Origin of the sequence: Solwaraspora sp. WMMA2101 (assembly GCF_049179175.1) — a bacterium.
In the GTDB taxonomy this organism is placed as follows: Bacteria; Actinomycetota; Actinomycetes; order Mycobacteriales; family Micromonosporaceae; genus Micromonospora_E.
In genome coordinates, this window is sequence record NZ_JBMHMA010000006.1 from 3,893,411 (window position 1) to 4,008,753 (window position 115,343).

100 protein-coding genes, 3 pseudogenes and 1 riboswitch (2 of these 104 running past the window's edge) are annotated in these 115,343 nt (G+C 71.7%); of the genes and pseudogenes, 58 read left to right on the top strand and 45 right to left on the bottom strand.

Annotation, left to right across the window (positions count from 1 at the left end):
* On the top strand, positions 1 to 2,111 hold the 3' portion of the coding sequence (locus ACN28F_RS18605) for a glycosyltransferase (protein WP_421358897.1). It extends 199 nt beyond the left edge of the window; 2,111 of the gene's 2,310 nt are visible here — the last part of the coding sequence; its start codon lies off the left edge, out of view; the stop codon is at positions 2,109 to 2,111.
* Between the two features lie 17 nt (positions 2,112 to 2,128).
* Here ACN28F_RS18605 and ACN28F_RS18610 read toward each other — a convergent pair whose 3' ends face one another.
* Positions 2,129 to 3,760 (bottom strand): glycosyltransferase family 2 protein, encoded by a 1,632-nt coding sequence (locus tag ACN28F_RS18610; protein ID WP_421358899.1) that lies wholly within the window; start codon positions 3,758 to 3,760, stop codon positions 2,129 to 2,131.
* Positions 3,761 to 3,965: 205 nt separating this feature from the next.
* Here ACN28F_RS18610 and ACN28F_RS18615 point away from each other — a divergent pair, with 205 nt between their 5' ends.
* Genes ACN28F_RS18615 through ACN28F_RS18625 form a run of 3 tightly spaced genes read left to right on the top strand, consistent with a single transcriptional unit; the run spans position 3,966 to position 6,276 of the window.
* Complete coding sequence (locus ACN28F_RS18615; RefSeq protein ID WP_421358901.1) at positions 3,966 to 4,391, top strand: hypothetical protein; 426 nt, start codon at positions 3,966 to 3,968, stop codon at positions 4,389 to 4,391.
* A complete protein-coding gene (locus tag ACN28F_RS18620) occupies positions 4,388 to 5,569 on the top strand; it encodes a glycosyltransferase (RefSeq protein ID WP_289209192.1) in 1,182 nt (393 codons plus the stop codon). Before ACN28F_RS18615 ends, ACN28F_RS18620 begins: the two co-directional genes overlap by 4 nt.
* Positions 5,570 to 5,622: 53 nt before the next feature.
* Entirely contained in the window at positions 5,623 to 6,276 is a 654-nt protein-coding gene (locus ACN28F_RS18625) for a hypothetical protein (protein ID WP_289209193.1), read from the top strand.
* Here ACN28F_RS18625 and ACN28F_RS18630 read toward each other — a convergent pair.
* Together ACN28F_RS18630 and ACN28F_RS18635 are read right to left on the bottom strand one after the other, a co-directional pair.
* On the bottom strand, positions 6,256 to 7,164 hold the full coding sequence (locus ACN28F_RS18630) for an AraC family transcriptional regulator (protein WP_289209194.1): 909 nt from the start codon (positions 7,162 to 7,164) through the stop codon (positions 6,256 to 6,258). The two genes, ACN28F_RS18625 and ACN28F_RS18630, sit on opposite strands and share 21 nt — an antisense overlap.
* 93 nt (positions 7,165 to 7,257) lie before the next feature.
* Positions 7,258 to 7,875, bottom strand: coding sequence for a GNAT family N-acetyltransferase (locus tag ACN28F_RS18635; RefSeq protein WP_282224147.1), 618 nt, complete (start codon positions 7,873 to 7,875; stop codon positions 7,258 to 7,260).
* A 229-nt stretch (positions 7,876 to 8,104) separates the two neighbouring features.
* Here ACN28F_RS18635 and ACN28F_RS18640 point away from each other — a divergent pair, with 229 nt between their 5' ends.
* A complete protein-coding gene (locus ACN28F_RS18640; protein WP_289209195.1) occupies positions 8,105 to 8,779 on the top strand; it encodes an alpha/beta hydrolase in 675 nt (224 codons plus the stop codon).
* Positions 8,780 to 8,839: 60 nt separating this feature from the next.
* Here the strand turns inward: ACN28F_RS18640 and ACN28F_RS18645 are convergent, their stop codons facing one another.
* The 3 genes from ACN28F_RS18645 to ACN28F_RS18655 form a co-directional block, all read right to left on the bottom strand.
* On the bottom strand, positions 8,840 to 10,696 hold the full coding sequence (locus tag ACN28F_RS18645) for a S8 family peptidase (protein WP_421358904.1): 1,857 nt from the start codon (positions 10,694 to 10,696) through the stop codon (positions 8,840 to 8,842).
* 221 nt (positions 10,697 to 10,917) lie between these two features.
* Positions 10,918 to 11,904, bottom strand: a complete 987-nt coding sequence (locus ACN28F_RS18650; protein WP_421358906.1) for an anti-sigma factor RsbA family regulatory protein — start codon at positions 11,902 to 11,904, stop codon at positions 10,918 to 10,920.
* A 237-nt stretch (positions 11,905 to 12,141) separates the two neighbouring features.
* Positions 12,142 to 13,593: a hypothetical protein gene (locus ACN28F_RS18655; protein WP_421358908.1), complete on the bottom strand. Its 1,452-nt coding sequence runs from the start codon at positions 13,591 to 13,593 to the stop codon at positions 12,142 to 12,144.
* A 112-nt stretch (positions 13,594 to 13,705) separates the two neighbouring features.
* Here ACN28F_RS18655 and ACN28F_RS18660 point away from each other — a divergent pair, with 112 nt between their 5' ends.
* From ACN28F_RS18660 to ACN28F_RS18675, 4 genes are all read left to right on the top strand, one after another.
* Positions 13,706 to 15,607, top strand: coding sequence for a hypothetical protein (locus tag ACN28F_RS18660; RefSeq protein ID WP_421358910.1), 1,902 nt, complete (start codon positions 13,706 to 13,708; stop codon positions 15,605 to 15,607).
* A gap of 127 nt (positions 15,608 to 15,734) precedes the next feature.
* Complete coding sequence (locus ACN28F_RS18665) at positions 15,735 to 17,051, top strand: ABC transporter ATP-binding protein (protein ID WP_289209200.1); 1,317 nt, start codon at positions 15,735 to 15,737, stop codon at positions 17,049 to 17,051.
* A 90-nt stretch (positions 17,052 to 17,141) separates the two neighbouring features.
* Positions 17,142 to 17,891: an HAD family hydrolase gene (locus ACN28F_RS18670; RefSeq protein WP_289209201.1), complete on the top strand. Its 750-nt coding sequence runs from the start codon at positions 17,142 to 17,144 to the stop codon at positions 17,889 to 17,891.
* A complete protein-coding gene (locus ACN28F_RS18675; RefSeq protein WP_289209202.1) occupies positions 17,888 to 20,257 on the top strand; it encodes a glycoside hydrolase family 65 protein in 2,370 nt (789 codons plus the stop codon). The genes ACN28F_RS18670 and ACN28F_RS18675 overlap by 4 nt, the downstream gene beginning before the upstream one ends.
* A gap of 105 nt (positions 20,258 to 20,362) precedes the next feature.
* On the opposite strand, the gene ACN28F_RS18680 is transcribed toward ACN28F_RS18675, so the two are convergent.
* The gene (locus ACN28F_RS18680; protein ID WP_421358912.1) at positions 20,363 to 21,379 is read right to left on the bottom strand and encodes a coiled-coil domain-containing protein; all 1,017 of its coding nucleotides are present in this window, start codon (positions 21,377 to 21,379) and stop codon (positions 20,363 to 20,365) included.
* 2 nt (positions 21,380 to 21,381) lie between these two features.
* A riboswitch (cyclic di-AMP (ydaO/yuaA leader) is annotated at positions 21,382 to 21,519 on the bottom strand.
* Between the two features lie 261 nt (positions 21,520 to 21,780).
* Between ACN28F_RS18680 and ACN28F_RS18685 the strand changes: the two genes are divergently transcribed.
* From ACN28F_RS18685 to ACN28F_RS18700, 4 genes are all read left to right on the top strand, one after another.
* Positions 21,781 to 22,491: a potassium channel family protein gene (locus ACN28F_RS18685; protein WP_421358914.1), complete on the top strand. Its 711-nt coding sequence runs from the start codon at positions 21,781 to 21,783 to the stop codon at positions 22,489 to 22,491.
* Positions 22,492 to 23,215: 724 nt separating this feature from the next.
* Complete coding sequence (locus ACN28F_RS18690) at positions 23,216 to 24,289, top strand: cellulose binding domain-containing protein (RefSeq protein ID WP_421358916.1); 1,074 nt, start codon at positions 23,216 to 23,218, stop codon at positions 24,287 to 24,289.
* 55 nt (positions 24,290 to 24,344) lie between these two features.
* Positions 24,345 to 25,013, top strand: coding sequence for a winged helix-turn-helix domain-containing protein (locus ACN28F_RS18695; protein WP_289209205.1), 669 nt, complete (start codon positions 24,345 to 24,347; stop codon positions 25,011 to 25,013).
* Between the two features lie 22 nt (positions 25,014 to 25,035).
* Complete coding sequence (locus ACN28F_RS18700; RefSeq protein WP_421358918.1) at positions 25,036 to 26,325, top strand: sensor histidine kinase; 1,290 nt, start codon at positions 25,036 to 25,038, stop codon at positions 26,323 to 26,325.
* On the opposite strand, the gene ACN28F_RS18705 is transcribed toward ACN28F_RS18700, so the two are convergent.
* A complete protein-coding gene (locus ACN28F_RS18705; RefSeq protein WP_421358920.1) occupies positions 26,313 to 26,783 on the bottom strand; it encodes a hypothetical protein in 471 nt (156 codons plus the stop codon). The genes ACN28F_RS18700 and ACN28F_RS18705 overlap by 13 nt on opposite strands.
* Positions 26,784 to 26,842: 59 nt before the next feature.
* Here ACN28F_RS18705 and ACN28F_RS18710 point away from each other — a divergent pair, with 59 nt between their 5' ends.
* Positions 26,843 to 27,985, top strand: coding sequence for a branched-chain amino acid ABC transporter substrate-binding protein (locus ACN28F_RS18710; RefSeq protein WP_289209208.1), 1,143 nt, complete (start codon positions 26,843 to 26,845; stop codon positions 27,983 to 27,985).
* Positions 27,986 to 28,032: 47 nt separating this feature from the next.
* Positions 28,033 to 28,761 (top strand): hypothetical protein, encoded by a 729-nt coding sequence (locus ACN28F_RS18715; protein ID WP_289209209.1) that lies wholly within the window; start codon positions 28,033 to 28,035, stop codon positions 28,759 to 28,761.
* 22 nt (positions 28,762 to 28,783) lie between these two features.
* On the opposite strand, the gene ACN28F_RS18720 is transcribed toward ACN28F_RS18715, so the two are convergent.
* The 5 genes from ACN28F_RS18720 to ACN28F_RS18740 form a co-directional block, all read right to left on the bottom strand.
* Positions 28,784 to 29,683 carry a peptidase gene (locus ACN28F_RS18720; RefSeq protein WP_289209210.1) on the bottom strand — a complete coding sequence of 300 codons (900 nt, stop codon included), beginning with the start codon at positions 29,681 to 29,683 and terminating at the stop codon, positions 28,784 to 28,786.
* The gene (locus ACN28F_RS18725) at positions 29,684 to 31,018 is read right to left on the bottom strand and encodes a VWA domain-containing protein (protein WP_289209211.1); all 1,335 of its coding nucleotides are present in this window, start codon (positions 31,016 to 31,018) and stop codon (positions 29,684 to 29,686) included. It abuts the gene before it with no gap.
* A gap of 9 nt (positions 31,019 to 31,027) precedes the next feature.
* Positions 31,028 to 34,360 (bottom strand): glycosyltransferase family protein, encoded by a 3,333-nt coding sequence (locus ACN28F_RS18730; RefSeq protein ID WP_421358923.1) that lies wholly within the window; start codon positions 34,358 to 34,360, stop codon positions 31,028 to 31,030.
* Positions 34,361 to 34,473: 113 nt separating this feature from the next.
* Positions 34,474 to 35,409, bottom strand: a complete 936-nt coding sequence (locus ACN28F_RS18735; RefSeq protein ID WP_289209213.1) for a glycosyltransferase family 2 protein — start codon at positions 35,407 to 35,409, stop codon at positions 34,474 to 34,476.
* Positions 35,410 to 35,509: 100 nt separating this feature from the next.
* The gene (locus ACN28F_RS18740; protein ID WP_289209214.1) at positions 35,510 to 36,385 is read right to left on the bottom strand and encodes a LysR family transcriptional regulator; all 876 of its coding nucleotides are present in this window, start codon (positions 36,383 to 36,385) and stop codon (positions 35,510 to 35,512) included.
* A 114-nt stretch (positions 36,386 to 36,499) separates the two neighbouring features.
* On the opposite strand from ACN28F_RS18740, the gene ACN28F_RS18745 reads away from it, so the two are divergent.
* A complete protein-coding gene (locus tag ACN28F_RS18745; protein ID WP_421358925.1) occupies positions 36,500 to 37,531 on the top strand; it encodes a bile acid:sodium symporter family protein in 1,032 nt (343 codons plus the stop codon).
* Between the two features lie 897 nt (positions 37,532 to 38,428).
* Here the strand turns inward: ACN28F_RS18745 and ACN28F_RS18750 are convergent.
* Positions 38,429 to 38,983 (bottom strand): hypothetical protein, encoded by a 555-nt coding sequence (locus ACN28F_RS18750; protein WP_421358927.1) that lies wholly within the window; start codon positions 38,981 to 38,983, stop codon positions 38,429 to 38,431.
* Positions 38,984 to 39,110: 127 nt separating this feature from the next.
* A complete protein-coding gene (locus tag ACN28F_RS18755) occupies positions 39,111 to 40,454 on the bottom strand; it encodes an LCP family protein (protein WP_421358929.1) in 1,344 nt (447 codons plus the stop codon).
* A gap of 160 nt (positions 40,455 to 40,614) precedes the next feature.
* Between ACN28F_RS18755 and ACN28F_RS18760 the strand changes: the two genes are divergently transcribed.
* Positions 40,615 to 42,573 carry an asparagine synthetase B family protein gene (locus ACN28F_RS18760; RefSeq protein ID WP_421358931.1) on the top strand — a complete coding sequence of 653 codons (1,959 nt, stop codon included), beginning with the start codon at positions 40,615 to 40,617 and terminating at the stop codon, positions 42,571 to 42,573.
* 258 nt (positions 42,574 to 42,831) lie between these two features.
* Positions 42,832 to 44,163, top strand: a pseudogene (gene nhaA / locus ACN28F_RS18765) (Na+/H+ antiporter NhaA); the annotation flags it as partial.
* A gap of 158 nt (positions 44,164 to 44,321) precedes the next feature.
* Here the strand turns inward: nhaA and ACN28F_RS18770 are convergent.
* Positions 44,322 to 45,983 carry an ABC-F family ATP-binding cassette domain-containing protein gene (locus ACN28F_RS18770; protein WP_289209220.1) on the bottom strand — a complete coding sequence of 554 codons (1,662 nt, stop codon included), beginning with the start codon at positions 45,981 to 45,983 and terminating at the stop codon, positions 44,322 to 44,324.
* A gap of 39 nt (positions 45,984 to 46,022) precedes the next feature.
* On the opposite strand from ACN28F_RS18770, the gene ACN28F_RS18775 reads away from it, so the two are divergent.
* The 3 genes from ACN28F_RS18775 to ACN28F_RS18785 all read left to right on the top strand — a co-directional run bounded on the left by ACN28F_RS18775 (position 46,023) and on the right by ACN28F_RS18785 (position 47,532).
* A complete protein-coding gene (locus ACN28F_RS18775; RefSeq protein ID WP_289209221.1) occupies positions 46,023 to 46,775 on the top strand; it encodes an ROK family protein in 753 nt (250 codons plus the stop codon).
* A gap of 134 nt (positions 46,776 to 46,909) precedes the next feature.
* Entirely contained in the window at positions 46,910 to 47,281 is a 372-nt protein-coding gene (locus ACN28F_RS18780) for a tetratricopeptide repeat protein (RefSeq protein ID WP_282224119.1), read from the top strand.
* Positions 47,278 to 47,532 carry a Smr/MutS family protein gene (locus tag ACN28F_RS18785; RefSeq protein WP_278111949.1) on the top strand — a complete coding sequence of 85 codons (255 nt, stop codon included), beginning with the start codon at positions 47,278 to 47,280 and terminating at the stop codon, positions 47,530 to 47,532. The genes ACN28F_RS18780 and ACN28F_RS18785 overlap by 4 nt, the downstream gene beginning before the upstream one ends.
* 33 nt (positions 47,533 to 47,565) lie before the next feature.
* On the opposite strand, the gene ACN28F_RS18790 is transcribed toward ACN28F_RS18785, so the two are convergent.
* Complete coding sequence (locus tag ACN28F_RS18790) at positions 47,566 to 48,162, bottom strand: TetR/AcrR family transcriptional regulator (RefSeq protein ID WP_289209222.1); 597 nt, start codon at positions 48,160 to 48,162, stop codon at positions 47,566 to 47,568.
* 87 nt (positions 48,163 to 48,249) lie between these two features.
* Here ACN28F_RS18790 and ACN28F_RS18795 point away from each other — a divergent pair, with 87 nt between their 5' ends.
* A complete protein-coding gene (locus tag ACN28F_RS18795; RefSeq protein ID WP_421358935.1) occupies positions 48,250 to 49,074 on the top strand; it encodes an SDR family NAD(P)-dependent oxidoreductase in 825 nt (274 codons plus the stop codon).
* On the opposite strand, the gene ACN28F_RS18800 is transcribed toward ACN28F_RS18795, so the two are convergent.
* From ACN28F_RS18800 to ACN28F_RS18815, 4 genes are read right to left on the bottom strand one after another with little or no spacing between them, the layout of a single operon-like run.
* Entirely contained in the window at positions 49,004 to 49,309 is a 306-nt protein-coding gene (locus tag ACN28F_RS18800; RefSeq protein WP_421358937.1) for a hypothetical protein, read from the bottom strand. The two genes, ACN28F_RS18795 and ACN28F_RS18800, sit on opposite strands and share 71 nt — an antisense overlap.
* The gene (locus ACN28F_RS18805; RefSeq protein WP_421358939.1) at positions 49,258 to 49,710 is read right to left on the bottom strand and encodes a hypothetical protein; all 453 of its coding nucleotides are present in this window, start codon (positions 49,708 to 49,710) and stop codon (positions 49,258 to 49,260) included. The genes ACN28F_RS18800 and ACN28F_RS18805 overlap by 52 nt, the downstream gene beginning before the upstream one ends.
* Positions 49,707 to 50,471 (bottom strand): MerR family transcriptional regulator, encoded by a 765-nt coding sequence (locus ACN28F_RS18810; protein WP_289209225.1) that lies wholly within the window; start codon positions 50,469 to 50,471, stop codon positions 49,707 to 49,709. The genes ACN28F_RS18805 and ACN28F_RS18810 overlap by 4 nt, the downstream gene beginning before the upstream one ends.
* A gap of 47 nt (positions 50,472 to 50,518) precedes the next feature.
* A complete protein-coding gene (locus tag ACN28F_RS18815) occupies positions 50,519 to 51,121 on the bottom strand; it encodes a TetR/AcrR family transcriptional regulator (protein WP_289209226.1) in 603 nt (200 codons plus the stop codon).
* Between the two features lie 63 nt (positions 51,122 to 51,184).
* Between ACN28F_RS18815 and ACN28F_RS18820 the strand changes: the two genes are divergently transcribed.
* A complete protein-coding gene (locus tag ACN28F_RS18820; RefSeq protein ID WP_421358941.1) occupies positions 51,185 to 52,027 on the top strand; it encodes a class I SAM-dependent methyltransferase in 843 nt (280 codons plus the stop codon).
* 26 nt (positions 52,028 to 52,053) lie between these two features.
* On the opposite strand, the gene ACN28F_RS18825 is transcribed toward ACN28F_RS18820, so the two are convergent.
* Positions 52,054 to 52,494: a hypothetical protein gene (locus tag ACN28F_RS18825; RefSeq protein WP_289209228.1), complete on the bottom strand. Its 441-nt coding sequence runs from the start codon at positions 52,492 to 52,494 to the stop codon at positions 52,054 to 52,056.
* 136 nt (positions 52,495 to 52,630) lie between these two features.
* On the opposite strand from ACN28F_RS18825, the gene ACN28F_RS18830 reads away from it, so the two are divergent.
* The 6 genes from ACN28F_RS18830 (at position 52,631) to ACN28F_RS18855 (ending at position 59,629) form a co-directional block, all read left to right on the top strand.
* Positions 52,631 to 52,999, top strand: a complete 369-nt coding sequence (locus tag ACN28F_RS18830) for a nuclear transport factor 2 family protein (RefSeq protein WP_421358943.1) — start codon at positions 52,631 to 52,633, stop codon at positions 52,997 to 52,999.
* A gap of 244 nt (positions 53,000 to 53,243) precedes the next feature.
* Positions 53,244 to 54,398 carry a helix-turn-helix domain-containing protein gene (locus ACN28F_RS18835; RefSeq protein WP_289209230.1) on the top strand — a complete coding sequence of 385 codons (1,155 nt, stop codon included), beginning with the start codon at positions 53,244 to 53,246 and terminating at the stop codon, positions 54,396 to 54,398.
* A gap of 516 nt (positions 54,399 to 54,914) precedes the next feature.
* Positions 54,915 to 55,076, top strand: a complete 162-nt coding sequence (locus ACN28F_RS18840; RefSeq protein ID WP_289209231.1) for a hypothetical protein — start codon at positions 54,915 to 54,917, stop codon at positions 55,074 to 55,076.
* Positions 55,073 to 56,269 (top strand): helix-turn-helix domain-containing protein, encoded by a 1,197-nt coding sequence (locus ACN28F_RS18845; RefSeq protein WP_421358946.1) that lies wholly within the window; start codon positions 55,073 to 55,075, stop codon positions 56,267 to 56,269. Before ACN28F_RS18840 ends, ACN28F_RS18845 begins: the two co-directional genes overlap by 4 nt.
* Positions 56,270 to 56,298: 29 nt before the next feature.
* A complete protein-coding gene (gene rsmI / locus ACN28F_RS18850) occupies positions 56,299 to 57,210 on the top strand; it encodes a 16S rRNA (cytidine(1402)-2'-O)-methyltransferase (RefSeq protein WP_289209233.1) in 912 nt (303 codons plus the stop codon).
* Between the two features lie 154 nt (positions 57,211 to 57,364).
* Positions 57,365 to 59,629 (top strand): glycoside hydrolase family 9 protein, encoded by a 2,265-nt coding sequence (locus ACN28F_RS18855; RefSeq protein WP_421358948.1) that lies wholly within the window; start codon positions 57,365 to 57,367, stop codon positions 59,627 to 59,629.
* A 189-nt stretch (positions 59,630 to 59,818) separates the two neighbouring features.
* Here ACN28F_RS18855 and ACN28F_RS18860 read toward each other — a convergent pair whose 3' ends face one another.
* Entirely contained in the window at positions 59,819 to 62,224 is a 2,406-nt protein-coding gene (locus ACN28F_RS18860; RefSeq protein WP_421358950.1) for a M28 family peptidase, read from the bottom strand.
* A 258-nt stretch (positions 62,225 to 62,482) separates the two neighbouring features.
* Here ACN28F_RS18860 and ACN28F_RS18865 point away from each other — a divergent pair, with 258 nt between their 5' ends.
* The 4 genes from ACN28F_RS18865 to ACN28F_RS18880 are packed head-to-tail and all read left to right on the top strand — an operon-like array spanning position 62,483 to position 66,596.
* On the top strand, positions 62,483 to 63,721 hold the full coding sequence (locus ACN28F_RS18865; RefSeq protein WP_421361445.1) for a PP2C family protein-serine/threonine phosphatase: 1,239 nt from the start codon (positions 62,483 to 62,485) through the stop codon (positions 63,719 to 63,721).
* Positions 63,718 to 65,328 (top strand): sensor histidine kinase, encoded by a 1,611-nt coding sequence (locus ACN28F_RS18870; RefSeq protein ID WP_289209236.1) that lies wholly within the window; start codon positions 63,718 to 63,720, stop codon positions 65,326 to 65,328. The genes ACN28F_RS18865 and ACN28F_RS18870 overlap by 4 nt, the downstream gene beginning before the upstream one ends.
* A 14-nt stretch (positions 65,329 to 65,342) precedes the next feature.
* Entirely contained in the window at positions 65,343 to 65,792 is a 450-nt protein-coding gene (locus ACN28F_RS18875; RefSeq protein WP_289209237.1) for a response regulator, read from the top strand.
* A 3-nt stretch (positions 65,793 to 65,795) separates the two neighbouring features.
* On the top strand, positions 65,796 to 66,596 hold the full coding sequence (locus ACN28F_RS18880; RefSeq protein WP_289209238.1) for an inositol monophosphatase family protein: 801 nt from the start codon (positions 65,796 to 65,798) through the stop codon (positions 66,594 to 66,596).
* 16 nt (positions 66,597 to 66,612) lie between these two features.
* Here the strand turns inward: ACN28F_RS18880 and ACN28F_RS18885 are convergent, their stop codons facing one another.
* Positions 66,613 to 67,323, bottom strand: coding sequence for an NAD(P)-dependent oxidoreductase (locus ACN28F_RS18885; protein ID WP_289209239.1), 711 nt, complete (start codon positions 67,321 to 67,323; stop codon positions 66,613 to 66,615).
* Positions 67,324 to 67,420: 97 nt separating this feature from the next.
* Between ACN28F_RS18885 and ACN28F_RS18890 the strand changes: the two genes are divergently transcribed.
* A complete protein-coding gene (locus tag ACN28F_RS18890; RefSeq protein ID WP_421358953.1) occupies positions 67,421 to 68,125 on the top strand; it encodes a TetR/AcrR family transcriptional regulator in 705 nt (234 codons plus the stop codon).
* On the opposite strand, the gene ACN28F_RS18895 is transcribed toward ACN28F_RS18890, so the two are convergent.
* Positions 68,122 to 68,523 carry a DUF2218 domain-containing protein gene (locus ACN28F_RS18895; protein ID WP_421358955.1) on the bottom strand — a complete coding sequence of 134 codons (402 nt, stop codon included), beginning with the start codon at positions 68,521 to 68,523 and terminating at the stop codon, positions 68,122 to 68,124. The two genes, ACN28F_RS18890 and ACN28F_RS18895, sit on opposite strands and share 4 nt — an antisense overlap.
* A 308-nt stretch (positions 68,524 to 68,831) precedes the next feature.
* Between ACN28F_RS18895 and ACN28F_RS18900 the strand changes: the two genes are divergently transcribed.
* From ACN28F_RS18900 to ACN28F_RS18910, 3 genes are all read left to right on the top strand, one after another.
* Entirely contained in the window at positions 68,832 to 69,857 is a 1,026-nt protein-coding gene (locus ACN28F_RS18900) for a coiled-coil domain-containing protein (RefSeq protein ID WP_421358957.1), read from the top strand.
* A gap of 96 nt (positions 69,858 to 69,953) precedes the next feature.
* The gene (locus tag ACN28F_RS18905; protein WP_289209243.1) at positions 69,954 to 71,534 is read left to right on the top strand and encodes a fused MFS/spermidine synthase; all 1,581 of its coding nucleotides are present in this window, start codon (positions 69,954 to 69,956) and stop codon (positions 71,532 to 71,534) included.
* Positions 71,535 to 71,573: 39 nt separating this feature from the next.
* Positions 71,574 to 73,370 (top strand): protein kinase domain-containing protein, encoded by a 1,797-nt coding sequence (locus tag ACN28F_RS18910; protein ID WP_421358959.1) that lies wholly within the window; start codon positions 71,574 to 71,576, stop codon positions 73,368 to 73,370.
* Between the two features lie 60 nt (positions 73,371 to 73,430).
* On the opposite strand, the gene ACN28F_RS18915 is transcribed toward ACN28F_RS18910, so the two are convergent.
* Both ACN28F_RS18915 and ACN28F_RS18920 read right to left on the bottom strand, forming a co-directional pair.
* Positions 73,431 to 74,105, bottom strand: a complete 675-nt coding sequence (locus ACN28F_RS18915) for a potassium channel family protein (RefSeq protein WP_289209245.1) — start codon at positions 74,103 to 74,105, stop codon at positions 73,431 to 73,433.
* Entirely contained in the window at positions 74,098 to 75,432 is a 1,335-nt protein-coding gene (locus tag ACN28F_RS18920; protein WP_289210816.1) for a TrkH family potassium uptake protein, read from the bottom strand. Before ACN28F_RS18920 ends, ACN28F_RS18915 begins: the two co-directional genes overlap by 8 nt.
* Positions 75,433 to 75,694: 262 nt before the next feature.
* Between ACN28F_RS18920 and ACN28F_RS18925 the strand changes: the two genes are divergently transcribed.
* Both ACN28F_RS18925 and ACN28F_RS18930 read left to right on the top strand, forming a co-directional pair.
* Positions 75,695 to 76,843, top strand: coding sequence for a glycerophosphodiester phosphodiesterase (locus tag ACN28F_RS18925; RefSeq protein WP_289209246.1), 1,149 nt, complete (start codon positions 75,695 to 75,697; stop codon positions 76,841 to 76,843).
* Positions 76,844 to 76,974: 131 nt separating this feature from the next.
* The gene (locus ACN28F_RS18930) at positions 76,975 to 79,278 is read left to right on the top strand and encodes a DEAD/DEAH box helicase (protein WP_421358962.1); all 2,304 of its coding nucleotides are present in this window, start codon (positions 76,975 to 76,977) and stop codon (positions 79,276 to 79,278) included.
* Between the two features lie 110 nt (positions 79,279 to 79,388).
* Here the strand turns inward: ACN28F_RS18930 and ACN28F_RS18935 are convergent, their stop codons facing one another.
* Complete coding sequence (locus ACN28F_RS18935) at positions 79,389 to 80,357, bottom strand: NlpC/P60 family protein (protein WP_289209248.1); 969 nt, start codon at positions 80,355 to 80,357, stop codon at positions 79,389 to 79,391.
* A gap of 145 nt (positions 80,358 to 80,502) precedes the next feature.
* Between ACN28F_RS18935 and ACN28F_RS18940 the strand changes: the two genes are divergently transcribed.
* A complete protein-coding gene (locus tag ACN28F_RS18940; RefSeq protein ID WP_421358963.1) occupies positions 80,503 to 81,423 on the top strand; it encodes a hypothetical protein in 921 nt (306 codons plus the stop codon).
* Here ACN28F_RS18940 and ACN28F_RS18945 read toward each other — a convergent pair.
* The 4 genes from ACN28F_RS18945 to ACN28F_RS18960 all read right to left on the bottom strand — a co-directional run bounded on the left by ACN28F_RS18945 (position 81,416) and on the right by ACN28F_RS18960 (position 85,987).
* Positions 81,416 to 82,606, bottom strand: coding sequence for a class I SAM-dependent methyltransferase (locus ACN28F_RS18945; RefSeq protein ID WP_421358965.1), 1,191 nt, complete (start codon positions 82,604 to 82,606; stop codon positions 81,416 to 81,418). The genes ACN28F_RS18940 and ACN28F_RS18945 overlap by 8 nt on opposite strands.
* A 64-nt stretch (positions 82,607 to 82,670) precedes the next feature.
* A complete protein-coding gene (locus tag ACN28F_RS18950; RefSeq protein ID WP_421358967.1) occupies positions 82,671 to 84,476 on the bottom strand; it encodes a DEAD/DEAH box helicase in 1,806 nt (601 codons plus the stop codon).
* 581 nt (positions 84,477 to 85,057) lie between these two features.
* On the bottom strand, positions 85,058 to 85,282 hold the full coding sequence (locus tag ACN28F_RS18955) for a DUF3107 domain-containing protein (protein WP_282224089.1): 225 nt from the start codon (positions 85,280 to 85,282) through the stop codon (positions 85,058 to 85,060).
* Between the two features lie 66 nt (positions 85,283 to 85,348).
* Positions 85,349 to 85,987, bottom strand: coding sequence for a TetR/AcrR family transcriptional regulator (locus ACN28F_RS18960; protein WP_282224088.1), 639 nt, complete (start codon positions 85,985 to 85,987; stop codon positions 85,349 to 85,351).
* A gap of 236 nt (positions 85,988 to 86,223) precedes the next feature.
* Here ACN28F_RS18960 and ACN28F_RS18965 point away from each other — a divergent pair, with 236 nt between their 5' ends.
* From ACN28F_RS18965 to ACN28F_RS18985, 5 genes are all read left to right on the top strand, one after another.
* The gene (locus ACN28F_RS18965; protein WP_421358970.1) at positions 86,224 to 88,962 is read left to right on the top strand and encodes a hypothetical protein; all 2,739 of its coding nucleotides are present in this window, start codon (positions 86,224 to 86,226) and stop codon (positions 88,960 to 88,962) included.
* Positions 88,963 to 89,007: 45 nt separating this feature from the next.
* Positions 89,008 to 89,958 (top strand): DUF3152 domain-containing protein, encoded by a 951-nt coding sequence (locus tag ACN28F_RS18970; protein WP_421358972.1) that lies wholly within the window; start codon positions 89,008 to 89,010, stop codon positions 89,956 to 89,958.
* 150 nt (positions 89,959 to 90,108) lie between these two features.
* The gene (locus ACN28F_RS18975; RefSeq protein ID WP_289209254.1) at positions 90,109 to 91,101 is read left to right on the top strand and encodes a DUF3152 domain-containing protein; all 993 of its coding nucleotides are present in this window, start codon (positions 90,109 to 90,111) and stop codon (positions 91,099 to 91,101) included.
* A 133-nt stretch (positions 91,102 to 91,234) separates the two neighbouring features.
* Positions 91,235 to 92,395 (top strand): adenylyltransferase/sulfurtransferase MoeZ, encoded by a 1,161-nt coding sequence (moeZ, locus tag ACN28F_RS18980; RefSeq protein WP_289209255.1) that lies wholly within the window; start codon positions 91,235 to 91,237, stop codon positions 92,393 to 92,395.
* 153 nt (positions 92,396 to 92,548) lie between these two features.
* Positions 92,549 to 93,322, top strand: coding sequence for a prenyltransferase/squalene oxidase repeat-containing protein (locus ACN28F_RS18985; protein ID WP_289210817.1), 774 nt, complete (start codon positions 92,549 to 92,551; stop codon positions 93,320 to 93,322).
* 88 nt (positions 93,323 to 93,410) lie between these two features.
* Here the strand turns inward: ACN28F_RS18985 and ACN28F_RS18990 are convergent, their stop codons facing one another.
* Both ACN28F_RS18990 and proB read right to left on the bottom strand, forming a co-directional pair.
* Positions 93,411 to 94,655, bottom strand: a complete 1,245-nt coding sequence (locus ACN28F_RS18990; protein ID WP_421358975.1) for a glutamate-5-semialdehyde dehydrogenase — start codon at positions 94,653 to 94,655, stop codon at positions 93,411 to 93,413.
* Between the two features lie 26 nt (positions 94,656 to 94,681).
* Complete coding sequence (proB, locus tag ACN28F_RS18995; RefSeq protein WP_421358977.1) at positions 94,682 to 95,791, bottom strand: glutamate 5-kinase; 1,110 nt, start codon at positions 95,789 to 95,791, stop codon at positions 94,682 to 94,684.
* A gap of 60 nt (positions 95,792 to 95,851) precedes the next feature.
* Here proB and ACN28F_RS19000 point away from each other — a divergent pair, with 60 nt between their 5' ends.
* Positions 95,852 to 96,160, top strand: a complete 309-nt coding sequence (locus tag ACN28F_RS19000) for an MGMT family protein (protein ID WP_421358980.1) — start codon at positions 95,852 to 95,854, stop codon at positions 96,158 to 96,160.
* Between the two features lie 17 nt (positions 96,161 to 96,177).
* On the opposite strand, the gene ACN28F_RS19005 is transcribed toward ACN28F_RS19000, so the two are convergent.
* From ACN28F_RS19005 to ACN28F_RS19040, 8 genes are all read right to left on the bottom strand, one after another.
* Positions 96,178 to 96,681 (bottom strand): hypothetical protein, encoded by a 504-nt coding sequence (locus ACN28F_RS19005; RefSeq protein WP_421358982.1) that lies wholly within the window; start codon positions 96,679 to 96,681, stop codon positions 96,178 to 96,180.
* Positions 96,682 to 96,699: 18 nt separating this feature from the next.
* Entirely contained in the window at positions 96,700 to 97,653 is a 954-nt protein-coding gene (locus tag ACN28F_RS19010; RefSeq protein WP_421358984.1) for a hypothetical protein, read from the bottom strand.
* Positions 97,650 to 98,036 (bottom strand): hypothetical protein, encoded by a 387-nt coding sequence (locus ACN28F_RS19015; RefSeq protein WP_421358986.1) that lies wholly within the window; start codon positions 98,034 to 98,036, stop codon positions 97,650 to 97,652. The genes ACN28F_RS19010 and ACN28F_RS19015 overlap by 4 nt, the downstream gene beginning before the upstream one ends.
* 45 nt (positions 98,037 to 98,081) lie before the next feature.
* Positions 98,082 to 98,666, bottom strand: coding sequence for a hypothetical protein (locus tag ACN28F_RS19020; protein WP_421358988.1), 585 nt, complete (start codon positions 98,664 to 98,666; stop codon positions 98,082 to 98,084).
* A gap of 405 nt (positions 98,667 to 99,071) precedes the next feature.
* A complete protein-coding gene (locus ACN28F_RS19025) occupies positions 99,072 to 100,022 on the bottom strand; it encodes an endonuclease domain-containing protein (protein ID WP_421358990.1) in 951 nt (316 codons plus the stop codon).
* A gap of 143 nt (positions 100,023 to 100,165) precedes the next feature.
* Positions 100,166 to 102,061 (bottom strand): hypothetical protein, encoded by a 1,896-nt coding sequence (locus ACN28F_RS19030; RefSeq protein WP_421358992.1) that lies wholly within the window; start codon positions 102,059 to 102,061, stop codon positions 100,166 to 100,168.
* On the bottom strand, positions 102,054 to 104,015 hold the full coding sequence (locus ACN28F_RS19035) for a hypothetical protein (RefSeq protein ID WP_421358994.1): 1,962 nt from the start codon (positions 104,013 to 104,015) through the stop codon (positions 102,054 to 102,056). The genes ACN28F_RS19030 and ACN28F_RS19035 overlap by 8 nt, the downstream gene beginning before the upstream one ends.
* A complete protein-coding gene (locus ACN28F_RS19040) occupies positions 104,012 to 104,440 on the bottom strand; it encodes a DivIVA domain-containing protein (RefSeq protein ID WP_421358996.1) in 429 nt (142 codons plus the stop codon). Before ACN28F_RS19040 ends, ACN28F_RS19035 begins: the two co-directional genes overlap by 4 nt.
* 461 nt (positions 104,441 to 104,901) lie before the next feature.
* Here ACN28F_RS19040 and ACN28F_RS19045 point away from each other — a divergent pair, with 461 nt between their 5' ends.
* Positions 104,902 to 105,186, top strand: a complete 285-nt coding sequence (locus ACN28F_RS19045) for a winged helix-turn-helix domain-containing protein (RefSeq protein WP_421358998.1) — start codon at positions 104,902 to 104,904, stop codon at positions 105,184 to 105,186.
* A gap of 143 nt (positions 105,187 to 105,329) precedes the next feature.
* Positions 105,330 to 106,175, top strand: coding sequence for an Eco29kI family restriction endonuclease (locus ACN28F_RS19050; protein ID WP_421359000.1), 846 nt, complete (start codon positions 105,330 to 105,332; stop codon positions 106,173 to 106,175).
* A gap of 2 nt (positions 106,176 to 106,177) precedes the next feature.
* Here the strand turns inward: ACN28F_RS19050 and ACN28F_RS19055 are convergent, their stop codons facing one another.
* Together ACN28F_RS19055 and ACN28F_RS19060 are read right to left on the bottom strand one after the other, a co-directional pair.
* Positions 106,178 to 106,972 (bottom strand): very short patch repair endonuclease, encoded by a 795-nt coding sequence (locus ACN28F_RS19055; protein WP_421359002.1) that lies wholly within the window; start codon positions 106,970 to 106,972, stop codon positions 106,178 to 106,180.
* The gene (locus tag ACN28F_RS19060; RefSeq protein ID WP_421359004.1) at positions 106,969 to 108,258 is read right to left on the bottom strand and encodes a DNA cytosine methyltransferase; all 1,290 of its coding nucleotides are present in this window, start codon (positions 108,256 to 108,258) and stop codon (positions 106,969 to 106,971) included. The genes ACN28F_RS19055 and ACN28F_RS19060 overlap by 4 nt, the downstream gene beginning before the upstream one ends.
* Positions 108,259 to 108,404: 146 nt before the next feature.
* On the opposite strand from ACN28F_RS19060, the gene ACN28F_RS19065 reads away from it, so the two are divergent.
* From ACN28F_RS19065 to ACN28F_RS19100, 8 genes and pseudogenes are all read left to right on the top strand, one after another.
* Complete coding sequence (locus tag ACN28F_RS19065; protein ID WP_421359006.1) at positions 108,405 to 108,869, top strand: DUF4259 domain-containing protein; 465 nt, start codon at positions 108,405 to 108,407, stop codon at positions 108,867 to 108,869.
* Positions 108,870 to 108,990: 121 nt separating this feature from the next.
* Positions 108,991 to 109,740 (top strand): Eco29kI family restriction endonuclease, encoded by a 750-nt coding sequence (locus tag ACN28F_RS19070; protein WP_421359008.1) that lies wholly within the window; start codon positions 108,991 to 108,993, stop codon positions 109,738 to 109,740.
* 106 nt (positions 109,741 to 109,846) lie between these two features.
* Positions 109,847 to 110,842, top strand: a complete 996-nt coding sequence (locus ACN28F_RS19075; protein WP_421359010.1) for an HNH endonuclease — start codon at positions 109,847 to 109,849, stop codon at positions 110,840 to 110,842.
* A 120-nt stretch (positions 110,843 to 110,962) separates the two neighbouring features.
* A pseudogene (locus ACN28F_RS19080) lies at positions 110,963 to 111,232 on the top strand (NADH-quinone oxidoreductase subunit B); the annotation flags it as partial.
* 197 nt (positions 111,233 to 111,429) lie between these two features.
* On the top strand, positions 111,430 to 111,807 hold the full coding sequence (locus ACN28F_RS19085; protein ID WP_421359012.1) for an ArsR/SmtB family transcription factor: 378 nt from the start codon (positions 111,430 to 111,432) through the stop codon (positions 111,805 to 111,807).
* Positions 111,804 to 112,427 (top strand): annotated as a pseudogene (locus ACN28F_RS19090) (cation diffusion facilitator family transporter); the annotation flags it as partial. The gene ACN28F_RS19085 and the pseudogene ACN28F_RS19090, both read left to right, overlap by 4 nt.
* 90 nt (positions 112,428 to 112,517) lie before the next feature.
* Complete coding sequence (locus ACN28F_RS19095; protein WP_282229447.1) at positions 112,518 to 113,057, top strand: NADH-quinone oxidoreductase subunit B; 540 nt, start codon at positions 112,518 to 112,520, stop codon at positions 113,055 to 113,057.
* Positions 113,058 to 113,203: 146 nt separating this feature from the next.
* The gene (locus tag ACN28F_RS19100) at positions 113,204 to 114,460 is read left to right on the top strand and encodes a DUF2252 domain-containing protein (RefSeq protein ID WP_421361448.1); all 1,257 of its coding nucleotides are present in this window, start codon (positions 113,204 to 113,206) and stop codon (positions 114,458 to 114,460) included.
* Between the two features lie 3 nt (positions 114,461 to 114,463).
* Here the strand turns inward: ACN28F_RS19100 and ACN28F_RS19105 are convergent, their stop codons facing one another.
* The gene (locus ACN28F_RS19105; RefSeq protein ID WP_421359014.1) at positions 114,464 to 115,030 is read right to left on the bottom strand and encodes a TetR/AcrR family transcriptional regulator; all 567 of its coding nucleotides are present in this window, start codon (positions 115,028 to 115,030) and stop codon (positions 114,464 to 114,466) included.
* Between the two features lie 93 nt (positions 115,031 to 115,123).
* Here ACN28F_RS19105 and ACN28F_RS19110 point away from each other — a divergent pair, with 93 nt between their 5' ends.
* Together ACN28F_RS19110 and ACN28F_RS19115 are read left to right on the top strand one after the other, a co-directional pair.
* Positions 115,124 to 115,306, top strand: a complete 183-nt coding sequence (locus tag ACN28F_RS19110) for a hypothetical protein (protein WP_421359016.1) — start codon at positions 115,124 to 115,126, stop codon at positions 115,304 to 115,306.
* Positions 115,299 to 115,343, top strand: the 5' end (the start) of a protein-coding gene (locus ACN28F_RS19115) for an NAD(P)H-binding protein (RefSeq protein ID WP_421359018.1). It continues 825 nt past the right edge of the window; 45 of the gene's 870 nt are visible here — the first part of the coding sequence; it begins with the start codon at positions 115,299 to 115,301; its stop codon lies off the right edge, out of view. Before ACN28F_RS19110 ends, ACN28F_RS19115 begins: the two co-directional genes overlap by 8 nt.

Below are 115,343 nucleotides of genomic sequence, written 5' to 3' on the forward strand. Positions count from 1 at the left end.
ACCAGGGCCTCGGCGCGGCCCGCAACACCGGTATCCGCGCGGCCACCGGCGACTACCTGGCGTTCGTCGACAGCGACGACGTGCTGCCGCCGTACGCCTTCGAAGTGCTGGTCGGTGCGGTGGAGTCGACCGGTTCGCAGATCGCCTCCGGCAACGTGGCGTTGTTCAACTCCCGTGGGCTGTGGCAGTCGCCGCTGCACCGCGGCACCCATCGGCAGACCTGGCTCGGCACCCGGCTGCGCCGTCGCCGCAACCTCGTCTACGACCGGCTGGCCTGCAACAAGGTGTTCCGGCGGGACTTCTGGACCGGTCACGACCTGTGGTTTCCCGAAGGGGTGCGCTACGAGGACATTCCGGTGACGATCCCGGCGTACGCGCTGGCCGAGTCGATCGACGTGCTGCCCACGGTGGTCTACCACTGGCGGCAGCGCGAGGCGGGTGCCGAAGAGTCGATCAGCCAGCGGCAGGCCGAGGTCGCCAACCTGGTGGACCGCTTCGCGGCGGTACGCAGCGCCAGCCGGTCACTGGCCGGGATCGGTGACCGGTCGTTGAAGAACCACTACGACGCCACCGCCCTGCGCAGCGACCTGCGGATGTTCCTGCACCTGCTGCCCCAGGTGCCGGACGGGACGTACCGGCGGCGGTTCTGCGAGCTGGCGGCGGAGTTCCTCGCCGAGGTGGATCCGGCGGTGCCGGACCGGCTCGATCCCCGGTTGCGGGTGGCGTGGCGGCTGGCCCGCGACGGCCGGCTGCCGGAGCTGCTGCGCGTGGTCGACGCGACCCGGTCCGGTGGCGTACCGCCGAGGGTCGACGGCGTCCCGGCGGCGCTGTACCGCCCGACGCCCCGGCTGCGTACGGCGCTACGGGCGATCTCCTTCTCGGGCGGGCAGCTGCGGATCGCCGGATACGCGCTGCGGACTCCGGCGGAACCGGACACACCGCCGGGGCCGCAGCTGCGCGCCCTGTGGCTGAGTGAGCAGGGCCGCCGCCGCCGGTTCGGGCCGGCGCCGACCCGGTCGCGGCTGTTGCGTCGCCGGTCCGTCGCGGCGGACCCGGCAACGGGCGACCTGCCGGCCTGGTCCGGGTTCGCCACGTCGTTGCCGGTGACGGCACTGCGCTCCGCCGCCGGCTGGCCGCCGGGGACCTGGCTGGTGATGGCGGGCCTGGTCGACGTGGCAGGCGGCCCGGAGAGCGGGCCGGTCAAGGTCGGCGAGGTGGTGCCGGCGTTGCCGGCGGTCTGGGTGGGACCAGGGGTACGGGTGGTGCCGCTGCTGCACGACGGAGCGCTGCGGCTGAGGGTGGAACATCCCTCGGTGTGGGCGACGGCGGCCCGGCTGGTCGGCGACGAGCTGGTGATCAGCGGTACGGCCGTCGCGGGTGCTCCGGTGCCGTCGGCGTTGACCCTGGCCCGGACCCCGATGATCGTGGCCCGCCGTTATCCGAGCCGGCCCGACGGCACCGTCGGGTCCTCGTCGGGCGGCACCGGGTTCAGCTGCCGGATCCCGCTCGGCGACCTGGTGACCGGTCCGGTGTCCGCGCGACCGGCGGCGGTCGGCGACCCGGTGGCCGGCTGGCTGGTCGGCTGGGACGTCGACGGCGGTGCCGACGCCTCCGCCGGGCACGGGTTGCCGGTCGGCGCCGACTTCACCGAGCTGCGTCCGCTGCCCGGCGGGCCGGGGCTGCTGGCCGAGTCGGCCGACCAGGGGCAGCTGTCGATCCGGGTGCTACCGGCCGGGCCACTGGCGACCTGGGCCACCGTCGAGGAGGCCGGAGTCACCCTGGGCGGTGCCTGTCCGGTCGGTGCGGCGCCGTCGTCGGTGGTGCTGCGCCACGCCGACGACCTGCGGGACCCGGCGGCCCCGGCGGACCGGGAGCTGCCGGTCGAAGCCGTCGACGAAGGTTGGCTGGTGCGGATACCGGCGGACGGCCCCGATCGGCCGGAGCCGGGGCGCTGGTGGTTCGGCTACCGGCCGGCGGACGACGACCGGGTCCATGAGCTGTCGATGTCGCTGCGGATCCGGGACGGGGCGGGTCAGGTGGGGCCGGCGGGGCTGCCCCGGTTGCGGTTGGAGCCGGAGCGGCTGTACCGGGTGGCGCTGGTGGCGAACTGAGGCCAGGGCCGGCCTGATCAGCCCGCCGGCGGCGGCGACGCCGGCGGTGCGGTCGACGACGGTGCTGCGGCTGGCGGGGTCGGCCGCAGCCGGTTGCGGGCGGTACGGCGGGCGGTGCCCCACGCCCGGCCCCACAACGACCGGCCCTGCCGGGCACCCATCTGGGACAGCCACTGCGGGCTGCGGGCCACGGCACCGGCCGTGTCGGTGATGATCAACCGTGCGCCGTCCGGCCCCGGGGTCAGCCAGCCGACCCGGTCGCCGATGCGTGTCGGTCGGGTGCCGCGGGTGCCCCGGCCGCCCTGCTGAGGACCCGGCGGTACGGCGTACTCCCGGTCGTTGTCGCGCACCACGACCCGCACGTCGTAGCGCCCAGCGGGCAGCTGGTCGACCGGGATCGTGCAGGACCAGCGCAGGTCGTTGCCGGTCCGCCGGAGCACCGTGACCGGCTGCCGGGCCAGCCCGTCGCCGATCTCCACCAGCAGGTCGTGGCGGACCTGACCGGGTTCGCCGTCGATACCCTTGGCGCGGACACTGCCTTCGAGCGCGATGGCCGGCCCGCTACCGCGCATCCGGTGCACGGTCGCCGTGATCTCCCGGATGAGCAGCAGGTCGCGGTAGGCGTCGAAGTCGGTGTGCCCGAGGTAGGCCTGCCCGGCGTACACCCGCAGCGGCAGCGCGGACCGGGGCTCCCGGATGGTCGCCGGATCCTGTTCGTAGATCGCGGCGGCGCGCAGCCCGGCGCCGGCGTTGCTGACGAATTCGGTCGCCAGCCGCACCGGGATGTCCTTGAACAGGGTGTGCATCCGGACCGCGAATTCGTCGAGCTGCTCGTCGTCACAGCCGTTCGCGGCCCGCCACGCATAGTGCAACTGCATGTAGGCGATCCACCGGTACACCGCGTCGCGGTCGTCGGACGGCAGATCGCGGCACTCGTCGGCGAGCTGCTCGACGATGGCGACGTGTTGCATGATCCGTAGCGGTTGACTGCGGGTGTCCATCAGTGAGGAGTTGTCCCCGCGTTGCCGGTACAGATAGCTCAGCCGGGGGGTCAGCGCCGTCAGTGGGGAACGGGCCAGCAGCGGTACGGTGAACAGCACGTCTTCGAAGGCGGTGTTCTCGGTGAACCGGACACCGGTCGAGTCGACCAGGTCACGCCGGAAGACCTTGTTGCACGCCGACGGGTTGCCGACCAGGCCGGGTGCCTGGGCGATCCGCTCCACGACCCGTTCCCCGACGAGCAGCTCCCGGCGCCACGCCGGGTTGGGCCGGGGCGGCAGCCCCTGCATGTCACCGACGGCCACCGCCGCCTGCTGGCGGTCGGCGAGCTCGACGAGGTAGCTCAGCGCCCCGTCCGGGTAGAGGTCGTCGGAGTCAAGAAAGGCCAGGTAGCGGCCGGTGGCAAGGCGTACCCCGTGATTGCGGGCCGCGCCGAGGCCGGCGTTGTCCTGGCGGACGTAGCGCACCCCGGTGGCCCGGTCGGCGTACCGGCGGGCGATGTCGGCCGAACCGTCGGTGGAGCCATCGTCGATGACGACTACCTCGATGTCGTCCCGGGCGGGCTGTCGTTCGATCGAGTCGAGTGCCTCTTCGAGCCACTTCTCGGTGTTGTAGACCGGCACGACGACGCTGACCGTCGGGGATGGCACGCGCTCACCTCGTGTCACGACTGGGTAATCTGGATCAGTGACCTATTTGCCTAGGGTACGTCGCCTGCTGCGTCCGGTCAGGAATGTGCTTCGTCGCTCCCGGGCGCGGATCATGCAACCAGCGGCGCTACTGTACAGCCCGAACATTACCCCGAACGAGATTCGGATACTCGCCAAGATTGCCAACGACAAGGGTGATCGGGCGATGGTGAACGCGGTGTTGCTGCGCATGGTGCAGCGAGGCGTTGCCAATGAGGGTGAACAGCGTGCGGCGCGACTGATCGGCGCCGGGGCACCGGCACCGGCGGTAGGTCACTGCCCAGCGGATCCGACGGACCAGGGAGAACCGCCCATCGCCGACCAGGCGGCCACCCGGCTGACCGTACGGCGGCCGGATGCGGCAGCACCGCTGCAGGTCACCGTCGGTGACGGGGGTGAGCCGCTGGCGTACTGGCGGGCCGCCTGGGCGGAGCTGCCGCCCGCCCTCGTCGACCAGCTCACCACCGGCGTACTGACCCGGCTCGCGGCCGACCGCCGGGTCAGCGCCGTGCACGCGGCGGACGCCGCCAGCGCCCCGGTCGCCCGGGCGGTCGCCGCCGGCATCGGCGCCCGGTACGGTGGTCAACCGTGATCGTTCCCTGGCGTCGGGGCACCTCCGCCGGCCACCTCGTCGACGATGCGTTGTCCGCCCTCGCCGCCGCCGACTGGGCGGACCGCGCCCGCCCGCCGATCGCCTGGCTGCACTGGCCGGTCGACTCGGCCAACCCGTACCAGTCGTTGATCTACAGCCGGTTCCCCCGGCACAACCTGGTGCCGATCCGGATCCGGCGTCTCGACCAGCTCGACCGCCTGTTGCCCGCGCTGCCGGACGGCGTCACCCGGGTGCTGCACGTCCACTGGCTGTACGACGTCACCGCCGGTTGCACCACCACCGCGCGGGCCGAGGCCGCCGTCGACGCCTTCGCGGCCACACTGGACGCGCTACGGGCCGACGGCGTACGGCTGGTCTGGACGGTGCACAATCTGCTGCCGCACGAAACCGTGCACCGGCAGACCGAGACCCGGCTGCGGCAGGTGATGCTGGCCGCCGCCGACGTCGTCCACCTGATGCACGACAGCCACCTGGAGATCCTGCAGGAGGCGTTCGGCACCTCGCCCCGGCAGGTGGTCGTCGCCCGGCACCCGACCTTCGTCGGGGCGTACCCGGACTGGGTGGACCGGGCGACGGCCCGCAGCCACCTGGGGATCCCGCTCGGTGCCCGGCTACTGGTCACCTTCGGCCAGGTCCGACCGTACAAGGGACACACCGACTTCCTCGACGTGCTCGACGTCGCGACCCGCCACGACCCGCGACTGCGCTGGCTGGTCGCCGGCAAGGTCCGGGAGGAGACCGGCGGGCCCGAGTTCATGCGCCGCGCCGCCGAACACCCGGCGGTCGTCTTCCACCCCGGCTTCGCCCCCGACTCCGACGTGCAGTACTTCCTGCGCGCGGCGGACGCCGCCGTCTACCCGTACCGGTCGTCGCTGAACTCCGGGGCGTTGGCTCTGACGGCCGGGTTCGGGTTGCCGGCGTTCGTCTCGACCGGCACCACCGTCGGCGGGTTGATGCCCGACGCCGCGCTGCGCCGGTTCGACCTCGCCGACCCCGACAAGGCTGCCGAGGTGATCACCGAGGCGACCGGGAGCGGCTGGGCGGCCGCCGACACGGTCCGTACGGCGCTGCGCGACCACCTCGGACCGCTCGCCCCGGCACAGGTCAGCGACCTGCTCGCCACCGAACTGCGCCGCCACCTGGACCCGACGACCTGACCTGCGCCGTTCTTGGTCCATCGTCGATGGTGCCGGCGCGCTACCCTGGCCGCATGTCGAGCCCTGCGTCGGACCGCCGCCCGGACCGTCAGCTGGTGTGGGCACCCGCCGAGGTGCTGACCGGCATCGCCGGGCAGATCGAGCCGCTGCAGGCCCGCGAACGGTTGCGGACCACGATCATCCGGTCGGTGCTGCTCGCGTACGTCTTCACCTGGCCGCCGGCCTTCGGCGTCCTCGCTGCCGCGACCGTGGCCGCGCCGACGCTGACCGATGCGGCCAGCGTCGGCGCGACCGCCGGTTGGGCGCTGCAGATCGCCACCTTGATCGCGCTGTGGGCCGCCGTGTCTGCGCTGATGTCGCACCGGCGGGCCGCTACCGAGTCGGCGGACCCCGAAGTCCTGAGCCGATCGCGACTGCTGCTGCGCCTGGCCGGCAACGCGGCGCGGACCGGGGCGCTCGCGGCGGTGGTGCTGGCACTGGCGGGGCTCGCCCCCGGCCAGGTCGCGGCGCTGGCCGGCGCGGTCGCCGTCGTCCTGCATCTGCTGCCGATGCTGGCGTTCCGGCTGCTGACGCGCGGTCGCCGAGCCGACCCTGTCGGCGAGCCGGCCGAGCGTCTCGCCGGACAGCCGGTCGGGCGGCCGACCGAGCGTCCCGCCAGCGAGCCCGCCCCGCCGCCGGCCGCGACGTCAGCCGGGCTCGACGGGTAGCCACAGCTCGCAGGTCGCGGTGCTGAAATCGGCCGCCCGCTCGACGACGGCGACGATCGACGGGCCGGGCCGCAGCCGCCACGGGTTCGACGGGAACCATTCGGCGGCGGTCGCCGCCCAGGTGGCCTGCAGCGCCTGCGGGTACGGTCCGGCGGTACGGAAGACCGCCCACCTGCCGGCCGGCACCTCGATCACATCGAGGTCGTCGGGGGCGGTCCCGGTCGCCGCGATGGCGACCCCGTGCAGGTAGGTCAACTCGCTGCCCTCGGGGTCGTCCGGCGCCAGGTCGTCGCTGACCTGCAGGATGCCGGCCGGCTCGGTGTCACTGAGGGTCTTCAGCCGCTGATGCTCCGCCGCCGGCAGAGCGGCGATGTGCTGCTGGATGTGCGGATTGACGCCGTGGTGGATCAGCGGGACCCGGGTGGCGTGGCCGACCAGCGTGAACGCGGGGCGGTCGACGATGCGGGTGTCCATGCGGGTGTTCCCTTCGACGGTCAGGCGGAACCTGAGCTGTGGTTGGCTGCGAAGGGGGCCACCGTCACGGCGTACCTCACCTGGACCGGCACCGTGGACTGCCCGGAACGCCCGCCCGAACGCCTCGGTCGAGCCGTACCCGGAGCGGACGGCGATGGTCAGCAGGTCGTCCTCGCCCCGGACCACGGCGGCGGCCGCCACGGTCATCCGCCGCCGGCGTACGTACTCCGACAGCGGCATTCCGGCCAACGACGAGAACATCCGGCGCAGGTGGTACCCGGTCGTGCCGTGCCTGCCCGCCACCGACTCGACGTCGAACTCCCCGATCGGAGGTTCCCCGACGAGGTGTGCCTCGACCGGGTCGGCGAGGTGTGCTTCGACCAGGTCGACGAGGTGATTGAGTGCCGAGATCACGATGGCCTCCCTTCACCGACCAGCCTGGTCGACCACCCCTGGCTCGCGCCCGACATCTGCGGTCCGATCCGATCACGGCTCGGGACCGTCGAGCTACTGGCGCGGCTCCCGCCACATCGGCCAGATCGGTGGGCCGTCGGGCAGGCGCATCGGCCCGTGTGCCCGGTAGCCGTGCCGCAGATACAGGTCCCGGTTGCGCGGCGTGGTCGCCTCCAGGTAGCCCGGCGTGCCGTGACCGTCGAGATGGCGGTGGTGGTGGCGCAGCAGCGCGCTGCCCAGGCCGCCGCCCTGACGCCAGGGTGCCACCGCCAGGTACGCCAGATGCCAGTGCGGCTGCCACGGGTGGTGCGCCGACAGCATCCGGGCGAGGGCGGCGAACCGCGGCTGCCAGCGCCCGGCGGCGCTCAGCAGGCGCAACTCGTGTTCGCTGACCGTCTCCGGATCGGTGGCGATCCGTCGGCCCCGGGGATGCCAGACGGCGACGCCGCTGAACTGGCCGGCGACGTGCACCGCGCCGCCGGACCGGATCGCGTGGTCGAGTTCGAGGGTGAACAGGGTCCGGAAGACGTCGGCCCGTGCGTCGAGGTCACCGATCAGCCACTGCGACACCGGGGCGATCAGGAACGCCTCGGTGAGCAGGGTCGCGGCCTGCGGGATGTCGTCCATCCCAGCGGTACGGATCGTCACGGCGGCGGGATGGATCGCGGTCATCGTGGGCTCCTGCCGGTCGGGCGGTACGCGGTGCACAGCGGGCCACGGCTGGTGGCCGAGGTACCCGCTAGACGCACACAGCGCCGGACCGGAGCACGAACCCGCTGGTCAGATGCCCGACAGTGGCGGCTTTCGGCAGCGTGACGCTGCCGAGACGCCCAGAATGTCACCGCTGCCTGATGTAATCGGCGCGACCGTCGAGGAAGGCGCGCGCGCGGAGGGGGCAGTTGTGGCCACGTTCGTTCTGATTCCCGGCGGCGGCACCGACCCCTGGTACTGGCACCGGCTCGTCGACGAACTGCGGCGGCGGGGCCACGAGGCGGTGCCGGTCGATCTGCCGTGCGAGGACGACGGGGCCGGCTGGGCCGAGTACGCCGACGCGGTGGTGACGGCGATCGGCGGCCGCACCGATGTCGTGCTGGTCGCGCATTCGCTCGCGGGATTCACCGCCCCGCTGGTCGCCGACCGGCTGCCGGTCCGTCTGCTGGTCCTGCTGACGGCGATGGTGCCGGTGCCGGGCGAGACCGGCGGCGACTGGTGGGCGAACACCGGGCACGCCGCCGCGCTGGCCGCCCAGGCCGTACGGGACGGGCGGCCGGCGGGCGAGGACGTGCTCGCGCTGTTTCTCGACGGCGTGCCGGACGAGTTGGCCGCGCAGGTGCTGCGGCACGACCGGGCACAGTCCGGTACGCCGTTCGGGCAACCATGGCCGCTGCCGGCCTGGCCGGATGTGCCGACCCGGTTCGTGCTCTGCCGCGACGACCGGTTCTTCCCGGCCGAGTTCGTCCGTCGGTTCGTCGACGACCGGCTCGGTATCGTCCCGGACGGGATCGATGGCGGACATCTGGCGGCGCTGACCCATCCACGGGAGCTGGCCGACCAGTTGACGGCCTATCTGAGGTGACGTGGCGGTGGGTGTGGCCGGCCGTCGCCGACCGACCACACCCACCGACCGGACGGTGCGTTACAGCGTCAGCGTCCAGGTGTCGATGTAGCCGGTGTCGCCGCTGAAGACGTCACGGACCCGCAACTGCCAGGTGCCGTCGGCCGCCTCGGAGGAGAGGTTCACCGAGTACGTGGTGATCACGTTGTCGGCGCCGTCGAACAGCGCCCAGCTCTTCAGCCGGTACGACGAGCCGTCCGGCGCGATCAGGTCGATGATCAGGTCGCCCCGGTAGGTGTGCTTGATGTCGACGTCCACGCTCGACGACGACGACGCGCTACGCCCGCAGCCGGCGATCACGATACTGCTGGCCGCCGTGCCGGGGTCGGGCAGCGCCACGTCGGTGCCGTTGGTGCCGGAGCAGCCGCCGCCGGAGCCGGTCACCGTCAGGGTGAACGATGCGGTCCGGGTCGCCGAGGCGCCGGTGCCGGTGACGGTCACCGGGTAGCTGCCGGGGGCGGTGCCGCCCGACGTGGCGATGGTGAGGCTGGCGCTGCCGCCGGAGGTGACGGTGGCCGGGCTGAAGCTGGCCGTCGCGCCGCTCGGCAGACCGCTGGCCGAGAAGCTGACCGGCTGCGGCGTACCGGAGGTGGTGCTGGTCGCGACCGTCGCCGACACCGTGCCGCCCGGGGCGGTCGAGCCGGCGGTCGGCGTGACCGAGACGGCGAAGTCGTCCGCCGGCGGGGTGCCGTCGTTGACGACGTACAGCAGCCGGTTCGGCGATCCGTTGCCCGGGTTGCCGACCGCGCCGACGGTGGCGTTGTCGTAGAGGTAGTCGCGGACCTGCTGCGGGCTCCAGCCGGGGTTGGCGGAGGCGACCAGGGCGGCCGCGCCGGCGACGTGCGGGGCGGCCATCGACGTACCGCTGATGGTGTTGGTGGCGGTGTTGCTGGTGTGCCACGGCGCGGTGATCGACGAGCCGGGCGCGAAGATGTCCAGGCAGGTGCCGAAGTTGGAGAAGCTGGACCGGGCGTCGGTGCTGGTGGTGGAGCCGACGGTGATGGCCTCGGTGACCCGCGCCGGCGACGTGTTGCAGGCGTTCGCGGAGCTGTTGCCGGCGGCCAGGCTGTAGGTGATGCCGGCGCTGATCGAGTTGCGCACGGCGGTGTCGAGCGAGGTGTTCGCGCCGCCACCGAGGCTCATGTTCGCCACGGCCGGCTTCACGGCGTTGGCGGTGACCCAGTCGACGCCGCCGATGACGCCGGCGTTGGTGCCGCTGCCGGAGCAGTTGAGTACCCGCACGCCGACCAGGGTGGCGCCCTTGGCGACGCCGTACGCGGTGCCACCGACGGTGCCCGCGACGTGCGTGCCGTGACCGTTGCAGTCGTCGGCGGAGCCGCCGTCGACGGCGTCGAACCCGCTGATCGCGCGGCCGCCGAAGTCGTTGTGGCTGAACCGGATTCCGGTGTCGATGATGTACGCGTGCACGTTCGACGCGGTGTTCGGGTACGTGTAGGAGTCGTCCAACGGCAGGGCGCGCTGGTCGATGCGGTCCAGGCCCCACGACGGCGGGTTCAGCTGGGTGTCGGCGAGCGTCACGGTGTGGTTCTGCTCGACGTAGTCGACCGACGGGTGGGCCGCGATCCGGGCGGCCTGACGGGCGGTCGCGCTGATCTCGAAGCCGCGCAGCGCCGCGCTGTAGGTGCGGGCCACGGTGCGTCCGTGCTGCCGGGCCAGGGCCTGCGCGGTGTCGCTGACCTGCCCGGGGGCCACGGCACTGTCCTTGAACACCACGATGTAGCTGTCCGGTACGGCGGTGGCGCCGCCGGCGTGCCGGATGGTGCCTTCCGGTGGGGCCGCGCTGACCGGTACGGCGGCAGCGGCCACCATGGCCAGCGCGGTGGCACCGACGATGACGACTCTGTGGGGGAGATGCATCTCCCGTCCTCCCATTCCACCGGCGGGTCCGTCCGCTGACGGTCACAGCGGATCAGTGAACGCCGATCTAGCTGAGAGTAATCTGAGTCGATACTGAAAGATGTATTCCGGATCGCTCATACCGTCGGCGGGATGGAACCTCTGGAAGGACCTCCGGCCAGCAGGTTCGCCCGTCGCAAGAGCTGCGGTTCGCCGGCTGCGAAACGAGAAGTTTTCATGATTCACCGGGCTGGCGGTCGGTCCACGTACACCCGGACCGTGGTCCGTCCGGGCCGGGTGTACACCCGGACCAGATCGCACAGGTCGTGCACCAGCAGCAGTCCCCGGCCGCCCGGCTGGTCCGGTGGCCGGGGAATCCGCCCGGCCAGCGGGTCGGCAAGGTGGCCGGAGTCCTCGACCTGGCAGACCACCGACGCCGAGGTGACCCACAGCCACACCCGGCCGCCGGCTGCGGTGTGCCGCACGGTGTTGGTGGCGAGCTCGTTGACGGCCAGGGCGAGATCGTCGACCCGGTCGCGGTCGAGCCCGGCCGCGCGCGCCTGCCCGGTGACGAACCGGCGGACCCCGGCCAGGGCCGGGGTGTCGGCGAACCCGATGGTCGCCGCCCGCCCCGGTGGTGCCGGCAACGGCCGGCGGACCCGGTGCAGCGCGGAGGTCGGCGGCAGGTACCGGGCGCTCGGCCGGCGGCCGGCACCGTCGGTCACGACCGGATGGGTACGCTGCGCGTCGGCCACCACCTCGGCGGGCAGCGACCGGGCGTCGTACGGGCACAGCAGCACCGCCGGACGACCGGCGAACGCCACGTTGACCAGGATCTCGTGCTCGATGCAGGCCGGGTGCTCGTCCGGGTGGCGGCCCGACCAGACCGGCTCGTCGACGATCCAGACCTGCCGGTCCGGGTACCGCTGCGCGAAGGCGAGCAGCACCTTGGGGATGATCCGGCCGGGATTACGGCCGACCACCGTCATGTCGACGAAGTCGACCTCGGCGGTGTCGACCGCCGGGTCCTCACCCAGGGCGCCGCGCAGCGCCGCCAGCTTCTCCGACGGTACGGCGATCAGCAGCGGGGCCGACGCGCGGACCGCGTCGCGGGCGAACCGGGTGACCGTGGTGAGGTACGCCTGTTCGTCGCCGTACAGCAGACCGATGTGGTCGAAACCCGGGCGGAGCCGGTCGACCGGGTCCAGGGCGTCGACCGTCGTGCTCATGGCCGGCCCGCCGGTGTCATCCGGCTCGACCTGCCGCTGCCGGCCATCGATCCACCACCTTCGGACCGTCGCACGTCACCGCCCACGTGGGGCGTCCCACTCCCACGGTAACGGGCTCGCGGAAACCCGGCCATCGAGGCTCGGTCAGGCCAGCGGCGCCGCCTGGCCGGCGGCCCGGTCAGGCCGGCGGCGCTGCCTGGTCGGGCGGTCTCCGGGACGTGCGCGGGTGCGCCACGCTCAGCGGGACACCAGCCGTCGACGCACTCCACGGGCGTACTGCCGGGCGACGAAGACGGTGGCCCGGCCGAGGCTGCGGGCGCCACCGACGGGTACGGTCTTCGCCGCCCGTCGGGGGGCCGCCGTCGTGGTGGCGTCGGCGGCACCGGGCCCGGCGGTGGCCAGGTCGACGACGTCGAACTCGCTGCCGGTCTCCCACCGTTGACCGTGACTTGCCGCGACCGCCTCGACCAGGGCATCCTCCGCCGTCCCGGCGTGGGTGGCCCGGCAGCGGGCGGCGGTGGACCACAGTTCGACGGCGTACGTCGCGGAGCCGGCACCGGCGGGCAGCACCCGCAGCAGACCGCAGCGCCACTTCTCCATGGCGGCGGTCACCGCACCCACGGTCCGGCGCCCGACGCCCAGCCGGGCCGGCACCCGCAGCAGGTACGGCGACGGGTAGGCGCTGGCCGGCGCGGTGTCGACCAGCCGGACCCGTGGCTCGTGGCGGTACTCGGCAGCCAGCAACCGCAGGTCGTCAGGCTGGTCGCCACCCCCGGTCGGCCCGGCGGCGGCCCAGTCGGCGACCAGGGCGACCTGCAGGTCCCGCTCGTCGCTGGCCAGCAGTCGGTCGACGCAGGCGCGAACCACCTCGTACGGCTGGTCCACCGGCACCATGGCGCAGATCAGCGGCACCTGCCAGGTCCGACCGGGCCGGTCACGGTGCTGGCGCGGGTACGGCAGCAGATCGGTCAGCGCGGCGCGGGCCTGCCGGTCGTCCCCGGCCGGATCGGTCGGGACGAGCGTCCACAGGCTGGCCGTCGGCTCCGGCACGAACACGGCACCGGCCTGCGCCAGCCGGTAGGCGACCTCGACGTCGGCGCCCTGGTACGGATCGGTGCCGGGCCGGTAGCGGCTGCGGTGGAAGGCGAAGGCGGTGCCGGCGGCGGTCAGGAAGGCGGTGTGGTCGGCGGTGCGCAGCTGATGGGTCGCCTCGAGGCGACGGGTCAGCCCGGCGTCGACGGCGCTGCCGGCGAAGAGCTGCCCGAGGGTGCCGGCGCTGGCGTGCGCGGCGACCATCTCCGGCTCCGGCACGGTGCCACCGAAGCGCGCCGGTACGGCCAGGCCGACCGCGTCCGGGTCGGCCTGTGGCCAGCGGGCGAGGGCGCCGACGAGATCCGGCCCGGGCACCGCGCCGGCCGGGATCCGGACGATGATCTCGCTCGTGGCCGCCGCGACCAGGTCGACGAATCCGTTGTCGTCGGCGCGGGTGACGACCTGCAGCAGCTCGGCGGGGTGGCGCTGCTGTGCGAGCGCCGCCGTGGTCCGGGCGGCCGCGCTCGGGTCGCCGCCGCCGACCACGCAGACGGTGACCTGGGCGGGGGGCGTCGACTGCCCCGGCTCGGCGGGCCGGATCCGCGACCAGTCGTTGTGTGGTGAGGCAGCGGAGGACACGGCGCCGGGCTGGGACACGCGTGCAGCGTACCGCAACGCCGACCGGTAGCCTCTGGCGTGACGTGGGTCGGACGCTGACGTGCGTCAGCCCCCGTCGCAGGATCTGATCCGAGGGCAGGGTGGCAGCAGGGTGACGGAGCAGGCGGCGGTGCAGTCCTCCTTGACGGAAGCGGACCGGGTGCGGGCCGGCGGTGTCGGCTCCCGCCGCTGGTGGCGGCGGATCCGGTTGTCCGAACAGGGCCCCGAACGGGCGTTGCCCGCGATGGCGGGCCCACTGCGTCACCTGCTGGTCGACGCCGAATCGCTGGCCGCGCTGCGCACGCTGTTCAGCGCGCCGGCCGCCCGCACCCCGGTGCGTCGACTCACCGTCCGGGTGCGTCGCTGGCGCCCGCCGACGCCTGGCTGGTCGGGCCGGCTCGGCCCGGTGCCCGGCATCCGGGGGCACCGGGTCGTGCTGCCTGCCGGCGGCGGTGCCGCGCGGGTCACCGTCGAGCTGGTCGCGCCGGTCGCGCTGCACGACGTACTGGCCGCGGTCTGGGCGGTGCTGGCGCCGGTGCGGCCGTTGCCGCGCCCGGCGAGCGCCGACGTCACCGTGGTCGGCCCGGTCCCGGCCTGGCAGGCGTCGGCCGGCACCGTCACGGTCGTCGACCAGCTGACGGTCAACCCGGAGATCCGGGCGTACGACGTGGTGCTCGCGCCGGACGCGGCGGCGCTGACCGCCGGGCCCGACCTGGTCGGGGTGGCGGTGACAGCCGGTGGGACCGGTGCCCGGGTGACGAACCGGCAGCCGCTGGTGCTGATCGACGCGGCGGCGGCGAACCCGATCGGGCGCGGCCGCCGGTACGGGCCGGAGGAACCGTCCGGGGTGCTGGAACTGCTGACCAACGAGCCGGTGCTGCGATGGCGGATCCGTCCGTCCGGTGCTGCCGACGCGCCAGCGGTCGCGTCCGGCCGTCTCGACGCGCTGCCGCTGACCGGCGACCAGCTGGCCGCGACCCGCCGGTTCGCCCAGCTGACCTGCTCCGAGCTGCCGGCGGCGGATCCGGCGGCGGAGGCGACGCTGCTGGCGCAGGTGGCGGCGGGCGGGGCGGTGCTGCGGGTGCCGCAGCTGCCGCCGTCGGTCGCCGACCGGCTCGCCGAAGGGCTGCTCGAGGTGCTGCGTACCGAGCTGCCCGGGGTGGGCGCGGACCCGTTGGAGTGGGAGATCCGCAGCGTACGGCAGCGGTCGGCGGCGCTGCGCGGGCACGGCGCGGCGTTCGCCGCCGGCGACGTCACCGGCGGTACGTTCCCGGCGTTGGCCGCCCCGCCGTCGGTGAGCGCGGTGCTGGTCACCCGCCGGCCCGAGTACCTGCCGGACGTGGTGCGCCAACTCGCCGGGCAGACCTACCCGGAGCTGGAGATCGTGCTCTGCCTGCACGGCATCGAGCTGGCGGCGGACGTCCGGTCGCAGCTGGCCGACTGCGGCCGGCCGATTCAGATCTTCAGTGCGCCGGACGGGTTGAGCTTCGGTGAGGTGATGGGGGCGGCGACCGCACGGGCCCGGGGGAGTCTGGTCACCAAGGTCGACGACGACGACGTGTACGGCCCGGAGCACGTCTGGGACCTGGTGCTGGCCCGCGAGTTCTCCGGCGCGATGCTGGTCGGCAAGGCGGCCGAGTTCGTGGTGCTGCAGACGTTGGGCGTGACGGTACGGCGGGCCGCCGTACCGCCGGAGACGTACGGCGCTCCGGTCGCCGGCGGCACCATGCTGATGGCCCGGGGCGACCTGGAGGCGGTCGGCGGCTGGCGGCCGGTGCCCCGGTCGGTGGACCGTGGTCTGATGGACCGGGTGCTGCGCGCCGGTGGGCTGATCTACCGGACCCATCCGCTCGGGTACCTGTACGAGCGGCGGGCGACCGGGCACACCTGGGACGCCGGGCTCGACTACTTCCTGCGCCGCTCCGGCCAGCAGTGGGACGGCGTCCCCCGGTACGCGGAGTTCGGCACCGCCCCGGCCCCGGTGCCCCACCCTGCGGAAGTAACCGCTCGGTAATCTCGTCGGCATCATCGGTAATCGCACTGTCACAATGCGAACATGGCACGTTTACCCGATGTGCCAGGCGCATGGTGCTCGTCACAGTCAATGCGGGGCGGGCAATCGATGCTGCGGGGAGGTGACGGTGACCACCGTCGCGCTCAAGGACGTGACCAAGGTCTTCACCGACGGGACCGTTGCCGTCGACAACGTCAATCTCGACGTCAACGACGGCGAGTTCATGGTGCTGCTCGGCCCTTCCGGCTGCGGCAAGTCGACCGTGCTGCGGATGGTCGCCGGTCTCGAGGACCCCAGCAGCGGCGCCATCATGCTCGACGGCGAGCTGGCCAACGACGTCCCGCCGCGCGACCGGCGGGTCGCCATGGTCTTCCAGGACTTCGCGCTCTACCCGCACATGACCGTCGGCGACAACATCGCCTTCCCGCTGCGGCTGGCCGGGGTCGACACCGAGGCCCGGTCCGAACGGGTCGCCGACGTCGCCAGCGCGCTGGGCATCGGTGACGTGCTCGCCCGTCGGCCGAGCCAGCTCTCCGGCGGCCAGCGGCAACGGGTGGCGATGGGCCGCGCGATCGTCCGTCGGCCCGGGCTGTTCCTGATGGACGAGCCGTTGTCCAACCTGGACAGCGGGTTGCGGGCCGAGCTGCGCGCCGAGATCTCCGGCCTGGTCCGCGAGCTCGGCGTCAGCACCATCTACGTCACCCACGACCAGGCCGAGGCGCTCACCATGGCCGACCGGGTGGCGATCATGCGCAAGGGCGTGCTCCAGGACGTCGGCACCCCGACCGAGGTGTACGGCCGACCGGCCACCCTCTACGTCGCCGCGTTCCTCGGCAGCCCCCGGATGAACCTGCTGGAAGCCTCGGTCTACGTACACCTCGACCGGTACGTCACGCTCAGCCTGGGCGACCAGGCCCTCTACCTGCCCTGGAACGACATCCGGGCCCGCGCCGTCTCGCACTACCACGGCGAACGCATCGTGGTCGGCATGCGCGCCGAGGCACTCACCCCGGTCGCCCCGGACACCCCCGGCGACGTCCTGCAGGGCCGGATCCGCTTCCTCGAACACCACGGCCACGAGTCCCTGGCCTACCTCGACATCGGCGCGACCGCGATCGTGGTCGACGACCTCGGCGGTACGCCGGTGGAGCCGACCGGCGGCTCCGGTCAGCGGCTGCGTCGTCTCGGCAGCGTGATGCAACGCCTCACCGGGCGGACCGCAGAGCCGGCGGCCGCCGACCCGGCCTCGCCCCGGCCCGGCGGTGCCCGGGAGAGCGTGCTCAGCGACGGCGGTCGGCACCACCGTCGCCCCGCCGAGCTGGCGGTACGGCTCGCCCCGTACCCGGCGGTCACCGCAGGGCACCCGTTGGCGGTTTCGGTCCGGATGGACGCGCTGCACTTCTTCGACGAGCGGGGTGACCGCATCGACGTCGGGTGGCGGTGACCGGCTCACCCGCCGTGTTCACCCGCCGCGCGCCGCCGGCGGGCGGCGGAAACCGGGCCGGCACCGTGGAGATCGGGTTAGATTGGCGGGGTGCTCGGTCTACCCACTCATGTGACCGCCTGCCTTTTCGACCTCGACGGGGTGTTGACCCAGACCGCGAAAGTACACAACAGGGCGTGGGAGGAGACCTTCAACGACTTCCTCCGCGCCCGTGCCCTGGCCGCCGGCCACCCCTTCCTTCCGTTCGATCCCGGCGCCGACTACAGCCGGTACGTCGACGGCCGACCACGGGCCGACGGGGTGCGTTCCTTCCTTGCCTCGCGAGGCGTTGAGCTTCCCGAGGGGTCGGTGGACGACCCCCCGGCTGCCGACACCGTCAACGGCATCGGCAACCGGAAGAACGAGGTCCTGCTGCGACGTATCGCCGAAGACGGCGTGCAGGTCTACGACGGTTCGCTGGCCTACCTTCATGCTGCCCGCTGGATCGGGCTGCACCGGGCCGTCGTGTCGGCCAGCGCCAACTGCCGGGACGTGCTGATCGCGGCGGGGATTGAGGAGTTGGTCGAGGTGCGGGTAGACGGGGTGATCGCGAGAGAGAAGGGCCTGCGCGGCAAGCCGGAACCGGACACGTTCCTGGCCGCCGCCGCGCAGTTGGGGGTGGAGCCGGCGAACGCGGCGGTCTTCGAGGACGCGCTGGCCGGGGTGACGGCGGCACGGGCCGGTGACTTCGGCTGCGTGGTGGGCGTCGACCGGGTCGGTATCGGCGACGAACTGCTCGCCCATGGTGCCGACATCGTGGTGAACGACCTGGGGGAGCTGCTGGTCGGAGCCGAACGGTGATCCGCGAGCGGGCCTACCCGGTCGAGCCCTGGCATGTCCGGGAGACCCGGCTGGACTTCGACATCCTGGCGCAGTCGGAGTCGGTCTTCGCACTGGCCAACGGGCACATCGGATTCCGTGGCAACCTGGACGAGGGGGAGCCGCACGGCTTGCCGGGCACCTACCTCAACTCGTTCTACGAGTTGCGGCCGCTGCCCTACGCCGAGGCCGGGTACGGCTTCCCCGAGTCCGGGCAGACCCTGGTGAACGTCACCAACGGCAAGCCGATCCGGCTGCTGGTCGACGACGAACCGTTCGATGTGCGCTACGGCGACCTGCTCTCCCACGAGCGGGTGCTCGACCTGCGGGCCGGGCTGCTGGACCGGCGCCTGGAGTGGCGGTCGCCGGCCGGTCGGACCTGCCGGGTCCGCAGTACCCGGCTGGTGTCGTTCACCCAGCGGGCGGTCGCCGCGGTCTGCTTCGAGGTCGAGGCGGTCGACGAGCCGCTGCGGATCATCGTGCAGTCCGAGCTGGTCGCCAACGAGGAGTTGCCGGCGCAGAGCAAGGACCCCCGGGTGGCCGCCGTACTGGACCAGCCGCTGCAGGCCGAGGAGCGGTTGGTGCAGTCCGACGGCGGGCTGCTGATCCACCGGACCAAGGCCAGCGGGCTGCGGATGGCGGCGGCGATGGGGCACGAGATCGACGGCCCCGGTGACGTGGCGGTGAGCACCGAAGGGTTCGACGACTGGGTCCGGACCACCGTCTCCTGCCTGCTGCAGCCGGGGCAGCGGCTGCGGGTGGTCAAGCTGTTGACGTACGGCTGGTCCAGTCAGCGCTCGTTGCCGGCGCTGCGCGACCAGGTCGGGGCGGCGTTGGCCGGCGCCCGAATCTCCGGCTGGGAAGGGCTCTGCGCCGAGCAGCGCAAGTACCTCGACGACTTCTGGGACCACTCCGACGTGCGGGTCGACGGCGACCCGGAGATCCAGCAGGCGGTCCGGTTCGGCCTGTTCCACGTGCTGCAGGCCGGGGCCCGCGCCGAGCAGCGGCCGATCGCCGCGAAGGGCCTGACCGGACCGGGGTACGACGGACACGCCTTCTGGGACACCGAGATGTTCGTACTGCCGGTGCTGACCTACACCCAGCCGGCGGCGGTCGCCTCGGTGCTGCGCTGGCGGCACTCGACGCTGGACCAGGCGCGGGAACGGGCCCGGATGCTCGGGCTCAACGGGGCGGCCTTCCCGTGGCGCACCATCCGGGGGCAGGAGTGTTCGGCGTACTGGCCGGCCGGCACCGCCGCCTTCCACGTGGCGGCGGACATCGCCGACGCGGTCCGGCGCTACGTGCACGCCACCGGTGACGTCGAGTTCGAGCGGGAGATCGGCCTCGAGCTGCTGGTGGAGACGGCCAGACTGTGGCGCTCGCTCGGCCACCACGACCGGCACGGCCGGTTCCACATCGACGGGGTGACCGGGCCGGACGAGTACACGGCGGTGGTCGACGACAACATCTACACCAACCTGATGGCGCAGCGGAACCTGCTGACGGCGGCCGACTGCGCGCTGCGCTACGCCGACCGGGCCTGGGTGCTCGGTGTCGACGACGAGGAGACCGCGGCCTGGCGGGACGCGGCGCTGTCCATGCACGTTCCGTACGACGACGAGCTCGGCGTGCACCCGCAGTCGGCCGGGTTCACCCGGCACCAGGAGTGGGACTTCGCGGGCACCTCGCAGGACCACTATCCGCTGCTGCTGCACTACCCGTACTTCGATCTGTACCGCAAGCAGGTGGTCAAGCAGGCCGACCTGGCGCTGGCGATGCACTGGCGGGGCGACGCCTTCACCGACGAGGAGAAGGCCCGCAACTTCGCCTACTACGAGCGGCGTACGGTGCGGGACTCCTCGTTGTCGGCCTGCACCCAGGCGGTGATCGCGGCCGAGACCGGTCACCTGGAGCTCGCCCACGACTACCTGGGCGAGGCCGCGTTGATGGACCTGCACGACATCAACCGCAACACCCGTGACGGCATCCACGTCGCGGCGCTGGCCGGGGCGTGGCTGGCGTTGGTGGCCGGGTTCGGCGGGATGCGCGACCACGCCGGGGAGCTCTCCTTCGCCCCCCGGTTGCCGCAGCGGATCAACCGGCTCGAGTTCGCCATGATGTGGCGGGGCATGCGGCTGCGGGTGTCCGTCGGGCGCGACGAGGTGACCTATGCGCTACGCGACGTGGATCCGAACGCGACGATCGAGCTGACGCACCACGGTGAGGCGATCACCGTCGCCGCCGACAAGCCGGTCACCCGGGCGATCGCGCCGGCCGGGGCGGCGGGCCCGCCGCCGCAGCAGCCGGCGGGCCGCTCCCCGGTGCGCCGGTCGGCCCGTACCGACTGACTGACCCCGCACCGGCCGCGGGGTCCGACGCGACCCCGCACCGGGCCGCGGGGCCCGACGCTTCGCGCGCCGGCCAGCCGTCCTGACTGACCGGCGCGCGGGCACTCAGAGCAGGGACAGGTGCACGTGGTTGGTGTGGTCGCTGCTCGGGTCGCCGCCGGCGCCGCTGTAGGAGCTCCAGCCTGTCGTCGGTGACCAGAACTGGCGGTACCAGATCACGTAGAGGATGCCGAGTTTGTCGGCGTTGCGGACCAGGAACGCGGTCAGGTTGTTGCCGTAGAGCCGGGCGTCGCCGGTGGCGTCGCCGCCGAAGCCGCTGGACTGCATGGAGAAGTCACAGGCCCGGCCCTTCGGGTGCTCGAACGGGCCACCGGGTCGGAAGCAGGAGACGAAGCGGGTGAAGCCGGCCTTCTTGGCCTCGTTGAGCGCGTGCATGGTGCGGGGGGTGATGCAGCCGCTCGTGGTGGGGTCGTCCAGGCTGCACGACTCGGACGGCCAGGAACCGTTCGCGTTGCGGGGTGCCTGCGCGGCGACCGGCGAGGTGGCCGAGACGAACCCGTTGGTGGCGACCGCGCCGACCAGCTGCAGGGCCTTCTCCGCCTCCTTCTTCTGGCGGGACATCACCTCGAGCTGCTGTTCCTCGCGGGTCACCTCGGCCTCGATCGCCGCGACGGCCCGGGCGGCCTGTTCACGGGCCTCGTTGAGCTCGCGGACCCGCTTGTTGTCGTGCATGGCGATCATGTCCAGGCCTTCGGCCCGGTCCAGCAGGTCGTCCGGGCTGGCGCTGTTGAGCAGCACCATCACCGGGGTGATCCGGCCGAGACGGTACGAATTGGAGGCGACCTCGCCGATCTGCGGGGTGAGTGCCTCCAGACGTTCCTCCACCTTCTCCAGTTCGAGGTTGAGCTGAAGTTGCCGCTTGCGGGACTCCTCGACGGCGGCCTTTGCTTCGACGAAGCCTCGGTTGGTCGACTCGATGACGTCGCTGAGCAGTGGCTGCGCGCCCTCGTCCGAGGGGTCCTGGGCGGCGGCCGGGGTGGCGACGACGAGGCCGGCGAGCAGGGTGGTCACGGCGGCCAGTGCGGCGGTGAACGGAACCCGCCGGTATAGGGGTGCGGTCATCCTGTTCCTTTCCTTGGCCGCCGACCGAGTTAGCTGACGGGTTCGGGACGGAACGATCCCTACCGCGACGTCGCGGATTCACCCCGGTGGAAACGTGGTTCCCCGGCTCACCCCGAAGGACGATTAGGCGGCGGTCACCGCCGGCACCGGTGGGTGCCGCCTGGCGGAGACCGCCGGCAAGCTTACCGGATCGGTGACCGGCGACAACACCTCGACGACCGTCGTTGACCAGGGAGAATTCCGTTACTGGACAACGACTTTAGGTAATGTCCACTTTCTGCGTCGGCGGGCCTACGGCATGTCGCGGCCGGCTGGGTCGATAGTGCCGTGGTCGGGGGATGGAACTGCCTAAAATGCCATAGAAGCCGAAAGTAGGAAATAATCTCCGGATGGATTCCCTGATGACAGACGACCCGTTCCTGACGGCTGCCGATCCGTCCCCGGTCGGTGCGGCCGGCGACGGCGTCACTGACGACAGCGTGGCCGTCATCGGCCTGGGTCGATTCGGTGGGCAGGTGGCGCTGTCGCTGTGCCGGCTCGGTCACCGGGTGCTCGGCATCGACGGCGATCCCCGCCGGGTGCAGCGCTGGTCCGACCGGCTGCCCCGGACGGTGGAGGCGGATCCCACCGACGAAGAGTCGCTGCGGCACCTCGGGGTCGCCGACTACCCGTGCGCGGTCGTCGGCATCGGCGCCGACATCGAGGCCAGCATCCTGACCGTCGTGTCGCTGACCGAGATCGGCGTGCCGGAGATCTGGGCGAAGGCGATCACCGCCAAGCACGGCCGGATCCTCGCCTCGGTCGGTGCCCACCACGTGATCTTTCCGGAGGCCACCATGGGGGACCGGGTCGCGCACCTGCTGGCCAGCAGGATGCTCGACTTCATCGAGTTCGACGACGGCTTCGCGATCGCCAAGGTGTGCGCCCCGGCGGACAGCGCGGGTCAGACCCTGGCGCAGGCCCGGCTGCGGCAGCGGTACGGCATCACCGTCGTCGGCATCAAGGAGCGTGACCAGCATCTGCGGTACGCCGTACCGGACTCGGTGATCCCGCCGGACGCGCTGCTGATCGTCGCCGGGCCGACCGCGGACGTGCAGCGGTTCGGCGGTTGACCCTGGGATCCTGGGCGTAACCGTCTCGTCACGCCTTCATTTCGTGAGCTGATCAGCCTCTGGACTTTCGCAAACTCGTGACTCAGGCTACAGTCCTCCCATGGGAGCGCTTCCATTGATGGATGTGCACCCGGAACACTGTACCGACGCGCGGCGTGGCGCTGTTCGCAGCGCTTCGCCGACCGCTCAGCCCTTGGGCTGGCGGCGGGCCAGCCCGGACTCCGCCGCCAGCCACGCACCGCCTGTCGAGAGGAGGTGGAACCAGAGCCACTCGCGTGGCCCGGCTCCCGCGCGTCACGCACGACCTGGACGCCAAACCGCTCGTGCGTGTCAGTAACTGATGGTGGGGACGGGGGTTGCCCTCCCCGTCCCCACGCTAGTCCTCGATTGTTACGACGTGGAATCGCCGACAAGTCAGGACCGCGACGCCGCTGCGTCCAACTGTCCTGCGCAGCCTGCCGATGCATCGGCAGGCTTCGTTGTGTATGGAGCTGTCGTGGCTGCCTGGCCCGGTCGCGGTCGGGATCGGCGGCAGCGCCGTGCGGGCATCGACAATCGTCCGGGGCCGCCGGTCGACGGTGTCCCAGCTCACAGTGGTCCGGCCGGGGCCCGCACGGCGGAACTGTCACCGGACGGCGGATGGCGCCCCGCGACATGCATCGTTGACCATGGATGTCCTGGCGCTGGTTCGTCCGCCGGTGCCCGCACCGAAAGCGAGTCACCCGTGACCACTGTGCCACCGCCGCCGTCGGATCGCGCAGCCCACCGCGACGGCAGCCGTCGCCCCCGGGCCGCCCGACGGCTGGGCGTCCTGCTCGCCGCCGTACTGCTCGGTCCCGCCCTGCCGGCGGCGAGTGCGAGCGCCGCGACCGGCGCCGACACCGAGGCGCCCACCACCCCCGGTGCCCCGACCGTCGCCGCCATCAGCACGGACCAGGTCACCCTCACCTGGACCGCCGCCACCGACGACGTCGCGGTCACCGGCTACGAGATCGCCCAGATGCAGGCCGACTACATCATCATCAAGACCAGCCCGGTCAACGAGATCACCATCGTCGGCCTGCAGCCGTCACGGACGTACCAGTTCTGGGTGGCCGCACGCGACGCCGCCGGCAACCGGTCGCCGACGAGCCCCGGCCTGCGACTGACCATGCCGCCCGGCGACGACCAGGCACCCACCGCCCCCACCGGCCTGACCGCCACCCAGACCGGCACCGACGCGGTCACCCTGCGCTGGCAGCCGTCCACCGACAACGTCTACGTCGCCTGGTACGAGGTGCTGCGGGTGCACCCCGACGGCTCGACCACCCGGGTGGCCACCGCTCCGCAGCACCCGCCGACCGGTCCGACCGCCCGGGTCGGCGGCCTGCAGCCCGGCACCAGCTACACCTTCGCGGTACGGGCCCACGACGACGCCGGCAACAGCTCGCCGCTGTCCGCGCCGCTGACCGTGACCACCACCCCGGTCGCCCCGACCTGCGAGGTCGCCCACCAGGTGATCAACCACTGGCCGGGTGCCTTCCAGGCGCAGCTGGACGTCCGCAACCTCGCAGCGGAGCCGATCGACGGCTGGACGCTGAGCTGGACCATGCCCGACGACCAGCAGATCGCGTACCTGTGGGGTGCCGAGCCGGTCGACCTCACCCCACCCGACGTCACGGTCCGCAACTACCAGTGGAACCGCCTGATCGCGCCCGGCGGCAGCGTCCAGCTCGGCTTCGTGGTCACCGGCGCCAGCACGACCACCGCGCCGACCGGCTTCACCCTCAACGGCGCGAAGTGCACGGCGGTACGCTGACCCGGAAACGGCCGGCGAAATGTCCCGGTGACGACAACTTGCTAGCCTCGCCCGCATGCGGGTGCTGGTGGTCGAGGACGACCCCGAGGTACGGGGCGCCGTCGTGACCGCGCTGCGTACCGGTGGCTTCGCGGTCGACCAGGCGGCCGACTGGAGCCAGGCCGACCTGAACATGAGCGTCAACGACTACGACTGCCTGGTGCTCGACCGGATCCTTCCGGAAGGCGACTCGCTGAACCAGCTCGGCCACCGCCGCCGCGCCGGCCTGACCGTACCGGCACTGGTGCTGACCGCCCTCGACAGCGCCGGGGACCGGATCGCCGGTTTCCAGGCCGGCGTCGACGACTACGTGGTGAAACCGTTCGTCACCGCCGAACTCGTGCTGCGGGTCCGGGCGCTGTGCCGGCGCCGGGGCGTCACCAGCCCGCCGCTGCTGCGCATCGCCGACCTGGAGGTCGACGCGGCCCGCCGGGAGGTCCGCCGGGCCGGCATCCTGCTGACCCTGACCCGCAAGGAGTTCGCCGTCCTGGAGATGCTCCTGGTCCGCTGCCCGGCCGCCGTCAGCCGCAGCGACCTGTTCGAACACTGCTGGGACGAGCTCGCCGACCCCAGCTCGAACGTGGTCGACGCGGTGGTCGCCCAACTGCGCCGCAAACTCGGCGAGCCGCAACTGATCCACACCGTACGCGGCTTCGGCTACCAGATCGCGGCGTCCCAGCCGTGACCGGACGACAGGCACCGACACCGTGAGCGGACGACAGGCGGGCAAACCGCTGCAGACCGCGGAGCGGCTGCGCGGCCTGCGGATCCGGATCACCGTCCTGGTCATGGCGATCAACGTGGTCGGGCTGGCCGGGATGGGTGCGGTCGCCCTGCTGGTCGACGAACGGCAACGCGACGAAGTGGTCGCCGCCGAACTACGGCGCACCGCCAGCACCGCCGCCGCCCTGCTCTACTACGACTCCGGTGCACTGCAACTCGACAAGCTGTTCGACAACGCGGTGGCCAACGGACCGACCGCCGTCTACGTCTACGAAGCCGGCCGGGCCGAGCTCAGCCTGGTCTTCGCGTACCCTGCGCGGCTGCCGGTGGTCCCGCCCGCGCAACTGCTCGCCCCCGCCCGGCAGGTCTGGTCGTCCGGCACCGAGATCGTCGACCCGCTCGCCGACCGCGCCGGTACGCCGACCCCGCTGCTCGCCGTACCGTTCGAACACGCGGTCACCGGCACCGTCGCCGGTGCCGTCGTCGTCCTCGGCGACACCGGCCCGGCGCAGGCGGCCAACCAGCGGCTCGCGCTCGCGTTGACCGCCGGCGGCGTCGCCTTCACCGTCCTCGCCTGCGCCGGCGGCTACCTGCTCGCCCGGCGCGGCACCGAGCCGATCGCCGACGCGCTCAACCAGCAGGAGCGGTTCGTCGCCGACGCCGCGCACGAGCTGCGTACCCCGCTCACGGTGATCCGGGCGGTCTCTGAGGACGCGCTGGCCGAACCGGACCGGCGGCCGGCGGCGCTGCGCCAGGTGGTGCGCTCCGCCGACCGGCTCGCCGACTCGGTCTCCGTCCTGCTCACCCGGGCGCAACTGGTCGCCGGCCTGCGGGACCTGCGCCGCGAACCGTTCCGGCTGGACCAGCTGGCGGAGGAGGTGCTCGCCGACACGGTGCAGCCGCCGCACGTCGCCGTACCGGACACCGTGCCGGTGGTCGCCGTCGGGGATCCGGCACTGGTGCGTATCGCGCTTCGCAACCTGATCCAGAACGCCGTCCAACATGGGCGGATCGCTGACCGGCCGGCCGAGGTACGGCTGCAGGTCAGCGCCGAACCGCCGACCGTACGGGTCCGCGACCGGGGGGCGGGGCTCAGCGAAGCGGTGGCGGCCACCCCGGAACAGCGGTTCCGCACCGGTGCCGCCGACGGCACCGGGCTCGGCCTGGCGATCGCCAGCTGGGTGGCGCAGCTGCACGGCGGCCAGCTGCGGCTGGGCAACGCCGAGGGCGGCGGCACCGAGGCCCGGCTGCGGCTGCCCGGTCAGGGCCCCTGACCCGCCCGCAGCCCGTTCGGGCTGATGGCGAACCACTCGTCGGACTGCCCGTGACCGTTCGTGTCGCCAGGCATCCGGTCACCGGTGTAGCCGTACAGCGGCCAGCCCGCCAACGACAACTGCCGCCGGCCGTCGGACCGGGTGAAACAGGTGACCAGCTGCCGGTCGATGCCCTCGACCCGGACCTCGCCCTGGCACGGCACCGGCAGCCAGGACTGCAGGCACTGCCCGGTGCAGGCGGAGTCGCTCACACCGGCGGTGTCCCGGTCGGAGCGGTAGAGCACGAAGCCCTGCGCGTCGATGACGATCTCGTCCAGCGTCGCGGACTCCACCGCGAACAGCGCGGTGCCGGCGGCGGTGGCGACCGGGGTCGGCGGCGCGCCGGCCGGGCCGGGGGCCGCCGGCCGTTCGCAACCGGTCACCGCGAGCACCGCCGCGATCCACAGGATCCGTCTCATCAAAACCTCACGCTCCCAGGCGCAGGATATGCCGATCCGGCCGGGTGCAGGAGGTGGACGTGCTGACGTTACGGGCCCGCACGGTGTCGCTCGCCCTCGTCACCGTACTCGCGGGGTGCTCCGCAGCCGGTGACGACGAGCCGTCACCGGTCGATGCCTGCGGCAGTCGGATCGCGGTGCTGGGACCACTCAGCGGCGACTCGGCGGATTTCGGCGGCAACGTCTACGACGGTGCCCGCCTGGCGTTCGACCAGTACGCGGCGGCGCATCCGGACTGCCCGGTCGACCTGGTCGACTTCGACTCCCAGGGCGACCCGAAGCAGGCGCCGGCGCTGGCCCAGCGGATCGTGGACGATCCGCGCATCGTCGGCGTCATCGGACCGGGGTTCTCCGGCGAGGCGGAGGCCGCCCTGCCGATCCTCGACCAGGGCGGTGTCACCACGATCACCACCTCGGCCACCCGTACCGAGCTGAGCGCACGGGGCTGGCCGACCTTCCACCGGCTGGTCGGCAACGACGCGGCGCAGGGCCGCGCCGCCGGCTGGTACATCGACCGGGTGCTCGGCGGCACCGCCGTGTTCGTCGTCGACGACGACAGCGCGTACGGCCGGGGGCTCGCCGACGAGGTGGTGGACCGGCTCGGTGCCAAGGTGGTGCAGCGGGCGACGGTGTCCGCGCGGGCCACCGACTTCGGCGCGGTCGTCGGCCAGGTCCGCTCGGCCGACGCCGACGTCGTCTTCTACGGCGGCTACTACGCGGAGGCGGGTCGGCTGCTGCGGCAGCTGCGCGCCGGCGCGGTCCAGGCGACGTTCGTCGCCGGGGACGGGGTGAAGGCCGACGGGTTCCTGCGGGCCGCCGGCGACGCCGCCGACGACGACGTCGTGATCACCTGCCCGTGCCTGCCGCCGGAGCGGGCCGGGGAGCAGTTCCCCCAGCACTACCGGGACAGCTTCGGGCGGGAACCCGGCACCAACAGCGCCGAGTCGTACGACGCCGCCCAGGTGTTCCTGGCCGGGATCCGGGCCGGTCACGGCGACCGGGCCGGGATGGAGGCGTTCGTCGACGCGTACGACGGTCCCGGCGTGACCACCCGGATCGCCTGGACGTCCAGCGGCGAGCTGGTCAGCCCGTCCGTCTCGGTGTGGGCGTTCCGGGTCCGACAGGGCCTGTTCGTGGCGGAGCGGGCCGTTCCGGCGAGTTGACCACGCGCCCACCGGGGCGCATCCATGAACGCGGCGAGGAGTGCGAAATGACCGTATCGATGACGAACGGTGGCACCATCGGCCTGGCCGACGCCCGTCCCGACCACCGTACGGGCACCGGGGTCGACAAGGTCCTGCGGGTCGTCGCGGAGGGGCCACTCGGGCCGTATCCGATGTTGGAGGCGGCGTTCTGCTGGAACGAGCGGCGACCGGTCGGCTGGCGACGGCTCGGCCCGGCACCGACCACGCCGCAGCGGCAGCTGCCGGTCGCCCAGACCGGGCAGCCGGCTGCCGCCGCCCGGCTGACCCGGCTGCTGACCACGATGACCTGGGCGGTCAGCACGCCGGTCGGCGGCTCGGCGGTGCTGACCCGGGTCGACGTGACCGCAGAGGCGTACCACCGGGTGCTGCGGGCGCTGGCCGGTGCGTGGCGCGACGGGCGGCGGATGCTGGCCTGCCCGGAGACCGCGGCGGCCCACTACCCGGCGGCGCTGGCGGTCTGGCGGATGGCGGCGCTGCTCGCCCCGACCGACCAGACCGCCGGGGTGCTCACCTTCGCGGTGAGCACCCCGGCGGCGGCCCTGCTGCGCAGCGCCGCGCCGGTGCTCGCGTTGCCGCACACCGTCCTGGAACGCGGTGCCCGTAGCACTGTCGTGCGGGTGGACCGACCGGCGCTGTTCCGGCGGCTGCTGGCCGACCTCGACCCGCCGGCGCTCGCCGGCCGGCCAGGCGGGTCCCTGACCGGCCGGCGAGCGCCGGTAGCCGTCGCCGGCTGACCGTCGGTCGACCGGCCGACGGTCAGCTGACAGCCGGCCGCCGGGGTCGCCGGGTCAGGCCGAAGCCGACGACGCCACCGACGGCGGCGAGCACCCCGCCGATGGTGGTCCAGACCCACCGGCTGGAGAACGCGGGCAGCCGGTCGGCGAACCAGCCGGCCAGCCGTTCCCACCACCACTGCCCGTCGTCGGTGTCAACGGTGTCCGTCCCGGCAGCGGCGGCGCCGTCGGTCGTGGTGTCGTCGGTCGTGGTGTCGTCCGCGACCGTGGTCAGCACCGCACCCTGCCGGGCCGTCGGGGTGAGCGGGGCGTCGAGCCGGCCACCTTCCGGGGTGACGTCGTCGGAGACCTCGGCGCTGATCCGCAACTCGACCTGCACCGGCAGCCCGAGGTCGGACTCGGGCAGGTCGGTGACGGCGATCCGGACGAAGTACGTGCCGGGCAGCGGGTCGGCCGACCACGGCTCGGCCCAGCCGCGTACCTGCCGGAGCACGCAGCCGGCCCGGACCGCACGGTCGGTGGCGGCACCGGTCGGTGCCTGCATGCCGGCCGTGCAGGGCTGTCGGCGGCGGAGCCCGTCGAAGACGTCGACCGACCAGGTGGACGGACCGCTTCGGTCGGCCGGGTCGGCCAGGGTGACCGTCGCGGAGATCGTGCTGGTCTGGCCGGCGACCGCCGGGAACGACCAGTACAGGTACTCGCCGGTGGCGGCGGCGACCCGGACCGGCTGGTCGATGTTGACCGCCGCCGCGGTGAGGAACGACGTACCGGCCTTGGTGAGGGTCGCGTCGACTGGCAGCGGCGTCGGCCCGTCGGCCGCGGCCGGTCGCGGGTCGAGCAGCGTGACGGCACCGGCGGCGAGCAGCACCGTGGCGCTGGCGGCGAGGCCGGTCCGGACCTGGTCGAGAATGTGCCGGGTCATTCAGCTCTCCTTCCAGACGGTGCCCCACCAGCGGGTCAGCCAGCCGGCGAGGAGCCCGGTCAGCAGGCCGGCGAGCCCGAGTACGACGAGCAGCAGCCAGCCACGTCCGAGGCCGGGGCTGTCCGGGGTCGGGGAGGCGTCGACCACGTCCACGGTGAGTTCGATCGGCATGCCGGGGGCGTCGCCGGGGCCGCCGGGGGCGGCGAACGAGTTGCTCACCACCAGGCAGACCTCGGTGGGTGGGGCCTCGGTGGCGGCGACCGCCGGCGGGTCCGACGGCGCACCGGCACGGTCGGCGTCGGCGTCTATGTCGCCGTCGTCCGGTGGATCGCGGTCGGTGTCCGGGTCGGCGGACCAGCGCAGACCGGTGGAGAGCACGTCGGTGCGGCCACTGCCGGCGTCGGTGCCCCGGACCAGTTCCCGACCGTTCGGGTGGACCGCGCGCAGCAGCACCCCGTAGTCGCGGTTGACCGGCCGGTCCAGCGCGATGCTGACCGAGGCGCGCAGTTCCTGGTCGGTGCGGACCGGTACGCGGTACCAACGGTGCTCCGAGAAGCGTTCCCGGTCGGTGTAGACACCGGCGGTGAGCAGTGGCGCCTCGGCACAGTCCGTGCTGCCGGTGACCAGTTCCGGGGTCTGGGTGTAGGTGTCCTGGGCCCGGTCGACCAGTTGGTTGATCCGGTCGGCGAGCTGGTCGGCGCTCTGCGCGGCGGTGTAGGTGCCGCCGGTGGCACCGGCGATGCAGACCAGCTGCTGGCGGACCTTGTCGTCGGCGATCAGGCCGAGCGTGTCGACGATCAGCCGGGTGCCCTGGGCGGCGAGCTCCCGGGCGACGTCGCACGGGTCCGGTGGCGCGCAGGTGTCCTCGCCGTCGGTGATCAGTACGATCCGGCGGGCGGTCTCGCCGGTGCCGAGGTCCTTGGCGGCCTCCCGCAGGGCGAGCCCGATCGGGGTGTACCCGGTCGGGCGCAGGCTGGCGATCGCCGCCTTGGCCTGGTCGCGGTCGACCGGACCGACCGGCACGATCTGCTGGGTGTCGCGACAGCCGAGCGCCTGGTCGTCGCCGGGGTAGGTGGCACCCAGGACCCGGATGCCGAGGTGGGTGCCGGCCGGCACCGCGTCGACGACCTCGTTGAACGCGCGCTGGGCGACGGCCATCCGGGTCTGCCCGTCGATGTCGGCTTCCCGCATCGAGCCGCTGACGTCCAGGACCAGTTCCATCCGCAGGTTCTCGGTTGGTCTGGTCTCGTCGGCCCGGGCGGGCGGTATTCCTGGCAGGATGATGGCGGCTAGCAGTCCGATCAGGACTGCTTGGGCCGTACGTCGGTTGATCACCGGGCGATCTTAATGATCATCCATAGTGCCATCCACAGTGGCGGTGCCCGGTCCGGTGCCGACCGGTGCGGCGAACATCTCGGTCACCAGCGCGGCGTAGTCGCGGGCCATCTCGCCGTACCGGTAGGTGCCGGCGGCGGCCCGCGCGGCCAGCTCCACCTGCCGGCCCCGCAGCGCGGTCGCGGCCAGCAACGCCTCGGTCAGCCCGTCGGGGTCGGCCGGGTCGTACCCGACGGTGTACGCCGGATCCAGCAACGACCGCAGGGCACCCACCCGGGGTGCCACGACCGGCCGCCCGTACGACACCGCCAGGTGGAAACTGCCCGAGTTGAGCACCGACCGGTACGGCAGCACCACGGAGTCCGCCGCCTTGAAGTAGAACTGGATCTCCTCGTCGGCGACGGGGTCGAACACCGCGGTGATCCGTGGGTCGCCGGCGCACCGCTGCGGCAGGTCGTCGCGGGGGTCGAGCCGCTTGGCGGCACCGGCGACGACCAGCCGCAGCCGGGGATCGCGCGCGGCGGCCGCGTCGAACGCGTCCAGCAGTTCCCCGACCCCCTTGTACGGGCGGATCCCGCCGAAGAACAGCAGGACGTGATCGTCGGCGTCGAAGCCGAACCGGCGTCGGGCGGCGAGCCGGCTCACCGCGTCCGGGTACACCCCGAGGTAGCTGCAGTGCCGGATCACCCGGGTCCGCTCGGACGGCAGCACGTAGTGCGGTGCGACCGCGGCGGCCGTCTCCGGGCAGAGCACGTGCACCACGTCGGCCTCGGCGGCCAGGAACGCCGCCAGCTCCCGTTCCACCTCCGGGTACTTCCATTCATGGGGGAAGACGTTGTGGATCGTCCAGATCAGCCGCCCGCCCCGGCGACGCAGGTCGCGGATCCGCTCCCGGAAACCGGCCAGCCGGGCGGCCGCCTGCCCGGCGTCGGTCGCCGGATGCACGACCGGGTCGGTCCAGTGCACGTGCAGGATGTAGTTGTCCAACCGCCCGCCGGCCTGGTGTGGTGCTGGCGCGGCGTCGACGACGTCCGGGACCGGGTACCACCGCACCCCGGCGTCGCGCAGACCCGACATCAGTAGCGTCTGGTACGGGTTGTCCACGTAGTACGGGTACACGCCGACGAACCGGTCACGGGCCCGCCGGGGCCGCCGGTCGAGGTCGCCGATCAGCGCGTCGAGCTCCTCGGCCCGGCGGTCGTAGGAATGCCGTTCGTGGACCACGTCGGCCAGCCGCCGCGCCAGCGCCGTCGTGGCGGCCGGGTCGGCGGTCAACCGGCTCAGCGCCTCGCCCAGGCTCGTCGTGTCGTGGTAGGCCGGCAGCTCGTCGAGCCCGAGTTCGGCCAGGCCGACCCGGCTGTTCGTCACCGGCAGCGCGCCCGCCGCGAGGCTCTCCAGCAGCCGGGAGTTGACGTTGCCGTACGGGCGGGTGGTGTGGTTCAGGTCGTCGAGCACCAGCAGCGACCGCCGGTAGATCTCCGGCAGGTTGAAGTAGCTGGTGGGACCGGCTCCGTAGCGGGAGAACCAGGAGTCGAGGCCGCGCCGTTCACCGAAGATGACGAACGGCAGGTCGAGGTCCAGCCCGCGCAGGCACTGGTACAGATGCCGTTGCCGGCCCCAGTTGTTCACCGTGGTCACCGCACCGACCCGGTTCCGGTCGTCGGCCGGCGGGGTGAACAGCTCGGTGTCCACCCCGAGCGGCAGCACGCCGGTCGGCCCGTCGTAACGGTCCCGTAGCCGGTGCAGCGACACCGATGACGATGCGACGACCATGTCGAACAGTGCCAGGTGCGGGTGCTGCTGCCAGGTGTCGGTCTCGTTGCGGACCCAGGCGATGGTCCGGCAGTCGTCCGGTACGGCCAACGGATCGAACGTGGGGATCATCGCGACAGCGATGTCGGTGTCCGGTGGCAGATCGGTCCACCGGTCGGCCGGCAGGTACGCCACCTCGTAGCCGCGCCGTTGCAGGTGGCGGCCGATGCCGACCGCGACGTAGAGGTCGCCGCGACCGGAGTCCAGGTCGGTCGTGGAGACGCAGAGCGCCACCCGTACCGCCCCGTTGGTGTGGAACCGGTCCTGCCGGCAGGCCGTCTCGTACGCCTGGCGGACCGCCGGGTCGGCGGTCAGCGTCCGGAAGTGGTCGGGGACCGGCGTGACCGGTGCCCCGCGACCGTCGGCGCCGTCGGCGCTGGCACCGCCGCCGGCGGCGCGGCCGGCGGCCCGCCCCCGCCGCCGTTTGACGGCCCGCATGCCTTCGGCCGGCCGCAGGACGTAGCGGACCACCTTTCCGGCCCGGTACGTGTTGCTGGTGGTCAGCTGCTGCACCCGGGCCTGGAGCTTGTTGGCCTTGTCCTGCAGCGCCCGTGCCTTGTCCTGGGTCTCCTTGAGCCTGGCCTGGCTCTCCTTGAGCTTGGCCTGGAAGTCGAGGCGCTCCTGCTCGGCCCGGCGCTGCATCTCGCGGGCCTGCAGCGCGTCGAGCCGTTCCTGGGCGACGGTGTCCTGGGCTTTGCGCAGCTGGGCGTCCAGCTGCTGGTGCCGGTGCTGCAGTTGCTGCAGCTGGGTGGCCAGGCGCTGGTTGTCGGTCAGGACGTTCAGATGCGCCGAATGTTCGGCGGTGAGCCGCCGCTCGGCGAGGTTGATCCGTACCGCCTCGGTCGAGGGCCGGGCCCCGATGACGTACTGGTAGGTCTCGGCGTCCTCGCCGAGCTTCGCCACGACCTTGCGCAGCTCGGGGTCGATCTCGACGGCCCGCGCGCGCTGGGCGGTCTGTTCGGCGGTACGGACCGTCCGGTGCAGCTCGGTGACCAGGTAGCCGGTGGACTCCAGCAGGGTCTGCATGCTGGTCCGGGTGAAGAACCGTAGGTGGGTCGAGTCCAGCAGCCCGGTGCGGGTGTACTCGAAGTTGCCGGTCATCAGCTCGAGGATCACCGACTCGTGTGCCATGTTCGGGAAGCTGACGACCAGGACGCCGTCCGCCGCGAGGATGCCCTCGGTGCGCAGGGCGCGCAGGACGAGTTCCGGTTCGACCAGGTGCTCCAGCACGTCGGCCAGGATCACCACGTCGTAGTCGCGTCCGGTGAGCTGCCGCGTCCACCCGGGTTCCCGCAGGTCGACCAGGACGGTCTCGGTGACGCCGGCGGCGCGGGCCTCGGCGAGCGCCTCGGCGTCGACGTCGGCGCAGGTGACGGTGCGGCCGGCAGCTGTGGCGAGGGCGCCGGCGACGATGCCCGGGCCGGAACCGAGGTCGAGCACCCGCTGACCGCCGGTCGACGCCAACCGGTAGACCGCGGCGGCGGTGTTGTTGGTGTCGTCGGGGTCGAAGCTGTACGAGTACCTGCTCATGTCCGCCTCCACAGGTGCGCTGGTGAACACGGGGCAGCCGGGGGGCCGCTTGCCCGGCTCCGGTCTGGTCCGACCGACGCCGGTCCGGTCCGACCAGGGTGACTTTGGTCCGACTAGCTGGGCACGAGGTCGCTGATGTCGTCACGCCGGCCGAGGCGACCCTCCCGGCCGTCGGCGAGCGCGATCTCAATGATCTTCTCGTACGCGTCGACGAGCGCGGGCGCGTGGGTGGCGACCTGCTTGCGCCAGCCCGAGATGAACGGCGCCAACTCGGCCTCGATCTCCGCGATCGCGGCGGCGAAGAAGCGTCGGCTGAAGTGCACCCGGTTGCGGCACATGTAGTAGACGTAGTGCGGCGGCGGGGGTTTCCCGGCCGACCGCTTGTAGTGCCAGGTCCGGGCCCGGGGCGCGAGGACGGTACGCCATCCGGCCCGTTGGGCCCGCAGACAGTAGTCGGTCTCCTCGTAGTACAGGAAGTAGTCCTCGGACAGCGGGCCGACCTGGTGCAGAGTGTCCCGCCGGACCAGGAAGCACGCGCCGGTCACGTAGTCGACGTCCCGGACCGTGCTGTCGGGGACGGCCGGGTCGAACTCGCCGGCGTTGGCGTGGAACGTGGACCCTTTGCCGGTGATGACCCCGCCGTTGAACAGGATCCGGGCCGGATGCCCGTCGTCGAGGATGCGGCAGCCGACGATGCCGGCGTCCGGCTCGTCCGCTGCCGTGGCCAGCAGCCGGCCCAGCGTCTCCTGACCGACCACCGCGTCCGGGTTGACCAGCCAGACGAAGTCGACGCCGGAGCGCAGTGCCGCCTGGATGCCGATGTTGCAGCCTGCGGCGAAGCCGACGTTGTCGCCGACGGTGATCACCTCGACGGCGGGGTCCAGCAGGTCGGCGAGGACCACGTCGGAATGCTCCGGCTCGGTGTTGTCGACCACGATGATCCGCTGATCGGCGTGCTCGCTGGCCTGCAACGACGTGAGGCACCGGACCGTGTCGTCGTCGTTGCGGTAGTTGACGACGACGGTCGCTATCCGGGGCCCGATCCGCACAGACAACCTCTTCCGCTAGACGGGTGGACGCTGGCCAGGTCGTCGGCCCGTGCCCGAGGTTATCAGGGCAGACAATGGCCGAGGCGGTTCCGGCAGATCGTCACCCGAGGGCCTCCGAGGGCGGCCCGACCGCCGCGATCGCGCTGCTCACCGCGTCGCGGACCGCCGGGTCGGTGTCCGGCCGGGACAGCAGGATGAACGCCACCTCGCCCAGCGGCGGCAGCTCCGTCGCCGCCACCGGGGTCAGCCCGGCGGGCACCAGCCGGGCCGAGTGCGGCAGCAGTCCGAGCCCGGCGCGGGTGGCCGCCACCAGGCCGCCGAGGCTGCCGCTGGTGCAGGCGACCTGCCAGGGCTGGCCGGCGGCGGACAGCGCGGCGAGGGCCTGCGCCCGGGAGATGCTCGGCGGCGGGTAGACCACCAGGGGTACGGGGTCGCCCGGCCGCCGCCGCCCCGCCGGCTGCCCGCCGGGCTCGGCCGTGCCGAGCCAGATCAGCCGGTCCCGCCAGATCACGCTGCCCCGGGTCTGGCCGGTCAACCGTTTGGCGAAGACCAGGTCGAGGCTGCGGGCGTCGAGCAGTTGGTGCAGGGTCCCGCTCAGCGCGACCGTCAACTCGACGTCGACCAGCGGGTTGCGCCGCCGCAACGTCTGCAGCACCGCCGGCAGGTAGGTGGAGATCAGGTCCTCGGAGACGCCGAGGCGCAGTTTGCCGCGTACCGTGCTGGCGCCGAAGTGGCGCTGGGCCCGGTCGTGGGCGTCGAGGATCTCGCGGGCGAACCCGATCATGGCCTCGCCGTCGACGGTCAGCTCGACGGTGTGGGTGTCGCGCAGCAGCAACGGCCGACCGACGGCCTCCTCCAGCCGGCGAACGTGGGCGCTGACCGTCGACTGGCCGACGTCGAGGCGACCGGCGGCGCGGGTGAAGCTGAGCGACTGGGCGACCGCCAGGAAGCTGCGCAGGTGAGTGGGGTCGTACACCGTACCCATGTTATCGCGGAATCCGATCACAGTGAGCGTGGCGATCGGCTTTCCCGCTGATCCCGGATCGGCTCAGAATGGCGGTGCACCCACCCCTGACCTGGAGCGACCCGGATGCGCTGGCCCCGTTGGCTGATCATCGACCCGTTCATCGCGATGCTGCTCGGCGTCGTGACCCTGGCGGCCCTGCTACCGGTACGCGGCACCGCCGCCTCGGTCGCCGGCGTCGTCGCCAGCATCGGCATCGCGCTGCTGTTCTTCCTGCACGGGGCCCGGATCGCCCCGGCGGCGGCGCTCGCCGGGGCCCGCCACTGGCGCCTGCACACGGTCGTGCTGAGCACCACGTTCGTGGTGTTCCCGCTGCTCGGCCTCGTCATCGGGCTGATCAGTCCGCAACTGCTGCCGGCCGACCTCTACCAGGGCGTGCTCTTCCTCTGCGTGGTGCCGTCGACCGTGCAGTCGTCGATCGCCTTCACCTCGCTCGCCCGCGGCAACGTCCCCGCCGCGGTGTTCAGCGCGTCCTTCTCCAACATCGCCGGGATCGCACTGACTCCGCTGCTCGCGGTGCTGCTGATGGCCGACACCGGGGATCTGCGCCTCACCGCCGGCTCGATCGGGTCGATCGTCGGCCAGCTGCTGCTGCCGTTCGTCGCCGGCCAGCTGTCACGCCGGTGGACCGCCGGGTGGATCACCCGGCACAAGAGTCTCACCTCGATGGTCGACCGCGGCTCGATCCTGCTGGTGGTCTACACGGCGTTCAGCGCCGGCATCGTCGCCGGGATCTGGCAGCAGATCTCCGTCGGGCAGCTGCTGATCCTGGCGGCCACCGTGAGCGCGCTGCTCGCCGTCGTCATGGGCCTGCTGTTCGGGGCGAGTCGACTGCTCGGTTTCGATCACGCCGACCGGGTGGCCACGGTCTTCTGCGGGGCGAAGAAGAGCCTCGCCACCGGGCTGCCGATGGCCGCCGTACTGTTCAGCCCGCAACTGCTCGGCCTGCTGGTCCTCCCGCTGATGATCTTCCACCAGATCCAGTTGATCGTCTGCGCGGCGCTGGCCCGCTGGTGGTCGGGCCGGGCGACCGCCGCCGAGGCCGAGGTGGCCGCCGGTGCCGAGGTAGCCGCCGGTCGGCCGACCGCCGCCGGCTGACCGGCGCGCCCGCCGGGGCCGGTCGAGCCCGGTCCCGCAGGCCCCGACGGGACAGGCGGACCTGACCCGCCGGGCGACCAGCCCGACCCCGGTCAGCAGCACCAGCCCGACCAGCAACGACGCGCCGACGACCGTCGGGGTGGTCACCATCTGCGCGGCCAGCGTCGCCGGCGTGCCGGTTTCACCTGGTGCGGGGAAAGCAACCCGGCCGGTGGCGCTGTGCTCGATCCGTCCACTGCGCAGCCGTACGGTGACCGTCCACGGCCCGGCCGGCAGATCCGCCGGCAGCTCGACCCGGACCTCGCCGGACTCCCCGGGTAGCAACGTGGTGGCGGTGGCGATGTCGAACGGCCCGGCCCGGACGCCGGCCGGGCCGTCGGCCATCTCGACCTCTCCGGTCAGGTCGACCGCCCGGCCGCCGGTGTTGCGTACCCCGACCGTGAGCGACGGTGTCCCGGTGTCGTCGCGGGCCGGCGTCAGGCCGTCGATCGAGAAGTCCGAGCGCGGCTCACCGCCCATCCCGACGTCCAGATAGACCCGGACACCGGTGCGGTGCACCTGGCGGATCTCGGCGGTATCGGTGCCGTCGACCGGTGCGCCGGTCGCGGCCCAGACCACCGCGTACCGCTCGCCCTCCGAGGCCTCCGCCGGTACGGCGATCGCGACCTCGACCTCGATCTGCCCGTACGGCGCCAGTTCCACCGTGGATTCGTCGACGGTGGTCCAGGAGGTCAGTTCGTTGCCGGTCCGGCCGGCCGCGAACCGGAACGCCCCTGCTGGATGCCGATGCCGCCCGGCGCGGGCTGCTGGCCGGCGCCGGCCCGGGCGGTGAGGCCCGGACCGGCGACGAGGCACAGCGCGGCGACGCCGGCGACGGCGAGCCGGTGCCGGTAGCGGTCAGGCGACCGAATGGGTCACCGTCCCGGTGTAGGTGCCGGCGATGTTGGCGAGCGGCACGTTGACGTCCAGCGTCGGGTTCCAGGTGGCCGAGTTGTTGCCGGTGCCGCCGTCGTGGCTGAACGCGGTGACCGGTGTGACGTCGCTCAACGCGACGGCATCGCCCGACGCCTCCTGGCCGGGGTTGAACGTCCCGTTGCCGGTGGTCGCGGTCGCCGTACCGGACCAGTAGTCGATGCTGGTCACGTCGATGATCTCGCTCGGGTCCCCGCCGTCGTCGGTCTCGAAGTCGGTCGCCTCGACGGTGGCGTCCCAGGAGGCGTCCGCCGCCGCGCGGGTGTCGTCGACGGTGATCGCGCCGAGCTGCGCGGTGATGGTGGTACCGCCGTCGCCCGAGCCGAGGTCGGCGGTCGCGGGAACGGACAGGTCCAGCGTTCCGGCGTCGACGTCGAACGTCGTCGTGGTGTTCTCCTGAGCGAGGGCCGGCATGGCGGTCAGCGTGAGCGTGGCGACCGCCGCCGTCGCGATGATGCCTACCTTGTGGTGGTTACGCACGATGTTTCCTGCCTCCTGATCAATCGGGTGCCGCGCCTGTCGCCGCACGGTGGTGGTGGTCCACGCCGGGACCAGTGCCCCCGGGCTCCGGTGGTCCGCTACCCGGGGGCGCTCGCGGCGGGCCGGGTCAGCGCACGACGGTGTCGAGCTGGTCGGCGCCGTACCGGTCGATGTAGCTGTCGAGGTCGTCGTTGCGGACCGCGCTCCAGAAGTCCACGCCGCGTTCGGTGTCGAGCCACATCACCCACTGGTCGCCGACGAAGCCGGTGGAGGCGACCGGAGCAGTGACGAACCGGACATCGTTGCGGATCTTGCGCAGGTCGAAGGTGAGCTGGCGGAGCTTGTCGTTGGTCAGCCCGTCGTCGACGGTGACCGTGCCGGTGATCGCGTCGAGCAGGGCGCTGAGCTGGTGCGGGCTGGTCAGGGTGTCCCGGTCCAGGGTCTCGGTGAGCAGCGCCCGCAGGTAGTTCTGGTGCCGGCGCATTCGGTCGAAGTCGCCCTCGGGCAGGCCGTGGCGCTGCCGCACGTACTGGACGGCCTGCTCGCCGGTGAGCCGCTGCGGGCCGGCCGGCCAGCTGGCGCTGAGGCTCAGCCCCGGCGTGCCGGCCGGGATGTCGACGGTGACTCCGCCGACCGCGTCGGTCAGGTCGCGCAGACCGGCGAGATCGATCACCGCGACGTGGTCGATCCGTAGGCCGGTCGCGTTCTCGACGGTCTGGACGGCCAGGCTGACCCCGCCGAGGGCGTACGCCGAATTGATCTTGAAATTGTCGTGGCCGGGGATCGGCACCCAGGCGTCGCGGGGGATCGACACGACGTACGCCTGCTCGTGGTCGGCGGTGATCCGGACGACCATCAGCGAGTCGGTGCGCCCGTACGGGGTGTCCGCAGCGTCCGCTCCGGTCGCGCCGGGTGCCTGGCTGTCGATCCCGGCGAACAGGAACGTCATGCCCTCCGGTGTCGGCGCGGGGCGCTGCTCGGCGGGGATGGCCGCGAACGGGTCGGGAATCCGCTCGATCTCACCGAGGTAGTGGTGGCCGACGAGGGTGACCGCGCCGGCCGCCGCGAGTGCGGTGACCACCAGGCCGGTGATGCCGAGCAGGGCGATCCGGCGCAGTCGTCGGCGGGGCCGACGGGTGGGCTCCGGGCGGCGGTGCGCGCCGCCGCCGGTCGGCGAGACGGTGACCACCGGCTCCGGCGCCGGGCCCGCCGGCGCCGGTGCGTCAGGTACGGCGTGCTCGCCCGACCACTGCGCATGGTCGCCCGACCACTGCGCCTGCTCACCTGACCACTGCGCCTGCTCACCTGACCACTGCGCATGGTCCGTCGACCACTGCGCCTGCTCGGCCGACCAGGAGGACTGGTCGGCCGTCCACTGGGTCTGGTCGGCCGGCCATGCCTGCTGCTGGGACTGGTCGGGTTCCTGCGGGTACTCCGGGAATTGGTCCCGGTCATCCGGTCGTCCGGTCATTTCGTCACCTCTGACCTCGGTCGATTCGAGATCAGACTAACCAGACATTAGGTGTCTATCAGGAGAACTAATCAATAGCTGGAACGGATCTCGGGCTGTTCGGGTGGGCGGTTTCGGCGACTGGGGCCACTGGGGTGATCGGGACGGCTAGCGTCATGGTATGTCAGCAATAGTCGGAATTGTCGGTGATGCTGGCGGTGACGGTGAGCTGGCCCGGCGCCTCGCTGCCGCCTGCACGCCGGCGGACCTGGCCGACGCCGGTTGGTACGGCGACGACTGGGCGACCCTCGTTGCCCGCTCCTCGCCGTACGGCGGCGGCGGACCCGGACCGCGCTCCGCAACCGGTGCCGGGCGCGGACCCGACCCCGGTCGCGGGGCCGGGGACGGCATCGTCGCGGTCGGCACCGCAGCCCACCCGGACCTGGCCGAGCGCTACCGCCGCCACGGCGACGACCTTGTCCGGCACCTCGTCGGCGGGTTCGCCGTCGCGGTCTGGGACAGCAGTCGACGTCGACTGCTGCTGGCCGGCGACCATACCGGCCAGCAGACGATCTACTGGCAGCTGCGCGGCGGTCGGCTCGTCTTCGCCTCCCAACTGCGCGCCCTGCTCGCCGATCCCCGTACCGGCCGCGACCTGGACCTCGTCGCGCTGCACCACTACCTGACCTACCGGTACGTCCCGGCCCCCTGGTCGATCGTGGCCGGGGTCCGCAAGCTGGCGCCGGGCAGCCGGCTGATCTGGCAGGACGGGCGGGTCGTCGTCGACCGCTACTGGAGCCCGGCCGCGCCGGCCCACGCCGACGCCGCGCCTGCCGCCGCGACCGGCGACCTGTCGACCGCCGTGACCGGTGCCACGGCGGCGACCGGCGACCCGTCGGCCGGCGCGACCGCCGACGTCGCCGGGCAGTTCCGGCAGCGACTCGTCGCCGCGGTCCGTTCCCAACTGCCTGCAGACGGGCCTGCGCAGGTGCTGCTCTCCGGCGGAATCGGCGCGTCCCTGGTCGCGGCGGCGGCGACCTGCACCGGCCGGCCGATCCGGACCTGCACGGTGACCTTCGACGATCCGCGTCTGGACCAGCGGGCGACCGCCCGCCAGATCGCCGGGCATCTCGGCGCCGAGCACCAGGAGTACCCGGCGTCGGGGATCGACCCGGCCGTCGCGCAGGAGCTGGTCCGCTGGTGCGACGAACCGTTCGGCGATCCGGCGGCGTTCGGTTCCTTCCTGGTCGCCCGGTACGCGGCGGTGCGTTCCACCGACGTCCTCAGCGGACTCGGCGGCCCGGCCGTGTACGGCGGGTTCCCGCACCACCTGCTGCTGGGCTGGCTCAGCCGCTGGCCGGACCGGGCCGGCGGGCTGCCCCGGGTGCAACGGATCGGAGCCGCGCTGGTCGACCGCACCGCCCTCGGTACGCCGGTACGTCGACTGGGTCGGCTGCTGGAGGTGGCAGGCTGTGCCCCGCCGCAGCGCTACGCCCGGATCGTCGGGCAGTGCAGTGGTGAACAGAAGGACGACCTGTACACCGAGGCACTGCGTACCGAACTTGCCGATGTGGACAGTGGTCGGCTCGCCGAGGCCGCCTATCTGGCCGGCGAGGGTGGCTCCACGCTGTCCCGGATGATCGACGCCGACCGGCGCGGCTACCTGCCCGGCGGCGTGCTCTACCGGTGGTCGGCGGTGACGGCCGGGGCCGGGCTGCGGCTGCGGGCGCCGCTGCTGGACCACCGGTTGCTGGACTGGGCGGCCGGCCTGCCGGCGCGGTGCAAGGTGCCGGGCGGTCGGCGGCAGCTGGCCCGGCAGGCGGCGTCCGGCTGGCTGCCGGCGCGGCTGACCTGGCCGGCGCCGGTGTCCGACCGGTTGCCGCTGGCCGGCTGGCTGCGCGTCGAGCTGCGGGACCTGGCCCGCGACGTGCTGACCGACCAGACCTGCCGGGACCGTGGTCTGTGGCGGCCGGCGGCGGTACGCCGGCTGCTGGACGAGCACGACGCGGGCCTGGACCACGCCTACACCCTGTTCACGCTGCTGCAACTGGAACTGTGGATCCGGCACTGGGCCGGGGTGGTGGCACCGGCGCCGACCGGGCACCGGGCCGGTGCGGCGGCTGCTCCACCGCTGCGGTAGGCGGTCGGGTCGGCGCGGTGAGTGGCGTCGCTCGTACGGTGGCCGCTCGGGCCGCCCGCCAGTCGCGCAGTGCCTGGTCGGACGAACATGACCTTGGAAGAATTCGGGTACCGGGGGAGCACGTGCCGCCCATGATCATGTTCACCATGTGCCGACCTTCAGTGATCGGGGCGAAACGGATAGTGTGGTGACCAGCCAGTGCGCCGGTGACCCACGCCAGCGGTGCCCGATGTGACAGTGGAGGTGGAGACCTACAACATGGCCGACCCGACCCCCACCAAGGCGTCCAAACCCGACAAGAACCCCACGCCGCCCGAGTCCCGCCGGCCGTTCCAGCTCTCCTCCTGGGCGGAGGCCAAGTTCATCGGCGACGTGCTGCGCACCGAGACCGTCGGCGGCGGGCTGTTGCTGCTCGGCGCGGTCATCGCGCTGATCTGGGCGAACTCGGCCTGGGGCGACAGCTACGAAAGTCTCGGGCAGTTCGTGCCCTGGCCCGGCGGGGAACCGCTGCACCTCGACGTCAACCTCGCCCACTGGGCGGCCGACGGACTGCTGGCGATCTTCTTCTTCGTGGTCGGTCTCGAACTCAAACGGGAATTCGTCGCCGGTGAACTGCGCAGCCCGCGCCGCGCCGCGCTGCCGGTGGTCGCCGCGATCGGCGGCATGGCGATCCCCGCGCTCATCTACGTGCTGATCAACCTGAACACCGGCGACAGCGCGCTGCGCGGCTGGGCGATCCCGACCGCCACCGACATCGCCTTCGCCCTGGCCGTCCTGGCCGTGATCGGCTCCCACCTGCCGCAGGGCCTGCGCGCATTCCTGCTCACCCTGGCCGTCGTCGACGACCTGCTGGCGATCACCATCATCGCCTTCTTCTACACCGAGCAGGTCAACTTCCTCGCCCTCGGCGGCTCACTGCTGCCGCTGCTGATCTTCGCGCTGCTGCTGCGGGCCGGAAAGACCTGGTGGTGGGCGCTCATCCCACTGGCCGCCGTCACCTGGACGCTGATGCACGCATCCGGGGTGCACGCCACCATCGCCGGGGTGCTGCTCGGCTTCATGGTCCCGGTACTGCCCCGCAAGGGCGAGCAGCACGGCCTCGCCGAGCACTTCGAGCATCTGTGGCGACCGGTCTCGGCCGGCTTCGCCGTACCCGTCTTCGCGTTTTTCGCCGCCGGGGTGTCGCTGCGCGAGGGCGGCATCGGCTCGGTGCTGACCGACCCGGTGGCCATCGGCGTCATTGCCGGCCTGGTCCTGGGCAAGACCATCGGTATCCTCGGCGCCACCGCGCTGATGACCCGGTTCACCCGGGCCGACCTGGGCGGCCTGAAATGGGTCGACCTGCTCGGGGTGTCACTGCTGGCCGGCATCGGCTTCACCGTGTCGCTGCTGATCGGTGAGTTGGCGTTCGGCGCCGGCAGCGACCGCGACGCCCACGTCAAGGCGGCCGTACTCATCGGTTCGCTGACCGCCGCCCTGCTCGCCGCCGTCATCCTGATCCAGCGCAACAAGGTCTACCGGCGGATCTCCGCACAGGAACGGCACGACGCCGACGGCGACGGGATTCCCGACATCTACCAGCAGCAGGACCCGCCGGACGTCACCGAGGCGGCCGACGATCCGACAGCGTCCGCCGACCCGACAGCGTCCGGGCGACCTCCGGTGGGCGGACCCGCCGGTACGCCCACAGCGGCACCCGACGACAGCCGCTGACCCGCGCGGCGGTGCCGGCGGCCCCGTAGTCCCACTCAGTCCAGGGACAGGTCCAGCAACGACTGGAACGCGGGGCCGCCGCCACCGCCGAGGGTGAGCCGGCGGGTCAGCCGGACCGACTCCAGCATCCGACGGTCGTGGGTCACCAGCAGCAGCGTGCCGGTGAACGACTCCAACGCCGACTCCAACTGCTCGATCGCCGGCAGGTCCAGATGGTTGGTCGGCTCGTCGAGCACCAGCAGGTTCACCCCACGTGCCTGCAGCAACGCCAACGCCGCCCGGGTCCGCTCACCCGGTGACAGGGTGGCCGCCGGCCGCAGCACGTGCCCGGCCCGCAGGCCGAACTTCGCCAGCACCGTACGGGCCTGCGCCGGGGCCAGATCGGCCGCCGCCCGGAACGCCTCCAGCACCGGCTCGTCGCGCAGGAACAAGCCCCGGGCCTGGTCGATCTCGCCGACCACCACCCCCGGGCCGAGCCACGACTCACCCGAGGCCAGCGGCAACCGGCCCAGCAGCGCGCCGAGCAGCGTCGACTTGCCCGAACCGTTCGGCCCGGTGATCGCCACCCGGTCCGCCCAGTCGATCTGCAGGTCCAGCGGACCGAGGGTGAACCCGCCACGGCGTACCACCGCTTGTCGCAGCACCGCGACCACCGCGCCGGCCCGGGGCGCGGCGGCGATCTCCATCCGCAGCTCCCACTCCTTGCGTGGCTCCTCGACGACCTCCAGCCGTTCGATCAGCCGTTCGGTCTGCCGGGCCTTCGCCGCCTGCTTCTCCGACGTCTCACCGCGAAAATGCGGGATGAACTTGTCGTTGTCGGTGGCCTTGCGTCGGGCGTTGCGGACGCCCTTCTCCATCCAGGCCCGCTGGGTGCGCGCCCGCGCCTCCAACCCGGCCCGGGTGTCGGCGTACTCCTCGTACGCCTCGCGGGCGTGCCGGCGGGCCACCTCCCGCTCGGCCAGGTAGCCGGCGTACCCGCCGCCGTAGTGGTTGACCTGCTGCTGGGCCAGGTCCAGCTCGACGATCCGGTCGACCGTGCGGGTCAGGAACTCGCGGTCGTGCGACACCAGTACGGTGCCGGCGCGCAGCCCGGTGACGAACTGCTCCAGCCGGGCCAGCCCGGCCAGGTCCAGATCGTTCGTCGGCTCGTCGAGCAGCACCACGTCGTAGCGGCTGAGCAGCAGCGACGCGAGCTGGGCGCGGGCCGCCTGGCCGCCGGAGAGCGCCGTCATCGGCTGGTCCAACGCCACCGCCAGACCCAGGTCGGCCACCACCTGCTCGGCACGTTCGGTCAGGTCGGCGCCGCCGAGATCCAGCCAGCGTTCCAACGCCACCGCGTAGTCGTCGTCGGCACCGGCCCGACCGTCGGCCAACGCCTGCGTCGACGCGTCCAGGTCGCGCTGCGCTGCCGCCACCCCGGTCCGGCGGGCCAGAAAGTCGCGCACCGACTCGCCCGGCCGGCGCTGCGGCTCCTGCGGCAGCAGCCCGACGGTGGCGGTCGGCGGGCTGAGGGTGACCGTGCCCGACTCGGGCGGCTCCACGCCGGCGAGGATCCGCAGCAGCGTCGACTTGCCGGCACCGTTCGCGCCGACCAGCCCGATCACGTCCCCCGGCGCGACGACGAGGTCCAGCCCGGCGAAGAGTTGCCGGTCACCGTGTCCGGCGGACAGGTCCCTGGCGATCAGTGTGGCGCTCATGGCCCGGCGATCGTAGCCGCCGACCGGCAAACTGTGCTGATGATTTCCACGCTGGCGATCGACTGCGGCGGCGGCGGCATCAAGGCGTCCGTACTCGACGAGGCCGGCACCATGCGGGCCCGGCCGCTGCGGGTGCCGACGCCGTACCCGCTGCCGCCGGAACGTTTCGTCGAGACCCTGCGCGGCCTGGGTGACAAGCTGCCGGCCGCCGACCGGGTCACCGTCGGGATGCCCGGCATGATCCGCCACGGCGTCGTGGTCGCCACCCCGCACTACGTGACGAAGGCCGGGCCGCGGAGCAAGGTCGACCCGGCGCTGCTCGCCGCATGGTCCGGCTTCGACGCCCGTACGGCGTTGCAGGCCGCCTTCGACAAGCCGGCCCTGGTGCTCAACGATGCCGAGGTGCACGGTGCCGGCGTGGTCGCCGGGACCGGCTGCGAACTGGTCCTGACTCTCGGCACCGGACTCGGCTGCGCGTTGTTCGACGGCGGCCTGCTCGCCCCGCACCTGGAGCTGTCCCAGGCGCCGGTGCGCTGGGGGCAGAGCTACGACACCTACGTCGGCGAGCACGAACGCCGCCGGCTCGGCGACGCGTTCTGGTCCCGACGGGTACGTGGCATCGTCGACGGCCTGCGTCCGGTGTTCTGCTGGGACCGGCTCTACCTCGGCGGCGGCAATTCGCGGCTGATCCGCCCCGAACAGCTGGCCAGAATGGGTGACGACGTGGTGGTGGTGCCGAACACCGCCGGCATCGTCGGCGGCGTCCGGGCCTGGACCCTGGTCGGGCCGTGACCGGTTCGTGGCGGAAACCGACGAAGCTGACCGGGTGACCGGCGGATGTCCGGTACGGGAACAGTCGCATTCCGTCCGTGGTTGTGCCAGCGTCAGGGTTGTCGGTGATCGCGAACCTGAAAGGTGGGGCGGCCATGGATCTGTTGGAGGAGTACCGCCGGGCGAACCTGTACTTCGACTCCGGTGACCCGTCCGGGGCGGCCCGGCTGCTGGAGCCGATCATCGCCGCCGAGCCCGACAACTCGGCCGTCCGCCAACTGCTGGCCCGCTCCTACTTCCAGTCCGCGCAGCTGGGCCGGGCCGAGGAGCAGCTGCGGGAGCTGATCGCCCGGGACCCGAGCGACCACTACGCCCACCACGTGCTGGGCCGTACCCTGGAACGGCTCGGTCGGCCGGCGCAGGCGCTGCGGCACCTGCGGCTGGCCGCCGCCATGCGGTCCGAGCACTCGGACTACCTGGCCGCGCTGCACCGGGTCGAGGAGAAGGTCAACGGAAGGGCGTCGTGAAGCTCAAACTGGACCTGCACGACATCTTCAACCGTGGGCAGGACATCGACCGGGCGTTGAAGGGGATCATCGACGAGGCGGTGGCCAAGAAGGCCACCCTCGTCGAGATCATTCCCGGCAAGGGCTCCGGCCAGCTGAAGAAGCGGGTGCTGCGGTTTCTCGACCAGAAGGAGATCAAGCAGCTCTACCACCGGGTGGAGAAGGACTCGAAGAACTTCGGCCGGCTGTTCGTCCACTTCCGCTGGAAGTGACTCCGCCAACGTCGTGGGAAGCGGCGCAACCACTCATCGTGGGCTGAGCGTCGCCATCGCGCGGTCGACGTACGCGGCCAGTGGGTCGGCCGTCGTCGATGCCAGCCAGGCGTGCTGTGCCGCGATCAGGCAGCCGAAGGCGGCGGCGGTGAGGGCGCGCGGCGTCGGGTCGTCGACGGCGTACGGGGTGCCGGCCGCCTCGGCGCGTTCGTGCAGCACCGCGACGACGGCGTTCTGCATGCTCTGCAGTTTGCCCAGGTAGACGGCGAGCAGCGCCGGTGTCTCCAGGATCACCTGCTGGACCGGCTTGGTGACCTGCTGGGCTGGCGACTCCACGATGTCGAACAGCCGACGCAGCGACGTCCAGACCGGTTCGTCGCCGGGTCGGGTCCGCAGGTTGTCGAGCATGCCGTCGGTGCCGAGGTCGAACTTGCCGACGACGATGTCCTCCTTCGTAGCGAAGTACCGGAAGACGCTGCGTTGGGACATGCCGACGGCCGCCGCGATGTCGTCGATGGTCGTGGCGTCGTAGCCGTGGGACACGAACAGCTGCAGCGCCGCTTCGGCGATGTCGCGCTGTACCGCTCGGCGGGTGCGCTCCCGCAGGCTGGTGGGTTGCTTGCCGCTCATGATGCCGCCACGTTAGCACCCGCCGCCAAGTTGGTCACCCGACGCCGAAGTTGTCAGTCACTGACATGTTCGGCGTATGCTGTCACCATGACCAGGACGATCGTCATCACCGGCTCCAGCGACGGCATTGGCGCTGCGGCCGCCCGCCAACTCCACGACGACGGCCACCGCGTCGTCATCGTCGGTCGATCCCCCGGCAAGACCGAGGCCGTCGCCCGCGCGATCGGCGCGGACCACTTCCTCGCCGACTTCACCCGCCTCGACGAGGTACGTAAACTCGCCGCCGAACTCGACGCCGCGTACCCGCGCATCGACGTGCTCGCCAACAACGCCGGCGGCGTCTTCGGCGATCCGACCAGGACAGTCGACGGCTTCGAACAGACCTTCCAGATCAACCACCTGGCCCCGTTCCTGCTGACCCGGCTGCTGATCGACAAGCTGACCGCCTCGCGGGCCACCGTCATCCAGACCTCCAGCGTCGGGGCGCGGCTGGCCGGCAAGCTCGACATCGACGACCTCAACCTCGACCGCAACTTTGACCCGGTCCGCGCCTACAGCGCCGCCAAACTGGAGAACATCCTGTTCACCACCGAACTGCACCGCCGATACCACACCGAGGGCATCGCCGCCGCCGCCTTCCACCCGGGCAACGTCGCGACCAGCTTCGGGACCAGGTCGGCAAGCCGGCTCATGCGGTTCATCACCACCAACCCGGTCACCCGGGCCATGCTGACCACCCCGGAAAAGGGCGCCGACCAGCTGGTCTGGCTGGCCACCAGCAAGCCCGACATCGACTGGGAGCCCGGCTTGTACTACGAGAGGCGCCGACCCGCCCGACGAGTCAACTCCCAGGCGTACGACCCTGATCTCGCCCGCCGGCTGTGGGAGCGCTCGGAGCAGTTGCTGGGCTGACCGGCGACGGCCCGGGCCGGTCGGTCGCGGCCGGCCCGGTCGACCAGGCCGCCAGCGCGGACGTCGGGTCGTCGGCGAAGAACCGGATCGTCCGTACGTGTGCGACACGGCCCAGCGGGCGGACCACCCGGACCGGTTCGGCCAGCTCGACCACCAGGTTCGTCTGCGCGATCGCCGACACGATCAGCGTGTCACCGTCGACGAGGATGGTGCCCTGCTCGTTGTAGTTGCGCACCGTACCTCGGTGACCAGCCGGCGGGGCACCCGCACGTCCAGGAACGCGGCGGACCGGACCCGGATCTCGTCGGGCCCGATCACATGCGGTCGGGTCACGGTCGCGGCGATCACGGCCAGCGCGATCAGTACGCCGTACGCGTCGACGATCAGGATCCCGTGCCGCAGCGGGGCCGGCGCACCGATCGCTCGCAGCAGAATCTCCACCGCGACCAGCTCGACGATCGACACCACCAGGAACATCACCATCGTCAACGCCACCGCCCCGGCGTAGGGCACCGCCGTCGCCGACTCCGGTACGCCGTGGCGGCGACGGCGTACCCACAGCCAGAGGCTGACCAGGCCGGCACCCTCGAAGCCGGCCAGCCGGCGCAGCGCCACCCCGACCCGACGCGCGGTCACCGGTGACCTCGCAACCGGGCGACCAGCAGCCGGAACACCTCGGCCTGGGCGGGGGAGAACTCACCGGCGATAGTGGTCAGCCACTGGACCCCTGTCGCGTCGTCGGCGTTCGCAGCGATCGCCTCGGTCATCTCGGTTGGCAGGAAGCCCTCCAGGTCGGCGGCGAGCGACGCCACCCGTACGTCGGCCGGGTCGGCGTCGGCGATCTCGTCGAGCCGGCGGTAGAACTCCTGCGTACGGGCCAGCATCGCCGGCTCGGTCAACGGCTGGAACAGCGCGCTGAACTCGCCCCGCTGCTCCGGTGCCACCCCGGTGTCCAGCAGCGCCAGCATCTCCCGGTCCAGGGCGGCGAACGCCGAGCCGTCGGTCGGCAGCTGGCGCAGCACCGCCGCCATCTCCTCGGAGACGGTGGCATCGGCGTCCAGCTCGTCGACCGACTCGCCGGCGGCCAGCAGTACGGCGAGCCGCTGCCGCCGCTGGGCGATCGCCGCCTGCTGGCGGGCCAGGTCGGCGTCCAGTTCGGTGAGCACCTCGCGCAGCTCCCGGCCCCGATCGTCGGCGAGTACATCGCGGATCTCGTCGAGCGAGAGCCCCAGCTCGCTCAACCGGCGTACCCGGGCCAGCGCGACCGCGTCCCGCAGGAGGTACTCCCGGTAGCCGTTGGACAGCCGTTCGGGCTCGGGTAGCAGCCCCAGGTGGTGGTAGTGGCGCACGGTCCGGGTGGAGACCCCGACCAGCGCGGCAAGCTCGCCGATCCGCATGCCACCAGTAGAAACGTTGCCGCTACGACAAGGTCAAGCAACGATCGTCAACGCGATGGGCCCGGTGCGGCGCTGTCGAGGGCGATGGTCACGACCTTGCGCACCGCCGGTGCGTCCGGCGGGTCGGTCTCCCGGTCAGCGAAGAGCAGATGTCCGGTCCCTACCAGCATCGGCGCGAGCGCGTCGATGTCGGCGTCGACCGCGATCCGACCGAGGTCGCGCTCGGCGGCCAGGTAGGACGCGATCATGGCCGTGGCGTCCGAGAGGATCGGCAGTCGCGGGTCCGGTCTGGCTTGCCGCAACCGTCCGCGCAGCTCGTCGCGGGAGACGATGAGACTGATCAGAGCCAAGGTCACCGATCCGAACAGCTCGGTGAGCAGCCCGGTCAGATTGTCGGCGACGGTGCCGGTCCCGGCTGCCTGCTGCAGGACGGCGGCCTGGGTATCGATCCGAGCCATCCGGTCCAGCACGAACTCGGTGAGGAAGGTGTCGAAGTCGGCGAAGTAGCGGTGCAGGACGCCCTTGGCGACCCCCGCCTCGGTGGTGACCGCCCGGCTGGTCAGACCACTTGGCCCAGCTTGGAGCAGGACCCGTTCGGCGGCGTCGAACAACTGCTCGCGCGCGTCGCGGATGGCCACACCGGTCGGCACTGTGGGCTCCTCCGCTCGCCTGTCGGGCCACCGGAGTGGGCGATTGCCCACTAGAGTGGGCACATGCCCACTTTATCGTCCGGTAGGCCACCGGATCCTCATCTTGCCAGGGGCGTCGCCGAATCGTTCGGCGTCGACGCACCGCGCTACGACCGGGCCAGACCTCGCTACCCCGATTCGCTGGTACGGCGGATCGTCGCCGCCAGTCCCGGTTCCGGGATGTTGAACGTCGGCTGCGGCACCGGCATCGAAGCCCGACAGTTCCAGCAGGCCGGCTGCACGGTGCTCGGGGTCGAACCCGACCTGCGAATGGCGGACTTCGCGCGGCGCGCCGGCGTCGAGGTCGAGGTGGCGACATTCGAGAAGTGGCAGGCCGCCGGCCGGACCTTCGACGCTGTCATCGCCGGAACGGCCTGGCACTGGGTCGACCCGGTCGCCGGGGCGACCAAAGCCGCCCGGGTCCTGCGCGCCGGTGGTCTGCTGGCACCGTTCTGGCACGTGTTCCAGCTCCCGCCGCTCGTGGCGGAAGCCTTCGCCGCCACCTACCAGCGGGTGGTGCCCGACTCGCCGGTCACCTTCGAGCCGGACAAGCAGGGTGTCGACGCGTACCAGCCGCTGTTGACCAGAGCCGCCGACGGCATGCACGAGGTCGGCGGATTCAGCACCCCCGAGCAGCTGCGCTTCGACTGGACGCAGCCGTACACCCGCGACGAGCTGTTCGATCTCATGCTGACCCAGGGCCTCCTCACCCGGCTCGCACCGGAGGAACAGGCAGCGGTGCTGGACAGTGTCGGACCCGCTGTCGACAAGGCCGGCGGCAGCGTGACGATGTCCGGTACGACCGTTGCCGTCGTCGCGGTACGGACCAGCGGCGCCGCCGCAACAGCGGCCACGTCGGCGGAGTGAGCCGGGCGAGTGGTCGTCCGTGACCGTCAGCGGCGGTAGACGTCCGGGAATGCGGCGAGGGCGGTCTGCAGGTCGGCCAGGGGTCCGCCGTCGATCGGCGTACGGGCGGCCAGCAACGCGTCGGTGCCGCGCCAGACCGCCACCGCGTAGTCGGCCTCGGGCACCTGGCACAGCGGCCTGCCAGCGGGCGTGCTCAACCGCAGACCATGACGGCGGGTACGGCGTACGGCGAAACTCCATCCGCTGGCGGCGCTGGTCAACACGTAGCTGGCGTCCGGGTGCGCCAACAGGGTCACGACACCGCTGAGCATGTCTGCGGCGACGAGATACACCATCGACAAACCGCGAGACCCGAGCTGGCGGGAACTGTGGGCCCCGCCGTCCCAGCACAGACTGACGTGCCCCAGCTCGAACCCGGTCACCTGCCCAGGCGCGTCGACGGGCGCGTCGAACTGCACGGCGATCACCCCAGCATGATCACAGATCTGGCCAACCGGCCCAGAGCTTCGCCGGCGTAGCGGTGGCACGTCGATGCCCAGACTCTCGGCGGTGCCGTCGCTGTCGAAGTAGCCTGGAAATCCACCTAGTCAAGGAGCCCACACCGTGCTCGACGTGCTGCTCGACCTCGAACACCAGGGGTGGGCGTCGCTCTGCGACAGCACCGGCGCGGACTTCTACGGACGGATCATGACGGACGACGGCGTCATGGTCCTGGCCAACGGTCAGGTCTTCGATCGACAGGCAGTCATCGACTCCCTGAACGAGGCACCGCCGTGGCGGGCCTACGACATCGCCGACGAACGGCTCATTGCCCTCGACGGCGATCAGGCGATCGTCCTCTACAGCGGCCGCGCCTACCGCGAGGAGCCTGAACCCGCGTTCGTCGCGCTGATGTCCAGCGTCTACACCCGGCAAGGGGGCGACTGGCGACTCGCCCTCTACCAGCAGACGCCCGTCCCGACCCAGACCTAGCTGGCCGATCACGGACAACGTCGACGGCTGGGCCGGAGATGACCCGTACGCCTCCGGCGCGGAGGTCGGCGATGGCGGTTGCCGGTCAGTCCGGCTGTCGTCGTTCATCGTCACAAGCTGCCGAGGAACCATCCAGCTCGCGACTGTACGTAGGCTGTCGGAGACCGAAGGTACCGTCTGATGTGTTGGTGGGGTGTGACAAGCGCCTGGCCGGTGCCCGGACAGCTCTTGGGTGGTGACCTGAATGGCCCGAATCATCGATCCGCGCTGGCCGTCGACCCTGCGTGCGCTTCGCCAGGGGGCCGGTCTGTCGCTGCGCGATCTTGCTGGGAAGGCTCACTACGCGAAGTCGTACTTGCATGATCTGGAAACCGGCCGCAAGACGGCAACTGTCGATGTGGCCGGTCGGCTCGATGAGGTGTTGGGCTCCGGCGGTGTTCTCACCGAGATGCTCACCGATGGAGGTGAGCATGATTCTGCCGAGCTCGCCCGTCGGGTCGCTGCCACCGACATCGGCAGTACCACGGTCACCGGTCTTGAGGCGGCCGTTGATGAACTCGCCATGGCCTATCCGACTGCCTCCCCGCACGCGCTACTTCCGCGCGTCCGTCGGCACCTGACGTACATCACCACCCTCGTCGGTTCTGGTCGCCGGATGACGCTCAATCAGCACCGACGGATTCTGGTAGCCGGAGGGTGGCTGTCGCTGCTCACCGCCACCGTTCTGATCGACCTGCGTCGCAGTGACAGTGCGATCGCGCATCTGCGCACCGCCGAGGCGATGGGCGCGCACACGGAGCATGACGAGATCCGCGCCTGGTGCCTGGAAACCCGGGCATGGAGTGAATTGATCGCTGGCAATCCAACTGCGGCCCTCGACCTGGCTCGTGGTGCTCGGGCTATGGCCCCAGCCGGCAGCAGCGCCTATCTGCAGTCGACGGCGCAGACCGGCCGGGCGCTGGCGCTGCTCGGCGACCGTAAGGCGACTGGAGACACACTGGTCCGGCTGGAGCGGATGGTGTCGCCGTTGAGCCAGCCCGACCGACCTGAGCACCACTACCGCTACGACCCGGGCAAAGCGCGAGCCTACGTGGCAACCACCCTGGCGTGGGTCGGCGACCCGGCAGCGGCCACCGAGTCCAGCGACGTCCTGGCCGGCCTTCTCACGCAGGGAAGCCGGCCACGGCGGATCGCCTCGGCCAGGCTGGATCTCGGCCAGTCCCTGCTGCCGGTGGACCCGCACGAAGCGGTAGCGCAGGTCGCTGCGGCGGTGGTGTCGGGGCGGGTCGCGGCGTCGAACTGGTGGCGGGTCGACCGCGTACGCCGAGGCTTGGCGCGGATTCGGGTGCCGGCACCCGAGCTGGATGAGCTGTGCGAGACACATCAGCCCCTTCCGTGATGGCGGACAGCAGCCGGCGCTGGCGGACAGCAGCACTGTAGACCGCCGCTGGGTGTCGCGGGCAGGCTACAGGTAGGTCGCATTGCCGTTCGGTTCGCGATCTGCAAGCTGGGCCCGGCGTCGCATCCCGTGATCGCCCTTTTCGCGCGTCGGGCCCGCCTACGGCGGCGGCTTCGGGGTTGTCGTGGAGAGCCACCTCGGGGTCGCCGCCCTTCCAACTCTCGCCGAGGGGGGCATCGTGTTCGGGAAGTGGTTTCAGCGTGCGGACGTGCCGGTGGATGTGGTGTATCCGGTGCCGGGCCGGCGGCGGTTCGCCGAGGTGAGCGCGTCGCCGCCGGATCGGCGGCCGGCGACCCGTACTGATCGGGCGTCGCGGCGGGGTGGTAACGCCGGCCGGCACTTCCTGCCGTGAGGACACCCGCAGCCGGTAGGGGGCCGGTGCATGAGCCGGTGCGGCCGTCGTGGTGGTGTGCGGTGTGTCCGGACGGGACGCCGTGGCCGTGTCCGCCGGGTCGGGTGCAGTTGGCGCAGGCCTACGTGGGTGAGCCGGTCGCGTTGTCGGTGGACGTCGGTGAACTGTTGCCGGTGGCGGCGCGGGAGGCCGGCATCACCGATGTGGTCGAGTTGTATGAACGGTTCGTGGCGTGGACGTGGATCGACGCGGGAGGCCGCCGGTGACCGTGACCGTGGGTGTGGGTCGTCGGGTCGCGCTGTGGCGGGTACGGCGGCAGATGACGCAGCAGGTGTTCGCCGATCGGATCGGCCGGTCGAAGAGCTGGGTCGACAAGGTCGAACGCGGCGTCCGCAGACTGGACAGGTTTTCGGTGATCCGGCAGGTCGCCGAGGTGCTGCGGGTCGACCCGGCGGAGTTGCTCGACGGCGGCGACGGTCGGCCGCAGACCGGTGAGGCGACGGCCGGTGTCGACGCGGTCCGGGCAGCGCTGGCCAGCTACGCCGTATTCGGCACCGCACCTGGCGGTGTGTCGCCGACGTTGTCGGGGGAGACGGTGCGGCGGGTGGAGCACGGGTGGGCGACGTACCGGCACGGCGACTATCCCCGACTGCTGCGGGCGGCACCCGAGTTGCTGGACACCGCCCGCCGGTTGCGTTCCGCCCGGCCGGAGCAGGGGGCGGACCTGTTGGCGTCGGCGTACCGGGTCACCGCGCTGGTGCTGGTCAAAGTCGGCGAGCCGGACCTGGCCTGGCTGGCCGCCGACCGGGCGCTCGCCGCAGCCGACGGCGACGTGGTGTCGGCCGGGTCGGCGGTGGTGCCACTCGCCCAGGCCCTACGGGCCCTCGACCAGCCCCGACTCGCGATGGCGGCGACGATCACCGCCGCCGACCGGGTAGCCGCGTCAACCGGAGGAGCCGCGTCGACAGAACGGCAGTCTGTGTACGGGACGCTGCTGCTGCAGGCGGCCCTTGCCGCCGCCGGGAGCGGCGACACCCACAGCGCCAGCGAACTCCTCACCCAAGCCGCCACCGTCGCCGGGCAGGTCGGCGACGGGCAGGACTACCGCACCTCCACGTTCGGCCCAGCCGCCGTCGAACTCGCACACGTCGTGGCAGCCGTCGAGTCAGGCGACGCCCACCAGGCCGTACGCCGCCACGACACCGCCACCAGCCGACAACCCTGGCAGGGACTACCCGCCGAACACCGGGCCGCGTACCTGCTCGACGCCGCCCGCGCCCACCTCGACACCGGCGACACCGCCGGAGCGGGACGGTGGCTCGTCGACGCCGACCGCGTCGCACCGGCTGAAATCCGCGCCCGACCCTCCGCCCGTACCCTCGTCGCTGAGATCGCCCGCACCGGACCGCAATCGGCCGGCGTCGCCCGACTGGCCACGGCCCTCGGGCTCACCCGCTGACGCCGGACCGGGATGGCTACCATCGCCGGGTGAGTGAGGGGCAGCGGGGGAGCGACCACGGCGGGCAGCAGGGCGGCGACCAGGGCGAGCAGCGGCGCGGCACGCTGTCGGTGGTGCCGACGCCGATCGGCAACCCACGCGACATCACGCTGCGGGCGCTGGACGTGCTGCGGACCGCCGGGCTGGTCGCCGCCGAGGACACCCGGCGGGCCCGGCGGCTACTCGACGCGCACGACATCGACGTGCGGGTGGTCAGCTGCTACGACCACAACGAGCAGGCCCGGACCAAGGAGCTGGTCGCCGCGCTGAACGCTGGCACCGACGTCGCGTTGATCTCCGACGCCGGTACGCCGCTGGTCAACGATCCCGGCTACCTGGTGGTCGGGGCGGCGCTCGCCGACGGGCTACGGGTCGACCCGCTGCCGGGGGCGAGCGCTGCGGTGAGCGCGCTGGTCGGCTCCGGCCTGCCGGCCAACCGATTCCTGTACGTCGGGTTCCTGCCCCGCAAGTCGGCCGCCCGCCGGACCGCGTTGACCGAGGTCGCCCCGGTGGCCGCCACGTTGATCTTCTTCGAGGCGCCGCACCGGGTGGTGGAGATGCTGGCCGACGTGCGCGAGGTGCTCGGCGACCGGTCGGTGGCGCTGGTGCGCAACCTGACCAAGTCGTACGAGGAGTGGCTGCGCGGGCCGCTGTCCCAGGTGTACGCCGACCTGGCGGCCCGCGACGAGGTCAGGGGTGAGGTGACCGTGGTGGTGGAGGGTGCCCGGCGTCGCGAGTCGGCGACCGGCGGCGGTGCCGGTGCGCTCGACCCGGACCGGGTGATCGAGCTGTTGCTCGGCGCGGGCCTGGACACCCGTACGGTCCGGTCGCTCGCGGGTGAGCTGACCGGTCTGCACCGCAACGAGGTCTACGACCGGGTATCGGCGCTGCGCCCCCGGTGAAGGGGTCGAATAGATCTATTGACATGCTCGAAACACGCTGCGAATATTCGAGTACTGCGGGTGGGAGCGCTCCCATCCGCTGCTTTCGATGCACGACCGCTGACGCGGCGTCCGGCCCCACGGCGGCGCCGCACGACCATCGAAAGGACCCGGCGTGTCGATACTCTCCCGGCGGCGGACCGTTCCGCTCGCCGTTACCGCGGTGACGGCGCTGACCGCCACCGCCCTCACCGCCGCCGTTCCCGCCCACGCGCAGGACGAGGCACCCGAACAGATCGTCAACGGCACCTTCGACGACGGCCACGAACCCTGGTGGGGCACTCCCAACATCACCCTCGACTCCAGCAGCCAGCAGCTCTGTGCCGACATCCCCGGTGGCACCGTCAACCCGTGGGACGTCATCATCGGCCAGGACAACGTCCCGCTGGTCGCCGGTGAGACGTACGAGTACAAGTTCTTCGCCACCGCCACCCCGAACAAGGTGATCCGGGCGTTGATCCAACTGCCGGTCGACCCGTGGACCCAGTTCATGGCGGCCAACCCCGAGGTCAGCGTCTCCGGCAACAACTACACGTACACCTTCACCGCCCCGGTGGACCTGCCCAACGCGCAGGTCGCCTTCCAGGTCGGCGGCAGCACCGACCCGTGGCGGCTCTGCCTCGACAACGTCTCGCTGCGTGGCGGGGCGGAACCGGAGGAGTACGTGCCGGACACCGGACCCCGGGTGCGGGTCAACCAGGTCGGCTACCTGCCGAAGGGGCCGAAGAACGCCACCCTCGTCACCGACGCCACCGACCCGCTGCCCTGGAAGCTGTACGACTCCAGCGGCAAGGTCGTCGTCAACGGCAAGACGAAGCCGCGTGGGCTGGACGAATCCTCCGGCCAGAACGTCCACTCGATCACGTTCAGCCGGTTCGTCCGGCCCGGCACCGGCTACACCCTGGTCGCCGACGGCGAGACGAGCTTCCCGTTCGAGATCGGCACCAGCTTCTACACCCAGCTGCGCGCCGACGCGCTGAAGTTCTACTACACCCAGCGCAGCGGCATCGAGATTCGCGACGAGCTGCGGCCCGGCTACGGCCGCCCGGCCGGGCACGTCGGCGTCGCCCCCAACCAGGGTGACCTGGAGGTGCCCTGCCAGCCCGGCGTCTGTGACTACACCCTGGACGTCTCCGGTGGCTGGTACGACGCCGGTGACCACGGCAAGTACGTCGTCAACGGCGGCATCTCCGTCTACCAGCTGATGAACGAGTACGAGCGGAGTCTGCGGGTCGGCCAGGGCAACTCGTGGCTGCAGCGCGACGGCGTGCTGGACCTGCCGGAGAGCGGCAACAACCTGCCGGACATCCTCGACGAGGTTCGCTGGCAGCAGGAGTTCCTGCTGAAGATGCAGGTCCCGGCCGGGCAGCCGCTGGCCGGCATGGCCCACCACAAGATCCACGACGCCGCGTGGACCGGTCTGCCGCTGCTGCCGCACCTGGACGCCCAGCTGCGGGAGCTGCACCCGCCGTCGACCGCAGCCACCCTCAACCTGGCGGCGACCGCCGCCCAGGCGGCGCGGGTGTTCGCGCCGTACGATCCGGCCTTCGCCGAGCGCAACCTGCGCGCGGCCCGGACCGCGTGGGCGGCGGCCAAGGCCAACCCCGAGATGTACGCCGACCCGGCCGACGCCATCGGCGGCGGTCCCTACGACGACGTCGACGTCACCGACGAGTTCTACTGGGCGGCGGCCGAGCTGTACCTGACCACCGGTGAGCGGGAGTTCCGCGACTTCGTGCTCGCCTCGCCGCACCACACCGGTGACATCTTCAAGGAGGGTGCGTTCGGCTGGCAGTGGACCGCGCCGCTGGGCCGGATGGCGCTGGCCACGGTGCCGAACAGCCTGCCGGGCTGGTGGCAGGTGCGGGCGTCGGTGATCGAGGCGGCGGACCGCTACCTGGCCACGCTCCACGCTCACCCGTACGGCGTCCCGTACGCCCCGGCCGGCAACATCTACGACTGGGGTTCGAACAGTGTCATCGTCAACAACGCGATCGTGATCGCCACCGCGTACGACCTGACCGGCAAGGAGAAGTACCGCGACGGGGTGCTGCAGTCGATGGACTACATCTTCGGCCGCAACGCGCTCAACATCTCCTACGTCACCGGCTACGGAACGGTGTCGTCGCAGAACCAGCACTCCCGCTGGTACGCCCGGCAGCTCAACCCTGAGCTGCCGAACCCGCCGCGTGGCACGCTCGCCGGCGGCCCGAACTCGTCGATCCAGGACCCGGTGGCGCAGCGCCTGCTGGCCGGTTGCGCGCCGCAGTTCTGCTACGTCGACGACATCGAGTCCTGGTCCACCAACGAGTTGACCATCAACTGGAACGCGCCGTTGGCCTGGATCGCGGCCTTCATCGCCGACCAGGGTCGCGGCTGATCCACCGTCCTCTGCCCCTTCCCGTCCCGCCCCGCCCCTCCCCTCCCATGATCGCGACGATCTTGCGCTTATCGTTGGACGAAACGGACAAAAGTTCTCGATAAGTGCAAGATCGTCGCGTCGCGTCGCGGGGCAAGATCGTCGCGGGGCGGGGCGGGGCGGGGCGGGGCGGGGCGGAGTGGGTGGGGGTCAGAACGGGTAGGTGCGGGCGACGGTGACCAGCTCACTGGTGTGCGAGCCGGCGATCCCCACCCCGAGGGGGCGGGGCGTGAAACCGGGCAGGTCCTGGAGGCCGTCGCTGCCGTCGGTGACCCGGATCCGCACCGAACCGTCGCCGGAGCCGGCCTGCAGTACCAGGGCGATCTCCAGCCCTTGCGGCGGCGGGGCGTGGAACACCGTACCGAAGCTCCACGGCCCGGCCGAGTCAGCGCCGACGGCGGCGACCGGCAGATCCTGCCCGGCCACCCGCGCCGACACCACCGTCGTCGACCCGGCGGCGACGTGCAGCGTCACCAGCCGTACCGGACGCTGCGGCAGCAGCCGCAGCCGCACCGTCCGCTGCCCGTCGGCGTCGACGCCGGTGTCGTCGAGCAGGTCCAGTGCCGGGGCCGGCAGATCCGCCGCCGGGGCCGGCCCGGCACCCAACGACTCGCCGCCCAGCAGCGGGAACTCGGCGTCCACCGTGGTGGTCGTGGCGACGTACCCGGCGGTCCAGGGCTGCGGCCGGGTCTCCTCGGTCAACCATCTGGCCTGCCCGGTGTCGGTGTCCAACGCGTACATCAGATGGGTCGGCACCGGATGGTCGGCGTCGAACCGGTCCACCGCCAGGCCGACCCCGACCAGCACCAGCGCCGCCAGCGCGGTGGCGACCGCGGGCACTGGCCCGGCGCGACGGGCCCGGACCGCCGCCAGCCCCCGCTGACCGCCGGCCTGTGGCAGGGCCAGATCCAGCACCGGCAGCGCCGCGAACGCCAGCAGCACCGCGACGAACGCGGCGACCCCGCCCAACCCCAGGCCCAGCGCCGGGAAGAGCAGCACCACCGTGGGCAGCAGGATCAGTACGCCGACCGACGCCCCGGCGGTCACCGCGACCACCGGCCACGCCCCGGTGGGCCGCACCGACAGCGCCACCAGACACCCGGCGGCACCCGCCAACGCCGGCAGCACCGCCAGGTACGACCCGCCGGGGGCGAACCCGGCGAGCAGCAGACCGAGCAACGCCAGCCAGGCCAGGCCGCCGACGGCGAGCGCCGCCGGGCCGACCCGCCGGCGCAGCAGGGCGTACCAGGTGAAGACCACGGCCGCGGTCACCGCCAGCACCGCCAGTCGGTACGGCACCGGCCGGTACGGGTCGAGCAGGTCGGCGTACTGCGGCCGGAGCCCGACCACGACGGCCCAGAGCGCCTGCCCGGCGGCCGGCGCGGCGACCAGCGGTACGCCGGCCAGCCCGACGCCGGCGGCCAGCTGCGGCCAGCTGGCCCGACCCCGGCGGCGGGTCAGCCAGGCCAGCGCCCCGACGGCCACGGCGGCCAGCACCGCCAACGGCCAGGTCAGCGTGCCCGAGTAGTGCACCAGCCCGGCCGGGGTGGGGAAATAGGTGGCGTCGGTGTCGGCGGCCGGTGCCGACAGGTCGACCGCGCCGAACCCGCGCGCCAGGCCGAGGGTGTTGTCGCCGTGGTGCTGCAGGCTGGCCAGGCTCATCGACGCCGCGGTGTCCTGCGGGGTGTGGTAGACCGCCGACCCGTCGATGTACGCCGAGTTCAGCCCGGCGAAACCGGCGTCGAGGAACGGCGTGAAGTCGGTGTCGTTGGGCAGCGCCCGGTACACCTCGACCGCGAACGACGTACCGACCGGGTGCGGCGCGGCGCGGCCGAAGACGTCGATCAGCGCGGCGTTGCCCCGGGAGGTCTCGAAGGTGACCACCGGGCCGCTGCTGCCCCGCGCCTCCAGGTTGAGCACCACGGCGTCGCGGTCCACGGCGAGCGCGTGCCCGGCGACGAACGCCGACGCGCCGCACAGGCAGGCTTCCTCGGCGTCGGTGAACAGCAGTACGACGTCGTTGCGTGGCCGGTCGCCCTCGATCAGCGCGCGGGCCACCTCGAGCAGCGTGCCGACGCCCGCCCCGTCGTCGTTGCCGCCGGGACTGACCTGCGCCGAGTCGTAGTGGGTGACCAGCAGGACCTGGCCGGTGGGATCTGTACCGGGGATCTGGGCGATCACGTTGCGGACCCGGGCCAGGGTGGCACCGGCGGCGGCCCCGCTCAGCTGCCCGGCCTCGCCGCCGATGGTCTCCTGCACCTCCGGCACCAGGCCCAGCCCGGTCAACGTGTCGACGAGGTGGTCGCGGACCGCGTCGTTGGCGGGGCTGCCGACCGGGTGCGGCCGCCGCGCGACCTGCTCGACGTGCCGGTACGCGCGGGCCGCGCTGAACGCGGTGGCCGGCGCGTCGGCGCCGAGGGGCGTGGGTGGACGCAGGTCGACCAGGGCGCCGGCAGCGACCAGCCCGAGCGCGGCGAACGCGGCGAGCATGGCGGCCGGGCGGCGGCGGGGCCGGGTGAACGCCCGGTACGCGGCGGCGACGAGGGGTGCGCGCATGTGGCTCTCCTGCCGGAGCGGGGTCAGGTCACCTCATCCTGCCCAACCTGGGCCGGCCGGGTCACCGGCCGGCGGTCCGGTGGCCTAGTTTGTGAACATGCCCGCCCTCGCATCCGACGGTCCGACCGACCGCGCCACCAACACGGTGGCTGCGGTTGTGTGTCGGGTCAGGGTGGGAGACGATCGGCGGGTCACCCTGAAGGAGCCGGCCATCGACATTCACCGACCGCGACGCCGGTGCCTGCATGGCGGGCCGGCATGACCGGTTCGTCGGTGGTGCCGCCCCGCTCCCAGCCCTGTGCGCAGACCGGTGAGTCGACCGACGGGCTGACGCCCCTGCCGCCGACGCGGCGGCTGCGGGTGCTGCTGGTCGAGGACGACGAAGGCGACGCCTTCCTCGTCGGCGAGCTGCTGGCCGAGGCGCAGGCGGCGGTCGATCTGGTGGTGGCGAACAGCCTCAACCAGGCGCGGGAACGTATCGCCGGGGTCGACTGCGTACTGCTCGATCTGGGGCTGCCGGACGCGCAGGGGCTGGACGGCCTGCGTCGGGTGCTGGGCGTGGCCGGTCGGGCGGCGGTCTGCGTCCTGACCGGCCGTCAGGACGAGCACCTCGGGGTGGACGCCGTCGCCGAAGGCGCCCAGGACTACCTGGTCAAGGGCCAGGTCGACGGGGTGCTGCTGAGCCGGGCACTGCGGTACGCGGTGGAACGCAAGCGGGCCGACGACAACGCCCGGCGGCTGCGGGAGGTGGAGCTGCGGCAGGCCGAGTCGGCCCGGCTGGAGCGCGGCCTGTTGCCGCAGCCGTTGATGGAGACCGATGAGATCTCGGTACACACGTTCTACCGGCCGGGCCGGCACGCCGCGTTGATCGGCGGCGACTTCTTTGACGTGGTGCAGACGACCCCGGACCGGGTCGACCTGATCGTCGGGGACGTCTGCGGGCACGGGGCGGACGAGGCCGCGCTCGGCGTGGAGCTACGGGTCGCCTGGCGGGCCCTGGTGCTGGCCGGGGTGGCCGACGACGCCGTACTGCCGGCGTTGGAGCAGGTGCTGATGAGCGAACGCCGGCTCCGGGAGATCTTCGCCACGGTGGCTGCGGTCCGGCTGGATCTGCAGGCGAACCGGGCCACGGTACGGTTGGCGGGACATCCACCTCCGCTGCTGTTCAGCGGCGGCCAGGTCCGGCCGGTGCCCGCGCCGGGGGGCCTGCTGCTCGGTGTCCGACCCCGCCCACCCCGCGCTTTCGATGTGGAGTTCGACACCGATGAGTGGTCCCTGTTGATGTACACCGACGGTCTGATCGAGGGGCGCCTCGGCGACTCCAACGAGCGCCTCGACGTCGCCGGTCTGCAGCGGCTGGTGGCCGAGCCGGCGGCCCGCGCGGTGCCGTTGCCGGCGTTGCCGGGCTGGCTGGTCGGCCGGGCCGAGGAGATCAACGGTGGTCCGCTCGCCGACGACGTCGCGATGCTGCTGGTCAGCCGGGGCGGCGGCCGATGAGCGCGGTCATGCAGGCCAGCCGGCTGACCCTGCGGGCCCGGGTGGTGCTGCTCTGTGCGGTCGTCGGCGGTCTGCTCGCCGCGCTGGCCGCGGGCGCGGCGGTGGTCGCCAACGCCAACCGCGACCACATCGACACCATCCTGAGCGAGATCGGCCCACTCCGCACCGACGCGGAGAGTCTGCTCACCACGCTGGTCGACCAGGAGACCGGGGTACGCGGCTATGCCGTCTCCGGGGACCCGGCGGATCTCGCCCCCTACCGGGCCGGGGTGGAGCAGGAGCGGCAGCTGATCGGTCACATGGTGGCGCTGATCGATCCGGACGATCCGCTGCGGCCGCAGATCGACGAGGTGGCGATCGCCGCACAGCGGTGGCGCGACACCGTCGCCGAACCGGTGATCGCCGCCGTGGCCGCCGAGGGGACGGCGGCCGCCCAGGCGCTGCTGACCGACGCGGCCCGGCAGCAGTTCGACGGGCTGCGCGCCGACGTCGACCAGTTGCAGGCGGACATCCTGGTGGTGCGCAACCAGGTCGCCGGCGACGCCCGGAGCACCAGCGGCACCCTGGTGGTCCTGCTGATCGTCGCGGCGCTCGTCGTGGTGGCGGCCGGGATCGTCCTGATGGTGTCGTTGAACCGCCTGGTCATCGGCCCGGTCACCGGGCTGGCCGCCCAGGTGCGGCAGGTGGCCAACGGCGAGTACGAACGCGACATCGCCGGGGTCGGGCCGCCGGAGCTGGCGGCGCTGGCCAGCGACGTGGACGGGATGCGCCGCAAGATCGCCGCCGATCTGGACGAGGTGCGCGACGCCCGGGAACGCGTCGAATGGGTCAACAGCCAGCTGCAGAAGCAGGCGGAGGAGCTGGTGCGCTCCAACCGTGACCTGGAGCAGTTCGCCTACGTGGCCTCGCACGACCTGCAGGAGCCGCTGCGCAAGGTGGCCAGCTTCTGTCAGCTGCTGCAGCGCCGGTACGCCGGCCAGCTCGACGCCCGCGCCGACCAGTACATCGGGTTCGCGGTGGACGGGGCGCAGCGGATGCAGCGGCTGATCAACGACCTGCTGGCGTTCTCCCGGATCGGCCGGCTGACCAGCGGGTTCACCGATGTCGACCTGAACAAGGTGATGACCGACGTGGCCAGCCAGACCGAGTCGACCCGCGAGTACGTCGGCGGCGAGCTGACCTGGTCGGACCTGCCGGTGGTCTCCGGTGAGGAGCCGTTGCTGACGAACCTGCTGGTCAACCTGGTCAGCAACTCGTTCAAGTTCCGCCAGCCGGAGATCGCCCCGAAGGTGGAGGTCTCCGCCCGCCAGATCGACGGCGAGTGGGAGATCACCTGCCGGGACAACGGCATCGGGATCGAAGCAGAGTTCGCCGACAAGATCTTCGTGATCTTCCAGCGGCTGCACTCGAAGGACGCCTACCCGGGCACCGGGATCGGGTTGGCGATCGGCAAGAAGATCGTCGAGTACCACGGCGGCCGGATCTGGGTCGACACCCAGGTCGAGCAGGGTACGGCGATCAGTTTTACTCTTCCGGTGACCCCACGCCAGGCCGAGGCGGCGGAAAACGACGGTGCACCGGCCGCTGCCACGCAGGCGGCGGTGTGATGATGGAGGCGGCAATGACCGAACCGGACGGCAAGAGCCCGATCGAGGTGCTGCTCGTCGAGGACGACCCGGGCGACGTGTTGATGACCCAGGAGGCGTTCGAGGAGCACAAGGTCCGTAACCGGCTCAACGTCGTGTCCGACGGAGCCGAGGCCCTGGCGTACCTGCGCCGGGAAGGTAAGTACGCCGACGCGGTGGTGCCCGACCTGATCCTGCTCGACCTGAACCTGCCCCGCCGGGACGGCCGGGAGGTGCTGGAGGAGATCAAGAAGGACGACGAGCTGGGCCGGATCCCGGTGGTGGTGCTGACCACGTCGCAGGCCGACGAGGACATTCTGCGCTCCTACCAGCTGCACGCCAACGCGTACGTGACCAAGCCGGTGGACTTCGAGCGGTTCATCGCGGTGATCCGCCAGATCGACGAGTTCTTCGTCAGCGTGGTGAAGCTGCCACCGCGTGGCTGACGCATGATCGACGAGGTAGGGAAGCTGCTGCGGGACGCGGCGGAGCAGGCGGTGCTGCCCTGGTTCCGCCGGTTGTCCGCGGAGCACATCGACGAGAAGGGCCCCGGTGACCTGGTGACCGTCGCCGACCGGCGGTCCGAGGAGATCATCACCGCCGGGCTGCTGCGGCTGGCCCCGGATTCGGTCGTGGTCGGCGAGGAAGCGGTCTCGGCCGACGCCGACCTGCTGCACCGGCTGCGCGACGCCGGCCGGGTCTGGCTGGTGGACCCGATCGACGGTACGGCGAACTTCGCCGCCGGCCGTCGACCGTTCGTGATGATGGTGGCGCTGCTCGACGCCGGCCAGCCGGTGGCGAGCTGGATCTACGATCCGGTCGCCGACTCGTTGGCGGTGGCGCGCCGGGGTGCCGGCAGCGCGGTGGACGGCGTACCGCTGGGTGTCGGGGGAAACGGCGCGGCACCGCCGCTGCGGACCTTGCGTGGCGCGGTGCCGTTGAAGTATCTGCCGGACCGGGTCCGGGTCACCGTGCAGGCCGGCGGGGGCCAGGTGGGTGCGGTGCTGCCGGGGCAGCACTGCGCGGGTCGGGAGCACTGGGACATCGCCGCCGGTACGCAGGACTTCGCCCTGTTCTGGCGGACCTTGCCGTGGGACCACGTGCCGGGGACGCTGCTGGTCGAGGAGTCGGGTGGGGTGGCGCGGCGCCTCGACGGCGGACCGTACGACTTCACCGACGACCGGGCCGGTCTGTTGGTGGCCCGGTCGGAGGCGGCCTGGCAGGAGCTGCAGCGGGCGCTGCTGGGCTGACGCCGGCACTGCGCCGTCAGCGCGGGCTGGTGCCGGCGTGGGCGAGGGCGCTGGCCGAGCGCCGTCCGACGATCGCCGGTGCCTCGTGTACGAGGGAGTCGTCGGTCAGCGCCGCCACCATGAACAAGGCGAAGTCGGTCCGCCGGGTCAGGTTGCTGGCGAGGACCGGGTCACCGACGTGCCGGCTCCACACGGGTAGCCCCTGGCTTTCGCCCTCTTCGAGGTCGCTGCCGCGCACGACCGTCCACCGGCGGTCGCTGGCGAAGATCCGCCGGCACGCCTCCACCTGGTCGTCGACCTCGACGGCCCGGATCGCGCGGGCCAGCCAGGTGACGAGCCGTACGGTGGCCCGGAACCGCCACGAGTAGCGGTCCTGCCCGTCGCGGCTGACGTGCCAGCCGCACGAGAAGACCAGCCGGGCGTCGGGTTCGCTGTGATCGAGTACGGCCTGCGCGGTGCCGGACGAGTACTGCTGCACACCCCAGGGGGCGAGCACGGTCAGGACCGCGTCGCAGCCGGCGACCGCCGTACGGATCGCGGCCCGGTCGTTGGTGGGTGCCGGCACGATGGTGATCCGGTCCGCGACGGCGGCGAGTTTCGGGACGCTGCGTTCGCGGCACACGCCGACGACCTCGTAGCCGCGGTCCAGGCAGTGCTGCACCAGGTACTGGCCGAGTTTGCCCGAGGCACCGACGACGCAGACGCGCCGGATCCGTTTGTTGCTCATGATCAGCCTTCCGGTTCGTGTCGGGGTTAACCTTACGCTGTAAGGCAGCGTAGGCTTACGACGTAAGGCAGTCAAGGGTGGTGGGAGGTGACCGGCGGTGACGGAGCGGTCCGGTGTCCGGCGTGCCCGGGCCGAACGGGCGTCGCTGACCCGCGACCGGGTGATCGCGGCCGCAGTGGCGCTGGCCGACGAGAAGGGCGCGGCCGGGGTCACCATGCGGGCGGTCGCCGCCCGGCTCGGCGTCGAGGCCATGTCGCTCTACCACCACGTGTCCGGCCGGGACGGCATCCTCGACGGCATGGTCGACGCGGTGTTCGCCGAGATCGGTACTCCGCCGACGGCGGTGCCCTGGCGGGCAGCCCTGCGGGACCGGGCGGTGGCGGTGCGTGCGGCGCTGTGGCGGCACCCGTGGGCGGTCGGCCTGCTGGACTCCCGTGCCGCACCCGGCCCGGCGACCCTGCGCCACCACGACGCGGTTCTCGGCTGCCTGCGGACCGGTGGCTTCTCCGTCCAGATGGCGGTGCACGCCATGTCGGTGCTCGACAGCTACCTGTACGGCTTCGTGCTCCAGGAGCGGAGCCTGCCCTTCGCTGACGCCGCCGACGCCGGTGTGGTCGCCGGCGGGATCCTGCAGGGCCTGCCGGCGGGCAGCCACCCGTACCTCGCCGAGGTGGTGGCGGAGCAGCTTCGTGTCGCCGGCTACGACCACACCGCCGAGTTCGAGTTCGGCCTCGACCTCATCCTCGACGCGCTGGGTCCGGACGAGCAGGAAACCGGTGGTCGGGCAGGCGGGGCGGTCTAGGGCTGGTCCAGCGCCTTCTCCCGGTCGGCGACGGTGCCGGACCCGGCGACGTCCGCCGCCGGCGGGGCGCCGTTGGTGTCGTCGGCCGCCGGCGGGGCGCCGTTGGTGTCGTCCGCCGCCGGCTGCCAGTCGACGGTCAGGCCGTCCCGGGCGCCGAGGCGCTCCAGATGGTCCCCGACCAGGTATTCGACGCGGGCAAGGCTGATGGTGTCGACCGCGTCGGCGGTCAGCGCCAGGCTGTCGTCGACGACCGTCAGCCGACAGGCGCCGAAGGTGAAGTCGATTTCCGCGGTATCGGTCGATTCCGTCACCGGGATCGCGACGGCGAAGTGTGCGCAGAGCTGCGTCAGGTGGTTGCGTGCCGCAAGGCTCCGCACGTGGGCCTCGGATCGTGGCACCGGGTCGTTCCTCACCGTTGATAATAAGGTTAGGCTATCTTAAATAGCGGCCAGAAATGGCGAGACGTCGGGACGGACGGTGTCCATTCGACTACGACACTGCGACGCGACGCGCCGAGAGACCCGGTGTCACAATTTTCTGTGACTGGTTCACTGCGGCACGTAATTGTGCGGAGTTTGCTGCGCGCCATCTGCACGATGTGGTAATGCGCGAGCGCCCCGCGTACACCGGACCCGGCGGCGAAATCCGGTAAGCTACGCGCGGTTTCGATATGCCCCACCGGCGAGTGACCCAGGAGGACCGGACTGTGGTCGGCACGACTACAGCACAACGGCGCCGCAGCGCGTTGGCATCGATCGTCACGCTGATCACCGCATTCGCACTCCTGTTCGGTGCGTCGGCGGCGAACGCCGCGCCCAACGCGCCAGACGAAGGTGACGACAAGAGCCTGCGGGAAGTTCTGGAGGCCGCCTCCAAAGGCCACATCGAGGCCAAGGCCAAGCTCGACAACTCGAAGAAGCGTCAGGGCGAGCTGGCCGCCCAGTACGACGCCCTCCAGCAGCAACTAGTCGCCCTCACCGACGAGGTGGGGACGATGGCTGCCGAGTCGTACCGGCTGGGCCGATTGACCTCGGTCACCATGCTGCTCAACAGCGCCTCCCCGGAGAACATGCTGGAGCGTGCGGCCGGCCTCGACGTGATGGCCCAACGCGAAGGCCGCAACCTGCGGGCTCTCAACGAAGCCCACGAACAGGCCGCCCGAGCCAAGGCCGCCATCGACAACGAGGTCCGCGAGCAGGAGAAACAAGTCGCCATCATGGCGCGCAAGAAACAGGACGCCCAGCGCGCCCTGGCCGCTGTCGGCAGCCAGGCAAGCGGCGGTTTCATCAGCACCACCTCGGCCGCCGCGCAGCCGGCCCCCCGAAACTCCAACGGCTCCTGGCCCTCGGAGTCCTGCAACGTCGACGACCCGACCACCTCCGGGTGCATCACCCCGCGCACCCTGCACGCCATGAACCAGGCAAAGGCGGCCGGCTTCACCCGCTACGTCTCCTGCTTCCGCAGCGGTGGCAGCGGCGAGCACCCGAAGGGTCGGGCCTGCGACTTCTCCGCCGAAGCCGGCGGCTTCAAGGACCGGGACGCGACCGGCGACAACCGTACGTACGGCAACAACCTCGCCGCGTACTACGTCAACAACGCCGATCGGCTCGGCGTGCTGTACGTCATCTGGTACCGGCAGATCTGGATGCCCGGCAACGGGTGGAGCTCGTACAACGGCGGTGGCAGCCCGGCCGGCGACCACACCAACCACGTGCATCTGTCGATGCTCTGAACCAAATCCCCGTGCATCTGTCGATGCTCCGACGCGCTGACTGGTGACTGCTGACCGCCGGCCCGGCGGGTCGGGACCTGCGTACGATCGCAGGTGATGGAATCGCCACCGCCGCAGCGCGCCGACGCGCCGCCACCGCCATTACGCCCCGGACTCGCCGCCGCACTGGTCTTCGTCTCCAGCGGAGCCGTGCTCGTGCTGGAGATCGTCGCGTTGCGGCTGGTCGGCCCGTACGTCGGGGTCACCCTGCAGACCAACAGTGCGGTCATCGGCGTCGCGCTGGCCGCGATCGCGTACGGCACCTGGGCCGGCGGCCGCATCGCCGACCGCCGCGACCCGCGACCGCTGCTGCCGGCCGCACTCGTCCTGGCGGCGATCACCACCGCGGTCACCCTGCCGCTGGTGCGCTACGCCGGCGAACTGCTGCGGGGCAGCGCGATCGTCGGCATCCTGCTGCTCACCATGGTCGCCGTGGTGCTGCCGGCGGCGCTGCTGTCGGCGGTCACCCCGCTGGTGATCAAGCTGCAGCTGGGTGACCTGAGCCGCACCGGCGAGGTCGTCGGCAAACTGTCCAGCATCGGTACGCTCGGTGCGATCACCGCCACCCTCGGCACCGGCTTCTTCCTCGTCGCGACCCTGCCCAGCAGTGTGATCATGATCGGGTTGGCGGTGCTGCTCGGTGTCGGCGGCGTGGCCCTCGGCGTACACCTGCATCGGAGCCGGCCGCCCGCGACGGGCGGTGACCTGCCGGCGGGCGACGCGCCACCGGCCGCCGGCGGTCCGCTGTCCGCCTCGACCCGGGCGACGCTCGCCGTGATCGGGCTCACCGTCGCCGGCCTGGCCGTCGTCGCGCCGGACCCGTGCGACGTGGAGACCGAGTACCACTGCGCGACCGTGCAGGCCGACCCGGACCGCGACGGCGGCCGGCTGCTGCTGCTCAACTCGGCCCGGCACTCGTACGTGGACCTCGACGACCCCACCCACCTGGAGTTCGCCTACACCAAGTGGATCGGAGCGGTCACCGACGTCGTCGCGCCGCCCGGCGAGCCGCTCGACGCCCTGCACATCGGCGGCGGCGGGTTCACCATGCCCCGCTACCTCACCGCCACCCGGCCGGGCACCCGCAACACCGTGTACGAGATCGACGGTGGTCTGGTCGACCTGGGTGTCCGGGAGCTCGACGTGCGGCCCGGCCCGGACCTGACCGTCGCGGTCGGAGACGCCCGGGTGCTGGTCACCGACCTGCCCGGCGACAGCGTCGACCTGGTGGTCGGCGACGCGTTCGGGCACCTGGTGGTGCCGTGGCACCTGGCCACCCGGGAGATGGCGGCGCAGGTCCGTCGGGTGCTGCGCCCGGACGGCATCTACGCGCAGAACGTGATCGACTATCCGCCGCTGCGGTTCATCCAGGCCGAGGTGGCGACTGTGGCCGCCGAGTTCCCCGAGGTGGCGCTGGTCACCCGGCCGGACGGGTTGACGCTGCCGACCGGGAGCAACTTCGTGATCCTCGCGGCGGACCGGCCGTTGCCGCTGGACGAGATCGAGGCCAGGCTGACCGCTACGGTGGGAACTGAGTATTTGCTCCTGACCGGTGACGATCTGACTGGTTTCGTGGGCGATGCCCTGCCGTTGACCGACGACTACGCCCCGGTCGATCAACTGCTGGTCGCCCCCTGACCAGGTGTAGGCCGGCGCAGATCGGGCATCTTGCGAACCATGGGTGGGGTGGCGAACGATCGCGGGCAACTGCTCGGCGACCGGTACCGGCTGATCGAACGGCTCGGCGCCGGCGGCACGTCGGTGGTGTGGCGCGGTTACGACGAGATTCTCGACCGCCAGGTGGCGGTCAAGGTACTGGCTCCCCAGTATGCCCCTGATCAGGCATTCCGCACCCGAATCCGGGTCGAGGCCCAGGCCGCCGCCCGGCTGTGCCACCCGCACATCACCAACGTCTACGACTACGGTGAGGCGCGGCGCGACGACGCCACCCTGCCGTACGTCGTGATGGAACTCGTCGACGGCGAGTCACTGGCCGACCGGCTGCGCCGCGACCACGTCCTGCCCTGGCGGGTGGCGGTGGCCGTCTGCGCCGAGGTCGCGTCGGCGCTGGCCGCCGCGCACGCCACCGGCGTGGTGCACCGCGACGTCACCCCGGCGAACGTGATGCTGACCAGCACCGGAGCGAAAGTCGTCGACTTCGGCATCTCCGCGTTGACCGGGGAGAGCGACGTCGGCCCGGACGGCAACCTGCTCGGCACCCCGGCGTACCTGGCTCCGGAGCGGCTCAACGGCGGGCAGGTCTCGCCGGCCACCGACGTGTACGCGGTCGGGCTGCTGCTCTACCGGTCGCTCACCGGCCGGCTGCCCTGGCCGGCGGCGAACGTGACCGAGATGCTGCGGGCGCATCTGCACACCGCGCCGGATCCGATGCCGCCGGTCGCCGGGCTGCCGGCGGAGGTGATCGGGCTGACCGTACGGTGCCTGGCGAAACGCCCGGCGGACCGGCCCACCAGCGAGGAGGTGGCGAAGTCCCTGGCCGCCGCCGTCGGGGTGGCGGCAGGCCGGTCGTCGTCGACCATGGCGCTGCCGGTCCAGGCGCCGGTTGGCGACGCAGCCGACGCCGATGCCGGCCCTGGTGCCGGCCCCAATGCCGGGACCGACGGGCTCCCGCCGCTGGTCGACGTCACCTGCGGACTGGAGGTCACCGGTCTCGACCTGTCGGCGACCGACGCCTACCTGTCGACGACCGGTGCCGACCCGGCAAGGACCGACGGCGACCTGGTGGTGACCGGAGCGGTCGGCCGCGCGGCGTCGGGCCCGGTCGCCCTTTCGGCGTCGGGCCCGGTCGCCGCCGCAGGACCCGCCCCGGCACCCGCCCCGGGATCCGCTGCCGCCACCGGGCCGGCGGGCGGCGCCGGCCGGCGACGCAGGCTACGTACCTCCTGGGTTCAGCGCCGGGCCGAAGCCGTCGTGATCGGCATCGGGCTGATGATGGTGAGCGCCCTGGTCTGGGCCGGTGCCGGCGCGACGCCCGCCACCGACCGGGCCAGGGAGGCCCTCGCCGCGCCACCCCGGTTGGGGCTCGCCGCCCAGACTCCGACACTGGCCGCCCAGTCGCCGGCGCCCTGCCAGGTCGACTACGCGGTGCACGCCGACGACGGTCGGCGCTTCGTCGCCGTCGCGACCGTCACCAACACCGGGTCGGCGGCCCTGACCGACTGGTCGGTGCGGTTCGCCTTCCCCGGCACCCAGCGGCTCACCGCCGTGGCCTCGGCCCAGTGGCACCAGCAGGGTCCGGACGTCGTGCTGCGACCGGTCAGCGACGGCGCGCCGCTGGCTGCCGGGGCGTCGACGGCGGTACGGCTGACCGGCGACTACGACGGCCTCAACACGCTGCCGTTGGAGTTCCACCTCGACGAACAGCACTGCGGCGTGACGGTCGCCGCGATCGCCGGGCAGTCGGCAGGTGCGCCCGATCTGCTGCACGCCGCCGTCGACACCCCGACCGACTGAATCCCGACCGCCTGACTTCCGCGCGGCGGCTCAGAAGGCGGCGGCTCGGGTAACGGTGGCTCAGGTGGCGGCGGCGAAACGCTGCACCTGTTCGGTGGTGCCGGAAACGATGAGCAGCGCACCTTCGCGCAACTCCGTCTCCCCGTCGGCGTAGCTGAACCGTTCGCCGGGCATCTTGACCCCGATCACGGTCACCCCGTACCGGGACCGGATGCCGGCGTCGGCGAGACGGCGACCCACCGTGTCGGTCGGCAGCCGGGTCTCGGCGATCGAGAATCCGTCGTCGAACTCGATGAAGTCGAGCATCTTGCTGGTGATCAGATGCGCCACCCGGTCGCCCATGGCGGCCTCCGGATAGATCACCTGACTGGCGCCGACCGACCGCAGGATCTTGCCGTGCTTGCCGGAGACCGCCTTGGCCCACACGTCGGTGACGCCGATCTCGGCCAGGCTGAGCACGGTCAGCACGCTCGCTTCGACGTCCGAACCGATGCCGACCACCACCCGTTGGAAGTCGCGCAGCCCGAGTTGCCGCAGCGTCTCGGTGTCGGTCGAGTCGGCCTGGACCACGTACGTCAACCGGTCTGCCCACCGTTGCACGATGGACTGGTTGGTGTCCACGCCGAGGACCTCGAAGCCCAACCGGAGCATCGAATCGGCGACCTGGCCGCCGAACCGGCCGAGCCCGATGATGACGACGGTCCTGGCGGACCTGGTTGCGGTGCGGTCAGCCAACGATGGGTCGCTCCTCTGGATAGTGGAATCGTTTCCGTCTGGTGTTCAACGCGATCGCCGAACCCAACGTGACGCTGCCGATCCGGCCGACGAACATCAGTACGGCGAGCAGCACCTGGGCGGTCGCCGGCAGCTCACCGGTGATCCCGGTGGACAGGCCGGCGGTGCCGAACGCCGAGGTCACCTCGTACAGTGCCTGGTCGGCGCCGACGCCGTCGGTCAGGCCGATCAGCGCCAGGGTGCCGGCACCGACCAGGGCGACGCCGATCAGCGCCACGGTGAGGGCCTGCCGCTGGCTCGCCGACGCGATCCGGCGCTGCCCGATCACCACGTCGTGTTCACCGCGCAGCTCGGACCAGATCACGAATGCGAGCAGGAAGAACGTGGTCACCTTGATGCCGCCGGCGGTGCTGGCGCTACCGCCGCCGATGAACATCATGCCGATGGAGACCAGGGTCGTCTCCTGGTTGAGCGCGCCGACGTCGACGGTGTTGAAGCCGCCGGAGCGGGTCATCACGTCCTGGAAGAGCGCGGCCAGCACCTTGCCGGGCAGGTCCAACGGCCCCAGGGTGCGCGGGTTGGCCCATTCGAACGTCAACATCGCGACGAAGCCGACGCCGATCAGTGACAGGGTGCCCCAGACGGTCAGCCGGGTGTGCACCGACCAGCGTCGGGGCCGGCGGCGTTCCCGGACCAGCTCGAACAGGGCGGGGAAGCCGAGGCCACCGATCACCACGGCGACGATCAGCGGTACGCAGATCCACCAGTCGCTGACGAACTGGACCAGCCCGTCGGAGTAGAGCGCGAACCCGCCGTTGTTGAACGCCTGGACCGCGTGGAACAGCCCGTACCAGAGGGCACGGCCGGGCGGGTAGTCGTAGTGCAGCCACAGCCGGGCCGCCAGGAGCACGGTGACGGTCGCCTCGACCGCCAGCATGGTGAGCGCGATCCGCAGCAGCACCTGCCGGACGTCGGACAGGCCGAGGCTGCTCGTCTCCGCCTGCGCGGTGAGCCGGCTGCGCAGCCCGAGCCGCCGGGAGACCAGCAGGCCGAGCAGGGTGGCCATCGACATGATGCCGAAGCCCCCGGCCTGGGTGAGCACGGTGATCAGGACCAGGCCGAACGGAGTCCAGTAGGTCGAGGTGTCGGTGACCGCCAGCCCGGTCACACAGACCGCCGAGGTGGCGGTGAACAGGGCCGTGACGAACGGTGCCGGATCGGGTCCCTGCCGGCTGGCCGGCAGCATCATCAGTACGGTGCCGACGACTATCGCCCCGAGGAACGCGATCGGCACGATCCGGGCGGGGTTTCGCAGCGGCCGGCGCATCAGAGTTGTCATACCACCGCGAACCTGGATCTTTCAGTCAGTTGCCCCGCATTCATCCGCCGGCCAGCCCACGCTCCGCCGGCCGTCGCGTTCCGGACGCCCGAGCGTCGCCCGCCCCGGCTTCACTGATCCCGACCGATGTCCCGTTGGGACTGATCCCGACTGATGTCCCGTCGGGACCGATCCCGACTGATGCCCCTGCGGGACTGATCCCGACTGATGCCCTGACGGACTCCATCCCGCTCATCTGAAGGAGACGGTGTTGTCGCGTACCCTGCCGGTCATGATGCTCGCCGGCACCCTGCTGGCCGCCATGGCGATCCCGTCCGCTGTAAGTGCCACCGGCACCACCGGCATGACCGCAGCCACCGACGCCGCTGGTGCCGCGTCGCGCCACGGGTCGAAAGCCGAGCCGAAGCCGCTGGTCATCGCCCACCGGGGGGCCAGCGGCTATCGCCCCGAGCACACCCTGGAGGCGTACCGGCTGGCCATCCGCCAGGGCGCCGACTACATCGAACCCGACCTGGTGCCGACCGCCGACGGCGTGCTGGTCGCCCGGCACGAGAACGAGATCTCCGGCACCACCGACGTGGCGACCCGGCCCGAGTTCGCCGACCGGCGGACCACCAAGACCATCGACGGGGTTAGCGTCACCGGCTGGTTCACCGAGGACTTCACCCTCGCCGAGCTGCGTACCCTGCGGGCCGTCGAACGACTGCCGCAGGTCCGGCCGACCAACACGGCCTTCGACGGCCAGTTCCTGGTGCCGACCCTGCAGGAGGTCATCGACCTGGCCCGCAGCGAGAGCCGGCGACTGGGTCGGACCATCGGCATCTATCCGGAGACCAAGCACCCGACCTACTTCCGGTCGATCGGGCTGCCGCTGGAGGAGCCGCTGGTCGCCACCCTGCGACGCAACAAGTTGACCAGCCGGTCCGACGCCGTGTTCATCCAGTCGTTCGAGACGGCCAACCTGCGGGCACTCGACACGATGATCGACGTACGGCTGGTGCAGCTGCTCAACTCGACCGGCCGCCCGTACGACTTCACCGTCGCCGGTGACCGACGTACCTACGCCGACCTGGCCACCCCGGAAGGGCTGCGCTGGATCGCCGGCTACGCCGACGGGATCGGCCCCAACAAGGACCTGATCGTCCCGCGGGACGCCACCGGTGCGCTGCGCCCGCCGTCCACGCTGATCCGCGACGCCCACCGGGTACGGCTGGTCGTGCACGCCTGGACGTTCCGGGCCGAGAACCAGTTCCTGGCGGCCGACCACCGCATCGGCACCGACCCGGCCGCGCGCGGCGACATCACCAGCGAGTACGAACTCTTCTTCGGCCTCGGGCTGGACGGGCTCTTCGCCGACCACCCGGACACCGCCGTGGCCGCCCGTACCGCCATGCCATGACCCGGCTGGTCCCGACGATCTTGCGGTTATCGCGAAGATTTGTCCGACTCGTCCAACGATAACTGCAAGATCGTCGTGATCATGGGCGGCGTGGGCGGGCGGGACCGGCGGGCCTTGCTACCGTCGGCGGCATGAGCGTCACCGTGGACCGGGAAGCGTTGCGTGAGCGTGCCGAACAGGTGCTGCAGCGCCTCGCCGGGCCGGGCGCGCGGCTGCGCGACGACCAGTGGCGGGCGATCGAAGCGCTGGTCGTCGACCGGCGGCGGGTGCTCTGTGTGCAGCGCACCGGCTGGGGAAAGTCGGCGGTCTACTTCGTCGCCACCGCCCTGCTGCGCACGGGTGCCGCAGGCACCGCCAGCCCGGCCGCCGACGCCCCGGCCGGGGCCGGGGCCGGTCCGACGGTGATCGTCTCGCCGCTGCTGGCGTTGATGCGTAACCAGGTGGCGGCGGCTGAGCGGGCCGGGATCCAGGCCCGCACGATCAACTCCGCGAACCTGGAGGAGTGGGACACGATCAGCGCGGAGATCCGTGACGGCGCCGTCGACGTGCTGCTGATCAGCCCGGAACGGCTGAACAACCCGGACTTCCGGGACAACGTCCTGCCCAGCCTGGCCGCCACCACCGGGCTGCTGGTCATCGACGAGGCGCACTGCGTGTCGGACTGGGGGCACGACTTCCGCCCCGACTACCGGCGGATCCGTACCTTCCTGCACGACCTGCGCCCCGGTACGCCGGTGCTGGCCACCACGGCCACCGCCAACACCCGGGTCACCGACGACGTCGCCGAGCAACTCGACGCCACCAGCAGCGCCACCAGCGCCACCAACAATGCCGCCACCAGCAATGCCACCGCAGGCAGCGACGGCGGTGATGGCGGGGCCGGGACGCTCGCGGACACGCTGGTGCTGCGCGGCCCGCTGGACCGCCAGTCGCTGCGGCTGGCCGTGCTGGACCTGCCCGGTGCCGCGCACCGGCTCGGCTGGCTCGCCGAGCACCTCGACACGCTGCCCGGCTCCGGCATCGTTTACACCCTCACCGTGGCGGCCGCCGCCGAGACCGCCGAGTTCCTGCGCTCGCGTGGTTACGCCGTCGCCGCGTACAGCGGTCAGTCCGACGACGCGCAGCGCCGCGCCGCCGAGCAGGACCTGCTGGACAACAAGATCAAGGCGTTGGTGGCGACCTCCGCGCTCGGTATGGGCTTCGACAAGCCGGACCTCGGCTTCGTGGTGCACCTGGGCGCTCCGCCGTCGCCGATCGCCTACTACCAGCAGGTGGGCCGGGCCGGCCGGGCGCTCGACGGCGACCGGTACGCCGACGTGGTGCTGCTGCCCGGTCCCGAGGACCAGGCGATCTGGCGGTACTTCGCCTCCCTCGCCTTTCCCCGTGAGGAGCAGGTGCGGTCGGTGCTGGCCGCTCTGGAGCAGGCCGGCCGACCGCTGTCCACCCAGGCCCTGGAGCCGCTGGTCGACCTGCGGCGGACCCGGCTGGAGCTGATGCTCAAGGTGCTCGACGTCGACGGCGCGGTCCGCCGGGTCCGCGGCGGCTGGGTCGCCACCGGGCAGCCATGGCACTACGACGCCGCCCGGCTGGAGCGGGTCGCGCAGGCGCGCGCCGCCGAGCAGCAGATCATGCGCCAGTACGCCGTACCGGCCGCCGAGACCGTGGCCGGCCGGCCGGACTGCCGGATGGAGTTCCTCCGGCACTGCCTCGACGACCCGCAGGCGCAGCCGTGCGGGCGCTGTGACCGCTGCGCCGGTGGGTGGCTACCGACCGAGGTGAGCCCGGAGGCGTTGCGTGCCGCCGAGACGTTCCTCGGCCGGGCCGGGGTCGAGATCGCCCCGAAGAAGCTCTGGCCGACCGGGCTGGAGGCGGTCGGCGTACCGCTGCGGGGCCGGATCGGCCCCGACGAGCAGGCACTGCCTGGCCGGGCCGTGGGCCGGCTGTCCGACCTGGGCTGGGGTTCCCGGCTGCGGGACCTGCTCGGGCCGGGCCGGCCGGACGCGGCGCTGCCGCCGGACGTCGCCGCCGGGGTGATCGACGTGTTGCGGGACTGGGCGCGGGGCAGCCAGCCGTGGCCGGCCCGGCCGGTGGGGATCGTGGCGGTGGCGTCGCGGACCCGCCCGCAGCTGGTGGCCAGCACCGCCGGGCGGATCGCCGAGGTGGGCCGGTTGCCGCTGCTCGGCGCGGTCGAACCGGGCTGGGCGCAGCCGCCGTCGGCTGCCGGCCGGGGCAACAGTGCGCAGCGGGTCCGTACCCTGCATGACGCCTTCACCGCGCCGCCGGAGCTGGCCGCGGCGCTGTCCGGGCTGACCGGCCCGGTGCTGTTGGTGGACGACCTGGTCGATTCCGGGTGGACGATGACGGTGGTGGCGCGGCTGCTGCGGCAGGCCGGCGCCCCGGCGGTGCTGCCGCTGGCCCTGGCGACGACCAACTGACCCGGCCGGGGGACCGGCCACCACGAACTGACCCGGCCGGGGACCGGCCACCACGAACCGACCCCGCCGGGCGATCACCCGGCGGGGTCGGTGTGCGGCGGTGTGGTCGGTCAGCCGGGCCGGCCGTAGCCCCGGATCGGCATGTAGTCGATCCGGTCGACCCGGACGACCTCGCCGTGCCGAGGCGAGTGGATCATCTGCCCGGCACCGATGTAGATCCCGACGTGCTGGATGTTGCTGTAGAAGAAGACCAGGTCGCCGGGGCGGAGCTGGTCGCGGCCGACCCGGGGGATCGCGCCGAACTGGCGGCGGGCGTTGTGCGGCAACCGTACCCCGGCCTTCGCCCAGGCAGCCGAGGTCAACCCGGAGCAGTCGTACGAGTTCGGCCCGGCCGACCCCCACCGGTACGGCTTGCCGAGCTGGGCGTGCGCGAACGCCACCGCCGCCGCTGCCGCCCCGGTGGCGGCGGCGGGCAGCCGGGTGTGCGCCGGGCTGCGGCTGGCCGCTGACGCGCCCGAGCGGTTGAGCAGGGCCTGCTGGCGGTTGCGCAGCTCGGTGAGGTGCCGAATGTCGTTCTCGATCTGCTGGCGTTTCGCCGCCAGCTGCTGCTCCTGCAGCTGCTGCTGCTCGACCAGGGTGGTCGCGGCGCGGCGGGCCGATTCGCTGCGGTCGCGCACGTCGCGCAGGCCGGCGATGCTCCGCTCGTGGTCACGGTTGATCACGTCGGCCATCAGCAGCTGGTCGACGAAGTGTTCCGCCGAGGCGGTGGAGAGCAACGTGACGACCGGCCGGCTGCCGTTGACCCGGTAGGTGCTGGCGAGCAGCTGGCCGACCTGGTCGTGGCGGTCCGCGAGTTGCTGGTCCAGTTCGACGATGGTGGCACGGAGCCGGTCGAGCCGCTCCTGGTTGGCGTGCAGCACCACCCTGGTTTCGTTGTACTGCTCGACCACCGTCTCCAACTGGTGGGCCGCCTGGTCGATCCGCCGGTCCAGTTCGGCAAGCGAAGCCTGCGCCTGCGCCTGGGCCGGCAGCAGCGTGGCGGTTACAGCGGTGACGAGGGCGGCTGCCCTTACTGCCAAGCTATTAACGGTCACAGGGGGTACAACGACCGAACGTTACGAAAGCCACGGTCATCCACCCGGCTGGTGTCCGGCGGCCGCTGAACGGCTACCGTCAGACGGGCCGGGCGCGACCTGCGACGGTGAATGTGAAGGGGCGGGCACCGTGACGGAGACACCGACGATGCGCCTGGCCGCGATGGTCGGCGGCGTCGTGTTGACGCTGTTCGCCGGGTATGCGCTGGGTCGTGCCGTCGACGCCCCGACCAGCCTCGGTACGCAGGTCGCCGCCGGCTCCGCGGACCACACCCACCCGGCCGGCACCGCGCCGCACGTGCATGGCTCCGACACCGGTACGGGCACCGGCTCCGGTGCCGACGGCCAGGTCTCCGGGCTGTCGGTGAGTGTCGCCGGCTACACGCTGGTGCCGGAGCAGACCCAGCTGCCCGTCGGCGACGAGGTCGATCTGCGGTTCCGGATCGTCGGCCCGGATCAGCGAGCGGTGACCGACTTCGCGGTGGTGCACGACAAGCCGATGCACCTGATCGTGGCCCGTCGGGACCTGACCGGCTTCCAGCATCTGCATCCGGAGCTGGCGTCGGACGGCACCTGGAGCATTCCGCTGCGGCTGACCGCGCCGGGCGTCTGGCGGATGTACGGCGACTTCACCGTCACCGACCCGGCCGGTACGCCGGTGGCGTTGACCCTCGGCGTCGACCTGGTCGCGGCCGGGGACTACCAGCCGGTCGCGCTGCCGGCGGCGTCGGACACCGCCCAGGCCGGTGAGTTCACCGTACGGATGCAGGGTGTCCCGCAGCGCGGGGTCGTCGCGCCGCTGCTGTTCCAGGTGAGCGCCGCCGACGGCGCGGTGCCGACGCTGGAGCCCTACCTGGGTGCGTACGGGCACCTGGTGGCGTTGCGCGCCGGTGACCTCGGCTATCTGCACGTGCACCCGGAGGCCGAGCTGGTCGACGGGGCGGTGAAGTTCTGGCTGACCGCGCCGAGCGCCGGCGACTATCGGCTGTTCCTGGATTTCCAGGTGGCCGGGGTGGTGCACACCGCCGAGTTCACCGTGACGGTCAGCTGACCGCTGTCGCCGGAGGTCGCGTGTCGCCGGAGGTCGTGCCGGCGGCGAGCAGGGTCTGCAGCCGGGGCGTCACGTTCCACTGGTCGACCAGTTCGGCGTAGGCCCGCTGGTGGGCCGGGGAGTCCGGTACGCCGCCCCGGCGGGCCCGCAGCAGCAGGTTGCGCGGGGTGTGCTGGGAGTCGATGAACTCGACGACGTCGACCCGGTAGCCGGCGGCCCGGAGCAGGGTGGCGCGCAGCGTGTCGGTGAGCACGTCGGCGAAGCGTTCGCGCAGGATGCCGGCGGAGACCAGCGGCCCGTACGGGTGGGGTGCCGGTTGGCGGCGCAGCTGTGCGGCGATGTCGTGGTGGCAGCACGGGGCGGCCAGGACCCAGCGGGCCTGCCAGGCGACGGCGCGGGCGAGCGCGTCGTCGGTGGCGGTGTCGCAGGCGTGCAGGGCGAGCACCAGGTCCGGCGGCGGGTCGACGACGGCCTGTTCGATCGTGCCGGCGACGAAGGTGACCTGGTCGGCGTAGCCGAGTTCGGCGGCGAGCGCGGTGTTGCGGCGGCGCTGGTCGGTGCGGACGTCGACGCCGGTGACGACCGGTTCGGCGCCGGCGTCGACGAGGTACCGGTAGGCGGCGAAGGTCAGGTACGCGTTGCCGCAGCCCAGGTCGACGACGCGCAGCGGCCCGGTGGGCAGCGGGTCGGGCAGGGTGGCGGCGAGGGCCCGCAGGAAGGCGTCGACCTGGCGGCGTTTCGCCGCGCTGGCCCCGATCGCGGTGAACAGCGGGTCGTCGGGGTCGAGCAGGTACTGCTTGGCCCGGTCGTGTCCGGCGGGTGCGGTGGCGGCCCGGTCCGCCGTCGACCGGTGCAGCTGGGCGGCGCCCTTCTTGGTGACCCGCAGCTGCACGGTGCTGTCGGTGGTCTCGACGTGCCAGTTGCCGAACGGTTCGGCGAGCAGTTCGTCGACAGCGGCTTCGGCGGGTGGGCCGGGTGCGACGTTGCGGGTCAGCGGCCGGGTGCCGTCGGTGGTGACGATCTGCAGGTGGGTGCCGGCGCGCAGGGTGACCGGCCGGAGTTGGGCGCGGGCCACCGACGGGGTCCGGCCGCGTTGCCGGCCGGCGGCGACGGCCCGGGTCAGCTGCGGGCTGAGCAGCAGCGCCCGGATGTCGGCGAGTGCGTCGGTGAGGGACTGCGACATGGTTGTCATGATCCGGGGTCCGTCCCGGCGGGCGTCGCCCGGCCCGGTCGGACCCGGAAACTGATCAGTTCTCGCTGCCGCCGCTGTCCTGGCTGGCGCTGCCGCCGCCGGCCTGGGCGCTGCCGCTGCGGGTACGCCGGCGACGTCGGCGCGGCGCGGTGCCGCCGGTGTCGGCCGCGCCGGTGGGGGGTCCGTCGGCCGCGACCTGGGTCTCGGTGGCGGTGCGGGCGGCCGGGACGGTCGCGGCGGTGCTACCGGCGGTGCCGGCGGTGTCGGTGCCACCGTCGACGAGCTGACCGGCACGGCGCCGGCGGCGGGGCCGCCGTGCGCGGGTGCCGCCGGCGTCCTCGCTGGCGTCGGTCGGCGTACCGGCGGTCAGGTCGGTGTCGCCGTCGGCTGCGCCGGTGCGTGACCGGCCGCCGGCCCGGGACCGGTCACCGGAACGGTCGCTGGAGCGGGACCGGTCGCCGGAGCCGCGCCGGGAGCGGCCTTCGCCGCGCGGGCCCCGGTCGGAGCGGGCGCTGGAGTCGCCGCGTCGCCGGCCACCGGGAGACCGGCCGCCGAGGTCCTCTTCGACTTCGGCACCGAGCCCCGCGCGGGTCCGTTCGGCGCTGGGCAGCGTGCCGGAGACCTCCCGGGAGATGTCGAGGTCGGCGTAGAGGTGGTCGGAGGTGTGGTACGTCTCCGGCGGTTCGGGCATGTCCAGCCCGAGGGTCTTGTCGATGATCCGCCAGCGGGTGATGTCCTCCCAGTCGACGAAGGTGACCGCCACCCCGGTGGCGCCGGCGCGGCCGGTCCGCCCGATCCGGTGGGTGTAGGTGTCCTGGTCTTCCGGGCAGTCGTAGTTGATCACGTGGGTGACGCCGGAGACGTCCAGGCCGCGGGCGGCGACGTCGGTCGCCACCAGGATGTCGATCTTGCCGGTACGGAAGGCGCGCAGCGCCCGTTCCCGGGCTCCCTGGCCGAGGTCACCGTGTACGGCGGCGACCGCGAAGCCACGGAAGTCGAGGTCCTCGCTGACCCGGTCGGCGGCCCGCTTGGTCCGGGTGAAGATCATCGTCAGGCCACGCTCCTCGGCCTGCAGGATCCGGGCGACGATCTCGATCTTGTTCATCGGGTGGGTCCGGTAGACCACCTGGCGGGTCAGCGGTGCCGTACCGGCGATCGTGGCGTGCCCGGCGTGGATCGTCACCGGCTGGCGCAGGAAGCGCCGGGACAGCGCGACGATCGGGTCCGGCATGGTGGCCGAGAAGAGCATCGTCTGCCGGTCCTCGGGCAGCATCGCCAGGATCCGCTCGACGTCGTCGAGGAAGCCCAGGTCGAGCATCCGGTCGGCCTCGTCGAGCACCAGGGCCCGGATCCGGTCCAGCCGCAGCTTCTTCTGCTTGGCCAGGTCCATCAGCCGGCCCGGGGTGCCGACGAGGATCTCGACGCCGGCCTTGAGCGTCTCGATCTGCGTCTCGTAGGCGACGCCGCCGTAGATCGGCAGGACCCGGACGCCGCGCGTACTGCCGGCGGCGGCGAGGTCCTTGGCGACCTGCAGGCCGAGTTCGCGGGTGGGGACGACGACCAGGGCCTGCGGTACGCCGTCGGCGCCCTCGCCGGGGGCGAAGACCCGGTCGACAAGCGGTACGCCGAAGCCGAGGGTCTTGCCGGTGCCGGTGGGTGCCTGCCCGATCAGGTCGGTGCCGCGCAGCGCGATCGGCAGCGCGTACTCCTGGATCGCGAAGGTGTGCACGATCCCGACCTCGGCCAGCGCGGCGACCGTTTCCGGCCGCGCGCCCAGCTGGGCGAAGGTGGGGCTGTCCGGGCGGACCGGAGGACGTTTCGCCGGCTCGTCGCCGGTGGGGATATCGGTGAAGTCAGTCATCTGGTGTCGGGGGTGCCCTCTCGTGGTGCGCCCCGCATGCGTCGTGAGGGCGCGAATCGGATGTCGGCGCCGCCAGGGCGCCGCTGGTGTCCAGTGCCGGTACGGCACCGTTTGGGTTCAGTGCCGGTACGGCACCGTCGTGGTTCAGTGCCGGTACGGCACCGGCGAGTAGCGGTGCCGGGTCGGCGCGGATGGTCCGGGTGACGTCGACGCGGCCGGGTGTGTGGATGCGGCGGTGCGTCAACTGACGGCGCTGGCCACACGCGATCGACAGGTCGCGGGCCGCACGCGCGCCGCGAACCCCGCGCGAGCAATCTCGACGGCCGCAGCATTTGCTGACCATCGTAGCCCACCGCCAGCGTCGACGTGGAAAAACCTCGGCGGCTGACCGGGTGACCGGAGCGCGATGGTGTGATTCGAGTCACCGGGAGTGGTGGCAGCAGGCGGGTCCATCGTGATGGACGACACATGCCTGCGTGTCGCCGGATGCTGCCGACAGCGTACGGCGGATGCGCGGCCACGCATCCGCCGACGGTGTCGGCACCCGCTGACGAGCAGCCGCTCAGCGGGTCACGGCGACGTCAACGTACGGTGAAGCCGACCGATCGGGGTGCGGCCTCGGCGATCTCGACGTAGGCGATCTTGGCCACCGGAACGATGACCCGTCGGCCACGCTCGTCGGTCAGTGACAGAGTCCCCTCGGTCGCGATTGCCTGGGTCACGATCTGCTCGATCTCCGCCGGAGACTGGGAACTCTCCAGAACGAGCTCACGCGGCGCGTACTGCACGCCGATCTTGACCTCCACGGGTCCTCCTTGAGGTGGGCGAAAACAGCGCCATCGCGAAGGTTAGCCGATGCGCGCGCACTGCGTTCAGGATGCCTCGCCCTGTAGTGGAAATCCGGCGATCCCACGCCAGGACAGCGCGGCGAGCAACGACTCCGCCTCGCCCTTGGGTACCTGCCGGCCACCGGCGAGCCAGAACTGGGCGGCGGTCTCCGCCGCCCCGACCAGTCCGGAGGCGAGCAGCTCGGCGCGGGACCGGCTCACCCCGGTGTCGGAGATGATGGTGTCGGTGATGGCGGCGATGCACTCCCGCTCGACCCGTTCGACCCGGGCCCGTACGGCCGGCTCGTTGCGCAGGTCGGAATCGAAGACCAGCCGGAACGCGCCGCTCTCCTCGTCGACGAAGTCGAAGTACGCCTGGACCGCGCCGCTGACCCGTTCCTTGTTGTCACTGGTGGCGGCCATCGCCGCCGCGACTTTGGCGATGATCGAGTCGCAGTGCGTGTCGAGAAGCGCCAGATACAACTCCAATTTGCCCGGAAAATGTTGGTACAGCACTGGCTTGGACACCCCGGCACGCTCCGCGATGTCATCCATCGCCGCCGCGTGGTAACCCTGTGCTACAAACACCTCCTGTGCGGCGGCGAGCAGTTGCTTACGGCGTGCGGAGCGCGGCATCCTCGCCGGCCGGCCGGCCGTCTGTGCGCCGCTCGACGCAGCGGTCATGTCGAACCTCCGAGTCCGGGTGGAACGATCTGGTCGGCGTATGAACGAAACGATCAGTGCATATCACCTGGCCGGTCAATTAGCCCGACGTTGCAACTTATCGCCACTGTCAGCACACGGTAGCCTCAGCGGGGGCGACCGAGGAGCGCACGGTGGACGAATCAGGTGAACCCCGCGGGGCCGCACCGGGACCAGACGATGGCGGAGCGGACTCGCGAGGCCGTCGTGACCAGGGAATGGGCAGTTGGGCGGGGTCGCCGACGAGGTGGTCGGACGGGTCCGGCATCGAGCCGGAAGGAGAGCGGTCCGGGACCGGCTGGACGTCGTCCGGTGCCCCGGGCAGCGCGGCCAACTGGGCCGATCCGCCGTCGCGGTACGCCGAGGTGCTGCCGTTCACCCGTACCCCGCGCAGCGGATCCACCCGGGGCCGGCTGGGCGCCGACACGGGGCGGGTGCTGTCCGAGCCGGTGAGCGCCAGCCCGTACCCGACGGGCCAGGGTGCCGCCCGCGAGCAGGCCGTGGTGCCGACCCCGCGTCCGGCGCCGGCCGGCGAGACGGTCGACGGGTCCGTCCAGCGCACCGACGGCTACCGTCCGGAGCGCGCCGACGGCCAGCGGCCGGACCGCGCCGACGGCCACCGTCCGGACCGTCCCGGCTCCGACGACGACCGGACCGCGCCGAGCGCCAGCCGGGACACCGGTGGCGACGCCCCGCGTCGCCCGGCCGAACCCGCCCGACCGGTGCCGACCCCGGTGAACTCGCCGCCCCGGTGGCAGGAGACCGCCCGCGTGGTGCCGTCGACGCCGCTGCGGCCCGTGCCGGTCGCCTCGGCGACGCCGGTGTCGCCGGCCGCGCCGCGCCCGGTCCGCCCCGGCACACCACCCGGTTTCCAGGGCCCGACGGGGGCCGGCCCGGCAATCGAGGACGACCGGTCGCCCCGACGGCCGGGCGGCGGCGACAGCCGTCGCGCCGACGGTGCCCCGATGCGCCAGGAAACCACCGCGTCGGCCGACGACCGTCAGTCCGGCCCCGACCCGGCCGACTACGGTGCGGCGCGGGCCGACCGGTCCACCGACCGGGTGACCCGACCCGACCCGGGTGGGCCCGGCACCGGCCAGCCCGGCACCGCCGGACCCACGTCCGCGCCACCGGCCAGCGAGGCCCCGGCCTGGGCGCGGCCGTCGACCAGCGTCGGCGCGATCCGCCAGCCCACCGGCGAATGGCCCCGGCAGAGCAGCACCGGTGCCTGGCCGCAACAACCGACCGGGGACTGGGACCGGCGCGGCGACGCCGGCGACTGGCCCGGCCGGTCCGGTGCCGACGACTGGGACCATCCGCGTGCCGGCGACGCCGACCAGCCGCAGGCCGGGTCGCCGCAGGTCGGATCCGAGCCGTACGGCGGTGGCGCGCCCACCTCCGGCGGGCCGACCGGCGACGTCGGACCGGACTGGTCGTACGGGCAGAGCTGGGCGCCGACACAGCCGGAGTGGGCCGGCCCGGACGCCGATCAACAGTGGACATCTCAGGAGTCGGCCGGGCCGCGGCCCTGGTCCGACGGCCCGGCACCCGACTGGTCCGGTCCGACGTCGCAGACCGCTCCAGCGTCGCCGCACGGTCCGACGCCACAGCATGGTCCGACGTCACCGACCGGCCCATCGTCACCGCACGGGCCGACCGCGCAGCACGGTCCGTCGGCGCAGCACTGGTCCGACGACGCCGACCGTGGCTGGTCGCCGCCGGAACAGCCGCGCTGGCAGTCGACCGGACCCACCGCCGAGTCCCCGCCCTGGCCGCCGGCCGAGTCCGGGACCGACCGGCCCTGGCCGTCGGCCACCGACTTCGGACCGGCCGGGCCCGGCGGCTTCGGACCCGACGATTCGCCACCACCGCCCGCACCCGACGCCGACCTGTCCACCCCGATCGCCGCTGCCGCGCTGGACTCGCTGCCGCAGCGGGTCCCAGCCGACCCGGACGTGCCAACTGTGCCGCAACCTCCCGCGGTGGAACCCTCGGCGGAAACGCCGGAACTTGCCCGGATCGCCTCCCACCTGCGTCGGGGCGACTCCGCCGGGCAGCCGCAGGAGCGGCCGGAAGGCTTCGACGTCAACGCCATCCTGGCCGCCGTACGGGGCGTCGGCGGGGTGCGGGACGCCTCCTTGCGGACCACCGAGGCCGGTGCGCACAGCCTGCGCCTGGACCTGTCCGAAGGTGCCGACCCGGCCGAGGTGAGCCGGATGGTGGCGCGGCTGCTGCAGGAACGCATGGGGCTGGCGGCGGCACCACAGAACCTGCCCGGTGCCGATCTCGGCGGCGGGTTGCCCGCGTTGCCGACCCGGGGCCGGGCGTCCGCTCCGCTGCCACCGGCGCCGCCGCCGGCCGCCGCGCCGGGCTGGTCGCACCCGGAGCCGGCGGACGTGCCGCGCCGGCGCCGCCCCGGTCAGCGACCCCAACCGGAGTACGGCGACCCGCCGCCGACCGCACCGGCGGAGCCGGCGGCAGTGAGCTGCCCGGACACCTCCACCGCACCGGCGAGCGGGCCGCCGCGCCCGCTGAACCCCGGTGGCCGCCCAGGTCCCCGGGTGGTGCTGGACCACGTGCAGGTCTCCACGTTCGGCGTGGACGCCACCGTCGAGGTACGGCTGACCGCCGGGCCGCGTACCACCTCCGGTGTCGCGACCGGGCCGGCGGTCGACGGCTACGTGCTGCGGCTGTGTGCGGTCGCCGCCGCGTCCGCGATCGAGGAGCTGCTCACCGGCCCGGCCGGGGCGTTCGACCGGGGGCGGTGCTTCGTGGAGCACGCGGCCGTGGTGCCGATGGGCGGCTGCGAGGTGGCGGTCGTCGTCGTACTGCTGGCCTGTGGTGGCTGGGTGGAGCAGCTCGCCGGTTCGGCGGTGGTCTCCGGTGACCCCCGGCAGGCTGTGGTGCGCGCCACGTTGGCGGCGGTCAACCGCAGGTTGGACGCCCTGCTGGCCTGATCCGACACGCCGTACCGGGTGTGGGTTGTGGCAAGGTGGACGGCGATGTCCGCCAGTGATGCCCGTCGCGCCCGTCGTCCCGGCCACCGCCGGGCCGCGCGCTTCCAGCCCGCGCGGTCGCGGGCTGCGCGCTCCCGGACCGGCCGGCCCCGGTCGCGGTGGCAGCGGCTGCGTTGGCCGGTGCTGACGGCGGCGCTGGTCGCCGCGATCGGGTTGGGCGTGATCGGGGTCGCGCTGCCCCGGGTCGGCGGCTGGGACGTGCTGGCCGCACCGGTGGGTGTCGGGCGGTCGACCGCCGTACCGCCGGGGTCGCAGTCGCCGACCCCGGCGCCGAGTGCCGCACCGACGAGCGCCGCCCCGCCGCCGACGACGGCGCCCCCGCCGCCGGTGTTGCAGGTGCCGGGTGCGGTGCCGTCGGCCGGCACCGGCGACTTCGCCTTCGGTGCCACCCAGGGCGACATCGCCGGCCGGTCCGGCACACTGCGTCGCTACCGGGTGGCGGTGGAGGTCGGCTCGGACGAGGACGTCGAGGCGTTCGGCGAGATCGTCGACCGGACGTTGGCCGACCCGGGCAGCTGGACCGGCGGCGGCCAGTGGCGGTTGCAGCGGGTCCCGGACCGGGCCGGGCACGACTTCACCGTCTACCTGGCGACGGCGCAGACGGCGTACCGGATGTGCCAGGCGGGCTGGGTGGACATCCGCATCGACGGGGTGCCGTACACGTCCTGCCGCGCGCAGGGCAAGGTGATCATCAATCTGGACCGGTGGCGGCGGTCGGTCGACCACTACGTGCAGGCGCAGGTACCGCTGGACGTCTACCGGACGTACGTGCTCAACCACGAGGTCGGGCACGAGCTCGGGCACGGTCACGAGCGCTGCCCGGGTGACGGCGAGCCGGCACCGGTGATGATGCAGCAGACGCTGTTCCTCAACGGATGTGTGGCCAACCCGTGGCCGTTCCTGGCCGGGGAGCGGTACGCCGGTCCGCCGCTTTAGACCCTGCCCGACTGACGAAACGTCGGAGGATACGGGGCATTTGGTCAGATTGACCTGCTAAGTCGGTGACGCCCGCGCGTCGCCACGGTCAGGTGCATATGTCATGACAATCTGTGCGCATCAGGCGAGCTGCCAGGAGGGGCGGTCACCGTGCGCAAGATCCAGTCAACTGCGAACATCCGGACGTCGGCCTCCGCCAGCGGCCGACGGTCGGTCCGCGACGATGGTCGACGGTCGGCCCCCGACCCGGCGCGTCGCCGTGAGCTGCACGGCCGCCGCCGACGGGTCGGCGTACTCGCGTTGGTCACGGTCGCGGCGACGCTGATCGGGGTCGACCTGCTGCACGCCGGTGCCGACGCCGAGGGCCGACTACCGGCCGCCGTCCGCGAGCCCGGCCCCGGCGGCGCTGCCGACGCCGACGCCCCGGACAGCGGCAGCCCCGACGGCGCCGCCGCGCTGCCACCGGTGATCGCACCCGCCCCGAACGGCACCCCCGACCCCGACGCAACCGGCGGCGCCGACGCGCCCGACGCGCCCGACGCGCGCGGCGGGCCGCAGGCACCGCCGGCCAGCTACCCACAGGCCGGGACCGGCACCTTCGGCTACCTCACCGGCTCCGGGCCGGTGCTGGGCTGGGCCGGTGAACTGCGCCGGTTCCGCATCGCCGTCGAGGACGGCATCGGCCAGCGGGCCGACGAGTTCGCCGGGATCGTCGACGCCACCCTCGGCGACCAGCGCAGCTGGGTCGCCTCCCGGCAGTTCCGGCTGCAGCGGGTCTCCCGCGCCGACGCCGCCGAGTTCACCATCTACCTCGCCTCGCCGGCCACCTCCGAGCAGATGTGCGCACTCGGCGGCCTGTCGACCGAGCAGTACACCTCCTGCCGACTCCCCGGCCAGGTGATCATCAACGTGGCCCGGTGGCTGGAGGCCGTACCGCACTTCGACGCCCCGCTCGCCGAGTACCGGGCCTACGCGATCAACCACGAGGTCGGGCACCAGTTCGGCATGTTCCACGAGGTCTGCCCGGCACCCGGGCGGCCCGCCCCGGTCATGCAGCAGCAGACGTACGGGATGCAGGGCTGCGTCGCCAACGGCTGGCCCTACCTCGACGGCAAGCGGTACACCGGGCCACCGATGGTCTGAGACAGCTGATCGCAGCGGGGCAGCCCGGTATTCCCGGATCCCGGATGGCGGGCGGTGTCGCTGCTCATGGCCGGCCGGCCGCGAAGCGAGCAACAATAGCGCAGCCACCATTGCCGATCCCGGGGAGTTCACCGTGTCGTTGCCCCCGCTCGTCGAACCCGCCGCCGAGCTGACCGTCGATGAGATCCGCCGCTACTCGCGGCACCTCATCATCCCGGACGTCGGCGTCGACGGCCAGAAACGCCTCAAGAACGCCAAGGTCCTCTGCGTCGGCGCGGGTGGCCTCGGCTCGCCGGCGCTGATGTACCTGGCCGCCGCCGGCGTCGGCACGCTGGGCATCATCGACTTCGACACCGTCGACGAGTCGAACCTGCAGCGTCAGGTCATCCACGGCCAGTCCGACATCGGCCGGCCCAAGGCCGAGTCCGCCGCCGCGTCGGTCCGGGAGATCAACCCGTACGTCGACGTACGGATCCACAACGTGACCCTGGACAACGACAACGTCTTCGACATCTTCGGCCAGTACGACCTGATCCTCGACGGCACCGACAACTTCGCCACCCGTTACCTGGTCAACGACGCCTGCGTGCTGCTCGGCAAGCCGTACGTGTGGGGCTCGATCTACCGGTTCGACGGCCAGGTCAGTGTCTTCTGGGACCAGCACGGCCCGAACTACCGGGACCTCTACCCGGAGCCGCCGCCGCCCGGCATGGTGCCGTCCTGCGCCGAAGGTGGCGTGCTCGGCGTGCTCTGCGCCTCGATCGGGTCGGTCATGGTGACCGAGGCGATCAAGCTGATCACCGGCATCGGTGAGCCGCTGCTCGGCCGGCTGATGGTCTACGACGCCCTGGAGATGTCCTACCGGGTCATCAAGATCCGCAAGGACCCGAACGGCGAGCCGATCACCGGCCTGATCGACTACGACGACTTCTGCGGCGCGGTCTCCGCCGAGGCCGAGGAGGCGGCCGTCGACTCGACGATCACCCCCCGCGAGCTGAAGGAGTGGCAGGACGCCGGCAAGGACTTCTTCCTGGTCGACGTCCGGGAGCCCGCCGAGTACGAGATCGTGAAGATCCCCGGCTCGACGCTGATCCCCAAGGGTGAGTTCCTCACCGGGGAGGCCCTGGCGAAGCTGCCGCAGGGCCGGCAGATCGTGCTGCACTGCAAGTCCGGCGTACGGTCGGCCGAAGCCCTCGCCGCAGTCAAGGCCGCCGGGTTCGCCGACGCCGTCCACCTGCAGGGCGGCGTGGTCTCCTGGGTCAAGCAGATCGACCCGTCGTTGCCCAGCTACTGACGCCGCTGCCCAGCTACTGACACCGCCAGGCCACTGACCGGACGACGCCGCCGGGGATCTGGTTCATCCAGGTCCCTGGCCGGCTAGTTGACCTTGACTGACTTACCGAGGCAGGAATCCGGACCCGCCGGTAGCCTGTCGTCCGTGGTCGATATGGATGCCGCCATCGGGTTCGTCGTGGCGCACGGGGACACCGTCGATCGGGCCCGGCTGTCGTGGCTGCGTACCGGTGCCGCCCCGCAGCCGGATGTGCTCACCAGCGCCGAGATCGGGCAGGCCTCAGACGGGGGCTGGCCCGCCTTCTGGGCCGGCGACGTCGCCTCGGTCGACGCCACCTGCTTCCGCCTCGCCGAGCTGGACGACCTCGGCGCGCTGCACCGGCCACCGGCCCGCAAGGCCCTCGACTGGCTGGTCAGCCGGCAACGCGACGACGGCAGCTGGGAAGAGGACGAGTCGCTGGCCGCCGAGGCACCCGAATGGGCCCGCCCCGGCGACCCGGAAGCCACCTACTACCTGACCGCCAACGCCGGCTACTGGCTCAGCGTCGCCGACGACCCCGCCTATCGGGACGCCGCGCAGCGCGCCGCCGGCTACCTGGCCGCCCAGATGCGCCCGGACGGCACCTGGCCGTCGTACCTGCTGGCCGGCTGGCTGGCCGCCGCCACCCTCTACCGGCAGACCATGTTCTACGAGTCGGCCCGGATGCAGGTGGTGCTCAACGACCGGCTCGCCACCATGACCCCCGGCGACGTCGCCCAGCTCGCCGCCGCCCTGCGCCGCGCCGGCCTCGCCGACGACGACTGGCTGCTGGTCAACGCCCGCCGCCGGCTGGCGGCCACCCAACGCAGCGACGGCGGCTGGGACAGCGACTCCGGCGACGCCTTCGAGGTGCACGCCGCCCTGGCCGCCATCCGCGCCTGCCGCTGAGCCGTCCGGTCGGACGCACGCCTGCCGCTGAGCCGTTCCGCGCGGCTGGTGCTGAGCCGTTCCGCGCGCCTGCCGCTGGCGGGGCCGTCTACTTCCGTACGTGGCCGTCGCCGGTGACGACGTACTTCGTCGAGGTCAGCTCCGGCAGCCCCATCGGGCCACGGGCGTGCAGCTTCTGCGTCGAGATGCCGATCTCCGCGCCGAAGCCGAACTGCCCGCCGTCGGTGAACCGGGTGGACGCGTTGACCATCACCGCAGCCGCGTCGACCCGGGCGACGAACTCCCGGGCCGCGCTCGCCGAGTCGGTGACGATCGCCTCGGTGTGCCCGGTGCCGTACCGCTTGATGTGCGCCACCGCCGCGTCGAGCGAGTCCACGACGGCGACCGACAGGTCCGCCGACAGGTACTCGGTGGCGAAGTCGTCGTCGGTCGCCGGCACCACGTCGGCCGAGAACGCCACCACCTCCGGGGTGCCGTGCACCGTCACGCTCGCGTTACGCAGTTCCTTCAGCATTTTCGGCAGGAACGCCGCCGCGACGTCCACATGCACCAGCAGCGACTCGGCCGTGTTGCAGGTCGACAGCCGCTGCGTTTTCGAGTTCACCGCCACCGCGAGCGCCTTGTCCAGGTCGGCGGCGGCGTCGACGTACACGTGGCAGTTGCCGACCCCGGTCTCGATCACCGGCACCGTCGACTCCTCCACGACCGTACGGATCAGATCCGCGCCGCCGCGCGGAATCAGCACGTCGACCAGGCCCCGGGCCCGCATCAGCTCCTTCACCGAGTCGCGGGTCGACGCGTCGAGCAGCTGCACCGCGTCGGCCGGCAGCCCGACCCCGACCAGCGCGTCCCGCAGCACCTCGACCAGAATCGCGTTGGAGTGCGCCGCCGACGACGAGCCGCGCAGCAGCGCCGCGTTGCCCGACTTCAGGCAGATCCCGGCGGCGTCGACGGTCACGTTCGGCCGCGCCTCGTAGATGATGCCGACCACCCCGAACGGCACCCGCACCTGCCGCAGCTCCAGCCCGTTCGGCAGCGTGGAGCCGCGGACCACCTCACCGACCGGGTCGGCCAGCCCGGCCATCTCCCGCAACGCCTGCGCCATGTCGGCGATACGACCCTCGTTCAGGGCCAGTCGGTCCAGGATCGCCGTCGACAGGCCGCCGGCCCGTCCCGCGTCCAGGTCGGCCGCGTTCGCGGCCACGATCTCAGCGGTACGGGCGACGAGCGCATCGGCCATCGCCAGCAACCCGGCGTCCTTGGTCGCCCGGGTGGCGGTGACCAGCTCGTCGGCGGCCACCCGCGCCCGGCGGGCCTGCTCGATCACGCTCATCGTCGACGTCTCCTCGCTCGGTTGAGTTACAGCAGTACCAGATCGTCGCGGTGCACGACTTCCCGCTCGTACGCCGGGCCGAGAGTCGCGGCCAGCTCACCGGTGGAGCGGCCGAGCAGACCCGGCAACTCCACCGCGTCATAGTTGACCAGCCCTCGGGCCACCGGCGCACCGGCAGTGTCGACCAGGTCGACCGGGTCGCCGGCGGTGAACGCCCCGTCGACGGCGGTGATCCCGGCCGGCAGCAGCGACTTGCGGCGGGCCACGATCGCCTGCACCGCCCCGGCGTCCAGATGCAACCGGCCCCGGGGGGCGGTCGCGTGCGCCAGCCAGAACAGCCGGGCGGTGGGGCGGTGCGCCACCCGGTGGAAGAAGGTCCCGACGGTGTCGCCGGCCAGCGCCTGGGCGGCCAGCGGGGCGGCGGTGAGAATCACCGGGATGCCGAAGCCGGTGGCGATCCGGGCCGCCTCGACCTTGGTGACCATGCCGCCGGTGCCGACCCCGGCCCGCCCGGCCTTGCCGATCGCCACCCCAGCCAGGTCGGCGGCGTCGCGGACCTCGGCGATCCGTTCACTGGCCGGCTTCGCCGGGTCGCCGGTGTAGAGGGCGTCGACGTCGGAGAGCAGCACCAGCAGGTCGGCGTGGACCAGAGCGGCGACCAGCGCGGCCAACCGGTCGTTGTCGCCGAAGCGGATCTCGTCGGTGGCGACCGTGTCGTTCTCGTTGACGATCGGGACCGCCCCGAGGTCCAGTAGTTTGCGCAGCGTGCGGTACGCATTGCGGTAGTGCGCCCGCCGCGTCACGTCGTCGACGGTGAGCAGCACCTGACCGGTGGTCAGTCCGTGCCGGGCCAGGCTGGCGGCGTACCGGCCGATCAGCAGCCCCTGCCCGACGCTGGCCGCCGCCTGCTGGGTGGCCAGGTCACGCGGGCGTCGGGTCAGCCCGAGCGGCGCGAGCCCGGCCGCGATCGCCCCGGAGGAGACCAGCACGACTTCCTTCTTCTGGGCAACCAGCGAAGCGAGGACGTCGGCCAGGGCGTCCACCCGGTCGCCGTCGAGCCCGCCGGTCGCTGTCGTCAGCGACGACGAGCCGATCTTGACGACGACCCGTTTCGCCTCGGTGACTGCTGCACGCACCCGCCCATTCTGCGCGCCGCCGTGCGCGGCGTCGGCACGAGATCTCATATCGTGGCGTGCGTGACCCCGCAGGAGTACGTCGAGGAAGTGCTCGCCCTCGTCGAACGCATCCCGCCCGGCCGGGTCATGTCGTACGGCGCGATCGCCGACGCGCTGTCTGAACTTTCCGGGCGTACGTCCGCCCGGCTGGTCGGCACCATCATGGCCCGGCACGGCGGCGGGGTCCCCTGGCACCGGGTGGTGTCGTCATCCGGCCGGCTGCCGCCCGGCCACGAGGAGCGGGCGCGGGCCCTGCTGCGCGCCGACGGCTGCCCGTTGCGCGGCGACGGCGTCGACATGAAAACCGCCGCCTGGTACCCGCAGCCATGACTTGTCGGCTGCGGCCCTCAGCCGTAGATCTGGTCCTTCAGGCTGCGGATCTGCGCGAACTGGTCACGGATCAGCGCGGTGGCTGCTTCCTGCACCCGTACGGTGAACTCGCCCTCCCGGAACCGGCGCAGGCTGCCCGGCGCGATGGCCACCGTCCAGCTCCGCATCCCCCGGACCTCGATGTGCACCGAGCTGTCCGCGCATGCGCCGCGCGCCACCAGGGCGTCCCGGGCGGCGTAGTAGTCGACGTCCTGTTGGCTGACCGGCGGCTCGTCGCGGTCGACCGACATCTGCAGCGCGTCGCTGACGGCCGCGTGGTAGGCCTTCATCCTGGCCGCCCAGAGCAGCCGGCCGACGGCGGCGAGCTGCTGCTCGACGTACTGCTCGGACAGCCACTGGTAGCGGCCGGCGGCGAAGGAGATGTGGACCTGATCCCGGCCGCGTAGCTCGCCGGAGAGGTCACCGCCCGGCGCGGTCACCCGTACGTGCATCTCGTCCAGTCGCTGCGCCAGCAGTCCCACGATCCGCCCCCGGTGTCGTTATCTCGAGTAGCCCATGAACAGCGGGCCGGTGACGTCGGCCGCCGTGGCGTCGGCGAGCGCCGGCCGCTTGGCGACGAAGCTGTCCCGGTCCTGCATGATCTCCTGGTAGCTGTGGTTGAGCGCGTTGGCGATCTTGCGCTCCTGCTCGTCGATGTAGCCGCGCAGCAGCCCGATGGCGTCGCGCATCGACGCGATGACGGCGATTGCGGTCTCCCCTTGGAAGTTCACCTTGGGCGGGTCGTCCGGCACACCGGCGGCCGCCACCTGCGAGCCGGCAGCGACGGCGGTCAAGCTGAGCGAGGCCCCGCCGCTGAACGGGGCGAGCGCCGCCCCGGAGACCGCAGCGACCGACGAGAGCACGGTGAAGGTCATCACCCAGGAGTTCTTGCCGCAGTCGTCCATCCGGTCCAACGCGACGAGCGTGTCGTGGGCGATCTTGTCGATGTCGTTTCTCGCCCGTACCCAGATCTCCTGCTCCGCTTCGAGCGCGGAGCGCAGGATCACTGTCGCGATGAACTGGTTGGCGACGATTGACCGGAACGGCGCGATGAAGTTGCCTCGGAACTCCATCGCCGCCCGCCCGGTCCACCGGACGATGTGGTTCGTCGCGTCGATCATCTTGTCGAGATCCCTGTTGGCCGAGTAGTGCCGGTCATTGAACGGGTCGTCGGACGCCCACCCCGACGACAGTTCTTCTATCGCTCGATTGAGATCAGATTTGCGAGGCTCGAATGCCTGCGGGTCGGGCATCTCGGCGAAGGCGCGGAAGAGATCTGGGATGTCGGCGAACTGGCCTTCGATGCTCCGCCGGGTCTCCAGCTCGTTGTGCCGGGGTGCCGGCTGCGGCAGCCCGTCCGGAGTTGCGGGGCGCACCCCGTGCTGGGTGAACGCCTTCAGCGTCGCCTGCTGCTGGATCTCGTAGGCGTGCTGCATGAGCTCGTCGAAACTCATTCGTCACCGACCTTCGGCTCGCCGTTGACCTCCAACAGCCGGGCGAACTCGCTGGCTGCCTCGTAGTCGGTCCGGGCGTACTCGACCGTGGCGAGGCAGAGCGCGTCTGCGGTCATCTCGATGTTGTCGGCGGTGTCCCGGCAGATCTGGGCAATGGTGTCGCGCAGCAGCAGCCACGGCTCGTAGGCCGGGCCGTACGGGGCACCGGCGAGGTCACCGGTCCGCCGGAACGCCCCCGGGAGGCCGACGGTCGCGTCGTCGAGGGCGTTGCTGGCCCGGGAGTAGACCCCGGCCACGGTCGGCAGGTTGTCCCGGCCCGCGCACCAGAGGGCGTAGAGGTCCGCGCCCAGCTCCTCGCCGTGATGGCCCGCACTGTGCGTCACAGGATCCTCCGAAGGAGTCGAGGGGTAGTTTGAACACCGGTTCGATCAGTTGAAAGGGCGCACCGTCGGCCGGGGCGTGGTCAGCTCCATGCTGAAGTCGCAGTACGGATAGGTCGACGTCGCCGACTCGTCGATGCCGTCGGGGATGGTGTAGGTCGCGTCGATGGTCTGCTCGGTGGTGCCGGCGGCGCAGTAGATCGGGCCCCGGACAGCAGCGACGGCGCCGCCGACGATCCTCCCGGAGCTGTCCCGGAAGATGCTGCTCACCCCTCGGCTCACGAGACCCTGGCAGTAGGGCGACGTCATCTGATAGTCGATGTAGCCGCTCCTGCTTTCCGCATCAACAACCGAGATGCTGTCGTGCTGCGTCTCGATGGCAACGGTCGGCGCGTCGTCGGCCGCTACCCAGGTGGTGGCGTCGAAGTGGGTGGTCACCTGGGTGGCTTCGGTGACCGTCTTGCCGTCGTCGAGGTAGCTGCCCGTGCCGACGCCGACCTGGGCGCCGGGCAGGATCAGCGGTATCTCCAGCACGAGCGTCTCGCTGGTGGTGACGGCAGCTCCGCTCTCGTCGGTCACCTCGAACCGGATCAGGGTGCGGTAGGCGGCGTACTCGCTGGTGTTCTCGACCATGACACCGACGCTGGCGGTGTGAAGCGACCCTGCGCCTGACGGGACGAACGAGACGCCGGACTCGGTGACGCGCAGGCCGCCGCCGTCCGGGGCTGACTCGCCAGAGCCGGCGGTGCCGGGCAGCGGCTCCTTCGGCGCCTCGACGCAGCTGGCGCTCGGGTCAGGTGCCGGCTCGCTTCTGCCGAAGGGTGCGCAGGCGGGCAATGCCCCGGCAGTCAAGAGGGCGACCAGCGCCACTGAGGCGGGCGCATAGCGTCGCCCCAACTGTCGCCGGTGCGGTGCTGAGCGGCGGTCAGGCTCACTCGGTGCGGTCAAGGTCCGTCATCCCTACCTTGGGTTGGGTGGACTGCTGCGGTCACGCCAATGTACTACCTGGACACAATGCGTGAAGGTACGCCGCTGCGGTCAGTCGGCCTGTTCGGCGATCGCCTGTCGTACGGTGCGGACGAGTTGTTCGCTGCGCCGGAGTACGTCGTCGGCAGTGAAGCGCAGTGCCAGCCAGCCGGCGGCCCGCAGGGCGTTGAATCGGTGTACGTCGCGCCGGAAAGTGGCCCGTTCCCGGTGGTGGTCACCTTCGTACTCGATGGCAATGCGCCACTGCGGATAGGCAAGGTCGACTCGGGCGAGGAACTTCCCGCCGCTTGCCGAGCCGACTGAGCCGGTTGAGCCCGGCGCTGGTGTGCGTACTTCGTACTGCGGGGTGGGCTTCGGCAGGCCGGCGTCGTGCAGTAGCAGACGGAGTCGGCTCTCCATCGGTGACTCGCTCAACGGCTCGGCGAGCATCAGCAACTCCCGCAGCTGCTTGATTTTCCTCCGCCCCGGGTGGGCGTCGACGTACGCGGTGAGCTTCTCCCGGGTGGTGGCCCGGTGTCGGAGGAGCGCGTCGAGGGCGCCGAGTGCTTCGGCGCGAGGCAGCGATCGGCCGAGGTCGAAGGCGGTCCGGACCTCGGTGGTCAACGGCACACCGGTGAACGTCGTGATGTCCTGCCTTTCGAGCGTCCGATAGACGTACCTGACCCTTTCGTGCGGATCAGGCCGGGCTGTCTTCGGTAGCGCCACGTGCACTGGCGTCGGCCTGCTGCTGGCCCGCCGGGGGAGAAGATCGACTCCCCACAGGTACGCGGCGCTGAGGCCGTAGACGGCCGCACCTCGGGGCAGGCGGAGAGTGGCGGCGATGCACCACATGCGATGGTCGTCGGGATCGTACGAGTCGGCGTGGACGTAGACGTCGCGGAACAGTCGGCGCCAGGCGGGTCCGTCGAGCATCCGCCAGGTGAGCAGGCCGGCGGCGACAGCGCGGCTGCCGGAGAACGGCTCGAAGCTCAACTCGCGGGGGACCTTGGCGGGGCGGGACATGTGGCAGAGCTTGCCGGTCGGGTGGCGTCGTTTTCTGCCCGGAACGCCGGTCGAGTCGCCGATCCGACTGCCTGATCCACCCGGCGATCCGCACCCAGGTGAGGCTGGTCCACGTCAGAACGCAAGGATGACGTGGACCAGCCTCACCTCGACAACGTTCGAGTGACCGCTTCGGCGAGGGTGGCGGCGGCGATGACGACCTGCCGATCAGGGGACGTCGCTGCCTTCGGGAGGTGGACGGCGCAGCGGTCCGGCGTCAGGACCACGGTCACCGTGACACCCGGAAACTTGCCCGCGAGCATGCTGAGCAGGACTTCCGGAGACTCCGGGCCGGCGAGGACGGTGGAGGGGCGGGAGCCGTCGCCGGCCGGGGCGGGGATCGGGGTGGCGGGTTCGGCGGGTACGGCCTGGTCGCTGGCGTTGCGCAGGTAGCGCAGCGCCTGGTCGACCGCCTGGGCGACCGTACGGTGGTGTGCGCCCGGCGTCCAACGGGGCACGTCGATGCTTGCATGCGGCGGGGTAACTTTGGCGCCCCAGCGCAGGCCCTGGACGAGGTACGGCGTACCGGTGTTGGCGCGGTGGTCGGCGACGCAGAGCACGACGTGCAGGCCCAAGGTGTGCACGATTGTGACCATGGTGGACAGTGGTGGGGCGTACGGTGGCGCGGCCTGGACGAAGACCCGGCCGGCGGGCTGCCCGTGGGCGACCTGCCGCAGGTAGACCTGCAACGGGTCGGCGTCGGGGTGGGGCAGGGTGACGTAGCCGTCGAGCAGCGCCGACTCCGGCAGGTAGTGGGCGTCGATGAGCGGCGCGCAGTCGTCCGGGTCGAGGCTGAGCGCGGTGAGCTGGGGCCGGAGCCGGTACTCCGGCGGCAGCTGGCGGACCAACGAGCTGACGGCCGGCGCGGGCGAGGCCGGATCAGCAGCTCGGTCGGCGGGCGGGCCGGCATCGGCGGGCGGGGTAGGGCCGGTGGCCGGGGTCGGCCAGTTGAGGTGCCGGGCGCGGTGTGCGCCGTCCACGATGGTGACGCTGGCGGCGTGGAAGATGCGGTGGGTGCCATGGCAGGTGCGGCAGCCGCCGAGCCGGGGGCACCGGCAGCGGGCCAGGTCCGGCACGGGCGGGCAGGTCGGGCAGGCGGCGTACGGGATCGGTGGGCCCTGCCACGACGGCGGCGGCGGCTGCCAGGCGCGGACGGTGACCTCCCCGGCGGTACGCAGTGTGGTGTGCCACCAGCGGTTGTCGCGCCAGATGGCGTGCCCGCCGGCGGTGGGTTCGCCGGTGAGCAGGGCGGTGCAGTCGGCGAGGATGCGGCGTTCGAGCTGGTCGACGTCGACGCGGGGCAGGCCGGCGCGGCCGGCGTCGCGTGCCGGGGTGATGTGGTGGGCGGGGGCGTGCCGGCCGTGTTCGGCGAGGCCGGCGGCGGCCCGGCCGACGGTGGTCATGACGGCGGCTTCGGCCAGGTCGGACCAGGGGGCGAGGCGGTCGCCGACCGGGCCGTCGGGGAGTTCGAAGCGGATGTCCCAGCCGAGGGTGCCGTCGCCGGGGGTGAGCCGGCGGGCTTCGATGACCAGGTCGAGGCAGAGCTGTTCGGCGACGTGGCAGAGGTGGGCGAGCCGGCGGGACGGGTCGGTGGTCGGTGGTGGGCTGCTGCGGCCGAGCCAGATGTGCCACGGGTCACGGGCTTCGTCGGCGATCACCTGGGCTTCGTAGGCGAGGCGTTGCGCGGCGGGCAGGTCGGGTTGCCACCCTTTCGGCAGGTCGGTCCAGGGGGCGATGACCGGGTCGTCGGGCAGGTCGGGTTCGTAGAGGTGGGTGGCGCCTACCTGTGCGGCGAGGCGGGCGACGACCGGGGCGAGGTCGAGGCACCAGAACAGGTCGTCGGCGTCGCGGGTCGGCGTGACGGTGCCGGGGGTGATGCTGGCGGAGGCGACGGCGGCGGTGTCGATGTTCGCGACGGTGAGGACGAGCTGGGCGCGTCGCCCGCTGCCGTCGGATGGCGTCGGCCAGGTCGGCGGCGTCGGCGGGGTGGGTTCAGACATCGGCCATCACCGCAGCGGCTGCTTCCGTGAGGGTGGCGGCGGTGGCGACCACCGTGGTGTGGTGCGGGCCGTCGGGCAGGTGTACGTCGTACCGCTGCGGGCTGAGCACGATGGTTACGACGGTGCCGGGGTGGTGGGTGGCAATCGCGGTGAGCGTCGGCACCGGGTCGGCGGTGTCGCCGTCGGTGTGACCCGTACCGTCGTCGACGTTGGTGGGGGCGGGGATCGGGGTGGTGGGGTCGGTCGGCACGATCGTGTTGCTGGCGTTGCGGACGTACTCCAGGGCCTGGGCGATTGCTTTCGGCAGGCTGGGCTCGTACGCCCCGGGGTACCAGCGGCCGAGTGAACCGGTGAGGGCCTGAGGTGGGGCGAAGCGGACTCCCCAGCGCAGGCCCTGGATCTGGTACGGGATGCCGTCGTTGCGGCGGTGATCGGCGACGCTGACGACCAGGGCCAGGCCGAGGGCGTACGCCATCTTGACCACTGTGGACAACGATGGCACCTTCGGTGGGGTGGCGTGCAGCAGGATCCGCCCGCCGGGGTGCCCGTTGGTGACATTTTCGAGGTACGCGGTGACCGGGTCGCCGCCGGTGCGGGGCACGGTGGCGTAGCCGTGCAGCAGTTCGTGGTCGCGCAGGTGCATGGTGAGCCCGTCGAGGGTGGTCAGCTCGGTGGGGTCGAGGCCGAGTGCGGTCAGCTGGTGGGTGAGCTGGTATTCCGGCGGGAGTTGGTGGATCGGTTTGCCGCCCGGGTGGTAGCCGATGCGGGGCGGTGGGGTTGGCGGCGTACCGCTGTGGGGTGGCCAGTTGAGGTGGCGGACCTGGCGGCGACCGACGGCGATGGTGACGGTCGCACCGTGGTAGATGCGGTGGGTGCCGCCGCAGGTGGCGCAGCCGTTGATTCGCGCGCAGTCGCAGTGTTCCCAGCTTGGCCAGTGGGCGCAGTCGGGGCAGCGCCGGTACGGGATGGGTGGGCCCTGCCAGGTCGGTGGGGGCGGCTGCCAGGTGCGGACCAGCCGCCCGCCAGCGCCAGCGCCGGGGCCAGCGCGCAGGGTGGTGTGCCACCAGCGGCCGTTGCGCCAGATGGCCTGCGCGCCGGGGGCCGGCCCGTCGGTGAGAAGTGCGGCGAGGCAGTCGGCGACGATGCGGCGTTCGAGCTGGTCGGGGTCGACGGGTGGCGGGCGGAGGCTGATGCGGCTGGCGGGGCGTGGGGTGACGTAGTGGGCGGGGGCGTGCCGGCTGCGGTCGACCAGCGCGTAGCAGGCTCGGGCGACATCGACGCAGGTGGCGGCGTCGGTGAAGCTGTCGTAGCGGCCGACGTCGGTGGGGGCGGGGCTGCCGGGCAACTCGAAGCGGATGTCCCAGTGGCAGTGGCCGCTGTCGGGGGTGTGTGGGCTGCGGCGGGCTTCGACGACCAGGTCGAGGCAGAGCAGTTCGGCGAGTTCACCGAGGGTGGCGAGCCGCTGAGCGGGGTCGGTGGGCAGGTCGGGGGTGCTGCGGCCGTACCAGATCCGCCACGGGTCGTGGGCTTCGGCGGCGATCGCTTCGGCTTCGAGGGCGTACCGCTGGTCGACCGGCAGGTCGGGCTGCCACTGTCTGGCGAGCCGCATCGTGGGGGTGAGGATCGGCCGGCCGGGTGTTCGCGGGTCGTGGAGGTCGGCGGCGTCGACCTGGCGGGTCAGGTCGCAGATGACCGGTAGCAGGTTCAGGAACCAGTACGGGTCGTCGTCGGTCGGGGCGGCGGCGGTGATGCCGGGCAGCACGTTGACGGAGGCGATCGCCCCGGTGTCGATGTTGACGGCGGTGAGGACGAGCTGGGCGCGGCGTTTGCCGGCTCCGCCGCAGCGGCCACACGTTTGGGCGGGGCTGTCGGCGGTGTCGTTGGTGGCGTGCCCGCTGCCGTGGCATCCGGGGCAGGTGACGACGGTGACGGGGTGCGGGGGCGGTTCGGTCACGACTGCCCCGCGTACCGGGTGGTGGCGCTGGTGCCGGTCCAGGCGGGCAGGTGCATGGTGGTCTGCGCGGCGAGGGCCTGGCTGGTCTGCCAGCGGCGGAGCGCGTCCTTGATGCGGTCGTTCTGTTCGTAGGTGCGGTCGAGTTCGGCGTAGACGATGCCGAGGTCGTGGGCGATCCTTTCGAGGAAGGCGGCGACTTCGCCGGGGTCGAGGCCCCGGCCGCCGCCGCGCCGGGGGGCTGTCGGGAAGCGGTGGCTGCGGATCTGCCAAGGGCGGATCGGCCGGTACGCGGTGGGTCGCTGGTTGCGGCTGCGACCAGCGGGTACGCGGTAGACGCCGCTGCCCTGCGGCCAGTCACGTGGCGGGGTGGTGGCCATCTTGCGGCGTTGCCAGCGCAGTCGCCAGCGTCGCCAGAGCTCTCGCATCACGTGTTCCTCCCCATTGTGTTCGCTGCTGGTGCCGTTCGGGCGGTGTCGTGGGTGTGCCTGGACGGGGGTGGCCCTGCCGCTTGCCGATCCCGGCGGGGCCACCCCACCCCAATCGCCGCAGCCCTCCTTGGCAGTACGGCGACCAGGGCAAACCTTCGGGGCCGGGACGCCCAACGGCATGACTCGCTGACCGCCCCGACCGGGTGGATCCACTCAGTTGCCGACCGAGTAGTTCCGCCTAGAACCTACGTTACTGGGTACCCTGGCGCTACCCCGTAACGCTAGTTTCTTGGCCATCGTCACCGAACCTCATCGACCAGGCGGTGAGTGGAGGCGTCTGACGCAGGCTGCGGACGAGTGCTGCGGCAGCCTGCGTTACCCAGTAACGATTCAGTACCCCGTAACGCATGTTCTCCCCGGCGTGTGGTTTCTTGGACTTGCCGACCGAGGGAGTGCCGATGGCCACGCCGCTCTACCAGCAAATCGCCGACGACATCGCGGAGCAGATCCGCGCCGGGGTACTCAAACCGGGTGACCGCCTGCCGTCGACCCGGCAGCTGATGGCGAACTACGACGTGAGCGAGACCGTCATCCGCTTCGTGATGATCCAGCTCAAGGCGCAGAGTCTCGTCTACGGACAGCCCGGACGTGGTGTCTACGTTCGTGACCCAGCCGATGGCGACGAAAGCCCGCGCAAGCACGTGTCGCTCCGGCCCGTCGAGGATCCCGAGCCGGAGCAGTGAGCTCGCTCGGTGACTTGGCGCCGAGCACGGCTGAGCCACATCCGCCACGGACTCTTTTGTCCCAATCGTCTGTGAACCCTCATGTGTGGCTCGACTGACGCTATGTCAGAATCCAGCCTCGTTCAGTCATCGGAGGTGGGCGTGTGGCAACGTGGACGGCAGAGTTCCGGCTGAGCATCACCAAGGCGTTGGCTGACCAACTGGAAGCGACTCTGCGGCCGCTCATCCCCGCCACGCTGAACAAGGATCACCTGAAGCGAGTTCAGCCCCGTCCTGGCGTCTACTGCTTGTTTCAACAGGGCGAACGGGTGTATGTCGGCAAGGCCGCCAAGTCGTTGCAGGAGCGGCTTAACCAGCACCAGCGGAAGGTTACCGGCCGTGCCGGGCTCGATCCGGCGGACATCCGTTTCGTGTGCGTCTACGTCGATGAGGACCTGGACGCCGCCGCGCCTGAAAAGCTCCTGATCAAGAACTATCGGACGCACGCCAGCATCCCCTGGAACACGAACGGCTTCGGCAACAACGATCCTGGGCGTAACCGGGACGGCAGCAAGGTCAGGAGCGGGCACTTCGACGCTCTGTACCCGATCGACCTGGACTTCAGCATCCAATGCGCTGAGGGCGTCATGTCAGTCGAGGCACTGCTTGAGCAGGCGAGAACTGACCTTCCCTTCCGGATCCGCTGGGACAGCGGCGGTCCCGCGAAGGCCGCCTACCAGGCGAGCAACGTCCGCTTGGGCGACGAGGAGCTGACTGTGCGCGCTTGGGCCGCCAGTCTGGTCGCCGCCCTGCCGGAGGGCTGGCAGCTCACGGCGCTTCCGGGCTACCTCATTCTGTATCGCGAGGAGCGCCGTTACGAAAGCGCCCTGGGATGGTGGCGTCGTAGCGCCGATGGATCGGCGCAGTTCACGCAGGGTCCGATGAACTTCGCCCCCGGACCCGCCGAGGATGATCCGGCTGAACCGGGCGATCTCGGCCAGGGCCCGTAGCGTCAGGCTGGCTGGCGCGCCGTTGCCAGCTGGCGGATCGCTTCCGCTACTCGCTCGGCTGCTTCCGCTGGGTCCTCGTGTTCCCAGACGCGGATCACCGTCCAGCCAGCTTCGGCAAAGATGCGGTCGGTTTCTCGATCGCGTACCCGGTTGCCCTCGAACTTCTCCCGCCAGAACTGCGCGTTCCGTTGTGATGGCCGGTGGTGATCGGGGCAACTGTGCCAGAAGCAGCCGTCGATGAATACGGCGACGCGCACCCGTGGGAACGCGATGTCGGCAGTGCGGCGGACCGATGAGACAGGCCGGAAGTTGACCCGGTACCGCAGGCCAGCCTTGTGGAGGAGCGAGCGGACCTTGCGCTCCGGGCGGGTGTCACGTCCCTTGTTGGCCCGCATGATCGTCTCGACGGCTGGGCTCGACGCCCAGGACGTGTCGCTGGCGGGCTTCTTCACCGCCAGCAGCTCACGCGACCAGGCGAGTCGCCAACCTTCGGCGAGGTTTTCCGCCCTGGTGGCGTGGCTGACCTCGCCCAGGTAGCGGGCGGGAGATTTGCCGCGGTCGGACCAACGGAGATAGGCGCGGATGCGCCTGGACTTGGGCAACAGTTTGAGCTCCACCGACGCGCGGGCCCAGCGCCCGTCGCCAAGATCCACCCATCGCCGGTCGTGGCCGCCGGCGGCACGGTCCTGCTCGGCGACGACCGACTGCCGACTCCGACCCTTCCGGCCCTTCCACGCGCGTGCGCTCGGAGGCTTGTCGGCCCAACGATGTTCTGCCTGTTGACGAGCCTCGGTCATGGCTGCTTGTCGGCCTCGTCAAGCGCTTCGGCGATCTTGCGGGCGAAGAACTCGCCGAGAACAACGGGGACGGCGTTCCCGAGCTGCCGCATCTGCTCACCGCGGGGCCCGGCGAGCTTCCAGTCGTCGGGGAACGTCATCACCCGAGCCGTCTCCCGTACGGTCATGTATCGGTGTCGGTAGGTGTCCGCAGCGGGGTCGAGATCGTCCGTGAGCATGACGGATTCCCCACCGGGGACGCCGTGGACGCCAGCCTTGACGGTCTTCGCTGGCCGGTCCAGCTCGTTCGGAGTGTGGCCCGCGTAGATTCGGGCGCCTGGCCAGCCGATGTGATCGGTGAATCCGCCGAGCAGATGCTCCTGGCGGTCGAGTCGATCCCACGGCACGGCAGGCAGGGGCCGCTGATCGTCGTCGCCAGCGATCGCATCGCGCAACGTGCGCCAGGGAAGTGTGCCGTCAGCGATCGTGGTCGCGCCGGACAGTCGCGTCATGACCCGTCGACGGACGTGGCCGGGCACGCCTGGGTGTCGATCCCAATAGGTCCCGTCCAGCATTGTCCGGGCCAGCGCGGACTCCGAATGCGTCGGCCTGACTGACTGCTCGAAGCGGTCGAGGTCGACCCCGAGGTCGGACCTGAAGGCCACCAAGATGATCCTGTTGCGGATTTGTGGCACTCCGTAGTCGGCCGCGTTGACCGGGAAGGTACGAACCTGGTAGCGCCGCTTCGGGTCGGATGGCGTCTCGCCGAGCCTGCGACGGAGGATCTCGTCGTGCTCCTGCCAGGACGCCGCCTCATCGCGCTCCTCGAAGGGGAGCTGCAGCTCCCGCTCGATGTAGTCGAAGTAGGGGCGGAACGACGGCCGGAGCAGCCCACGCACATTCTCGCAGATCACGGCTTTGGGCTGGATTTCCCGGATCGCGCGGAACATCTCCGGGAACATGTTGCGCTTGTCCTCGTCGCCCTTGGCGACGCCGCCCAGGCTGAAGGGCTGGCAGGGAGGACCTCCGGCTAAGAGGTCGACGCGATCCCACAGGTAGCCGAAGTCGACCTCGCGTACGTCACCCTCGACCAGTGGCCATCGATCCTGGCGCGTCGGGATCCACTCATCCTCACCGCGCGTCGTGGCGGCGTTGAGCTTCAAGGTGTGACAGGCGTACCGGACCATCTCGTTGACCAGAAGGGGGCGGAAGCCCGCCCCGTGGACGGCCATGGCCAGACCGCCGCCGCCAGCAAAGAGCTCCACCGACGTGCGGTCCACGGTTGGCTCTTCTGGCAGATCAGACATGGCAGAACTATACCGCGGAGTTGTAGATCTTGGAAGCCTGGCTCGCCGGAGGGGTCGGTGTGACCGAGGCGGGCGCGTGCGGGGACACCCCTGCTTGGCCACCCGCTGACATGTGGTTGGGTCTAAAGGCATTCGAGGGAGAAACGATGGCGACCTGGCAGTTCGGTCCGTTCGACAACGACGAGGCGGTGGAGTGGTGCGCCGCCCTGGAGGGCGCGGATCCTGATCAGCGTGCCGAGCTGACGCGCGCGGCACTCGCAGAGGTGACGTCGCCCGTCGAAGTCGGCTCCGCAGAGGACGCGGCTCGCGCCATCGCGGCCGCAGCTGTGGTCCTCCAGGCACTCACCGGCAAGCCGGTCTCCACGTCGGCGTACAGCCCTCGATTCCTGGAAGGGCGGGAGTGCATCCAGGCCAGCCCTGAGCTGCGGGACCTAGCCGTGCGTGCACTCGACGCTGCCCTCGCGGCCGGCTCGGCATGGCGTCTACAGTGGCATGACAATGTCGAGGAAGAAGAAGCGATCTCGGTTGTAGAGGACCTTCGACGTAGCCTTGTCCCCAGGGAGAGTGGCTGGGAAAACTGGTCCACATCCGGCAGCCCGCCTCTCGCGTGACAGCCACTGTTCTTGCCGACAGCCGATAGGAGAGCGCAAAGTTGGTCCGCAAGCGGAACGTCAGCACCGGCCCGTCCCGATCAAAGCCGCTACCGCAGGTGGTGCTGTGAGTAGCCGGGGGATGGCAAAGGTGCGGCGGACTCAGAGTTGGTTTGACAATGCGGAGCAACACGAGCCGTATGACCCGCTTACTCTGGTGAACCTGGCGCGCAGTGTCGAACTGGCTCTCCTCGCCCGGGAGACGGTGCCGCTGGGTGCGATACCACCCTTCGTTGGCGCAGGCGTCTACGCGATTTACTACACCGGCCCGCATGAGCTTTACCGGCCTATTAGCGATACTGCGTGTCACACGCCAATCTACGTTGGGAAAGCTGTGCCTGCGGGCTCACGTAAGGGGATCGTCGATGCGCGTAGTCGAACGGCGGCATTGTGGGACCGGCTGGAGGAACATCGAGAGTCGATCGCGGCAGTTGGCAATCTCGAAGTGGGCGACTTCCTTGTACGCTATCTCGTAACCATCGAGATCTTCATCCCGCTGGCTGAGCGTGTAATGATTCGTCAATTGAGGCCCGTCTGGAACCTTCAGCTCGACGGATTTGGCAACCATGATCCCGGTAAAAACAGGCGCCTAGCCCAACAGCGTCCCGCCTGGGATGAGCTGCATCCGGGGCGGTGGTGGTCAGCTCAAGAAATGATGCCAACGCCTTGCGGGACTTCTCCAGAGGTCTCGATCGAGCGTATTCGTGCTCACCTTGCTGCTTACGCTAACCAGGACCTGCGGGCCATAGCTGACGTGAACGCCTTGCGGGGGTACGGCCAGATGGACCTCCTGGAAGACGACATCGCCGAGGTAGACCAGACCGACGGCTGACCGGATGGTGCCTCGGTCGCGGGTCGGAAGGACCTACCGAAACGACAGGGCTGCTACTGGTCGCGAGGTTGTCGATATAGGTGCCGAAAGGAAATGTGAGGGGTCGATGCCTGATCTGCGGGACTATCTCGACATGCAACGAGCTGCGGCTGCTGAACAATGGCGTTCGATCATCTCCCGCAAGCCGGTCATTGAAGGTCGGCAGGTCGCCTTTCTGCCGGTCGAGACTCTCGTTTGCCTGGCTGCGAGCCTGTTGGTCAACCACCGTCGGTACGGGGGCTCCACCGCTCACCTGGCAGTCGAACCGGTTCCGACGCTCGCGCGGCTGTTTCGGCGACCCAACAGCAGCGTGCTGGCCAAGATGGCGAACCTCGACGGTAGTCGACGCAACGGCGCGAAGCACGAAGTTGAGGTCGCTGCGAGGCTCCTGGCTGATCCCGGACAGCTCGGCGCTGTCTATCGGCTCCTGATCAACGCTGCACGCAGTGTGGGCATCGGCCCGGACACTTTGCCCGACTTTCTCGGCCTGACCGATGACGAGGACGACCTCCTCCTGCTCGGTCAGCGCGAGCTGGACGAGGCGGATATCGCGACCGCCGTTCGCCCTGCTGCGGAGGTCTGGCGTGCGTCGCGGGCGGACTTGGACGAGCGGACTACGGAGCGCCTGCTGATGGCGGCCGTTCGCGTCGGCCAGCACCGATTTGCCAGCGAGGTGCTGCGTAACCACGGGCATCGCTGCGTCTTCTGTGGCCTCTCGGTCGCACTGCCCGAGAAGCGGGCAGCGCGGATGCTCATCGCCAGCCACATCAAGCCCTGGCGGGAGTGCACCCATGCTGAGCGGCTCGACGCCCGCAACGGGCTGACCGCCTGCCCAACGCACGATGTCGCGTTCGACACCGGGCTGATGACCGTCAACGGTGGGCTGCGAATCCACCTCAAGCCCGCGCTTGCCGCGGCTGTCCAAGCGGATCCGGCGGCACGTGCCGCGTTCGGGCGTCCGCCCCTGGCCGAGCGGTTGCTCCTGCCCGACGACGCGACTCCTCCCGACGCCAAGTATCTGGCGTGGCATCGACAGCACATCTTCGATGACGCGGTGCCGTGACGAGGCAGGTGCACGGCGATCGATCAGGTTGGCGCGACACGACTGGTTCCATATCGCTGTTGTGGTTGATTGGTTGGAACGTACGCGGGGAGGGGGGCCGGAGGAGGTGGCGGCGCGGTGGTGCAGTTGCCGGCGGTGCTCGGTGAGCCGATCCGGTTCGTGCTGAACTGGGGTCGCCGCTACTCGCTGTGGGTGTTCAACTTCGGCCTGGCCTGCTGCGCGATGGAGTTCATCGCCACCAGTATGGGCCGGCACGACTTCATCCGCCTTGGCGTCATCCCGTTCGCCCACGGGCCGCGCCAGGCCGACCTGATGGTCGTCTCCGGCACGGTCACCGACAAGATGGCGCCGGCGATCAAGCGGCTCTACGACCAGATGCCCGAACCCAAGTGCTTCAAGGGCTGGGCTTCCATCCGGCCAGTCGTGCGGTGTCTGGACTCTCCCGACTCGGGCGAGTCGTACCGGGGCTTCCCTCTGGTCCTGTCGTCGTTGCTTGTCCCCGAAACCTTACGGACGGGCTGGCTAGACAAGTCATCGCCCTTTCTGACTATCATCGCGCTGTGGCGATGGATGATGCTGGGCAGTGTGTGACCGCGAACGTCGCGGCCGGGATGACGCCGGCTGTGGCGCTGTTCCGGTCGCTGGCCGACGAAACCCGGCTGCGGATCGTGCAGCGGCTCGCGGCTGGCGAAGCGCGGGTCGTGGACCTCACCGGAGCGCTGGGGCTGGCGCAGTCGACCGTGTCGAAGCACCTCGCCTGCCTGCGCGACTGCGGCCTGATCGACTACCGGGTCGAGGGCCGACAGTCGTTCTACTCGCTGACCCGCCCCGAACTGATGGACCTGCTCCAAGCCGCCGAAGGGGTGTTGGCGGCCACCGGCGACGTCGTCGACCTGTGCCCGACGTACGGCACGGGCCAGACGTACGGCAGCGGTACGACGACCACGACGGCGCTGCCACGATGAGTACCGCCACGTCGACCTTGGCCCCGCAGCGGCGAGCCCGACTCAACCGGCGCAGCCTGCACCTGGCCTATGCCACCGCCGGCTACAACCTGCTCGAAGGCATTGTCGCGGTCGCGGCCGGCGCGGCGGCCTCGTCGACCGCGTTGATCGGCTTCGGCCTCGACTCCTTCATCGAGGTGTCCTCCGCGCTGGTGGTGATCTGGCAGTTCCGTTCCCGGCTGCCCGAGACCCGCGAACGGATCGCGCTGCGGCTGATCGCAGTGTCGTTCTTCGCCCTCGCCGGATGGGTCGGCTTTGACGCCGTCCGGTCCCTGCTGGGCCAGGGCGAGGCGGCACCGTCCCCGGTCGGCATCGGGATCGCCGCCGTGTCGGTGGTCGTGATGCCGCTGCTGGTCTGGGCGAAACGCCGTACCGGACGGGAGCTCGGCTCGGCGACGGTGGTGGCCGACTCCACCCAGACCCTGCTCTGCACCTACCTGTCCGCGATCCTGCTCGTCGGCCTGGTCCTCAACGCCTGGCTGGGCTGGGCGTGGGCCGACCCGGTCGCCGGCCTGGTCATCGCCGCCGTCGCCGTACGCGAAGGGGTCGAAGCCTGGCGGGGCGAGCAGTGCGACGACTGCTGCTGAGCGCCGGTCCAGCGACGGCGGTGTGGTTGACTGGGTGAGACCGTACGCGGGGCGGCGTGGGCCGGAGGAGGTGGCGGCGCGGTGGTGCAGTTGCCGGCGGTGCTCGGTGAGCCGATCCGGTTCGTGCTGAACTGGGGTCGCCGCTACTCGCTCTGGGTGTTCAACTTCGGCCTGGCCTGCTGTGCGATCGAGTTCATCGCCACCAGCATGGGCCGGCACGACTTCATCCGGCTCGGCGTCATCCCGTTCGCCCACGGGCCACGCCAGGCCGACCTGATGGTCGTCTCCGGCACGGTCACCGACAAGATGGCGCCGGCGATCAAGCGGCTATACGACCAGATGCCCGAACCCAAGTACGTCATCTCGTTCGGCGCCTGCTCCAACTGCGGCGGCCCGTACTGGGACTCGTACTCGGTGACCAAGGGCGTCGACCAGCTGATCCCCGTCGACGTGTACGTGCCCGGCTGCCCGCCCCGGCCCGAAGCGCTGCTGCACGGCATCCTGCGGCTGCAGGAGAAGATCGCCGCCGAGCGCTCCGGCATCGGCGGCGTGCACCGGCCCGACCCGCTCGCCTCCCCGGTCGACCGGCTCACCGCACCGGTCGTCAAACCACCGACTCGCTGAACGGCCGAGCTGTCTCGGCGTACAGCTGATTCTGACCCGGCGCTCAGCGGAGCTGTTGCCTTCGCGCGGTAGCGTGCCCGGACGTGAGTGAGACGCAGCGCGCGACGCAGATCGTCGACATCCTGACCGCCGAGTTCGGTGAACTGATGGCCATCGACCCGGCCGCCTTCCAGCGCAAGTTCCGCAAGATGGCCGCCAGCCCGTTCGCGTTCTACCGGGGCACCGCCTGCCTGTTCTACGCCGACCAGACCGACCCCGGCGGGCCGTTCAACGACGACAGCTTCTGCGACAAGCGGACCAGCCGCGTCTGGATCCATGGTGACCTGCACGCCGAGAACTTCGGCACCTACATGAACGGCTCCGGCGAGCTGGTCTTCAACGTCAACGACTTCGACGAGGCGTATGTCGGGCCGTTCATCTGGGACCTGCGGCGCTTCGCCGCCAGCGTCGCCCTCATCGGCTACGCCAAGGCGCTCTCCGACGACGTCATCAGCACCCTGGTACGCACGTTCGCCACCGCCTACCTGGCGGAACTGCGGGCCATCGTCGCCGGCGGCGAGGAAGCGATCGGCTCGATCACCCTGGCCAACGCCACCGGCGTGCTGCGCCACGTGCTGCAGGAAGCCCGGCTCAACACCCGTGTCGGTCTGCTCGAGAACCTCACCACCATCAACGACTACGAGCGGCGGTTCATCCACCGCGACGGCGTGTACGCCATCGACGACGACACCCGGGCCGCGGTCACCGCCGCGTTCGCCGACTACCTGACCACGCTGCCGCAGCGGGCCGACGGCAGCCGCACCGACCCCGCCCACATCAAGGACATCGTGCTGCGCAAGGGCGTCGGCATCGGCTCCGCCGGGCTGCCGTCGTACAGCATCCTGCTCGAAGGCCACACCCAGGCGTTGGAGAACGACGTCATCGTCTACCTGAAGCAGGCCCAGGTGCCGGCCGTCGCCCGGCACATCGACGACGACGGCGTCCGCTCCTACTTTCGCCACCAGGGCCACCGGACCGCCGAATCGCAGCGGGCGCTGCAGGCCCACGCCGACCCGTGGCTCGGCTACACCGAACTCGGCGGCGTCGGGCAACTCGTCGCCGAGGTGTCGCCGTACGCCGCCGACCTGGACTGGGCCGACGTCAACGAACTGGCCGACCTGACCGGCGTCGTCGCCGACCTGGCCCACTCGGTCGCGAGGATGCACTCGGTCGCCGACGACGAGTCCAGCCACGACCTGGTCGACTTTTCCACCGAGGAGGCGATCGTCGCGGCGGTCGACGCCGACGAGGCCGGCTTCGTCGAGGGCCTGGTCGACTTCGCCCACCGGTACGGTGCCCGCGCCCGCACCGACCACCGGATCTTCGTCGACCTGTTCCGCAACGGCCAGCTGCCCTGGGTCTGACCGTTAGCCGAGGACGGAGCGGATCAGGGCGACGACGCCGGCCCTGATCCGCTCCGGCGGCTCGTCGCGCAGTTGGTGCAGCAGGTCGCTGCGGACGGCGGCGAGCAGGGCGTGCGCCAGGAAGTCGGCGTGTTCCGAGCCGCGCACGCCAGTGATGATGGCGGCCAGGTGGCGGTGCAGTTCGTCGTACGCCGGGTTGAGGTACGGGCTGCCCCGGCCGGCGCTTTCCAGCGCGAGCGCCAGTGCCCGGTTGGTGTGTTTGTAGTCGAGGATCGCGTCGAAGATCGCGATGACCTGGGCCACCGGTTCCTGGTCGGCTCCCTGGCGAGGGTCTCGCAGGGTGGCCTGCAGGGTGGCGCTGCGCTGGGCGGCGAGGGCCTGCAGCAGGCCGGTGCGGTCGCCGAAGCCGCGGAACAGGGTGCCCTTGCCGACGCCGGCCGCCTGGGCGATGGCGTCCATGGTGACCTCGTCCGGGTCGTCGGCGGCGCCGAGCAGCCGGCCGGCGGCGGCCAGCACGGTTTCCCGGTTGCGGGCGGCGTCGGCCCGTTCCTTGCGTGCTGCTGCCGGCACGGTTGACCGTCCTCTCGCCCCGCCTCGCTTATCCGGACCGACGGTCCGTATAGTTGATCCGGACCGACAGTCCGCATCATAGAAGGAGGCGCCGTGACCGAAGCGCACAACCCTACCGTCAGCCCCGCCGCTCAGCTGCTGCACCGCTGCGTCGACCAACTGATCGCCAAGGACATGCCCGGCTTCCTCGCACACTGGCACGACGATGCGGTCGCCGAGTTCCCGTTCCCTCCACCCGGCCCCGCCGCCGTGACCCCGGCGGGCACCGATGTCTGACGCTGATCAGCGGACCGTCCTGGTCACCGGGGCGACC

Coding starts and splice junctions, on each gene's coding strand:
- ACN28F_RS19010 (WP_421358984.1), bottom strand. CDS start 97,653: ATGAGTTTCGACGAGCTCATGCAGCACGCCTACGAGATCCAGCAGCAG.
- ACN28F_RS18875 (WP_289209237.1), top strand. CDS start 65,343: ATGACCGAACCGGACGGCAAGAGCCCGATCGAGGTGCTGCTCGTCGAG.
- ACN28F_RS18865 (WP_421361445.1), top strand. CDS start 62,483: ATGACCGGTTCGTCGGTGGTGCCGCCCCGCTCCCAGCCCTGTGCGCAG.
- ACN28F_RS18755 (WP_421358929.1), bottom strand. CDS start 40,454: ATGACCGGACGACCGGATGACCGGGACCAATTCCCGGAGTACCCGCAG.
- ACN28F_RS19040 (WP_421358996.1), bottom strand. CDS start 104,440: ATGCGAGAGCTCTGGCGACGCTGGCGACTGCGCTGGCAACGCCGCAAG.
- ACN28F_RS18960 (WP_282224088.1), bottom strand. CDS start 85,987: ATGACCGCTGCGTCGAGCGGCGCACAGACGGCCGGCCGGCCGGCGAGG.
- ACN28F_RS18625 (WP_289209193.1), top strand. CDS start 5,623: ATGTCGAGCCCTGCGTCGGACCGCCGCCCGGACCGTCAGCTGGTGTGG.
- ACN28F_RS18780 (WP_282224119.1), top strand. CDS start 46,910: ATGGATCTGTTGGAGGAGTACCGCCGGGCGAACCTGTACTTCGACTCC.
- ACN28F_RS18990 (WP_421358975.1), bottom strand. CDS start 94,655: ATGAGCGTGATCGAGCAGGCCCGCCGGGCGCGGGTGGCCGCCGACGAG.
- ACN28F_RS18695 (WP_289209205.1), top strand. CDS start 24,345: ATGCGGGTGCTGGTGGTCGAGGACGACCCCGAGGTACGGGGCGCCGTC.
- ACN28F_RS18880 (WP_289209238.1), top strand. CDS start 65,796: ATGATCGACGAGGTAGGGAAGCTGCTGCGGGACGCGGCGGAGCAGGCG.
- ACN28F_RS18635 (WP_282224147.1), bottom strand. CDS start 7,875: ATGACCGCGATCCATCCCGCCGCCGTGACGATCCGTACCGCTGGGATG.
- ACN28F_RS18950 (WP_421358967.1), bottom strand. CDS start 84,476: ATGACTGACTTCACCGATATCCCCACCGGCGACGAGCCGGCGAAACGT.
- ACN28F_RS18705 (WP_421358920.1), bottom strand. CDS start 26,783: ATGAGACGGATCCTGTGGATCGCGGCGGTGCTCGCGGTGACCGGTTGC.
- ACN28F_RS18685 (WP_421358914.1), top strand. CDS start 21,781: ATGACAGACGACCCGTTCCTGACGGCTGCCGATCCGTCCCCGGTCGGT.
- ACN28F_RS18770 (WP_289209220.1), bottom strand. CDS start 45,983: ATGAGCGCCACACTGATCGCCAGGGACCTGTCCGCCGGACACGGTGAC.
- ACN28F_RS19070 (WP_421359008.1), top strand. CDS start 108,991: ATGGCAAAGGTGCGGCGGACTCAGAGTTGGTTTGACAATGCGGAGCAA.
- ACN28F_RS18885 (WP_289209239.1), bottom strand. CDS start 67,323: ATGAGCAACAAACGGATCCGGCGCGTCTGCGTCGTCGGTGCCTCGGGC.
- ACN28F_RS18650 (WP_421358906.1), bottom strand. CDS start 11,904: ATGAGCACGACGGTCGACGCCCTGGACCCGGTCGACCGGCTCCGCCCG.
- ACN28F_RS18715 (WP_289209209.1), top strand. CDS start 28,033: ATGACCGTATCGATGACGAACGGTGGCACCATCGGCCTGGCCGACGCC.
- ACN28F_RS18965 (WP_421358970.1), top strand. CDS start 86,224: ATGGGCAGTTGGGCGGGGTCGCCGACGAGGTGGTCGGACGGGTCCGGC.
- ACN28F_RS18870 (WP_289209236.1), top strand. CDS start 63,718: ATGAGCGCGGTCATGCAGGCCAGCCGGCTGACCCTGCGGGCCCGGGTG.
- ACN28F_RS19075 (WP_421359010.1), top strand. CDS start 109,847: ATGCCTGATCTGCGGGACTATCTCGACATGCAACGAGCTGCGGCTGCT.
- ACN28F_RS18930 (WP_421358962.1), top strand. CDS start 76,975: ATGAGCGTCACCGTGGACCGGGAAGCGTTGCGTGAGCGTGCCGAACAG.
- ACN28F_RS18970 (WP_421358972.1), top strand. CDS start 89,008: ATGTCCGCCAGTGATGCCCGTCGCGCCCGTCGTCCCGGCCACCGCCGG.
- ACN28F_RS18910 (WP_421358959.1), top strand. CDS start 71,574: ATGGGTGGGGTGGCGAACGATCGCGGGCAACTGCTCGGCGACCGGTAC.
- ACN28F_RS19020 (WP_421358988.1), bottom strand. CDS start 98,666: ATGGTCGAGAACACCAGCGAGTACGCCGCCTACCGCACCCTGATCCGG.
- ACN28F_RS18820 (WP_421358941.1), top strand. CDS start 51,185: ATGCCCACTTTATCGTCCGGTAGGCCACCGGATCCTCATCTTGCCAGG.
- ACN28F_RS19055 (WP_421359002.1), bottom strand. CDS start 106,972: ATGACCGAGGCTCGTCAACAGGCAGAACATCGTTGGGCCGACAAGCCT.
- ACN28F_RS18985 (WP_289210817.1), top strand. CDS start 92,549: ATGGATGCCGCCATCGGGTTCGTCGTGGCGCACGGGGACACCGTCGAT.
- ACN28F_RS18775 (WP_289209221.1), top strand. CDS start 46,023: ATGATTTCCACGCTGGCGATCGACTGCGGCGGCGGCGGCATCAAGGCG.
- ACN28F_RS18835 (WP_289209230.1), top strand. CDS start 53,244: ATGGCCCGAATCATCGATCCGCGCTGGCCGTCGACCCTGCGTGCGCTT.
- ACN28F_RS18860 (WP_421358950.1), bottom strand. CDS start 62,224: ATGCGCGCACCCCTCGTCGCCGCCGCGTACCGGGCGTTCACCCGGCCC.
- ACN28F_RS18745 (WP_421358925.1), top strand. CDS start 36,500: ATGCGCTGGCCCCGTTGGCTGATCATCGACCCGTTCATCGCGATGCTG.
- ACN28F_RS18680 (WP_421358912.1), bottom strand. CDS start 21,379: ATGACCGCACCCCTATACCGGCGGGTTCCGTTCACCGCCGCACTGGCC.
- ACN28F_RS19030 (WP_421358992.1), bottom strand. CDS start 102,061: ATGTCTGAACCCACCCCGCCGACGCCGCCGACCTGGCCGACGCCATCC.
- ACN28F_RS19060 (WP_421359004.1), bottom strand. CDS start 108,258: ATGTCTGATCTGCCAGAAGAGCCAACCGTGGACCGCACGTCGGTGGAG.
- ACN28F_RS19100 (WP_421361448.1), top strand. CDS start 113,204: ATGGCCATCGACCCGGCCGCCTTCCAGCGCAAGTTCCGCAAGATGGCC.
- ACN28F_RS18615 (WP_421358901.1), top strand. CDS start 3,966: ATGGTGAACGCGGTGTTGCTGCGCATGGTGCAGCGAGGCGTTGCCAAT.
- ACN28F_RS18810 (WP_289209225.1), bottom strand. CDS start 50,471: ATGCGGATCGGCGAGCTTGCCGCGCTGGTCGGGGTCTCCACCCGGACC.
- ACN28F_RS19065 (WP_421359006.1), top strand. CDS start 108,405: ATGGCGACCTGGCAGTTCGGTCCGTTCGACAACGACGAGGCGGTGGAG.
- ACN28F_RS18795 (WP_421358935.1), top strand. CDS start 48,250: ATGACCAGGACGATCGTCATCACCGGCTCCAGCGACGGCATTGGCGCT.
- ACN28F_RS18720 (WP_289209210.1), bottom strand. CDS start 29,683: ATGACCCGGCACATTCTCGACCAGGTCCGGACCGGCCTCGCCGCCAGC.
- ACN28F_RS19025 (WP_421358990.1), bottom strand. CDS start 100,022: ATGTCCCGCCCCGCCAAGGTCCCCCGCGAGTTGAGCTTCGAGCCGTTC.
- ACN28F_RS18790 (WP_289209222.1), bottom strand. CDS start 48,162: ATGAGCGGCAAGCAACCCACCAGCCTGCGGGAGCGCACCCGCCGAGCG.
- ACN28F_RS18730 (WP_421358923.1), bottom strand. CDS start 34,360: ATGAGCAGGTACTCGTACAGCTTCGACCCCGACGACACCAACAACACC.
- ACN28F_RS19045 (WP_421358998.1), top strand. CDS start 104,902: ATGGCCACGCCGCTCTACCAGCAAATCGCCGACGACATCGCGGAGCAG.
- ACN28F_RS18945 (WP_421358965.1), bottom strand. CDS start 82,606: ATGTCGCAGTCCCTCACCGACGCACTCGCCGACATCCGGGCGCTGCTG.
- ACN28F_RS18920 (WP_289210816.1), bottom strand. CDS start 75,432: ATGCGCCGGCCGCTGCGAAACCCCGCCCGGATCGTGCCGATCGCGTTC.
- ACN28F_RS18645 (WP_421358904.1), bottom strand. CDS start 10,696: ATGCATCTCCCCCACAGAGTCGTCATCGTCGGTGCCACCGCGCTGGCC.
- ACN28F_RS18905 (WP_289209243.1), top strand. CDS start 69,954: ATGGAATCGCCACCGCCGCAGCGCGCCGACGCGCCGCCACCGCCATTA.
- ACN28F_RS18760 (WP_421358931.1), top strand. CDS start 40,615: ATGTCAGCAATAGTCGGAATTGTCGGTGATGCTGGCGGTGACGGTGAG.